Origin of the sequence: Cupriavidus sp. YR651 (assembly GCF_900101625.1) — a bacterium.
Taxonomy (GTDB): Bacteria; Pseudomonadota; Gammaproteobacteria; order Burkholderiales; family Burkholderiaceae; genus Cupriavidus.
In genome coordinates this window covers 1-114110 of record NZ_FMYZ01000007.1, presented here as the reverse complement: position 1 = coordinate 114110, position 114110 = coordinate 1, and the positions used below count along the sequence as shown (strand labels likewise).

Annotated in this window: 102 protein-coding genes and 1 tRNA gene (1 of these 103 running past the window's edge); 63 read left to right on the top strand and 40 right to left on the bottom strand. The window is 63.9% G+C overall.

Going from position 1 to position 114110, the window contains the following annotated elements:
- Both grpE and BLR29_RS19720 read left to right on the top strand, forming a co-directional pair.
- Positions 1–378: the 3' portion of a nucleotide exchange factor GrpE gene (grpE, locus tag BLR29_RS19725; protein WP_092138727.1), read on the top strand. 183 nt of this gene lie to the left of the window's left edge; the window shows 378 of its 561 coding nt (coding positions 184–561); the start codon falls outside the window, past its left edge; it ends in the stop codon at positions 376–378.
- Positions 379–476: 98 nt separating this feature from the next.
- Complete coding sequence (locus BLR29_RS19720; RefSeq protein WP_092138726.1) at positions 477–911, top strand: thioredoxin family protein; 435 nt, start codon at positions 477–479, stop codon at positions 909–911.
- An 83-nt stretch (positions 912–994) separates the two neighbouring features.
- Here the strand turns inward: BLR29_RS19720 and BLR29_RS19715 are convergent, their stop codons facing one another.
- Together BLR29_RS19715 and BLR29_RS19710 are read right to left on the bottom strand one after the other, a co-directional pair.
- Entirely contained in the window at positions 995–2308 is a 1314-nt protein-coding gene (locus BLR29_RS19715) for a phospholipase A (protein WP_369804661.1), read from the bottom strand.
- 144 nt (positions 2309–2452) lie between these two features.
- Positions 2453–2884, bottom strand: coding sequence for a DUF1841 family protein (locus tag BLR29_RS19710; RefSeq protein WP_092138725.1), 432 nt, complete (start codon positions 2882–2884; stop codon positions 2453–2455).
- Between the two features lie 93 nt (positions 2885–2977).
- On the opposite strand from BLR29_RS19710, the gene BLR29_RS19705 reads away from it, so the two are divergent.
- Positions 2978–3922: a DMT family transporter gene (locus tag BLR29_RS19705; RefSeq protein ID WP_092138724.1), complete on the top strand. Its 945-nt coding sequence runs from the start codon at positions 2978–2980 to the stop codon at positions 3920–3922.
- A 142-nt stretch (positions 3923–4064) separates the two neighbouring features.
- Positions 4065–4652, top strand: a complete 588-nt coding sequence (locus tag BLR29_RS19700; RefSeq protein ID WP_092138723.1) for a malonic semialdehyde reductase — start codon at positions 4065–4067, stop codon at positions 4650–4652.
- 149 nt (positions 4653–4801) lie between these two features.
- On the opposite strand, the gene nth is transcribed toward BLR29_RS19700, so the two are convergent.
- Together nth and rsxB are read right to left on the bottom strand one after the other, a co-directional pair.
- Positions 4802–5443 carry an endonuclease III gene (gene nth / locus BLR29_RS19695; protein ID WP_092138722.1) on the bottom strand — a complete coding sequence of 214 codons (642 nt, stop codon included), beginning with the start codon at positions 5441–5443 and terminating at the stop codon, positions 4802–4804.
- The gene (rsxB, locus tag BLR29_RS19690; protein ID WP_255371329.1) at positions 5440–6300 is read right to left on the bottom strand and encodes an electron transport complex subunit RsxB; all 861 of its coding nucleotides are present in this window, start codon (positions 6298–6300) and stop codon (positions 5440–5442) included. Before rsxB ends, nth begins: the two co-directional genes overlap by 4 nt.
- A 164-nt stretch (positions 6301–6464) precedes the next feature.
- On the opposite strand from rsxB, the gene BLR29_RS19685 reads away from it, so the two are divergent.
- Positions 6465–7100 carry a TetR/AcrR family transcriptional regulator gene (locus BLR29_RS19685; protein ID WP_092138721.1) on the top strand — a complete coding sequence of 212 codons (636 nt, stop codon included), beginning with the start codon at positions 6465–6467 and terminating at the stop codon, positions 7098–7100.
- 97 nt (positions 7101–7197) lie between these two features.
- Here the strand turns inward: BLR29_RS19685 and BLR29_RS19680 are convergent, their stop codons facing one another.
- On the bottom strand, positions 7198–8439 hold the full coding sequence (locus tag BLR29_RS19680; protein ID WP_092138720.1) for a polyhydroxyalkanoate depolymerase: 1242 nt from the start codon (positions 8437–8439) through the stop codon (positions 7198–7200).
- Between the two features lie 264 nt (positions 8440–8703).
- The gene (locus tag BLR29_RS19675; protein ID WP_092138719.1) at positions 8704–9900 is read right to left on the bottom strand and encodes an amino acid aminotransferase; all 1197 of its coding nucleotides are present in this window, start codon (positions 9898–9900) and stop codon (positions 8704–8706) included.
- Positions 9901–10123: 223 nt separating this feature from the next.
- On the opposite strand from BLR29_RS19675, the gene uvrB reads away from it, so the two are divergent.
- The 13 genes from uvrB (at position 10124) to iscX (ending at position 19752) form a co-directional block, all read left to right on the top strand.
- Positions 10124–12217, top strand: coding sequence for an excinuclease ABC subunit UvrB (gene uvrB, locus BLR29_RS19670; protein WP_092138718.1), 2094 nt, complete (start codon positions 10124–10126; stop codon positions 12215–12217).
- Between the two features lie 81 nt (positions 12218–12298).
- Positions 12299–12520, top strand: a complete 222-nt coding sequence (locus BLR29_RS19665; protein WP_092138717.1) for a hypothetical protein — start codon at positions 12299–12301, stop codon at positions 12518–12520.
- A 51-nt stretch (positions 12521–12571) separates the two neighbouring features.
- Complete coding sequence (locus BLR29_RS19660) at positions 12572–12814, top strand: hypothetical protein (RefSeq protein ID WP_092138716.1); 243 nt, start codon at positions 12572–12574, stop codon at positions 12812–12814.
- 87 nt (positions 12815–12901) lie between these two features.
- On the top strand, positions 12902–13381 hold the full coding sequence (locus tag BLR29_RS19655) for a low molecular weight protein-tyrosine-phosphatase (protein WP_092138715.1): 480 nt from the start codon (positions 12902–12904) through the stop codon (positions 13379–13381).
- Positions 13382–13605: 224 nt separating this feature from the next.
- Positions 13606–14160 (top strand): Fe-S cluster assembly transcriptional regulator IscR, encoded by a 555-nt coding sequence (gene iscR / locus BLR29_RS19650; protein WP_092138714.1) that lies wholly within the window; start codon positions 13606–13608, stop codon positions 14158–14160.
- A gap of 69 nt (positions 14161–14229) precedes the next feature.
- Positions 14230–15453 carry an IscS subfamily cysteine desulfurase gene (locus BLR29_RS19645; protein WP_304441192.1) on the top strand — a complete coding sequence of 408 codons (1224 nt, stop codon included), beginning with the start codon at positions 14230–14232 and terminating at the stop codon, positions 15451–15453.
- 61 nt (positions 15454–15514) lie between these two features.
- A complete protein-coding gene (iscU, locus tag BLR29_RS19640; protein WP_092138712.1) occupies positions 15515–15916 on the top strand; it encodes a Fe-S cluster assembly scaffold IscU in 402 nt (133 codons plus the stop codon).
- A 71-nt stretch (positions 15917–15987) separates the two neighbouring features.
- Positions 15988–16308: an iron-sulfur cluster assembly protein IscA gene (iscA, locus tag BLR29_RS19635; protein ID WP_092139140.1), complete on the top strand. Its 321-nt coding sequence runs from the start codon at positions 15988–15990 to the stop codon at positions 16306–16308.
- Positions 16309–16333: 25 nt separating this feature from the next.
- On the top strand, positions 16334–16555 hold the full coding sequence (locus tag BLR29_RS19630) for a DUF3565 domain-containing protein (protein WP_092138711.1): 222 nt from the start codon (positions 16334–16336) through the stop codon (positions 16553–16555).
- A gap of 60 nt (positions 16556–16615) precedes the next feature.
- Positions 16616–17134 carry a Fe-S protein assembly co-chaperone HscB gene (gene hscB / locus BLR29_RS19625; RefSeq protein WP_092138710.1) on the top strand — a complete coding sequence of 173 codons (519 nt, stop codon included), beginning with the start codon at positions 16616–16618 and terminating at the stop codon, positions 17132–17134.
- Positions 17135–17284: 150 nt separating this feature from the next.
- The gene (gene hscA, locus BLR29_RS19620; protein ID WP_092138709.1) at positions 17285–19150 is read left to right on the top strand and encodes a Fe-S protein assembly chaperone HscA; all 1866 of its coding nucleotides are present in this window, start codon (positions 17285–17287) and stop codon (positions 19148–19150) included.
- A 40-nt stretch (positions 19151–19190) separates the two neighbouring features.
- The gene (gene fdx / locus BLR29_RS19615) at positions 19191–19529 is read left to right on the top strand and encodes an ISC system 2Fe-2S type ferredoxin (RefSeq protein WP_092138708.1); all 339 of its coding nucleotides are present in this window, start codon (positions 19191–19193) and stop codon (positions 19527–19529) included.
- Positions 19530–19557: 28 nt separating this feature from the next.
- On the top strand, positions 19558–19752 hold the full coding sequence (iscX, locus tag BLR29_RS19610) for a Fe-S cluster assembly protein IscX (RefSeq protein WP_092138707.1): 195 nt from the start codon (positions 19558–19560) through the stop codon (positions 19750–19752).
- 83 nt (positions 19753–19835) lie between these two features.
- Here the strand turns inward: iscX and BLR29_RS19605 are convergent, their stop codons facing one another.
- The 5 genes from BLR29_RS19605 to prfB all read right to left on the bottom strand — a co-directional run bounded on the left by BLR29_RS19605 (position 19836) and on the right by prfB (position 25577).
- Positions 19836–20870, bottom strand: coding sequence for a hypothetical protein (locus BLR29_RS19605; protein ID WP_255371328.1), 1035 nt, complete (start codon positions 20868–20870; stop codon positions 19836–19838).
- Positions 20871–20980: 110 nt separating this feature from the next.
- Positions 20981–21769: a glycine zipper 2TM domain-containing protein gene (locus BLR29_RS19600; protein WP_092138705.1), complete on the bottom strand. Its 789-nt coding sequence runs from the start codon at positions 21767–21769 to the stop codon at positions 20981–20983.
- A 277-nt stretch (positions 21770–22046) separates the two neighbouring features.
- The gene (gene lysS, locus BLR29_RS19595; protein ID WP_092138704.1) at positions 22047–23579 is read right to left on the bottom strand and encodes a lysine--tRNA ligase; all 1533 of its coding nucleotides are present in this window, start codon (positions 23577–23579) and stop codon (positions 22047–22049) included.
- Positions 23580–23621: 42 nt separating this feature from the next.
- Complete coding sequence (locus BLR29_RS19590) at positions 23622–24380, bottom strand: SDR family oxidoreductase (RefSeq protein ID WP_092138703.1); 759 nt, start codon at positions 24378–24380, stop codon at positions 23622–23624.
- A 92-nt stretch (positions 24381–24472) separates the two neighbouring features.
- Positions 24473–25577 (bottom strand): peptide chain release factor 2 gene (prfB, locus tag BLR29_RS19585; protein WP_143018483.1). Its coding sequence is split into 2 segments (ribosomal slippage): positions 24473–25495 and positions 25497–25577, totalling 1104 coding nucleotides; the frame shifts between segments, so codons are not numbered across the junction.
- A gap of 177 nt (positions 25578–25754) precedes the next feature.
- On the opposite strand from prfB, the gene BLR29_RS19580 reads away from it, so the two are divergent.
- Positions 25755–26489: a M23 family metallopeptidase gene (locus BLR29_RS19580; protein WP_092138702.1), complete on the top strand. Its 735-nt coding sequence runs from the start codon at positions 25755–25757 to the stop codon at positions 26487–26489.
- Positions 26490–26595: 106 nt separating this feature from the next.
- On the opposite strand, the gene recJ is transcribed toward BLR29_RS19580, so the two are convergent.
- Together recJ and BLR29_RS19570 are read right to left on the bottom strand one after the other, a co-directional pair.
- The gene (gene recJ / locus BLR29_RS19575; RefSeq protein WP_092138701.1) at positions 26596–28296 is read right to left on the bottom strand and encodes a single-stranded-DNA-specific exonuclease RecJ; all 1701 of its coding nucleotides are present in this window, start codon (positions 28294–28296) and stop codon (positions 26596–26598) included.
- Positions 28297–28397: 101 nt separating this feature from the next.
- Positions 28398–29549 (bottom strand): hypothetical protein, encoded by a 1152-nt coding sequence (locus BLR29_RS19570; protein WP_092138700.1) that lies wholly within the window; start codon positions 29547–29549, stop codon positions 28398–28400.
- Positions 29550–29651: 102 nt separating this feature from the next.
- On the opposite strand from BLR29_RS19570, the gene BLR29_RS19565 reads away from it, so the two are divergent.
- From BLR29_RS19565 to BLR29_RS19550, 4 genes are all read left to right on the top strand, one after another.
- Positions 29652–30902, top strand: a complete 1251-nt coding sequence (locus tag BLR29_RS19565) for a lipoprotein-releasing ABC transporter permease subunit (protein WP_092138699.1) — start codon at positions 29652–29654, stop codon at positions 30900–30902.
- Positions 30895–31641 carry a lipoprotein-releasing ABC transporter ATP-binding protein LolD gene (gene lolD / locus BLR29_RS19560; RefSeq protein ID WP_092138698.1) on the top strand — a complete coding sequence of 249 codons (747 nt, stop codon included), beginning with the start codon at positions 30895–30897 and terminating at the stop codon, positions 31639–31641. The genes BLR29_RS19565 and lolD overlap by 8 nt, the downstream gene beginning before the upstream one ends.
- 94 nt (positions 31642–31735) lie before the next feature.
- Complete coding sequence (locus BLR29_RS19555) at positions 31736–32563, top strand: TatD family hydrolase (protein WP_092138697.1); 828 nt, start codon at positions 31736–31738, stop codon at positions 32561–32563.
- Positions 32564–32687: 124 nt separating this feature from the next.
- The gene (locus BLR29_RS19550; RefSeq protein WP_092138696.1) at positions 32688–35519 is read left to right on the top strand and encodes a ComEC/Rec2 family competence protein; all 2832 of its coding nucleotides are present in this window, start codon (positions 32688–32690) and stop codon (positions 35517–35519) included.
- 55 nt (positions 35520–35574) lie between these two features.
- Here the strand turns inward: BLR29_RS19550 and BLR29_RS19545 are convergent, their stop codons facing one another.
- On the bottom strand, positions 35575–36657 hold the full coding sequence (locus tag BLR29_RS19545; protein WP_255371327.1) for a MurR/RpiR family transcriptional regulator: 1083 nt from the start codon (positions 36655–36657) through the stop codon (positions 35575–35577).
- Between the two features lie 273 nt (positions 36658–36930).
- On the opposite strand from BLR29_RS19545, the gene edd reads away from it, so the two are divergent.
- The 12 genes from edd (at position 36931) to ftsB (ending at position 50145) form a co-directional block, all read left to right on the top strand.
- Positions 36931–38820: a phosphogluconate dehydratase gene (gene edd / locus BLR29_RS19540; RefSeq protein WP_092138695.1), complete on the top strand. Its 1890-nt coding sequence runs from the start codon at positions 36931–36933 to the stop codon at positions 38818–38820.
- Positions 38821–38966: 146 nt separating this feature from the next.
- Entirely contained in the window at positions 38967–39485 is a 519-nt protein-coding gene (locus BLR29_RS19535) for a gluconokinase (RefSeq protein WP_092138694.1), read from the top strand.
- A gap of 235 nt (positions 39486–39720) precedes the next feature.
- Entirely contained in the window at positions 39721–41196 is a 1476-nt protein-coding gene (locus tag BLR29_RS19530; protein ID WP_092138693.1) for a circularly permuted type 2 ATP-grasp protein, read from the top strand.
- A gap of 36 nt (positions 41197–41232) precedes the next feature.
- Complete coding sequence (locus BLR29_RS19525; RefSeq protein ID WP_092138692.1) at positions 41233–42186, top strand: alpha-E domain-containing protein; 954 nt, start codon at positions 41233–41235, stop codon at positions 42184–42186.
- Between the two features lie 81 nt (positions 42187–42267).
- On the top strand, positions 42268–43101 hold the full coding sequence (locus BLR29_RS19520) for a transglutaminase family protein (RefSeq protein WP_092139138.1): 834 nt from the start codon (positions 42268–42270) through the stop codon (positions 43099–43101).
- Between the two features lie 130 nt (positions 43102–43231).
- Positions 43232–44038, top strand: a complete 807-nt coding sequence (locus tag BLR29_RS19515; RefSeq protein ID WP_176860999.1) for a proteasome-type protease — start codon at positions 43232–43234, stop codon at positions 44036–44038.
- Between the two features lie 125 nt (positions 44039–44163).
- Complete coding sequence (locus tag BLR29_RS19510) at positions 44164–44985, top strand: alpha/beta fold hydrolase (protein ID WP_092138691.1); 822 nt, start codon at positions 44164–44166, stop codon at positions 44983–44985.
- 220 nt (positions 44986–45205) lie between these two features.
- A complete protein-coding gene (locus BLR29_RS19505) occupies positions 45206–46858 on the top strand; it encodes a CTP synthase (protein WP_092138690.1) in 1653 nt (550 codons plus the stop codon).
- Positions 46859–46881: 23 nt separating this feature from the next.
- A complete protein-coding gene (kdsA, locus tag BLR29_RS19500; RefSeq protein WP_092138689.1) occupies positions 46882–47751 on the top strand; it encodes a 3-deoxy-8-phosphooctulonate synthase in 870 nt (289 codons plus the stop codon).
- A 138-nt stretch (positions 47752–47889) separates the two neighbouring features.
- Complete coding sequence (locus BLR29_RS19495; RefSeq protein WP_092138688.1) at positions 47890–48180, top strand: DUF1330 domain-containing protein; 291 nt, start codon at positions 47890–47892, stop codon at positions 48178–48180.
- Between the two features lie 94 nt (positions 48181–48274).
- Positions 48275–49564 carry a phosphopyruvate hydratase gene (gene eno / locus BLR29_RS19490; protein WP_092138687.1) on the top strand — a complete coding sequence of 430 codons (1290 nt, stop codon included), beginning with the start codon at positions 48275–48277 and terminating at the stop codon, positions 49562–49564.
- A gap of 239 nt (positions 49565–49803) precedes the next feature.
- Positions 49804–50145, top strand: coding sequence for a cell division protein FtsB (gene ftsB, locus BLR29_RS19485; RefSeq protein ID WP_092138686.1), 342 nt, complete (start codon positions 49804–49806; stop codon positions 50143–50145).
- A 33-nt stretch (positions 50146–50178) separates the two neighbouring features.
- On the opposite strand, the gene BLR29_RS19480 is transcribed toward ftsB, so the two are convergent.
- The 3 genes from BLR29_RS19480 to BLR29_RS19470 all read right to left on the bottom strand — a co-directional run bounded on the left by BLR29_RS19480 (position 50179) and on the right by BLR29_RS19470 (position 52310).
- A complete protein-coding gene (locus BLR29_RS19480) occupies positions 50179–50505 on the bottom strand; it encodes a hypothetical protein (protein WP_092138685.1) in 327 nt (108 codons plus the stop codon).
- A gap of 193 nt (positions 50506–50698) precedes the next feature.
- The gene (locus BLR29_RS19475) at positions 50699–51721 is read right to left on the bottom strand and encodes an Hsp33 family molecular chaperone HslO (protein WP_092138684.1); all 1023 of its coding nucleotides are present in this window, start codon (positions 51719–51721) and stop codon (positions 50699–50701) included.
- A 64-nt stretch (positions 51722–51785) separates the two neighbouring features.
- The gene (locus BLR29_RS19470) at positions 51786–52310 is read right to left on the bottom strand and encodes a gamma carbonic anhydrase family protein (RefSeq protein WP_092138683.1); all 525 of its coding nucleotides are present in this window, start codon (positions 52308–52310) and stop codon (positions 51786–51788) included.
- A 126-nt stretch (positions 52311–52436) separates the two neighbouring features.
- Between BLR29_RS19470 and BLR29_RS19465 the strand changes: the two genes are divergently transcribed.
- Positions 52437–53357, top strand: a complete 921-nt coding sequence (locus tag BLR29_RS19465) for a ferritin-like domain-containing protein (protein WP_092138682.1) — start codon at positions 52437–52439, stop codon at positions 53355–53357.
- A 72-nt stretch (positions 53358–53429) separates the two neighbouring features.
- Here the strand turns inward: BLR29_RS19465 and BLR29_RS19460 are convergent, their stop codons facing one another.
- Entirely contained in the window at positions 53430–55154 is a 1725-nt protein-coding gene (locus tag BLR29_RS19460; protein WP_092138681.1) for an acyl-CoA synthetase, read from the bottom strand.
- A gap of 157 nt (positions 55155–55311) precedes the next feature.
- Here BLR29_RS19460 and BLR29_RS19455 point away from each other — a divergent pair, with 157 nt between their 5' ends.
- Positions 55312–56205, top strand: coding sequence for an alpha/beta fold hydrolase (locus tag BLR29_RS19455; protein WP_092138680.1), 894 nt, complete (start codon positions 55312–55314; stop codon positions 56203–56205).
- A gap of 59 nt (positions 56206–56264) precedes the next feature.
- Here the strand turns inward: BLR29_RS19455 and BLR29_RS19450 are convergent, their stop codons facing one another.
- Positions 56265–57332 (bottom strand): NAD(P)/FAD-dependent oxidoreductase, encoded by a 1068-nt coding sequence (locus BLR29_RS19450; protein WP_092138679.1) that lies wholly within the window; start codon positions 57330–57332, stop codon positions 56265–56267.
- Positions 57333–57520: 188 nt separating this feature from the next.
- Here BLR29_RS19450 and BLR29_RS19445 point away from each other — a divergent pair, with 188 nt between their 5' ends.
- From BLR29_RS19445 to BLR29_RS19415, 7 genes are all read left to right on the top strand, one after another.
- Complete coding sequence (locus BLR29_RS19445) at positions 57521–58366, top strand: 3',5'-nucleoside bisphosphate phosphatase (RefSeq protein ID WP_092138678.1); 846 nt, start codon at positions 57521–57523, stop codon at positions 58364–58366.
- A gap of 33 nt (positions 58367–58399) precedes the next feature.
- Positions 58400–59035 (top strand): L-threonylcarbamoyladenylate synthase, encoded by a 636-nt coding sequence (locus tag BLR29_RS19440; RefSeq protein ID WP_092138677.1) that lies wholly within the window; start codon positions 58400–58402, stop codon positions 59033–59035.
- A gap of 48 nt (positions 59036–59083) precedes the next feature.
- On the top strand, positions 59084–59749 hold the full coding sequence (locus tag BLR29_RS19435) for a site-2 protease family protein (protein WP_092138676.1): 666 nt from the start codon (positions 59084–59086) through the stop codon (positions 59747–59749).
- A gap of 45 nt (positions 59750–59794) precedes the next feature.
- Entirely contained in the window at positions 59795–60376 is a 582-nt protein-coding gene (locus BLR29_RS19430; protein WP_092138675.1) for a class I SAM-dependent methyltransferase, read from the top strand.
- Between the two features lie 154 nt (positions 60377–60530).
- Positions 60531–61415 carry a 4-hydroxy-tetrahydrodipicolinate synthase gene (gene dapA / locus BLR29_RS19425; protein WP_092138674.1) on the top strand — a complete coding sequence of 295 codons (885 nt, stop codon included), beginning with the start codon at positions 60531–60533 and terminating at the stop codon, positions 61413–61415.
- A 64-nt stretch (positions 61416–61479) separates the two neighbouring features.
- Positions 61480–62721, top strand: coding sequence for an outer membrane protein assembly factor BamC (bamC, locus tag BLR29_RS19420; RefSeq protein ID WP_092138673.1), 1242 nt, complete (start codon positions 61480–61482; stop codon positions 62719–62721).
- A gap of 70 nt (positions 62722–62791) precedes the next feature.
- On the top strand, positions 62792–63580 hold the full coding sequence (locus BLR29_RS19415; RefSeq protein WP_092138672.1) for an MBL fold metallo-hydrolase: 789 nt from the start codon (positions 62792–62794) through the stop codon (positions 63578–63580).
- A gap of 139 nt (positions 63581–63719) precedes the next feature.
- On the opposite strand, the gene BLR29_RS19410 is transcribed toward BLR29_RS19415, so the two are convergent.
- Together BLR29_RS19410 and BLR29_RS19405 are read right to left on the bottom strand one after the other, a co-directional pair.
- Positions 63720–63962: a hypothetical protein gene (locus BLR29_RS19410; RefSeq protein ID WP_092138671.1), complete on the bottom strand. Its 243-nt coding sequence runs from the start codon at positions 63960–63962 to the stop codon at positions 63720–63722.
- 200 nt (positions 63963–64162) lie between these two features.
- Positions 64163–65371 (bottom strand): ribosomal protein uL16 3-hydroxylase, encoded by a 1209-nt coding sequence (locus BLR29_RS19405; protein WP_092138670.1) that lies wholly within the window; start codon positions 65369–65371, stop codon positions 64163–64165.
- An 11-nt stretch (positions 65372–65382) separates the two neighbouring features.
- On the opposite strand from BLR29_RS19405, the gene BLR29_RS19400 reads away from it, so the two are divergent.
- Positions 65383–65916 (top strand): FKBP-type peptidyl-prolyl cis-trans isomerase, encoded by a 534-nt coding sequence (locus tag BLR29_RS19400; protein ID WP_092138669.1) that lies wholly within the window; start codon positions 65383–65385, stop codon positions 65914–65916.
- Positions 65917–66124: 208 nt separating this feature from the next.
- Here the strand turns inward: BLR29_RS19400 and BLR29_RS19395 are convergent, their stop codons facing one another.
- Positions 66125–67096 (bottom strand): hypothetical protein, encoded by a 972-nt coding sequence (locus BLR29_RS19395; RefSeq protein WP_369804660.1) that lies wholly within the window; start codon positions 67094–67096, stop codon positions 66125–66127.
- A gap of 107 nt (positions 67097–67203) precedes the next feature.
- Entirely contained in the window at positions 67204–69828 is a 2625-nt protein-coding gene (gene mutS / locus BLR29_RS19390; RefSeq protein WP_092139134.1) for a DNA mismatch repair protein MutS, read from the bottom strand.
- Between the two features lie 586 nt (positions 69829–70414).
- Here mutS and BLR29_RS19385 point away from each other — a divergent pair.
- A complete protein-coding gene (locus BLR29_RS19385) occupies positions 70415–70888 on the top strand; it encodes a pilin (RefSeq protein ID WP_092138667.1) in 474 nt (157 codons plus the stop codon).
- Between the two features lie 136 nt (positions 70889–71024).
- On the opposite strand, the gene BLR29_RS19380 is transcribed toward BLR29_RS19385, so the two are convergent.
- Positions 71025–71849: an inositol monophosphatase family protein gene (locus tag BLR29_RS19380; protein ID WP_092138666.1), complete on the bottom strand. Its 825-nt coding sequence runs from the start codon at positions 71847–71849 to the stop codon at positions 71025–71027.
- Between the two features lie 278 nt (positions 71850–72127).
- Here BLR29_RS19380 and BLR29_RS19375 point away from each other — a divergent pair, with 278 nt between their 5' ends.
- Both BLR29_RS19375 and cysE read left to right on the top strand, forming a co-directional pair.
- Positions 72128–73072 (top strand): RNA methyltransferase, encoded by a 945-nt coding sequence (locus tag BLR29_RS19375; RefSeq protein WP_369804659.1) that lies wholly within the window; start codon positions 72128–72130, stop codon positions 73070–73072.
- Between the two features lie 309 nt (positions 73073–73381).
- Positions 73382–74125: a serine O-acetyltransferase gene (cysE, locus tag BLR29_RS19370; RefSeq protein WP_092139130.1), complete on the top strand. Its 744-nt coding sequence runs from the start codon at positions 73382–73384 to the stop codon at positions 74123–74125.
- A gap of 38 nt (positions 74126–74163) precedes the next feature.
- Here cysE and BLR29_RS19365 read toward each other — a convergent pair whose 3' ends face one another.
- The 4 genes from BLR29_RS19365 to BLR29_RS19350 all read right to left on the bottom strand — a co-directional run bounded on the left by BLR29_RS19365 (position 74164) and on the right by BLR29_RS19350 (position 76961).
- Positions 74164–74961 carry a UDP-2,3-diacylglucosamine diphosphatase gene (locus tag BLR29_RS19365; RefSeq protein ID WP_092138665.1) on the bottom strand — a complete coding sequence of 266 codons (798 nt, stop codon included), beginning with the start codon at positions 74959–74961 and terminating at the stop codon, positions 74164–74166.
- A 67-nt stretch (positions 74962–75028) separates the two neighbouring features.
- A complete protein-coding gene (locus BLR29_RS19360; protein ID WP_092138664.1) occupies positions 75029–75529 on the bottom strand; it encodes a peptidylprolyl isomerase in 501 nt (166 codons plus the stop codon).
- 37 nt (positions 75530–75566) lie between these two features.
- Positions 75567–76169 (bottom strand): peptidylprolyl isomerase, encoded by a 603-nt coding sequence (locus BLR29_RS19355; protein ID WP_092138663.1) that lies wholly within the window; start codon positions 76167–76169, stop codon positions 75567–75569.
- A gap of 81 nt (positions 76170–76250) precedes the next feature.
- Positions 76251–76961: a tetratricopeptide repeat protein gene (locus tag BLR29_RS19350; protein WP_092138662.1), complete on the bottom strand. Its 711-nt coding sequence runs from the start codon at positions 76959–76961 to the stop codon at positions 76251–76253.
- Between the two features lie 253 nt (positions 76962–77214).
- Between BLR29_RS19350 and cysS the strand changes: the two genes are divergently transcribed.
- The 7 genes from cysS (at position 77215) to BLR29_RS19315 (ending at position 84959) form a co-directional block, all read left to right on the top strand.
- Positions 77215–78603 (top strand): cysteine--tRNA ligase, encoded by a 1389-nt coding sequence (cysS, locus tag BLR29_RS19345; protein WP_092139126.1) that lies wholly within the window; start codon positions 77215–77217, stop codon positions 78601–78603.
- Positions 78600–79460, top strand: a complete 861-nt coding sequence (locus BLR29_RS19340) for a DNA-3-methyladenine glycosylase family protein (protein ID WP_369804658.1) — start codon at positions 78600–78602, stop codon at positions 79458–79460. The genes cysS and BLR29_RS19340 overlap by 4 nt, the downstream gene beginning before the upstream one ends.
- Before the next feature lie 155 nt (positions 79461–79615).
- The gene (locus BLR29_RS19335; protein WP_092138661.1) at positions 79616–80587 is read left to right on the top strand and encodes an acetyl-CoA carboxylase carboxyltransferase subunit alpha; all 972 of its coding nucleotides are present in this window, start codon (positions 79616–79618) and stop codon (positions 80585–80587) included.
- Positions 80553–82037, top strand: coding sequence for a tRNA lysidine(34) synthetase TilS (gene tilS, locus BLR29_RS19330; RefSeq protein WP_176860997.1), 1485 nt, complete (start codon positions 80553–80555; stop codon positions 82035–82037). The genes BLR29_RS19335 and tilS overlap by 35 nt, the downstream gene beginning before the upstream one ends.
- Before the next feature lie 123 nt (positions 82038–82160).
- Positions 82161–83411 (top strand): aspartate kinase, encoded by a 1251-nt coding sequence (locus BLR29_RS19325; protein ID WP_092138660.1) that lies wholly within the window; start codon positions 82161–82163, stop codon positions 83409–83411.
- A gap of 138 nt (positions 83412–83549) precedes the next feature.
- Positions 83550–83643: transfer RNA gene (locus BLR29_RS19320), tRNA-Ser, on the top strand.
- Positions 83644–83753: 110 nt separating this feature from the next.
- The gene (locus BLR29_RS19315) at positions 83754–84959 is read left to right on the top strand and encodes a site-specific integrase (RefSeq protein WP_092138659.1); all 1206 of its coding nucleotides are present in this window, start codon (positions 83754–83756) and stop codon (positions 84957–84959) included.
- Between the two features lie 103 nt (positions 84960–85062).
- On the opposite strand, the gene BLR29_RS19310 is transcribed toward BLR29_RS19315, so the two are convergent.
- Together BLR29_RS19310 and BLR29_RS19305 are read right to left on the bottom strand one after the other, a co-directional pair.
- On the bottom strand, positions 85063–86061 hold the full coding sequence (locus BLR29_RS19310) for a hypothetical protein (protein ID WP_092138658.1): 999 nt from the start codon (positions 86059–86061) through the stop codon (positions 85063–85065).
- 39 nt (positions 86062–86100) lie between these two features.
- Positions 86101–87525: a hypothetical protein gene (locus BLR29_RS19305; RefSeq protein ID WP_092138657.1), complete on the bottom strand. Its 1425-nt coding sequence runs from the start codon at positions 87523–87525 to the stop codon at positions 86101–86103.
- Positions 87526–87971: 446 nt separating this feature from the next.
- Here BLR29_RS19305 and BLR29_RS19300 point away from each other — a divergent pair, with 446 nt between their 5' ends.
- Entirely contained in the window at positions 87972–88580 is a 609-nt protein-coding gene (locus tag BLR29_RS19300) for a recombinase family protein (protein WP_092138656.1), read from the top strand.
- Between the two features lie 69 nt (positions 88581–88649).
- On the opposite strand, the gene BLR29_RS19295 is transcribed toward BLR29_RS19300, so the two are convergent.
- Positions 88650–89582 (bottom strand): GIY-YIG nuclease family protein, encoded by a 933-nt coding sequence (locus tag BLR29_RS19295; RefSeq protein ID WP_092138655.1) that lies wholly within the window; start codon positions 89580–89582, stop codon positions 88650–88652.
- A 1095-nt stretch (positions 89583–90677) separates the two neighbouring features.
- On the opposite strand from BLR29_RS19295, the gene BLR29_RS32025 reads away from it, so the two are divergent.
- From BLR29_RS32025 to BLR29_RS19280, 3 genes are all read left to right on the top strand, one after another.
- Complete coding sequence (locus tag BLR29_RS32025) at positions 90678–90998, top strand: hypothetical protein (RefSeq protein WP_143018482.1); 321 nt, start codon at positions 90678–90680, stop codon at positions 90996–90998.
- A gap of 207 nt (positions 90999–91205) precedes the next feature.
- The gene (locus tag BLR29_RS19285; RefSeq protein WP_143018481.1) at positions 91206–93254 is read left to right on the top strand and encodes a hypothetical protein; all 2049 of its coding nucleotides are present in this window, start codon (positions 91206–91208) and stop codon (positions 93252–93254) included.
- A 204-nt stretch (positions 93255–93458) separates the two neighbouring features.
- Entirely contained in the window at positions 93459–95411 is a 1953-nt protein-coding gene (locus BLR29_RS19280; protein WP_218132707.1) for an ATP-binding protein, read from the top strand.
- Positions 95412–95522: 111 nt separating this feature from the next.
- Here the strand turns inward: BLR29_RS19280 and BLR29_RS19275 are convergent, their stop codons facing one another.
- From BLR29_RS19275 to tssB, 9 genes are all read right to left on the bottom strand, one after another.
- Complete coding sequence (locus BLR29_RS19275) at positions 95523–96572, bottom strand: integrase (protein ID WP_092138651.1); 1050 nt, start codon at positions 96570–96572, stop codon at positions 95523–95525.
- Between the two features lie 751 nt (positions 96573–97323).
- Positions 97324–97758 (bottom strand): type VI secretion system baseplate subunit TssE, encoded by a 435-nt coding sequence (gene tssE, locus BLR29_RS19270; protein ID WP_092139123.1) that lies wholly within the window; start codon positions 97756–97758, stop codon positions 97324–97326.
- Positions 97755–100469 (bottom strand): type VI secretion system ATPase TssH, encoded by a 2715-nt coding sequence (tssH, locus tag BLR29_RS19265; protein WP_092138650.1) that lies wholly within the window; start codon positions 100467–100469, stop codon positions 97755–97757. The genes tssE and tssH overlap by 4 nt, the downstream gene beginning before the upstream one ends.
- 99 nt (positions 100470–100568) lie before the next feature.
- A complete protein-coding gene (locus BLR29_RS19260; protein ID WP_092138649.1) occupies positions 100569–101054 on the bottom strand; it encodes an Hcp family type VI secretion system effector in 486 nt (161 codons plus the stop codon).
- A gap of 5 nt (positions 101055–101059) precedes the next feature.
- The gene (locus BLR29_RS19255) at positions 101060–102799 is read right to left on the bottom strand and encodes an OmpA family protein (protein WP_092138648.1); all 1740 of its coding nucleotides are present in this window, start codon (positions 102797–102799) and stop codon (positions 101060–101062) included.
- 10 nt (positions 102800–102809) lie between these two features.
- Entirely contained in the window at positions 102810–103445 is a 636-nt protein-coding gene (locus tag BLR29_RS19250; RefSeq protein WP_255371326.1) for a DotU family type IV/VI secretion system protein, read from the bottom strand.
- Positions 103446–103456: 11 nt separating this feature from the next.
- Positions 103457–104803, bottom strand: coding sequence for a type VI secretion system baseplate subunit TssK (gene tssK, locus BLR29_RS19245; RefSeq protein ID WP_092138646.1), 1347 nt, complete (start codon positions 104801–104803; stop codon positions 103457–103459).
- A 118-nt stretch (positions 104804–104921) separates the two neighbouring features.
- Positions 104922–106472, bottom strand: a complete 1551-nt coding sequence (tssC, locus tag BLR29_RS19240; protein ID WP_092138645.1) for a type VI secretion system contractile sheath large subunit — start codon at positions 106470–106472, stop codon at positions 104922–104924.
- 22 nt (positions 106473–106494) lie between these two features.
- On the bottom strand, positions 106495–107010 hold the full coding sequence (gene tssB / locus BLR29_RS19235; protein ID WP_092138644.1) for a type VI secretion system contractile sheath small subunit: 516 nt from the start codon (positions 107008–107010) through the stop codon (positions 106495–106497).
- Positions 107011–107297: 287 nt separating this feature from the next.
- Between tssB and BLR29_RS19230 the strand changes: the two genes are divergently transcribed.
- The 4 genes from BLR29_RS19230 to BLR29_RS32020 form a co-directional block, all read left to right on the top strand.
- A complete protein-coding gene (locus BLR29_RS19230; RefSeq protein WP_092139121.1) occupies positions 107298–109793 on the top strand; it encodes a type VI secretion system Vgr family protein in 2496 nt (831 codons plus the stop codon).
- Positions 109794–109840: 47 nt separating this feature from the next.
- Complete coding sequence (locus tag BLR29_RS19225; RefSeq protein ID WP_092138643.1) at positions 109841–111109, top strand: hypothetical protein; 1269 nt, start codon at positions 109841–109843, stop codon at positions 111107–111109.
- A gap of 60 nt (positions 111110–111169) precedes the next feature.
- Positions 111170–113065, top strand: a complete 1896-nt coding sequence (locus BLR29_RS19220) for an esterase/lipase family protein (protein WP_255371325.1) — start codon at positions 111170–111172, stop codon at positions 113063–113065.
- Positions 113062–114110, top strand: a 1049-nt coding sequence (locus BLR29_RS32020) for a T6SS immunity protein Tli4 family protein (protein WP_143018480.1), incomplete at its 3' end; no start/stop codon positions are given. The genes BLR29_RS19220 and BLR29_RS32020, both read left to right, overlap by 4 nt.

The following is a 114110-nucleotide window of genomic DNA, read 5'->3' as shown; positions in this document are numbered from 1 at the left end:
GAGGGCGAGAACATCCGCCGCCGTTCGGCGGAAGAGGTGTCCAAGGCCCACAAGTTCGCGATCGAGAACTTTGCAGACAACTTGGTGCCGGTGATGGACAGCCTGCAGGCTGCGCTGGCCGACAACACCGGGGACCTCGTCAAGTTGCGCGAAGGTGTGGAGCTGACCGCCCGCCAACTGGCTGCTGCCTTCGAGCGCGGCAAGATCGTCGAAGTGAACCCGGTGGGCGAGAAATTTGACCCGCACCGCCATCAGGCAATCTCGATGGTGCCGTCGGAGCAGGAACCCAACACGGTGGTCAATGTGCTGCAACGCGGCTACATGATCGCGGATCGCGTGCTGCGCCCGGCACTGGTGACGGTCTCCGCGCCGCGCTGAGATCCCGCCGGGCCCCGGTGCCCGGCAAGCCGCCATGCCAGACGCCCGGTGCTTCCCAATGCGCCGGGCGTTTTTGTTTGTTCCTGGAGGAATTTGCCATGTCCGACGACAACCATGCCGAGCGATCTGACGGCCATGCAGCGGCCCCTCACCTCGACCACCGGGCATTCGACGCCTTCGACATGACGGAAGTCGATGGCGGAACCATCGACGCCGCCATCGCCGCAGCCGGTGACGATCTGGTCTGTGTGTTTTTCTGGGGTGTGGATTGCTTCAATTGCGAGATGGCCAAGAAGGCGATGCTCGCCAATCCGGAGCCGATCCGCGCGCTGAACCTGCGGTGGTTGCACGCCAATGTCTACGCGCACCCCGAACTGGGTCGTCGATTCGGCCTCCATGGCATTCCCGTATTCATGTTCTTCCACCGGGGCAAGAAGCTGGGCCGCGCCACCGGCTGGCACGGCCACGGCCAGTTTGCCGCGGCGGTAGGCAATGCGCGGCTCAAGGCGGATGGCAAGCCGCTCGCGGGCTAGGGCTCGACGACTGGTCGGTCCGATCGTTGATATGACGCGTTGACGACGAGGCCCGCGCCTGACGCGGGCGTCGCGGCATGGCGTCAGCGCGACAGCGCGTAGCCAAGCCGGAACTGCCATGGCGTCTTCTGGTTGTAGTCGAGCAGGCTCTCGCCATACCCATAGAAATAGCCGGCCATCAGGTAGCCCGCCGTGCCCGGCACCAGTCGCGCGAGCGGGTAGGTCACCTGGGCGTCGATGCTGCCGTAGCCCTTGCGGGTCCCCTTGCGCAGCGTGGCCGAGAACTCCCACGAATCCGGCCGGCCATAGGCCAGGTTCAGGTCCATGTAGCCGCGATAGTGGGGGATGTCCTCGTTATCGTCCTTGCCCACATAGGCGTAGAGCTTGGGCGCGACGCGCCAGTGCCAGTCGGTCTGGTCGCCAAAGTACATCGTGGGCTTGATGAACAGCGTGTTGATGCTGCGTGACTCGGCACCGTCGCGGCCGTTCGATTCGTGCTCGAAGCCGGTGGCCAGCGACAGCCGGCTGATCACGCTGTTTTTCACGCCCGTGTCGGACAGGTAGTAATAGAGGCTGGGCCGGTAGTTGGTGTCGCGGAAGGGCCGCGACTCGTCGTGCAGGTCCCACAGCGAGAACTGTGTGTAGGCGAAGTAGAGGTTGTCGAGCAGGCTTTTCGACGACGGATTCTCGCCTTCGAAGATCCGGTATTTGAAGCTGATCTGGAACTTGGCGTTGGCGCCATCGTGCGCGCCGAACATGATGTACATCGGCTCGTTGAACGACAGGCGCTGGGCATCCCGGAGATCCGCTGGCGCGGGGCCGGCGGTGGGGCCGTTGGCAGCGGAGACGACTGGCGTTATGGGCACCCGCGTGCCGGCCTCCGAGGTCGGCGTGCCTTGGGCCGTGGCCGTGTCTTTCTGTTCGATGGTTGCTGGCGCCGTTGCCGTGGCCACGCCCGTAGCCGGTGCCTCGGCCGGCGTCGGGGTCCGGTTCAGGGTGACCAGCACTGGCGCGGCATCGATGCCGGCGACGTCGAGCCGTACCTGGCCGCGCATGTCCGCTGGCCATTCGGCGCTGTAGGCAATGGTGCGATTTTCGCCCTGGCGCAGCTTCAGGATGGCCGGTCCGCCGCCTTCACGCTTCATCGTGATGCGTACCGGCGCGCCGAGGTCGGCCGAGGCGGTGACCTGCAGCGTATCCGGCACCGCATATTGGCGTGTGTCGCGGTCGGCACTGACCAGCAATGTCAGCGTGAGCGGCCGGGTGCCGTCGATGACACGGGGTGGTTGGAGGAGGGAGACCGCGGCGTGTGCCGGGATCGGGCAAATCAGCGCAAGCAGAAGGGTAGCCGCGCTGCCGAAGCGGGCGCGGCGTGGCACGGAGCTGGACATGGGCATTGCACGCCACGCCGGCTCGAATGCCGGTGACGGGAGCGTGACAAAGTTCTGGATGTCCGGAAGCCTATCACGTGGCCTCAACGCGGCTTGTGACGAAATGTTCTCTGCGCCGGCCCCGCGCCCCGGATCACGCGTACGGCAGGATCAGCGGGCGGCGCGGCGCTGGATGCTATCGACGTAGGCTTGACCGTCGGGTGGCATGCCGGTGCGTTGTGCGTTCCACAGCATTTCGCCCAGGCATTCCATGATCTGGTGCTGGGCTTCGTGCGGGGAGTCGAGCCGACGCGACAGCGCCTCATAGGCCATGCGAATGCCCGGTGGCTGGTCGATCGATACCTGTTCGGAGATCGATAAATGCATCGCCAGGTGCAGGAACGGATTGGTCTGACCGCCTTCGGGGGTGTAGTCGCGGGTGAGCGCAGCGTCGGTATCGGTCAGCAGGGACTGGTACTCGGGATGCTGGTCGATCCAGTCGACGGCGATGACTTCCAGCGGGGTCAGGATGCTGCCCGCGACGCGCTTCTGCCAGGCTTCGCAGAAGAATCGGCGGACTTCTTCTCGTGAGGGATTAAACATGATGGCCGATATTGTAGACGAGGCCCTGCATGGCTGCCGGCCGTCGCCCGCGCACCATTAGAATGCAGGGTTCGCCTATATCCCCAACCATTCATGTCTGCTACCGCCTCCGGTACCCTTGGCCACGCTCGCGGCACGCTTGCCGGTGTGCTGCTGATCGCGGCCTCCGCCAGCGCCTTTGGGGCCATGGCCATCTTCGCGCGCTATGCCTTTGCCTCCGGTGCCGACGTCTACGGCCTGCTGGCTGTGCGATTCACGCTGGCCGCCATCGCCATGGCGGTGGTCATGCGCGCGCGGGGCATCCGGCTGCCACATTGGCGGCGCGTGCTGGCGCTGGCGGCAATGGGCGGCATCGGCTATGTCAGCCAGTCTTACTGCTTTTTCACCGCGTTGAACTATGCGCAGGCCAGCCTGGTGGCCTTGCTGCTGTATCTGTATCCGCTGTTCGTGACGATCCTGGCGGCGGTCTTTCTTAAGGAGAGACTGACGACGCCAGCCGTGATCGCCCTGGTGTTGTGCTCGGTCGGGGCGGGGCTGACCGTCGGCGGCGGACAGGGCAGTCCGCTGGGCATCGCGCTCGGTGTGGCTGCGGCGGTGATCTACTCGATCTATATCGTGGTGGGTGCGCGCGTGACGGCCGGGGTCAATGCGATTGCCACCACCACAGTCATCTGCACCGCGGCGGCGCTGGTCTACCTCACACTCGGCATCTTGCGGTCGGCGGCCGGCACGCCGCCGCAGTTTCCGTCCGATGCGGGCGGCTGGCTGGCGATGCTGGCCATCGCGCTGCTTTCCACGGTGTTGGCGATCCTGACGTTCTTTGCCGGACTGCAGCGGCTGGGGGCTGCCAAGGCGTCAATGCTGTCGACGCTGGAGCCCGTGGTCACCGTGGTGCTCGCCGCCGTGTTGCTTGGCGAGCACATCAGCGCTGCCCAGGCGGTCGGCGGCGGCCTCATTCTTGCCGGTGTGCTCTGGCTGACACGGCGCGCCAGCGGCACGCCGCCGGCCGATGCATCGGGCAAACAGCAGGCAGGCTAGACGTCGTTCAAATCCATAGGAGGCTGGCGAAGGAGGCCGACGAACGGAATTGAACAATTCCGTCAAACGGGCAGTTCGGCCGTTCGCGCATGCTTCGGTACAATCGCGCTTTCTTTCATCCTAAAATCCCGGAAAGCGCGCAATGAAATCCGTCGATCAGGCAGTCCTTGCACAATTGTTCACCGAAGCCCGCACCCACAACGTGTGGCAAGACAAGCACGTGGACGACGCGCTGCTGCAGCAGATCTATGCCGCGATGAAGTTCGGCCCGACCGCGGCCAACAGCTCGCCGGCCCGTATCGTGTTTGTGAAGTCGGCGGCGGAAAAGGCACGCCTGGTGGATTGTGTGGCTCCCGGCAACGTGGACAAGACTCGCTCGGCACCCGTGACCGCGATCATCGCCTTCGACAACAATTTCCACGACCAGCTGCCGAAGCTGTTCCCGCACGCCGACGCCCGTTCGTGGTACGCCGGCAACGACCAGAAGATCGCTCGCGATGCGCTGGTGAACAGCTCGCTGCAAGGCGGCTACTTCATCCTGGCCGCACGTGCGCTGGGTCTGGACTGCGGTCCGATGGGTGGCTTTGATGCCGCCAAGGTCAACGCCGCGTTCTTCCCGGACGGCAAGTGGTCGGTCAACTTCCTGGTGAACCTGGGCTATGGCGTGGCCGAGCAGTTGCATCCGCGCAACCCGCGCCTGTCGTTCGACGAAGCCTGCCGCATCGTCTGATTCGATAGCCGGTTGCAATTGTTGGCTGCAATACCCAGCTGTAATACCCGGCTGTAATACCCGGCTGAAATAGCCGGAAGGCGCTGTCAGGCGGCGACCCATGCGGGTCGCCGCTTTTGCTTCGTACGAGTGCTTTGTACGGCTGCCTGCTACTTCGGCGCCGGTGTTTTTTCCTTGAACTCGCAGAGCGGTTCGATGGCGCAGTGCCAGCATTCGGGCTTGCGCGCCTTGCACACATAGCGGCCGTGCAGGATCAGCCAGTGGTGCGCGTCGTGCAGGAACTCCTTCGGCACCACTTTCAGCAGCTTCTGTTCGACGATGTCGACGTTCTTGCCCGGGGCGATCCCGGTGCGGTTGGATACGCGGAAGATATGGGTGTCGACGGCAATCGTCGGCTGGCCGAACGCCGTGTTCAGCACCACATTGGCGGTCTTTCGTCCGACACCCGGCAGGGCTTCCAGCGCTTCCCGATCGGCAGGAACCTTGCCGCCATGCCGCTCGACCAGGATCCGGCAGGTCTCGATGACATGCTTCGCCTTGGTCTTGTACAGGCCGATGGTCTTGATGTAGTCGATCAGCCCGGCTTCGCCGAGCGCCAGCATCTGCTGAGGAGAATGCGCGACGGGAAAGAGCCGTCGCGTGGCCTTGTTGACGCCGACGTCCGTGGCCTGCGCGGACAGCAGCACCGCGATCAGCAGCTCGAATGGCGAGCTGTATTCCAGTTCCGTGGTCGGGGCCGGGTTGACCTCACGCAGGGTTTCGAAAATCGCGCGGCACTTGGCGGTATTCATGAGTGCGAATTGTTCTTGTCGCTGCCGTTGTTGTTGTCGCCGGTGCTACTGCCTCCAGCGTTGGAGTCGGGCGCCGGCGTGAGGCCGGCCCTGGCGCGGCGCGCTTCGGCGGCATCGATCTGCGCCTGCACGGCTGGCGACACGTTTTCCGTGTTGCGCGGTGTCGCGGCGGCCTGTTTCTGGCGCGCACGTTCGATGGCAGCCTGGATGATGGCCTTCTTGCGTGCCTGGGCGGCTTGCTCGGCATCTGTCACCACGGACTCGGCCTGCAGCGCTTCCAGCTTGGCGGCGGCCTTGGCGGCCAGGCGTGCTTCGTTTTCCTCGCGCTCGCGGACCAGTCGCGCACGGCGTGCCATGTAGCGGTCGTGCGCGGTATCGGCCTGCGCCTGCGACCACGCGGCCCAGCCGGTCAATTCGCCCGTGACGGGAATCATGGCGATGCAGTCCACGGGGCAGGGCGCCACGCAGAGGTCGCAGCCGGTGCACCAGTCTGGCAGCACTGTGTGCATTTGCTTGGGCGCCCCGACGATGGCATCGACGGGGCAGGCCTGGATGCAGAGGGTGCAGCCGATACACAGCGATTCGTCGATGCGGGCCACCGCGCGCGGTTGTTCCACGCCGCGGTCGGGGTCCAGCGGCAGCGGATCGGCGGCCAGTGCGGCGGACAGCCGGACGATGCCCTCGGCCCCGCCGGGCGGGCAGCGATTGCTTGCAGCCTCGCCGCGCGCCATGGCTTCGGCATACGGGCGGCAGCCATCGAACCCGCATTTGGTGCATTGGGTTTGCGGCAACAGGGCTTCAAGGCGGTCCGCCAGTGTGGCGGCTGAGGGGGTGATGGTCACGACAGCGAAGGACAAATCCGGGGGCGGCTGGAATCTCGACCGTCTCTGGCGGACGGTGCGGCAAGGATTATCCCCGATTTCAAGAAAGGGCAGAAACGGCGATCATGCGCGCGTCGCCCGAGTGGGCGACAAGCCAATGCCTTGTGCCATAATCCGCGCAATCGACAGACCGGGACTTCATGTCAAACGAGCCAAGAACCAAGCGGGATCCCGAAGGCACGCGCCGGCGTATCCTTGCCGCCGCCACCGAAGAATTTGCCAAGGGCGGACTGGCCGGCGCGCGCGTCGACCAGATCGCTCGCCGGGCCGAGACCAACGAGCGCATGCTGTACTACTACTACGGCAGCAAGGAAGGCCTCTTCCTGGCCGTGCTGGAGAAGCAGTACGCCGAGTTTCGCATGGACGAAGAGCGGCTCCATATCACCGACGAAGACCCGGTTGCGGCAGTGCGCACGCTGGCCCGCTTTGTGTGGGACTGGTACTACCAGCATCCCGAGTTCATCCGGCTGGTCAACAGCGAGAACCTGCACGAGGCGCGGCACCTGAAGAAGTCCGCGCAACTGCATCAACTGATCAACCCCGTGGTCAATGTGCTGGCGGACATCATTCGTCGCGGGCAGCAGCAGGGTGTGTTCCGCGATAACGTGGACGTGCCGCAGTTCTACCTGACCATCTCGGCGCTGGGCTACTACGTACTGTCCAATCGCTACACGATCAGCGCCGTGATCGGGCGCGACGTGGCGTCCGAAGACGAGCACGCGCGCTTTGCGGAGCTGCACACGGACATGCTGCTGTCCTACCTCGCGAAGCGCTGATTCCGCTTCACACGGTCTGGAAACAAAAACGCCCGCGAGGTCATCGCGGGCGTTTTTGTTTTTACTTTTAGCCGGTGCAGCGGGCGCCGTGTGCCGGTCAGCGGTACTTGCGGATGAAGTCGCGCAGTTCCGGGTAGATATTCTCGCGCCAGCGGCGGCCCGAGAAAATCCCGTAGTGGCCGCACTTTGGCGCGGTCACGTGCTGCTTGTGTGCCTTGGGAATGCCGGAGCAGAGTTCGTGTGCGGCGGCGGTCTGGCCGGCGCCTGAAATATCATCGAGCTCGCCCTCGACCGTCATCAGCGCAGTGCCCTTGATGTCCTGCGGACGCACCGGCGCACCATCGATTTCCCACGTGCCATTGGCCAGGCGGAATTCCTGGAAGACCTCGCGGATCGTGTCGAGGTAATACTCGGCGGCCATGTCCAGCACCGCGTTGTATTCGTCGTAGAAGCGCACGTGCGCCTCGGCATCGTCCGCATCGCCTTCGATCAGGTTCAGGTAGTAGTCGTAGTGCGACGACAGGTGGCGGTCCGGGTTCATCGCCACGAAGCCCGCGTGCTGGAGGAAACCCGGGTACACGCGACGGCCGTGGCCCGGATAGTTCGCCGGCACCGTGTAGATGACGTTGTTCTCGAACCACTCGTAGGATTTGTTCGTCGCCAGGGAGTTGACGGCGGTCGGGCTCTTGCGAGCGTCGATCGGGCCGCCCATCATCGTCATGGTGCGCGGCGTCTTCTCACCGGCCGAGGCCATCAGCGAGATCGCGGCCAGCACCGGCACGGTCGGCTGGCACACGGAAACCACATGCAGGTTTTCCGCGCCGATATGGCGGATGAATTCCTGGATGTAATAGATGTAGTCGGACAAACGGAACGCGCCGGCGTCGGCGGGGACCATGCGGGCGTCGACCCAGTCCGTTACATAGACCTTGTGGTCCTGAAGCAGGGTGCGCACGGTGTCGCGCAGCAGCGTGGCGTGGTGGCCGGACAACGGCGCGCAGACCAGCACGACGGGCTCGTCCTTGAGCAGCTTGATGGTTTCCGGATCGTCCGCGTAGCGCTTGAAGCGCACCAGCTTGCAGAACGGCTTTTCGAAAACGGTTTGCTCGACGATCGGGATGTCCCGGCCGTTGGATCGCACGGATTTGATATCGAAGGCCGGTTTTTCGTATTCCTTGCCAAGCCGGTAGAGCAGTTCGTAGCCGGCGGCCAGTCTTGGCGCGCCAGGTACAAGCGACAGGGGGCTGAGGGGGTTGGTAAATGTCTTGGCGGTCGCCTGAGCCCACGCGGTCAGCGGGTTCAGCATCGAGCGCTGGAATTCATGCAGTTGGTAAAGCATGCCGGTTACCTGTCTTGCCTTTCTTGTTGGGCGATGTTCTCGCCGCAACAATTATGCCCGCAATCGAACGATCGTGCTTTGCAGCATACGCGTCCACGTTACCCCCGTAAGCCAGAAGGACAATAGGACAATGGCCTGAATTCAGAGTGACAACGCACTAAAGAAATGAAAAAGGCGACCGGAGTGGCCTCTCGGTCGCCTGGTGCGGCAGTTTATGTTGCTTTTTGGTGCAGCCGCCGCTCAGGCAGGCTGCATCGGATTGCCTTAGTAGACAGCAGAGATCGCGTTGACGACGGCGTCGATGTTGCGGCTGTTCAACGCTGCCACGCAGATACGTCCCGTGCCCACGGCGTAGATGCCGTGTTCGTTGCGCAGGCGATCCACCTGGGCCGACGACAGACCCGAGTACGAGAACATGCCGCGCTGGGCCTTCACGAACGAGAAGTCGCCCGGCACGCCCTTGGCGGCCAGCTTGTCCACCAGCGCGTTGCGCATGAGCTTGATGCGGTCGCGCATCTCGCCCAGTTCCTGCTCCCACATGGCACGCAGTTCCGGGCTGTTCAGCACCGTGGCGACCACCGTGCCGCCGTGCGTCGGCGGGTTGGAGTAGTTGGTGCGGATCACGCGCTTGATCTGCGACATCACGCGCTGGGCTTCGTCCTTGCTGGTCGTCACGATCGACAGGGCGCCCACGCGCTCGCCGTACAGCGAGAAGCTCTTCGAGAACGAGCTCGACACGAAGAAGGGCAGGCCGGAATCGGCGAACAGGCGCACGGCGGCGCCGTCCGGGTCGATGCCGTCGGCAAAGCCCTGGTAGGCCATATCCAGGAACGGGATCAGGTTGCGTTCCTTCACCAGCTCGACCACTTGTTTCCACTGGGCGTCGGACAGGTCCACGCCGGTGGGGTTGTGGCAGCAGGCGTGCAGCACAACAATCGTGTTGGCCGGGTAGGACTTCAGCGATTCCACCATGCCGGCGAAGTTCAGGCCGTGGCTGGGGGCATCGTAGTAGGCGTAGTTCACCACCGGGAAGCCGGCGGATTCGAACAGCGCGCGGTGGTTTTCCCAGCTCGGGTCGCTGATGGCGACCTTGGAGTCCGGGTACAGGCGTTTCAGGAAGTCGGCGCCGATCTTCAGCGCGCCGGTGCCGCCGAGTGCCTGGGCGGTCACAACGCGGCCTTCGGAGATCAGGGCCGATTCCTTGCCGAACAGCAGGGTCTGCACGGCCTGGTCATAGGCCGCGATCCCTTCGATAGGCAGGTAGCCGCGCGGGGTGGCGGTTGTCAGGCGGGCTTTTTCAGCTTCCTGCACGGCGCGCAGCAGGGGGATTTTCCCTTCGTCGGTGAAGTACACGCCAACGCCCAGGTTCACTTTGGTGGCGCGGGTATCGGCATTGAACGCTTCATTCAGGCCCAGGATCGGGTCGCGCGGGGCCATCTCGACGGCAGAAAACAAACTCATTTGGGATCTCGTGGTCAGCTGTGTAACAAAACGGAGGGCGTAGAATGCTTCGGACTGCGCTGTGGCTGCGACGGAACACTTCGACGGGCTCCTGACACCCCTGACAAAAACTCTACTGACAGAACCTGACAGCAGCTTCAGGCACACTGGGCTTGAACCGATCCGCGCAACCCCAAGATTCTAGCGTAATCCGCCAGTTTTCCTCAGGTTTTTCCCTACGTTTATGACGAATCTCGCCGAAGTCGCCCCGCCCCTGGACGAAGACAAATTCGTCAGTTTTCCGGGGTCGCCGTTCCAGCTCTACCAGCCGTACCCGCCCGCCGGCGACCAGCCCCAGGCGATCCGCCAACTGGTGGAGGGCGTGGAGGACGGTCTGTCGTTCCAGACGCTGCTGGGCGTGACCGGATCGGGCAAGACTTTCACGATGGCCAACGTGATCGCCCGGATGGGGCGTCCGGCCATCGTGTTCGCGCCAAACAAGACGCTGGCGGCGCAGCTGTATTCGGAATTCCGCGAATTCTTTCCGCGTAATGCGGTGGAGTACTTCGTCAGCTACTACGACTACTACCAGCCTGAGGCCTACGTCCCGCAGCGTGATCTGTTCATCGAAAAGGACTCGTCGATCAACGAGCATATCGAGCAGATGCGGCTGTCGGCCACCAAGAGCCTGCTGGAGCGACGCGACACGATTATTGTGGCGACGGTGTCCGCGATCTACGGTATCGGCAACCCGAGCGAATACCATCAGATGATTCTGACGCTGCGCACGGGTGACAAGATCAGCCAGCGCGACGTCATCGCGCGCCTGATTGCGATGCAGTACACGCGCAACGAGACAGACTTCCAGCGCGGGACATTCCGTGTACGCGGCGATACGCTCGACATCTTCCCTGCCGAGCATGCCGAGATGGCGGTGCGCGTGGAGCTGTTCGATGACGAAGTGGATTTGCTGCAGTTTTTCGATCCGCTGACGGGCCGCGTGCGGCAAAAGATCCCGCGTTTCACGGTCTATCCGTCAAGCCACTACGTCACGCCGCGTGAGACCGTGTTACGGGCCATCGAGACCATCAAGGTCGAACTGCGTGAGCGGCTTGACTTCTTCTATAAGGAAAACCGGCTGGTGGAGGCGCAGCGGCTGGAGCAGCGCTCGCGCTTCGACCTGGAGATGCTCGCCGAACTGGGCTTCTGCAAGGGCATCGAGAATTATTCGCGGCACCTGTCCGGCGCGCAGCCGGGGGAGCCGCCGCCGACGCTGGTCGACTATCTGCCGCCGGATGCCTTGATGTTCCTGGACGAATCCCACGTGCTGATCGGCCAGCTCAACGGCATGTACAACGGCGACCGCGCGCGCAAGACCACGCTGGTGGAGTATGGATTCCGCCTGCCGTCCGCACTGGACAACCGGCCGCTGAAGTTCGACGAGTTCGAGCGCAAGATGCGCCAGGTGATGTTCGTATCCGCCACGCCGGCGCAGTTCGAGCAGGCGCACGCGGGGCAGGTGGTGGAGCAGGTGGTGCGGCCGACCGGGCTGGTCGATCCCGTGATCCACGTGCGGCCGGCAACGACGCAGGTCGATGACCTGTTATCGGAGATTCATGTACGCGTGACGGCGAACGAGCGTGTGCTGGTGACCACGCTGACCAAGCGCATGGCCGAGCAGCTGACCGAGTTTCTTTCCGAGAACGGCGTCAAGGTTCGCTACCTGCACTCCGACATCGATACCGTGGAGCGTGTGGAGATCATCCGCGACCTTCGCCTGGGCACCTTCGATGTGCTGGTGGGCATCAACCTGTTGCGCGAGGGCCTGGATATTCCGGAGGTGTCGCTGGTCGCGATTCTCGATGCGGACAAGGAAGGCTTCCTGCGCGCCGAGCGTTCGCTGATCCAGACGATTGGCCGCGCGGCCCGCAATGTCAATGGCACCGCCATCCTCTATGGGGACCGGATAACGGATTCGATGAAGAAGGCCATTGACGAGACCGAGCGCCGGCGCGTCAAGCAGGTGGCGTTTAACGAGGCCAACGGGATCACCCCGCGTGGTGTCGTCAAGCGGATCAAGGACATCATCGATGGCGTCTACGATCCGAACGAAGTCAAGGCCGAGCTGACCGCCGCCGCCGAGCGCGCGAAGTACGAGGACATGAGCGAAAAGCAGGTCGCGAAGGAGATCAAGCGACTGGAAAAGCAGATGCTGGACCACGCCCGGAACCTGGAGTTCGAAAAGGCCGCGCAGGTTCGCGACCAGTTGGCCAAGCTGCGCGCGCAAGTGTTCGGGGCTGCTGCGGACGGCGATCACCTGTTGCCGCCGTCGAACTGAAGCGCAGCGCGCGCCACGGCGTGCCCGCGATAGTCCTATAGTGTAGGGCGGAGACGCCGGTTCACGAACGAGGAGCGCGCCATGGTGACACAGTTCGAATATGGTGGTTATGCGGTGGTGGCTCGTGCGATTCCACATGCCGGCGGCGGGTTTGCCGGTGTCGTGACGATTGCCGATGCGTTCGGAGAGCCAGGCGGACCCACATTTGAAACGGAAACTGGCGCGGCACCTACCCCAGAGGCGGCACTCGCCCTGGCGGAAGCCGCAGCCATGCGGAGCATCGATGCCGGTGAGGTGAACTGATCCCGGGCCAAGGGACGGAACAAGGCGCCGCCGGCATGACAGGAGATAGTCATGGCCTATAGCAGTGAGTGGAAGAAGAGGGTTTTCGAAACGCACGAGGTCCAGGTGCTGGTGAAACCCCGGTCGCCCATCGAATGGGAGTACACGGTGCGTGTGTGCCGGCCTGGCACGAATATCCGCGCATACGGGACGCTGGTCGAAACATCCCCGCCCACCGATCACTTCAAGACGCCGGAAGATGCCGAAGCGGCGGGATTTGCCCGAGGCAAGGTGCTGGCCGCGCAGTTGTTATAGCCGGCGGCGGGCGGAAGCCTTCCGCGCGGGGTCGCCGGGCGAGACCGGTGACAGCAGGCGGATATCGGCAACGGTAGAATCCTGCCGATGAAGAAATTTGCCATCCTGATGTGCTGCATGGGCAATATCTGCCGTTCCCCGACGGCGGAGGGCGTGCTGCGCGCAAAACTTTCTGATGCGGGCCTGTCCGATCGAGTCGAGCTCGATTCGGCCGGCACCCATGACTATCATCTGGGCCGCGCGCCCGATGCCCGCACGCAGCGCCATGCGCTGCGTCGGGGCTATGACCTGTCGGCGCTGCGCGCGCGTCTGGTTGACCGGGCGGATTTCGATCGCTTCGATCTCGTCCTGGCAATGGACCATGCCAATCTCGCGTCGCTGCGGTCGCTCCGTCCTGAGATCGGCGACGATAAATTGCGGCTCCTGATGAGCTTTGCGACGCAGCATGGGGCGGAGGAAGTCCCGGATCCCTACTACGGGGAGGGCGATGGCTTCGAGCGCGTGCTGGACTATGTCGAAGACGCCTGTGACGGCGTCATCGCCATGCTGAGCCAGCGGCTCCGCTGATTCGTGCCGGCATGACGCTCACGTGCGCGCGCGGTTCGCTCCCTGTCGTGCTGGGCAGTTCTTCCTCGAAGAGCCTTGCGAGTCACCTGTTGCGGGCGAATCGGCTTAAGAGATTTACGATGCGATGCAGCAGGGGTACTTGACTGAATTAGTCGGGAAAATTTATACTTGAGTCAAACGATCAAGTATTCCCGACGATCAAGTAGTCCTCTTCCCCGAGCATCATGAGACTGACCACCAAAGGCCGTTTTGCGGTAACCGCCATGATCGACTTGGCCATGCGCCAGGATCAGGGGCCCGTCACGCTCGCTGGCATCAGCCAGCGCCAGAAAATCTCCCTGTCCTATCTGGAGCAGCTGTTTGGCAAGCTGCGCCGGCACGAGATCGTGGAAAGCGTACGCGGGCCGGGCGGTGGCTACAGCCTCGCGCGCAAGGCCGAGGACGTCACGGTGGCGGATATCATCATCGCCGTGGACGAACCCCTGGACGCCACGCAGTGCGGAGGGAAGGGCAATTGTAACGGGGATGATGGTTCCGGCCGCTGCATGACCCACGAACTGTGGGCCACGCTGAACCAGAAAATGGTCGAGTACCTGGACTCCGTCTCTCTCAAGAATCTGGTAGACCAGCAGCGCGCCCGACAACCCGCCGTACTCCACGACATGCGCGATGACGCCGCGCAGCAACCCGTGGCCGTCCCCCGCGGCAAGTCTGACAAGCAGGAAAAACCGGCGCGCCCCCGCGTGGTGAATTCGGTTTTCAGCCTGGCGCAGTCCTGAGCAGGATTGCGGCGGCTGGTTTAAACTATCGGTAGGCAACAAGCGATTAGCGGTCCCTATAAGGCAGTCATAACGATGAGCACCCCACATTTCCCCATCTACATGGATTACTCGGCCACCACGCCGGTGGACCCGCGCGTGGCGGACAAGATGATTCCGTACCTGCGCGAGCAGTTCGGCAATCCCGCATCGCGTAGCCACGCGTACGGCTGGGACGCCGAGCGCGCGGTGGAAGAAGCGCGCGAGCAGGTGGCCGCCCTGGTGGGCGCCGATCCGCGCGAAATCGTGTGGACGTCGGGCGCCACGGAGTCGGACAACCTGGCCATCAAGGGGGCCGCCAATTTCTACTCGGGCAAGGGCAAGCACATCATCACGGTGAAGACCGAGCACAAGGCCGTGCTGGACACCACCCGTGAGTTGGAACGCCAGGGCTTCGAAGTGACCTACCTCGATGTCAAGGACGATGGTCTCATCGACATGGACGTGTTCAAGCAGGCGATCCGCCCGGACACGATTCTGGTGTCGGTGATGCTGGTCAACAACGAGATCGGCGTGATCCAGGACGTCGAGCAGATCGGCGAGATCTGCCGCGCCAAGGGCATCATCTTTCACTGTGATGCCGCCCAGGCGACTGGCAAGGTGGCGATCGACCTGAATACGCTGAAGTGCGACCTGATGTCGTTCTCGGCTCACAAGACTTACGGCCCGAAGGGCATCGGCGCCCTGTACGTGCGACGCAAGCCGCGCGTACGTCTGGAAGCGCAGATGCACGGCGGCGGCCACGAGCGTGGCATGCGCTCGGGCACGCTGGCCCCGCACCAGATCGTCGGCATGGGCGAAGCCTTCCGCCTGGCCCGCGAGGAAATGGCGACGGAAAACGAACGTATCCGCATGCTGCGCGACCGTCTGTGGCGCGGCCTGTCGGGCATGGAAGAGGTTTACCTGAATGGTTCGCTGGAGCATCGCGTGCCGCACAACCTCAACGTCAGCTTCAACTATGTGGAAGGCGAGTCCCTGATCATGGCGATCAAGGAAGTGGCCGTGTCGTCGGGTTCGGCCTGCACGTCGGCTTCGCTGGAGCCGTCGTACGTGTTGCGCGCCCTGGGCCGCAACGACGAACTGGCGCACAGCTCCATTCGCTTCACCGTCGGTCGCTTCACTACCGAGCAAGAGATCGACTTCACCGCGGAACTGCTGAAGAGCAAGATCAGCAAGTTGCGCGACCTGTCGCCGCTGTGGGAGATGTTCAAGGACGGCGTCGACCTGAATTCGATCCAGTGGGCCGCGCACTGAGCGCCACCCGGAATTCCGAACAAGAACAACCCCATCAAAAGATTCGACAGAGGTAGCCAAAATGTCTTACAGCAACAAGGTTCTCGACCACTATGAAAATCCGCGCAACGTCGGTTCGTTCGACAAGAACGACGACGCGGTGGGCACCGGCATGGTCGGCGCCCCGGCCTGCGGCGACGTGATGAAGCTGCAGATCAAGGTGAACGAGGCTGGCGTGATCGAAGACGCGAAGTTCAAGACCTATGGCTGCGGCTCGGCCATCGCGTCGTCGTCGCTGGTGACGGAGTGGGTCAAGGGCAAGACCGTGGATCAGGCGCTGGAGATCAAGAACACCCAGATCGCCGAGGAACTGGCGCTGCCGCCGGTGAAGATCCACTGCTCGATCCTGGCCGAGGACGCCATCAAGGCGGCCGTCGAGGATTACAAGAAGAAGCACACCGGCGCCGAACAGCAGGCCGCCTGATTCGCTTCTTTTGTTGATGTGGCCGCGCGTGGCGACGAATGCGATGCGCGGTGTTCGACAGCAAGGCAACGATGATCACAATGACCGAAAAGGCGGCGAAGCACGTCGCCCGCTACCTGGAACGTCGCGGCAAGGGCGTAGGCCTGCGCCTGGGCGTGAAGACGACCGGCTGCTCTGGCCTGGCCTACAAGCTGGAGTACGTCGACGAACTCCTGCCTGAAGACGAGGTGTTCGAGACGCACGGCATCAAGGTGATCGTGGATCCCAAGAGCCTGCCGTACATCGACGGTACCGAACTCGATTTCGCGCGCGAAGGGTTGAACGAAGGTTTCCGTTTCAACAACCCCAACGTCAAGGACGAGTGCGGCTGCGGCGAGTCGTTCCGGGTCTGATCACCATGCCCACGCGGAGGATCCGATGGAGCGCAGTATCGTCGGATTTCACCGCGACGAATTTGGCGACTGGGTGGCCGAGCTCGAATGCGGGCACGGCCAGCACGTGCGCCACGATCCGCCCTGGCAGTCTCGTCCGTGGACGGTAACGGCCGAGGGAAGGGCATCGCGGCTTGGCTATCGGGTGAAATGCCTCAAGTGCGTGAGGCAGGAGCCGCCGGCAGAATGGGCGCGACGCGATGCCTGAGCAGCGCGGAAGCAGGACGACAAGGGGCGGCATGGCCGCTCCTTTTTGTTGGGGAAGCATTTGAAAGACGATTTTTTCTCGCTGTTCGGTCTGCCTGTCCGCTATGAGGTGGACGAGGCTGCGCTGGACAACGCCTATCGCACCGTCCAGTCGCAGGCCCATCCGGACCGCTTTGCCAACGCCGGCGATGCCGAGCGGCGCGTCGCCATGCAATGGGCCGCGCATGCCAATGAAGCCTACCGGACGCTGCGCCAGCCACTCAAGCGCGCCATCTACCTGCTCTCGCTGCGCGGCGTCGACATCCAGGCCGAAAGCAATACGGCGATGGCACCGGCATTCCTGATGCAGCAGATGGAATGGCGCGAGGCGTTGCAGGAGGCCGTGGAGGACCGTGCGGCGGATCGGCTGGATGGCCTGCTGCGCGACCTTCGCCTGGAAAAACGTGAGCGCCACGCGGCGCTCGGGGCGCTGCTGGATGCGGGCGACGATGCCGCCGCCAGCGCCGCGGCGCGACAACTGATGTTTATCGAGAAGATCGAACACGACGCCAGCGAGGCTATCGACCGGATCGAAGGCTAGGGTATCCCGACGCATTGGTGGGGGACGTGCCACAATGGCGCCCCTGCTGGTCCGGTACGGGACTTGGGTGGCTTGAAAACCACCGAGGGCCACCGAATACCGCCAATGCGAAGCCACGGCGCGCCCCACAAGAACACGCGAAGAATCATCATGGCACTGCTCCAGATTTCCGAACCCGGCATGTCGCCGGCGCCGCACCAGCGTCGCCTGGCAGTCGGTATCGACCTTGGCACCACCAACTCCCTGGTGGCAGCCGTCCGCAACAGTATTCCGGAAGTCCTGGCGGACGAACGCGGTCGTTCGCTGCTGCCGTCCGTGGTCCGCTATCTGCCGGACCGCACCGTCCATATCGGCTACAAGGCCCAGGACGAATCGGTGCGCGACCCCAAGAACACGGTTGTCTCCGTCAAGCGCTTCATGGGTCGCGGGCTGCGCGATGTGGCGAACATCGAGCACAGTCCGTACGACTTCGTCGATGCGCCGGGCATGGTGCAGATCAAGACCGCTGCCGGGATCAAGAGCCCGGTGGAGGTGTCGGCCGAGATTCTTGCCACGCTGCGCCAGCGTGCCGAGGACTCGCTGGGCGATGACCTCGTTGGTGCCGTGATTACGGTGCCTGCCTATTTCGATGACGCACAGCGTCAGGCGACCAAGGACGCGGCCCAGCTGGCCGGCCTGGACGTGCTGCGTCTGCTGAACGAGCCCACTGCGGCGGCCATTGCCTATGGCCTGGACAATGCCGCCGAAGGCATCTACGCGGTCTACGATCTGGGCGGCGGCACCTTCGATATTTCGGTGCTCCGGCTGACCAAGGGCGTATTCGAGGTGATGTCGACGGGTGGCGATTCCGCGCTCGGCGGCGACGACTTCGACCAGCGCCTGCTGTGCTGGATCGTCGAACAGGCCGGCCTGCAGCCCCTTTCCGCCGAGGACTCCCGCTTGCTGATGATCCGCGCCCGCGCGGCCAAGGAAGCGCTGTCCGAAAGCGACAGCACGGTGATCGACGCCGTGCTGGCCAGTGGCGAGATCGTGCACCTGCCGCTGCCGGCGACCATCTTCAATGAGATTACGTCACACCTGGTGCAGAAGACGCTGGCGCCGGTGCGCAAGGCGCTGCGTGATGCGAGCGTCAGCCCCGACGAGGTCAAGGGTGTAGTGCTGGTGGGCGGGGCTACCCGCATGCCGTCGATTCGCAAGGCCGTGGGTGAGTTCTTCGGTCAGTCCCCGCTGACCAACCTCGATCCGGACAAGGTGGTGGCGCTGGGCGCCGCCATGCAGGCCAATTTGCTGGCCGGTAATCACGCTCCGGGCGAAGACTGGCTGCTGCTGGACGTCATCCCGCTGTCGTTGGGCGTGGAAACGATGGGTGGCCTGGTCGAGAAGATCATCCCGCGCAACAGCACGATTCCCGTTGCCCGCGCGCAGGAATTCACCACGTTCAAGGATGGCCAGACCGCCATGGCGATCCATGTGCTGCAGGGCGAGCGCGAACTGGCGATCGATTGCCGCTCGCTGGCCCGCTTTGAACTGCGCGGCATTCCGCCGATGGTGGCCGGTGCGGCGCGCATCCGCGTGACCTATCAGGTGGATGCCGACGGCCTGCTGTCCGTGTCCGCGCGCGAGACGCAATCGGGTGTGGAAGCTTCGGTGTCGGTCAAGCCGTCCTATGGACTGGCCGATGACGACATCGCGCGCATGCTGCAGGAGAGCTTCCGCGAGGCCGAGCATGATATGAAGAGCCGCGCGCTGGCCGAGGAGCGCGTCGAGGCCGACCGACTGGTCGAAGCCACCACGCGTGCGCTGGAGGTCGACGGCGACCTGCTGTCCGCCGACGAGCGTGCCTCTGTGGAGGTGCTGATGGCCAGCGTCCGCCAGATCGCGAAGGGCGAGGACCACCAGGCCATCAAGGCCGCCGTGGAACAGCTTTCGCGTGGTACCGATGATTTTGCCGCCCGCCGCATGGACCGCTCGATCAAGAGCGCGCTGGCCGGCCGCAAGGTGCAGGAGCTCGGCTGATCCCCGCGCCGCACCCTAACGACTGATATTCAGGAAAGACATGCCACAGATCATCGTATTGCCTCACGTCGAATTGTGTCCCGAAGGGGCCGTGTTCGAAGCCGGAAAGGGCACCAGCGTCTGCGATGCGCTGCTCGCCAACGGCATCGAGATCGAGCACGCGTGCGAAAAATCGTGCGCCTGCACGACCTGCCACGTGATCGTGCGCGAGGGTTTCAACTCGCTGGAAGACGCCGAGGAAAAGGAAGAGGACCTGCTCGACAAGGCCTGGGGCCTGGAGCCGAACTCGCGCCTGTCCTGCCAGGCGCTCGTGTCCGACGAAGACCTGACCGTCGAGATTCCGAAATACACGATCAATCACGCCAAGGAAGGCCACTGAGCCGGGCACTTTCCCTCGGAGCTACCCCATGAAATGGACTGATACCTACGACATTGCCGCGGCGCTGTACGACAAGTACCCCGACGTGGACCCGGTGACGGTACGCTTTACCCAGCTGCGCCAATGGGTGCTGGAGCTCGACGACTTCAGCGATATGCCGGAGCGGTCGGGCGAGAAGATTCTGGAGGCCATCCAGGCCGCATGGATCGAGGAAGCGCAGTAAGCATCGCGACAAGCGCGGATTGACGAAGTACATCGAAAAAAGGGGCCGGCCCATCGCCGCGCCCCTTTTTTCATGGCCGTCGGTCAGAAGCGATACCCGAGGCCGGCCAGGATTACGTCGGTATCGCGGTCATAGCCCGTGACCGTGCGATTCCACGACAGCCGCGTTAGCCAGTGTTCGCCCAGCCGGTAGCTGGCCGACATGGTCATCAGGCCGGACCAGCGCGATGGGGTGCTGCCCTGGTTCCGGGCATTCTCGGTCAGGTCGATCGCGTAATACGGTCCAACGCCCAGGCCCAGGGTCAGCTTGTCGTGAAAGAACGCGCGCTCGAGCCACGCCTGAGCGGCCACGCCGTTGCGGCGAAGCGTGCTGCTTTCGCCCTCATTGATGTAGCTGATCGTGCCGGACATATACCGCCAGAGGCCGCGCCGGTATTCGACCGCTTTGGCCACTGACGTTTCCGAGTCGAAGGTGTTCACGATGGTCTGCCCCAGGAACACCGTCAGCTCGTTCTGCGTCACGTCGTCGGTGCGGCCGGGTGGCGGCACCAAGGGGCCACCGCGGTCGCCGCGGTCGAGCTGATAGCCCACGCCGAGCAGGAACGTGTTGGTCTTGATGCTTGAAGGCGTCTGCGCCCTGTTGAACCGGGCCTGGAGCATCCACGGGCCGCCGTCGAGGTACCACGTGGCAGCCAGGCTGGCCAGCATCCCCCAGCCGTGCTGATTGTCGGAGGAGCCGCTCGCGTCGCGATCGGTGGTGTCGAAGTAGCGATACGGACCTGCGCCAACGGCCAGCGTCAGCTTGCGATCGAAGGCGAGGTAGCGCCACCACAGCTGTGCGCTGTGGCCGTCACGATGATGATTGGTGACGTGGCCCTCGTTGAGGTAGGTGAAAGTCGCGTACCAGTGCTCGCTCAGGTTGTGCTGATAGGCGAAGGCGTAGCCGTAGCTCATCTCGCCTGCCGAGTGGGTGGACTGCACCCCCCCGAGCAGCAGCAACTCCTGCCCGCAGGCCATGGGTGATACCAGCGCGAGCCACAATCCGCCAGCCAGTACCAGCCCCCGCGCGGCAAGGCGTTGCCTGCTGTGGCTGGATTCGGCGGGGGCGCGAGGCATCATGAGCCGAGATGGGGGTAGTCAAGGTGACGGTCGATCTGATCATCATAGCAACAAAGGGCCGGCGCAAGGCCGACCCTTTCGTGCGAAAACTCACGGTGATGCCACACCGGCTAGCCGGTCACCAGGACCCCCTTCTCCATATGCACACGCTGGCCGACCTCAACCCCCGGCGGGTTCTGGTAAGTGAACGTCCGGCGGCTGCCGTCATCCATCTGCACGCTTACGCGATATTGCTTGTCCTTGTTCACGCGTTTCTCGACATAGTTGCCGGCGAAGCCGCCCGCGGCAGCACCGGCGACGGTGCCGAGAATTCTGCCATTTCCGTGGCCGATCTGATTGCCGAGCAGGCCGCCAACCACCGCACCGCCCACCGCGCCAACGCCGCTGGTGGGCTTCTCCGACTCGATGGTTGTCACATTGGTGACCCGGCCGGCGGTGTGGCTTGGCTTGGAGGCAGGTACCGGGCGCTGCTCGGGCTGTGCCTGCTGGGCAGGGGGTTGCGGCGCAGCGTTCTGAGCGCTCTGAGCGTTCTGCGCCAGTTGGGCCTGCTGCATGTCGTAGGCCGGCGGACGCGTGGTCGATCCCGGTGGCAGTGCCTCGTTCACCTGATTCGGCTGATTTGCCTGATTCGGCTGGTTTGCCGGGGATGACGTGGATGACCCGGATGACGTGAGGGGCTGCGGGGCCTGCGCGGCGTAGGGTGCCGGGTCATAGGCCGGTCCTTGATTCGCCTTGCCGAGGGGCAGCACGCCGGTCACGGCGGCTACCGCGGTCAGGCTGGCGATCACCACCGCCACGGCGGCCGCGCCGACCAGCGGATGCAGACGTCGCTGCGGCGGCAGCGAGGGGGGCGGAACGGATTCCTTCGAAGCAGACGATACAGTCGCCGGGCTTTGCATTTGTTGTTCTCCTGTCGACCGGCCAAGCCGGTCCATGCACTCAAGTTTGGCTGAAGCGGGGCACGATTGCCGTTTGATTTTGTAAGCATCTGTAGCGCCAAAAACACAGGTAAATCATGGGGTTGCAACGATATCGGTGGCCGTCCTACAGACCCCGCTGTAACAAACCGGCATGCCATGTGCAGTCGCCTGCTGTCGCGCTGGAATGCAAAAAGCCCCGCCGGAGGGGCGGGGCTTTTGTCATCTCTCTCTGCTTTTTGCCGATTGGCAGTCCGGATCAGTCTTCCCGGCGCAGGTGCGGGAACAGGATGACGTCGCGGATGTTGGGGCTGTCCGTCAGCAGCATGACCAGACGGTCGATGCCGATGCCGCAACCACCCGTCGGGGGCATGCCGTACTCGAGCGCGCGGATGTAGTCGGCGTCGAAGTACATCGCTTCCTCGTCGCCCGCATCCTTCTGCTCGACCTGCTTGCGGAAGCGGTCGGCCTGGTCCTCGGCATCGTTGAGCTCCGAGAAGCCATTGGCGATCTCCCGGCCCGTGATGAACAGCTCGAAGCGTTCCGTGATCCCCGGCACCGTGTCCGATGCACGCGCCAACGGCGACACCTCGACCGGGTAGTCGACGATGAACGTCGGTTCCCAGAGCTGGGCTTCGGCCGTTTCCTCGAACAGCACCAGTTGCAGCGTGCCCAGGCCCGCGTTCAGGAACTGCGGCGCGCCGGTGTTCACGCCGAACTTCTTCAGTTCGGTGCGCAGGAAGTCGGCATCGGCCAGTTGCGCGTCGGTGTACTCCGGCGCGAACTTCTGGATGGCCTGGCAGATGGTCAGGCGATGGAACGGCTTGGCCAGATCCAGTTCGCGACCCTGGTATGTCACGGTGGCGCTGCCCCGCGCATCGATCGCGGCCTGGCGGATCAGGTTCTCGGTGAAGTCCATCAGCCAGCGGTAGTCCGTGTAGGCCGCGTAGAACTCCATCATCGTGAACTCGGGGTTGTGGCGCGGGCTCACCCCTTCGTTACGGAAGTTGCGGTTGATCTCGAACACACGCTCGAAGCCGCCGACGACCAGACGCTTGAGGTAGAGCTCCGGTGCGATACGCAGGAACATCTGCATGTCCAGCGCATTGTGGTGCGTGATGAACGGCTTGGCCGCGGCGCCACCGGGAATCGGGTGCAGCATCGGCGTTTCCACTTCCATGAAGCCGGCGTCGGCCATATGGCGACGCAGCGACGAGATGGCGTTGGTGCGGGCACGGAACGTGGCGCGCGTCTCGGGCGAGACGATCAGGTCCACATAGCGCTGGCGATATTTGGTTTCCTGGTCGGCCAGGCCGTGGAACTTGTCCGGCAGCGGGCGCAGGGATTTCGACAGCAGGCGCAGCTCACGCACCTGCACGGACAACTCGCCCTTGTTGGTGCGGAACAGTTCGCCGCGCGCGCTGACGATGTCGCCCAGGTCCCAGTGCTTGAACGCGGCGTACACGTCCTCGCCCACCTTGTCGCGCGTGACGTAGAACTGGATCTGGCCGCTGCCGTCCTGCACGGTGGCAAAGCTGGCCTTGCCCATCACGCGCTTGAGCATCATGCGGCCGGCGATGGCCACTTCCACCGGACTGGCTTCCAGCGTGGGCTGGTCGGTCTCGCCATACTGCGCGTGCAGCGCGGCGGCCTGGTGCGTCGGGCGGAAATCGTTGGGGAAGGCCACGCCTTGCTGGCGCAGGGCCTGCAGTTTCTCGCGCCGCTCAGCGATGATCTTGTTCTCGTCTACGGCAGGCGTGTCGGCGGCTGGGGCGCGGGTCGGTTCGGTCATGATGGTTCGGTCGGGCGCGGGCCAGGCCCGCGCGGGTTCGGTTCAGTAATTGCGGATGTCGTCGAGCTCGGTCTTGCCGAAGTCCGGACGTGCCAGGTAGGCGACGATGCGTTGCGCGGTCTCTTCCGGCGACGCCAGCTGCGCGTTGGCCTTCAGGTCACGGAAGCGCTGCACCTGGGCGAAGTCCGCGCCGCGGATGGTTTCCTGCATGCCGGTATCCACCACGCCCGGGGCCAGGGCCACCGCGCGCACCGTGCGCGGCTCGGGGATGCTGGCGTATTCGGCGTTAACGGCGCGCATGAACATGTCCAGGCCGGCCTTGCCGGTGCAGTAGGCGCTCCAGCCCTGCACCGGGTTGCGCGCGGCACCGGAAGAGATGCCGAGCACCTTGCGCGGGCAGTCGAGGCGTGCGGTGTGTTCGATGAACGCGCCGGTCATCGTCATCGGCGTGGCCAGGTTGGTCAGCAGGTGCGGGACCAGCGTGGTCTCGTGCAGCTCGGTGATCGGGCCAATCGGTTCCACCACGCCGGCATTCAGGATCAGCGTCACGCTGGCCGGGGCGTCATCCACGGCGTCCAGCACGCTGCCCAGCCAGCCAGCCGCGGCGCCCGGTTGCGACAGGTCCTGCAGGTGCCAGGCCACCGGAACGCCGCTGGCCGTGGCCTCGGCTTCCAGCTCGGGGCTGCGGCTGCGCGCCACGCAGATGACGCGGTTGCCCGGCTTCAGCAGCGCGCGCGTCAGTGCGGCGCCCAGGCCGCGCGAGGCGCCGGTGACGATGTAGAGATGGATTCCTGCGCTCATGGTGCCCCGGAATGTCGTTGTGGTTGGCGGCGTGCCGCTTCGGTTTTGGGAACTCGAAAACGCCTCCCGCACGGGCGGGAGGCGTTGCTGGCCTACAGGCCCTGTTTCAGGCTGGCCTCGATGAACGGGTCGAGGTCACCGTCCAGCACCTTCTGTGTGTTGGACATTTCCACGTTGGTACGCAGGTCCTTGATCCGGCTCTGGTCCAGCACATACGAGCGGATCTGGTGGCCCCAGCCCACGTCGGTCTTGCCGGCTTCCAGCTTGTCGGCCTCGGCCTGGCGCTTGCGCATTTCATGCTCGTACAGGCGCGACTTCAGCATCGACATGGCCTCGGCACGGTTGCGGTGCTGCGAACGGTCGTTCTGGCACTGCACGACGATGCCGGTGGGGATGTGCGTGATCCGGACGGCGGAGTCGGTCTTGTTGATGTGCTGACCACCGGCGCCGGAGGCGCGGTAGGTATCCACGCGCAGGTCGGCCGGGTTGACTTCCACCTCGAACGAATCGTCGACTTCCGGGTACACGAACACCGACGAGAACGACGTATGGCGGCCGCCCGACGAATCGAACGGCGACTTGCGCACCAGCCGGTGCACGCCGGTTTCCGTACGCAGGTAGCCGAACGCGTACTCGCCTTCGATCTTGATCGTGGCGCTCTTGATGCCCGCCACGTCGCCTTCGGATTCTTCCAGCACCTCCGCCTTGAAGCCCTTGCGCTCGCAGTACTTCAGGTACTGGCGCAGCAGCATCGACGCCCAGTCGCACGCTTCCGTGCCGCCGGCGCCAGCCTGGATGTCGATGAACGCATTGGCCTGGTCCATCTCGCCCGAGAACATGCGGCGGAATTCCATGTCCGCCACGATGGCCTCGAAGCCCTTGACGTCGGCCTCGATGGCTTCGAGCGTATCGTCGTCACCTTCCTCGCGCGCGAGCTCGAACAGCTCGTCCGCGCCGGAAAGGTCGTCCGTCAGCTTGCCGAGGACCTGTACCACGGCCTCGAGCGCTTTCTTTTCCTTGCCAAGATCCTGGGCCCGCTTTGGGTTGTTCCAGACATCCGGGTCTTCCAGTAGCCCGTTGACTTCGTCCAGGCGTCCTACTTTGACATCGTAGTCAAAGATACCCCCGTAGATCTTCCGTCCGGGAACGGAGATCGGAGATGGCACCGGAGATGGCGTTAAGGCGTTCTGCTTCCATGATGTTCCTGCGCTTCAAAACCTTGAATTATAGCGGATCGGCGCCGCGGATCCGGGGTGGATTTGCCCGCGCGCGACGTCGGCGGCGCGAACGGTTCGCGCAGCGAACGGTCTACAACGGGGTCGGTGCGCCACATCGGCGAGAATACGGGCTACAACAAGGAGTCACCTCGAACGCATGACTGCAACGAACCATGACATCGTGGCGGCGCGACGCCGCATACTGGGCCGGCTGGCCGGGGCGTCAATGGCTGCCGCCCTGACCACCGTGCTGGCGGCCTGCGGCACCACTTCCGGCGAACCCGCCCCCGACGGCTTCTACCGGGTGGAGCGGGGCGACACGCTGTACTCGATCGCCCGCCGCAACAAGCGATCGGTGGCCGAGCTCTCGCGCTGGAACGATTTGCCGAGCACCAACCAGATCGAAGTCGGGCAACTGATCCGCGTCCGGCCGCCAGCCGGCGCGGGGGGATCGTCCTCGGCCGCCAGGGCCGACAATGCCGACAAGGCGGCCAGGGCGGCACAAGCCGATACCACGCCGTTGAAGCCGCCTGCCAGCGCCATCAAGCTGCAATGGCCGGCCGATGGCCGCGTCACCGGACGCTTCTCGCTGCCTTCGGAAAAGGGGCTACGGATCGAGGTCCCGGCCAACGGCACGGTCCGCGCCGCCGCCGCCGGCTGGGCGATCCACGTCGGCACGCTGCGCGGCTACGGGATGCTGGTGATCCTCAAGCACAGCGACGACTGGTTGACGGTCTACGGCAACCTGGACAAGCCGCTGGTGAAGGAGGGCGCCCGGGTATCGACGGGGCAGGAGATTGGGAGCATGGCCTCGGCCGCCGAACTGCACTTCGAGGTGCGCGGCAACGGCAAGCCGGTGAATCCGGCCGACTACCTGCCGTCGCGCGGCTGAGCCGGCGCACAGCCGGAGGTTGCCGGAATCTGCCGGCCACCTCCGGTGATTTCCGGCGATTCCCGGCGATGGCGCCATCGCCCCATCACCCTATCGCGCCATGACGTTATTGCGCGTGTTCGATCACCAGCTGGACGCGCGTGACGCCGTTGAACGTGTTGTTGTCCAGCCGATAGGCCACTGTCGCGCTGGCGCCATCCAGCGCATCCGCGTGGTTGAACCAGATCGCGTCAAAGCGCTGGCTGCCGCGCCCAAGCTGCAGTTTCAGATGCTTGCCCTTGAGCACGGTCTGGCGCAGCACGTCGAACTCCCCGCAGAACGTCGGCGGAGGAAATCCCTGGCCCCACACCTGGCCTTCCAGCAGCGTTACGAATTCCGGGCTGAAGCAGGCATCCTCGATGTCGCCATCGGTCTCGATCACCCGCGCCAGTTGCTCTTCGCTCAGCCATTCGCGGCCCACGGCTTCGAAGGCGGCCATGAAGGTGTCGAAATCCCTGGCGCGCAGCGTCATGCCCGCCGCCATCGCGTGGCCGCCGAACTTGACCAGCAGGCCCGGATGGCGCTTGGACACCAGGTCCAGCGCGTCGCGCAGATGGAACCCGGGAATCGAGCGGCCCGAGCCCTTGATATGTTCGTCATCCCCCGGCGCGAACGTGATCGTCGGCCGGTGGAACTTCTCTTTCAGGCGGGAGGCGACGATGCCGATCACGCCCTGGTGCCACGTGTCGTTGAACACGCTGACGGTGTAGCGTGACGCCGGGTCCAGCCCCGCCAGCGGCTGCTCGAGGATCTGCAGCGCTTCCTGCTGCATGCCGGCCTCGATGTCGCGCCGCTCGCGATTCATGCCATCCAGTTCCTGGGCGATGTCCCAGGCGCGGTTCGGGTCGTCGGTTAGCAGGCATTCGATGCCGAGCGACATGTCGGCCAGCCGGCCGGCCGCATTCAGGCGTGGGCCCAGGCCGAAGCCGAGGTCGAACGTATTGGCGCGCGGCGCCTCGCGCCCGGCGGCGCGGAACAGCGCGGCCACGCCCGGGTGCATGCGGCCCGCGCGCATCCGGCGCAGACCCTGCGCCACGAGGATCCGGTTGTTGCTATCCAGCTTGACCACATCGGCCACGGTACCCAGCGCCACCAGGTCCAGCAGCGTCTGCAAAGGCGGCTGGGTGGCCTGCGTGTAGACGCCGCGCTTGCGCAGCTCCGCCCTCAGCGCCAGCAGCACGTAGAACATCACGCCCACGCCCGCCAGGTTCTTGCTCGGAAACTCGCAACCGGGCTGGTTCGGGTTGACGATCACGGCGGCGTCCGGCAGTACCGCGCCGGGCAGGTGGTGGTCGGTGACCACGACATCGATGCCACGCGCATTGGCCGCAGCCACGCCGTCGACGCTCGCGATGCCGTTGTCGACGGTCACGATCACATCCGGCCGCTGCTGCGCGGCCAGCTCCACAATCTCCGGCGTCAGGCCGTAGCCGTACTCGAAGCGGTTCGGGACGATGAAGTCCACGTGTGCGCCGAGCATCCGCAGGCCGCGTACGCCGACCGCGCAGGCGGTGGCGCCGTCGCAGTCGTAGTCGGCGACGATCAGCAGTTTGCGATGGGCCGCAATGGCATCCGCCAGGTATTCGGCCGCGTGGCCGATGCCTTTCATGGACGACGGCGGTGACAGCTCAGGCAGATCCGTGGCCAGCTCGGACGGATGCAGCACACCGCGCGCCGACAGGATGCGGGCGAGCGTGGGGTGGAGTCCCGATGCGGCCAGCGTGCTGGCGTGGGCGTCGGAGTAGGGGCGGACGGCGATCCGGGTCATGGTTGGTCGTTCGAAACGGTTCTGCGATATTCGGGAGCGATGCGGGGGCGCGATGGCGGACGGGCGATGGCCGGGGGCTGGGCGACGGGCTCAGGCGGCCATCAGGCGGCCATCGCCAGATCGGACAGCAGCGCGCGCCAGTCGCCGCGCGGACCCAGGCCGCGCCAGAACTTGCGCAAGTCCCCGCGCCGCACGGTGAATTCGGCAAAATGATTCTCGCCGCCTAGCACCAGCGTGACTGCCTGAATCTTGCCGTCTACCAGCGCGGCCAGCGCCGGCGCGAACCAATCGGCGTCAAGCGCGTGCATCTGTTCGATCCACAGACCCCAGTCCTGGGCAATATGCGCTTCGGTGGCGGTGTCGAGCATCGCCAGCACATCGCCGTCGGTGTTCGCAATGTCCACAAAGCGTGCCGGTTGCGGGCCCAGTTGGCTGCCACCGGCCAGAGCCAGGCCGGCCAGGAACGGGTCGTCGGTCAGCACTGTGCCGGCCAGCGGCTTCACGGGCACGCGTTTGCCGCCGCCGTGCAGCCAGACCGAATTGATCGGCAGTCGGCCCTCGGCCTCGCGGGCCTGGTTGACCGGGTGGTCGTGCCACGTCATCTGGATCTCGTTCTGGAGCCGCCGCCAGTCGCGCGCCCGCGCGCCGGCCTGCATCCAGATATCGATATTGCGGCCCGTGGCCCGCACTGGCGTGGTGGCGTCCAGATCGCCAAACGTCGCTTCGGGCACATACCAGCGGGCGGGGTGGGGAGTGTCGAGCAGGATGTCGGATTCACTCAGCAGGTCCCCGATGGCGGCGCGCAGTGCCGCGGCCTCATCGGGGCGGATTTCCAGCTGGTCGGGATGCATCAGCACCAGGTGGTCGCGCGCGGCGTGGATATGGACCGGCTGGAGGCAGGCCCAGGCCGGCTCGTCAATGGCCGCGCCGCCGCCGGCTCCGATATCATTCGTCCCCGCTGCGGCGTCCGCGGCATCGTGCCGCAGGTCGGCCAGCCGCATATAGGGCGCAGTCGGCACCTGCTTGGTGTCCAGGCCAGCCCGTCCGGCCAGCCAGCGTTCCTGCGGCAGGCTGCGCAGGAAGGGATCGTCGTGCCGCTCGCGCGGGCCGGGCGTCGCGCGGGTCAGCAACTTTCCGAGCGCCGGCAACTCCAACTGCCGCAGCAGTGCGCCGGGCACGACATCGTCCGTGGCGTCGTCGCCGGCGCCGGGCGGGACGGAAAAGGGCACAATCAGGGTCAGGTGCGTCATCATGGTTGCCGAGATTGTAAACTTCCGGCTGGCCGGCGCCAGTTTTCCGTCACCCGACGGCCGAAGGCGGCCCACCGGCGCATCCCCCGAACAACAGGACTTCTCTTGAACTTTCCCTACGAGTGGCAGATCGGCTGGCGATATACCCGCGCAAGCAAGCGCGCCAGTCGCAACACGTTCATTTCGTTCATCTCGATGATCTCGATGCTGGGCATCGCGCTCGGCGTGGCGGCGCTGATCGTCGTGCTATCGGTGATGAACGGCTTCCAGAAGGAAGTGCGAGACCGGATGCTGTCGGTCTTGTCGCACATCGAGGTCATCGGCCCGACGGCATTGCCGGACTGGCAGAAGACCGCCGCCGAAGCGATGCAAAACAAGGAAGTCATTGGCGCCGCGCCCTACGTGGCGGCGCAGGCCATGCTCACGCGCGAAGACGCCGTACGCGGCGTGCTGCTGCGCGGTGTGGACCCTGCCGAGGAGCCGAAGGTCTCCGACATCGGCAATCAGTTCCGTGCCGGCAACATGAACGCGCTGGTGCCCGGTGGTTTCGGCATCGCGCTGGGCAATGAGCTGGCCAATGCCATGGGCGTGCGCGTGGGCGACAAGGTCACGCTGGTGGCGCCGCAGGGCACCATCACCCCGGCAGGTGTGCTGCCGCGGCTCAAGCAGTTCACCGTCGTTGGCGTGTTTTCCTCCGGTCACTATGAATTCGACAGCGCGCTGGCGCTGATCGACATCCAGGACGCCGAGACGCTGTTCCGCCAGCCCGGTCCCACCGGCGTGCGGCTCAAGCTGTCGGATATGCAGCGCGCCCCGCAGGTAGCCGAGTCCCTGGCCGGGACGATGACCGGCGACCTCTACCTGCGCGACTGGTCCAAGCAGAACCGCAACTGGTTTGCCGCCGTGCAGACCGAGAAGCGCATGATGTTCATCATCCTGACGCTGATCATCGCGGTGGCGGCTTTCAATCTGGTCTCCACGCTGGTCATGACGGTGACCGACAAGCAGGCGGACATCGCCATCCTCCGCACGATGGGCGCGCAGCCGCGCTCGATCATGAAGATCTTCATCGTGCAGGGCGTGGCCATCGGGTTTATCGGCACGCTGCTCGGCGTGCTGGGCGGCACGCTGATCGCGACCAATATCGACGTGATCGTGCCTTTCATCGAGCGGTTGCTGCACGTGCAGTTCCTGCCTAAAGACATCTACTTCATCAGCGAATTGCCCTCGGATCCCCGCGTGAACGACATCGCCACCATCGGCATCATCTCCTTCGTGCTGGCCACGCTGGCCACGATCTACCCCAGCTGGCGCGCCTCGCGCGTCAATCCGGCGGAGGCGCTGCGCTATGAGTGAGACCACGCTGCTCCAGGAAACCACGGTGCCGGGCGTGCCCGGATTGAAGGTGCAGTCCGGTACCCCGGTGCTGGTGGCCGAAGGCCTGACCAAGCGCTTCCATCAGGGCGGGCTCGACGTCGAGGTGCTGCGCGGCGTCGACGTGCGCGTGGACGCAGGCGAGAAGGTCGCCATCGTCGGCGCGTCCGGCTCGGGCAAGTCCACGTTGCTCCACGTACTGGGCGGGCTCGACAACCCGGACGCCGGTCGGGTGGCGCTCCTCGGCAAGCCGTTCACGGCGCTGCGCGAAAGTGAACGCAATATCGTCCGCAACCGCGCGCTGGGCTTTGTGTACCAGTTCCATCACCTGCTGCCGGAGTTCACCGCGCTCGATAACGTAGCCATGCCGATGCGTATCCGCGGCCTGAAGGAGCATGAGGCGCGCGCCGCCGCGCAGGCCATGCTCGACCGCGTGGGTCTCGGTGGCCGCGCGAAACACCGGCCCGGCGAGCTGTCCGGCGGCGAGCGGCAGCGCGTGGCCGTCGCGCGTGCGCTGGTTGGCCAGCCGGCCTGCGTGCTGGCTGACGAGCCGACCGGCAACCTCGACGACCACACTGCGGGCGGCGTGTATGACCTGATGCTGGAACTGTCGCAGACGCTTGGCACGAGCTTCGTCATCGTCACCCACGACCAGGATCTGGCTGGGCGATGCGACCGCGTTCTGCGCCTGCGCGACGGGCACCTGCATCGCGAGCGCTGACCGGTTTGCCTTGATCGGCCACTTTTCCCGTTACGACTTATCCCGCTAGTTTTCCTGACCATTTTTCCGTCACCTCACCGGCCACGCCCCCGCCATGTGGATCGACACGCATTGCCATCTTGACGCCAGCGAATTCGATGACGACCGCGACCGCGTGACGGCGGCCGCCCTCGAAGCAGGGGTGTCCGGCATCGTGCTGCCCGCCGTGGCGGTTTCCAACTTCGACGCCGTGCGCGCGCTGGCCGGCAACGGCTCGCATTGCGTCTATGCGCTCGGCATCCACCCGCTCTGCTCGCCGGGTGCGGGGCAGTCCGACGTGGACGAGCTGCGGCGCCAGGTGGCGATGTCGATGGACGACCCACGCTTTGTCGCCATCGGCGAGATTGGCCTCGACTTCTTCGTCCCGGGGCTGGACGCCGCCCACCAGACCTGGCTTTACGCCGAACAACTCAAGGTCGCGCGCGAGTTCGACCTGCCGGTATTGCTGCACGTTCGCAAGTCGCAGGACCAGGTGTACGCGCAACTGCGCCGGGTGGGTGTCCGGCAAGGCATCGCGCACGCCTTCAACGGCAGCCACGAGCAGGCGCGCCGCTTTGTCGATCACGGCATGAAGCTCGGCTTCGGCGGCAACCTGACCTTCAGTCGCGCGCGACAGATCCGCCGGCTGGCCACGGACTTGCCGCTCGAGAGCCTCGTGCTGGAAACCGACGCGCCCGATATCGCGCCAGCCTGGCTATCCGACGACCAGTTCGGCGAGCAGCACAAGGCCCGCAACACGCCGGGCGAGGTGGCGGGTGTTGCGCGCGTGCTGGGCGAGCTGCGCGGCGTGCCAGAGCGCGCGCTGGCCGACATCATGTGGCGCAATTCGGTGGCCGCGCTGCCGCGGCTGGCGACGTTTGCCGACATCATGGCCCCGCGCTGAGCGGCGGCACAAGACCTCCGTCGCCGATTTAACCATCTGCCACACAAGCGTATCCGTCGGACACGTTTGACCCCATTCCTTCGCTGTACAAATACGCCATCGGAGTTGTGTGCCGGGAGGTGCGATGCGTGCTGTGCTGCTGGCTTTCGCGGCGGGATGCTGGCTGCTCCAGCAGCAGGCCGCATTGCCGGCGTGGTGGTCGTGGGCGAGCGTAATGGGCGGGGCGGGTGTGTGGTGGGCAGCGCGTTGGCGGAGGGTGGGGCCACGGGGTGGGTGCGGCCCGGCATTGACGCCATGGGATATGCGGGCGGCGGTGGTGGTCATGGCGATGGCGGCCGGATTCGGGTGGGGTGCGTGGCGTGCGGAAGCCCGACTTGGGGATTGGCTCCATGCCGCGCTGGCGGAACGGGATATTTCGGTCGAGGGCGTCGTGGCGGGGCTGCCGGATATGGCCGAGCATGGCGCGCGATTTCTTTTCATGCCTACGGGGGGCAATCAATCAGGTAGAGCCGCACATACGGCATCAGGTACGGCGTCAGGTGCGGCGGTAGGTACGGTGGGACCGGACGGCGAGGAACCGGTGGGCTTGCCGGAGCGTTTGCTCCTGAGTTGGCGCGAGCCGCCCGAAGCGCTGCAGCCGGGACAGCGCTACCGACTGACCGTGCGGCTGCGCCGGCCGCGCGGACTGGCCAATCCGCACGGGTTTGACTATGCATACTGGCTACTGGCGGCCGGGGTGGGCGCGACAGGACACGTCCGCCATGCGGTGCCCATCTTGGAGACGACACCGTCCATGCAGGCGCCGATGCCATTGGCGATTCGCATCGACGCATGGCGTGCCCGGCTGCGCGACCATCTTCGTGCGGCGCTGCCGGACGAGGCGCGATTTGGCGCGGTCCTGGTGGCGCTGGTGGTCGGCGATCAGCACGGCATCGCACAGGCCGACTGGGAGGTTTTCCGACGTACGGGGATTGCGCATCTGGTCAGCATCTCCGGGCTGCACATCACGATGATCTCAGGTGCGTTGGGGGCGTTGGCGCATCGTTTGTGGGCGCACTCACTCGGCCTCGGGCGGTACTTGGGGCGGCCACTGCCGCTGATCTGGCCCGCCCAACAGGCGGCATTGGTTGCGGCGGTGCTGGCAGCGCTCGGGTACGGGCTGATTGCCGGCATGCAGGTTCCGGCGCTACGCACGGTAACGATGCTGGCCGTCGCCGCGCTGGCGCTTTGGGTTGGTCGTGCGCCGCCGGCCTCGGTTGTGCTCGCGTGGGCGGCGGGCATCGCTGTGGCGATCGACCCGTGGGCGGTGATGTCACCAGGGTTCTGGCTGTCGTTCGGTGCCGTGGCGGTGATCTTCCTGGCGGCCCGACGTGAGCGGGCGCCGCCCCCTGAGGGCTGGCAGGCACGGGGACGCGCGCTGCTGGTGGAGGCCGCGCGCACGCAATGGGCTGTGACGATCGGACTGGTGCCACTGACGTTGCTGTTGTTTGGGCAGGTTTCCGTGGTGTCGTGTATTGCCAATGCGATGGCGATCCCGGTGGTCAGCCTGCTGGTCACGCCGATGGCGCTTGTGGGGGCGGTGCTGCCGCTGGCGTGGGCGACGCCATTGCTGGCGGTCGCGCATGAGTTGATGGCGTGGCTGGTGGCGGCTCTCGCATGGCTGGCAACGCCCACGTGGGCGGTGTGGGAAGCGGCGCACCCCGGCCCGGTTGCCTTGGCGCTGGCGTTGTCGGGTGTGGTGGTCGTGCTGGCGCCGCGGGCGACCCCAGGTGTGAGCGCTCAAGGGGGAGCGAAGGTGCCATCGACGACCGGGTTGGTGTCCGGGCTGGTTGCAAGATTTGCCACCAGACTGGCATCCAGATCGGCTTTCAGATCAACCCTCAGATCGGCGCCTAGATTGGCTTTCAGATCGGTAATCAGATCGGCTGTTGGCTTGCTTGCGAGGGTGACCTGTGGATCGACATCTGGATCGACCTCCGGATCGACCTCCGGATCGACCTCCGGATCGACCTCCGGATCGGCGCCGCCGTGGCGCGCACACTTGCCGCCACGCTGGCAAGGGGTGCTGCTGATGTTGCCAATGCTCGTGGCCGGGCGCGACCCCGTGGCACCGGGGGAATTCCGTGTGACCGCGCTCGACGTGGGGCAGGGCACGGCCGTGCTTGTGGAAACGCGCTCCCACGCGCTGCTGTATGACGCCGGGCCAGCGTATGCATCAGGCACGAGCGCGGGTGGGCAGGTCATCGTGCCGTTCCTGCGGGCGGCTGGCGTCCGGCGGCTTGACCTGCTGATGGTCAGCCATGAGGACGCCGATCACGCCGGTGGCGTGCGCGATCTGCTGGCCATGGTGCCGGTAGGTGCCCGTCTGACCGGGGCGCCGCTTGCGCATCCGTTACTGGCGAACGTGGCTGGAAAAAGGGGCGAAAGGGGTAAAAGGGGTGAAAGCTGGAAGCCATGCATGGCTGGCGGGGAATGGGTCTGGGACGGTGTGAGCTTTGCCATCTTGCATCCGTCAGAAGCCGATCTTGCCAATGGGCGGCTGGCCAGCAACGCTCGCAGCTGCGTGCTGCGCGTGGCCACGGCACATCGCAGCATGCTGCTGACCGGCGACATCGGTGAACGCGAGGAGCGCGCGCTGGTCGCCCGCGTGCCACCGCATCAGCTCCGTGCGGACATTCTGCTGGTGCCGCATCACGGCAGTGGCACGTCGTCGGGAGCGGCGTTCCTGCGTGCCGTGCGGCCGCAAGCGGCAGTGTTCCAGCTGGGATACGCGAACCGGTATCGCCATCCGCGCGATGACGTGTGGAAGCGGTACGAACGGGCAGGCATCGCCCGGTTCCGGGCGGACGAGACTGGTGCGGTCACGGTTGTCACGCGTGGCGGGCACCATGTCGTGTCGACGTACCGGCAGCAGGTGCGCCGGTACTGGCGCGATGCGCCCCCGGCGCCGCGCTAGGGGCGCCGCCAGACGCGCGCGGCGGCCAGCGGGATGGCTCGGGCGGAGCCCGGGATCAGCGCGTCGTCTGCTTGCGCGTGCGGCGCGGGGCGGGGCTGGCTCCCATGGCGCTGGTGCTAGCTGTGCGACTGCGGGCGTCAGCGGTCCTGATCGCCTTGCCGGGAGCGGCGGCGGCACGGCCGGTTCGGGCCGGCACGGATGCGGTGGTCGACGCGGTGGTAGCTGCGTCGGTTGAAGCGGAATCCCGCGCAGTGCTTGCCGCAACGCCGGCGGCCTCCTGCGGTGCGAGTTGGGCCGGTTCCGCGCCGGCAATACGGCGCTCGCGCAGATGCGCCTTGGCGCGTTGCAGTCCGGCGGCCACCGCGTCCGCGCGTTCGAGCGCCACGCCGGCCGCCAGAACGTCGCCGAGCACCAGGTGGCAGATACGCGAGGTCATCGGCGTGTAGACCTCGCTGTCTTCTTCCACGTCGGAGAACACACAGACGTCGGCCAGACGGGCCAGCGGAGATCCGCTGTGCGTGAGCGCCAGCACACTGGCGCCGCTGGCGCGGGCGAGCGTGGCGGCAGTCAGCATGTCCCAAGTGCGGCCGCTGTTGGAGACCAGCACGGCCACGTCGCCCGGCCGCAACAGCGCGGCGGACATGCTGAAGACGTGCGAATCGGAATAGGCCGTGGTGGGAATGCCGAGGCGGAAGAACTTGTGCTGGATGTCCAGCGCGACGATGCCGGAATTGCCGCAGCCGTAGAACTCGATGCGGCGCGCGCTGGCCAGCAGCCGGATGCCGTGCTCGATCTGGTCTGCGGACAGCGCGTTGCGGACGCTCATCAACGTGGCGATGGTGCGGTCGAAGACCTTGCCGGCGATGTCGGCGGGGCGGTCGTCTGCCTTCACATCCTGATGCACGAATGGCGTGCCGCCACCGACGTTCTGGGCAAACTGAAGCTTGAACTCCTTGAAGCCGTCATAGCCGAGCGCCGCGCAGAAGCGCGCGATGGTCGGTTGCGAGACGCCGGCGCGCTCCGCCAGTTCCGGCATCGAAAGACGGATCACGCTGGCGCCGTGCCGGGCGACGTAGTCGGCAAGGCGACGTTCGGAGGGGCGGAGCGTGTCATAGACGGCAAGAATTCGGTCGCGCATGGTCGGGTCGTGCAGGGTGTCGGGCTGGGCTGGCCATCGTATGCGGCCATGACCGGGGTTCTGAAAATGTAGAGATTCTACACAGAACGTCATTTGATCTGAGGCGGTTTGGTGGGTTGGGATACCTAGGGCTTTCCCGAATTTGCGGGCGCTACGTCATATTTTCGGGGAAACGAACTTCCGACGTCGCTTGGGCCGTGGATATAATGTAGAAAATCTACAGATCGGGTGGCTGTTCTTGCCGCCCGGCGCCCCACCAGGAACATAGCCGCCATGTCCCAAGCCGTTCACGCCGAGGTATCTGCCGTTACGCAACGCATCATCGAACGCAGCCGTGCCAGCCGCGCCGCCTATCTCGCCCGGTGCGAGCGGGCGCAGCAGGAACTCGGGCCGCTGCGCGGGATGTCCTGTGCCAACCTGGCACACGGATACGCCGCGCTGCCCGCCGACGACAAGCTCAAGCTGCGCGTCGAGCATGCCCCGAACCTCGGCATCGTCACCGCCTACAACGACATGCTGTCGGCGCACCAGCCGTACGAGCGTTACCCTGCCGTGATCCGCGAGGCCGCGCGTGCGGTGGGTGGCGTGGCGCAGGTGGCGGGCGGCGTGCCGGCAATGTGCGATGGCATCACGCAGGGCAATGCGGGCATGGAGTTGTCGCTGTTTTCGCGCGACGCCATCGCCATGGGCACCGCGGTTGCGCTGTCGCACAACACGTTCGACGCAGCCCTGATGCTTGGCGTCTGCGACAAGATCGTGCCGGGCCTGCTGATGGGCGCGCTGCAGTTCGGGCATCTGCCGATCGTGTTCGTGCCGGCCGGCCCGATGGCTTCGGGCCTGTCGAACAAGGAAAAGGCGCGCGTGCGCCAGCTCTATGCCACGGGCCAGGTGGGCCGGGACGCGCTGCTGGAAGCCGAGTGCGCCGCCTATCACGGTGCTGGCACCTGCACGTTCTACGGCACCGCCAACAGCAACCAGTTCCTGATGGAAATCATGGGCCTGCACCTGCCGGGCTCGGCTTTCGTGCATCCGGACAGCGGCCTGCGCGATGCGCTGACGGTGGCGGCAGCTCAGCGTGCGCTGGCGCTGATCGCACGTGGCAAGGAGTACACGCCGCTCGCCAGGATCGTCGACGAACGCGCCGTCGTCAACGCGATGGTCGGCCTGCTCTCCACGGGCGGTTCCACCAACCACACGATCCACCTGGTGGCCATGGCACGCTCGGCTGGCATCGTCATCGACTGGAATGATTTCGACCGCCTGTCCGCCGTGACGCCGTTGCTGGCGCGCGTCTACCCGAATGGCTCGGCTGACGTGAACCACTTCCACGCCGCCGGCGGCGTGGCCTACGTCATCGGCCAATTGCTTGAGGCCGGCCTGCTGCACGAGGATGTGCAGACGGTCGCCGGTCCGGGCCTGGCGCGCTACACGGAGGAGCCGGTGATGACCGACGGCGCCCTGCGCTGGCGCGACGGCCCGACCACGAGTGGCGATACCGCCGTGCTGGCCCCGGCATCCGCACCGTTCTCGGCGGAAGGCGGCCTGCGGCTGATGGCCGGCAATCTCGGGCGCGGCGTGATCAAGGTTTCGGCCGTGGCGGACGAACACCGCGTGGTGGAAGCTCCGGCTCGCGTCTTCGATTCGCAGGAAGCGCTGCAGGCGGCCTTTGAGGGCGGCGAGCTGGATCGCGACGTCATTGCGGTAGTGCGCTTCCAGGGGCCGAATGCCAATGGCATGCCGGAGCTGCACCGCCTGACGCCCGCGCTGGGCGCGCTCCAGGACGCCGGCCACAAGGTGGCGCTGGTGACCGATGGCCGTATGTCGGGCGCGTCCGGCAAGGTGCCGGCCGTGATCCACGTCGGCCCCGAAGCGCTGGCCGGCGGCCCGCTCGCGCGGGTGCGCGATGGCGACTTGATCCGCGTGGATGCCGTCGCAGGCACGCTGGAATGGCTTGGCGATGCGGCGGCACAGGCCGAGTTTGCCGCGCGCACACCGGTCGCGGCGCCGGTCGATGACTTCTCGCGCTTCAGCATGGGCCGCGGGCTGTTCGGCCTGTTCCGGCGCCATGCCCGCGTCGCGGAGGAGGGCGGCAGCGCCATGGACCTGTCCGAGGCCGATGCTGCAGTGCCCGCTGTCCAAACAGCAGGACAAGTCGCACAATAGCCGGGCGCTCAGTCCCGTTTTCCGATTTCTCGTATTCCCTTGGGGCGCGGATGTTGCCCCAAGGGCACCTTCGCGCCACTTTCCGTGCGCTCGAAGGCTACCGACAAGGATGGCACCACCATCCGACCATGATCGACGGAGCAGACATGATCTATATCCTGATGGGCGTTTCCGGCAGCGGCAAGAGCACGGTGGGCGAGATGCTGGCCGGCCGCCTGCAGTGCGGCTTCCACGATGCCGATGCCTTCCACAGCGACGCCAACAAGGCGAAGATGCAAGCCGGCATCCCCCTGACTGACGAGGATCGCTGGCCGTGGCTGACCGCCATGCGCGCGGCCATCGACGCCGCCCGTGCCGAGGGCCGGACCCATGTGTTCACCTGTTCGGCGCTGCGCCAGGCCTACCGGGACCGCCTGACGCCTCCCGACGGCGGCGTGACCTTCGTCTTCATGAAGGGCGATGCGGCGACGATCGGCGGCCGACTGTCGGCGCGCACCGACCATTTCTTCAACCCGGCGCTGCTGCAGAGCCAGTTCGAAACGCTGGAGGAACCGCGGGACGCGTTGGTGCTGGACATCCGCCGTACCCCCGAGGCGCTGGTGCAGGACATCCTGGACAAATGCCCGCCGGCATCCACGGACTGCGCTGACAAGCCGTCACGCTGATCGCCGCCCCCCGGATTGCAGTACCCCGGCCAGGCGGCGAGGCGTCGCCTGGCAAACATCTTGCTAGAACCGTTTCACGTGCCGGCGCACGCGCACCCCTTGCGGGTTCTGCCGGTACGGATATGCTGAAAGAGCCAACTCGACAGGCATCGATAAACGGGCAGCCGGCCCGCCGGTGAAGGGAAACCGGGAGGCGGCAGGCGGCAGGCGCCCATTTCACGAAGGAGCGGCCATCATGGCGGCGCGGTTTTTCGACGAGATGCTGGAAGGGCGAGACGACGGAGTGGTGGCGGCCATCGAGGCCGGGCACGCACTGCCGTCAGGGGCGGTCCGGGCCCATTACCGGAGTTTTTCGGAATGGCTGGGCCGGCAGTCCGTCGCGACGATGGACAACAAGCGCGCGGAGGCGGACCTGATCTTCCGGCGCGTGGGCATCACCTTCGCCGTCTATGGCGACAAGGACGAGTCCAACAGCGGCACGGAGCGGACCATTCCGTTCGACGTGATTCCGCGCATCTTTCCGGCCAGCGAATGGGCGACGCTCGAACGCGGCTTGCGGCAGCGCGTGGCGGCGCTGAACCGCTTCATCCATGACATTTACCACGGCCAGGACATCATCCGCGCCGGCGTGATCCCGCCAGACCAGATCTACAACAATGCCCAGTACCGGCCGGAGATGCTTGGCGTCGACGTGCCGCGTGACATCTACGCCCACGTGGCGGGCATCGACGTGGTGCGCGCGGGCGAGGGCGAGTTCTACGTGCTGGAGGACAACCTGCGCGTGCCGTCCGGGGTGTCGTACATGCTGGAAAACCGCAAGATGATGATGCGGCTGTTCCCGGATCTGTTCGCCCGCAATCGTGTGGCGCCGGTCGCGCACTATCCCGACTTGCTGCTGGACATGCTGCGCAGCGTGTCGCCGCAGAACATCTCCGACCCCACCGTGGTGGTGCTGACGCCGGGCATGTACAACTCCGCGTACTTCGAGCACGCCTTCCTGGCGCAGCAGATGGGCGTGGAGCTGGTGGAGGGCAGCGATCTCTTCGTCGAGGACGATCACCTCTACATGCGCACCACGCAAGGTCCGCAACGCATCGACGTGATCTACCGCCGCGTGGATGACGACTTCCTGGACCCGCTGGCGTTCCGGCCCGATTCCTCGCTGGGCGCGGCTGGGCTGCTGTCCGTCTACCGGGCGGGCAACGTGACGATCAGCAATGCCATCGGCACGGGCGTGGCGGATGACAAGTCGATCTATCCATACGTGCCGGACATGATTCGCTTCTACCTGGGCGAGGAGGCCATTCTCTCGAACGTGCCGACCTACATGTGCCGTCGCCCCGACGACCTGCAATACGTGCTGGACCACATGGAAGACCTGGTGGTCAAGGAAACCCACGGCGCCGGCGGCTACGGCATGCTCGTGGGGCCGGCCGCCACGCGCGCCGAGATCGACCAGTTCCGCGAGGTGGTGAAGTCGCGCCCCGAGCAGTACATCGCGCAGCCCACGCTGGCGTTGTCCACGTGTCCGACCTATGTGGAATCCGGCATCGCGCCGCGCCACATCGACCTGCGGCCTTTCGTGCTGTCGGGCAAGGAGGTGCGCATGGTGCCGGGCGGGCTGACCCGCGTGGCGCTGCGTGAAGGGTCCCTGGTCGTGAACTCCTCGCAAGGGGGCGGCACCAAGGACACCTGGGTGCTGGAACGCTGAGTCGACTGTGAACGCTGATCGCCGGGAGAAACCATCATGCTGAGCCGTACCGCCGACCACCTGTTCTGGATGGCACGCTACACCGAGCGCGCGGAAAACACCGCGCGCATGCTCGACGTCAATTACCAGACCTCGCTGCTGCCGCAGTCCGCCGAGGTGGCCGAGCAGGGCTGGTGGGCGATGCTCGATATTTCCGAACTGACGCAGGCCTTCGACAACAAGTACGGGCTGCTGCACCGTGACGATGTGATCGACTTCATGGTGCGGGACATGACCAACCCGTCGTCGATCATGAGCTGCCTGCGCGCGGCGCGCGAAAACGCCCGCGCGGTGCGGGGGTCGCTGACGACCGAGGTCTGGGAGACGCTGAACACCACCTGGCTGGATGTGCAGCGCATCATCGCCGATGGCGAACTGCACGAGGACCCGTCGCGTTTCTTCGAGTGGGTCAAGTTCCGCTCGCACCTGGCGCGTGGCGTGCAGTTTGGCACCATGCTCAAGGACGACTCGTTCCACTTCATGCGCCTGGGCACGTTCCTGGAGCGGGCGGACAATACCGCGCGGATCCTCGACGTGAAGTTCCAGGCGTCGGGCAGCGACGACAGCGACTCCAACCGCGAGCAGAACGACTTCTATCACTGGGCGGCCGTCCTGCGTTCCGTGTCGGGATTCGAGGTCTATCGCAAGATCTACCGCGCTGTGATCACGCCCCAGCGGGTGGCGGAGCTGCTGATCCTGCGGCCGGACATGCCGCGGTCCCTGGTCTCCAGCCTTGACGAGGTGGTGGCGATCCTGGCGCTGGTCGCCAACCAGCAGTCGTCGGAGACCGAGCGCCAGGCTGGTAAACTCCACGCCGACCTGAAATACGCGCGCATCGACGACATCTTCGCCGTCGGCCTGCACGCCTTCCTGACCAGCTTCCTGGAACGCATAGGCGATCTCGGCAACGGTATCAGCCGGGACTTCCTCGTCCCGCTGCTGGCTGCCTAGCCGGGTGCGCGGCGCGTCACGTCGCCCGAGTCCTTGGCGCGTGACGGGCCGGGCGACGGTCGCCGCGGCGCGCCCCTTATCGTGAAATACCAGATTCATCACAAGACCGTCTACCGCTACGCCGAACCGGTCCGCCGCAGCGTGCACGAGCTGCGCCTGGCGCCCCGCTCGGGGCCGCTGCAATCCGTGCAGGCGTGGAGTTTGTCCGCGCCTGGTAGCCTGTCCGAAGCCCGCGACGGCTTTGGCAACATCATTCACAACTTCACGCTGGCTGGCCCGGCCCGCACCATCGCGATTACCGCCACCGGCGAGGTGGAAGTGATGTCGACGCAATCCGGCGACGCTGGCGGCCACCACGCCTTTCACGATTTGCCCGATGCCGGCGAGTCGCGCGTGTCGCCGCTGTACTTCGCGGGCAGCACGGCGTTGACCCATGCGCCGGCCGACATGCGGGCGTTTGCGGCACCCTTTCTCGCTGCAGGTCACGAGGTGCCGGCATTGCTGGCGCTGGCCGACGGCATCGCCGGCCGCGTCGGCTACAAGGCCAACACCACCGACGTGGCGACCACGGCCGCGGACGCCTTCCGCCTGGGCAGCGGGGTCTGCCAGGACCAGGCGCAGGTGATGGTGGCGGCCTGCCGCGCATTCGGTATTCCCGCCCGCTATGTCAGTGGTTACTTCTACGATCCGGCTGCTACCGAGCTGGCCAGCCACGCCTGGGCCGACGTCTGCCTGGACGCCGGGCGCGCGCTCTGGTGCAGCATCGACGTGACGCACCGCTGCCTGACCGATGGCCGCCACGTACGCCTTGCCGTGGGGCGCGACTACGCGTCGGCGGCACCAATCCGGGGCATTGTGGAGGGCGGCGCAGGCGAAACCATGGAAGTCGACATCGCCATCACCCCGTTGGCCTGAGCAATCGTGCGCCCCCGGCGCCGGCCGTGGCATTCAAACGGTGCGTGCGGGCCTCGCCCGGGGCGCTAGAATGCAAGCTTGCTCCGCGTCGCCGTCCCTTGGCGAGCCGCGAAAACCAACATCAGATCTCATGACGTACTGCGTAGCCATGCGGCTGGATGCCGGCCTGGTATTTCTGTCCGATTCCCGTACCAACGCCGGCGTGGATGCCATTTCCATCGCCCGCAAGATGACCGTGTTCGAAGAACCGGGCGACCGCGTGATGGTGCTGCTGACCGCAGGCAACCTCGCGATCAGCCAGTCCGTGCGGCAATGCCTGGTCGAAGGCCGTGACGAGAAGCGGTCGCTGTGGACCGCGCGCGACATGTTCGAGGCCGCATCGATCGTCGGTGACGCCGTCCGCACCGTGCACAAGCGCGACGCCCACGCGCTGCGCGACGCGGGCATCGAGTTCAATGTCAGCCTGATTTTCGGCGGCCAGATTCGCGGCGAGCGCACGCGCCTGTTCAATATCTACGCGGCCGGCAATTTCGTCGAAGCCACGCCGGAGACCTGCTACTTCCAGATTGGCGAGGCGAAGTACGGCAAGCCGATCATCGACCGCGTGGTATCGCCGTCGCTGCCGCTGGGCGAGGCCGCCAAATGCGCGCTGATCTCGATGGATTCCACGCTGAAGTCGAATATCTCGGTGGGCTTGCCGCTGGACCTGCTGGTCTATGAGGGCGACTCGCTGCAGGTGACGCGCTTCGTCAACATCGATGAGAAGAACGCGTATTTCCGCATGATCCGCGACACCTGGGGGCAGCGTCTGCGCCAGGTGTTCGGCGAGATCTGTAACCCGGAGTGGGACGCCAGCCAGCCGGCGGAGTTTCCGCTCGCGCGCGACGAGGCGGACCGCTGGGGCCAGCCGGTCCGCGCCCGGCACGATCGCGGCTGATCGGGGCCGATCGGGCCGCACCGCCGCAGGTTGTCGGCGCGGCGGCACCCCGGCGCCGCTATCGCTTCTATCGCCCCGTCTCCCATATCGTTCAACGCAGTCGACTTTCATTCGAGGACGCCGCAATGCGCGACATCCTGCTGTTCTCCCATGCCAACGGGTTTCCGGTGCGCACGTATCGCAAACTGTTCGGCGCGCTGGAAGATGAATTCGAGATTCACGCCGTGGAGCGCTTTGGCCACGATCCGAAGTACCCCGTCACGCGCGAGTGGCCGCACCTGGTGGACGAGCTGCTTGGCCAACTGGACCGGGCGGGCCGCGAGGGTGCCGATCCCAGGCAGGTCTGGCTGGTCGGTCATTCGCTGGGCGGCTTCCTGTCGCTGATGGCCTCGCTGCGCCGGCCTGCACGCGTGCGCGGCGTGGTCATGCTCGATTCGCCGATCATCGCCGGCTGGCGCGCATCGCTGCTCCGGGCGTCCCAGATCTTCGGACTCGACGAGAAGCCGGGGCCGGCGGCGGTCACCAAGAAGCGTCGCACGCACTGGCCCGATGCCGAGGCTGTCTGGAGCCATTTCCAGTCGAAGAAGAACTTCGCGATCTGGGACCCCGAGGTGTTGCGCGACTACACCGAGCACGGCACGGAGCCGACCGGCCGCGCGGCGGAACGCAAGCTGCGCTTCGACCGCGAGGTGGAGTACCAGATCTATCGCACGCTGCCGACCAGTCTCGGACGCAAGGTGGCGCGCGGCTCGCCGGTGCCGGTCGGGTTTATCGCCGGCACGCGTTCGCGCGAGGTGAGGCAGGCCGGACTGGGCGCGACGCGGCGGCTGGTGGGCGAGCGCCTGCGCTTCATCGAGGGTGGCCATCTCTATCCCATGGAGAAGCCGCTGGAGACCGCGGACCTGGTACGCGACCTGATCGGGGCAATGCGCCGGGACGGACGGTAAGTCTGGAAGGAAAGACCGGAGGGTGAGGCGGGCGGCAGGGCGCGGGGCGGCGGCGATTCTGGCTGCGCCTTGGGCCGAGGCAGGCGGGCAGTGGCCGCCGGCGCCCGTCGGTGCGGCGGAAGCGTCGCAACCGCGGGGTTGCACCCGGTTGTCACAATTTCCGGGTCCGCGCGAAACGGGGTCTCATGTATAATCCCGATTTCCCCGGCAAGCTCGGTTTATGACCAAATTCGTCTTCGTCACCGGTGGCGTCGTCTCTTCTCTCGGCAAGGGCATCGCTGCTGCTTCGCTCGCGGCCATTCTCGAGTCGCGCGGCCTCAAAGTCACCCTCCTCAAGCTCGATCCCTACATCAACGTCGACCCCGGCACGATGAGCCCTTTCCAGCATGGCGAGGTGTTCGTGACCGAGGATGGCGCTGAAACCGACCTGGATCTGGGTCACTATGAGCGCTTCGTATCGGCCAAGATGCGGAAGTCGAACAATTTCACGACCGGCCAGATCTACGAATCCGTGATCCGCAAGGAACGCCGCGGCGAGTACCTCGGCAAGACCGTGCAGGTCATTCCCCACATCACCAACGAAATCCAGGCCTTCGTGGAACGCGGCGCCGCCGCTTCGCATGACGGCAAGGCCGACGTGGCCCTGGTGGAAATCGGTGGCACGGTGGGCGACATCGAATCGCTGCCGTTCCTGGAAGCCGCGCGCCAGATGAGCCTGCGCATGGGCCGCAACCACTGCGCGTTCGTGCACCTGACGCTGGTGCCGTTCATCGCCAGCGCCGGCGAGCTCAAGACCAAGCCGACCCAGCACTCGGTGCAGAAGCTGCGCGAAATCGGCATCTCGCCGACGGCGCTGCTGTGCCGCGCCGATCGTCCGATCCCGGATGACGAGCGCGCCAAGATTTCCCTGTTTGCGAACATCCCGCAGGAAGCCGTGATTTCGGTGTGGGACGCGGACAGCATCTACAAGATCCCGCAGATGCTCAACGAGCAGGGCCTGGACCGCCTGATCTGCGAGGAACTGCGCCTGGATCCCAAGCCGGCCGACCTGTCGATGTGGCAGAAGCTGGTCAACGCGCAGGAAAACCCCGAGCACGAGATCACGATCGGCATGGTCGGCAAGTACGTCGACCTGACGGAATCGTACAAGTCCCTGATCGAGGCGCTGCGTCACGCCGGCATGCACACCGCCACGCGTGTGAACATCGAATACATCGATTCGGAAGAACTGGAATCGGGTCACCTGGAAGTCCTGCAGCCGCTGGACGCGATCCTGGTGCCGGGCGGCTTCGGCAAGCGCGGCACGGAAGGCAAGATTCGCGCGATCCAGTATGCCCGCGAGAACAAGGTTCCGTACCTGGGCATCTGCCTGGGCATGCAGCTGGCCGTGATCGAGTTCGCGCGTCACGTGGCCAACATGAACGACGCCAACTCGACCGAGTTCAACGTGGAAACCGAACACCCGGTGGTCGCGCTGATCACCGAGTGGGTGGACCGTGAAGGCCGCGTCGAGCAGCGTTCGGCCGATTCCGACCTGGGCGGCACGATGCGCCTGGGCGCCCAGCGCGTGCCGGTCAAGTCGGGCACCAAGGCCGGTCAGATCTATGGCGCGGAAGTCAACGAGCGTCACCGCCACCGCTACGAAGTCAACAACCACTACGTGCCGATGCTGGAAAACGCCGGCATGGTGATCTCGGCCCGCACCCCGACGGAAAACCTGCCGGAGATGATGGAGCTGCCCGAGTCCCTGCACCCGTGGTTCGTTGGCGTGCAGTTCCACCCGGAATTCACGTCCACGCCGCGTGATGGCCATCCGCTGTTCAATGCCTACGTGGAAGCCGCGCTGGCCAGCCAGCAGCGCAAGGGCGCCTGAGCCCGCGGACGAAGGAGTCAGCCATGAAACTGTGTGGATTCGACGTCGGCCTCGACAAGCCGTTCTTCCTGATTGCCGGTCCGTGCGTGATCGAGTCCGAGCAGATGGCGCTGGACACGGCCGGAGAGCTGAAGGCGATCACGGCCGAACTGGGCATCCCGTTCATCTACAAGTCGTCTTTCGACAAGGCCAACCGGTCGTCGGGCAAGTCGTTCCGCGGCCTCGGCATGGAGCGCGGCCTCGAAATCCTGGCGACCGTGAAGCGCGAAATCGGCGTGCCGGTGCTGACCGACATCCACGAGATCGACGAGATCAAGCCCGTCGCCGCCGTAGTGGACGTGCTGCAGACGCCGGCGTTCCTGTGCCGCCAGACGGATTTCATCCGTGCCTGCGCCCAGAGCGGCCGGCCGGTGAACATCAAGAAGGGCCAGTTCCTGGCGCCGCACGACATGAAGAACGTGATCGACAAGGCGCGCGACGCGGCTCGCGAGGCCGGTCTGCCGGACGACGTGTTCATGGCCTGCGAGCGTGGTGTCTCCTTCGGCTACAACAACCTCGTCTCCGACATGCGATCGCTGGCGATCATGCGCGAAACCGGTGCGCCGGTCGTGTTTGATGCCACCCACTCGGTGCAGCTGCCCGGCGGGCAGGGCACCAGTTCGGGCGGCCAGCGCGAGTTTGTGCCGGTGCTGTCGCGTGCCGCGGTGGCTACCGGCGTGTCGGGTCTCTTCATGGAGACGCACCCGGACCCGAGCAAGGCGATGTCGGATGGCCCCAACGCCGTGCCGCTGTCGCGCATGAAGGAACTGCTGAGCGTGCTGAAGGACCTGGATACCCTGGTCAAGCGCGCCGGCTTCCTGGAAGATAATTTCGGCTGGCCGGCCTGCGCCTGAGCCTGTCGTGGCACCCGCCGCCCGCGTCACCCGCGGGCGGTGTCGCTTCCGGTACCCGCTTCTGGCACCGTTTCTGGCGATGCTTCAAGTGATGACGTACCGTATCGAAAGACAATACAAAAGATTCGGAGATAACGCATGGCCGCCGGCTATATCATCGCGTACGTCGATGTGACAGATCCCCAGCAGTACGAGCAGTACAAGGTGCTTTCCACGCGGGCCATGCAGGCCAACGGCGCAGAGGTGCTGGTGCGTGGCGGCAAGACCGAGCCGCTCGAGGGCGATTGGGCGCCCACGCGCGTCGTGTTGCTGAAGTTCGAGAGCTACGCGGCCGCCAAGGCCTTCTACGACAGCGAGGAATACCTGGCCGCGCGCAAGTCGCGCGAGCACGCCGCGAAGATGAACATGATCGTCGTCGAGGGCGCCTGACGTCATCGCCAGGCCCCTTGGGGTGCGACCGGCGCGCCCCGCTTCTGATGTATTGGCCGCAAAGCAGCAAGATTCAACAGTCCAGAGAGGAAATATGAGTGCAATCGTAGATATCATCGGTCGCGAAGTTCTCGACTCGCGCGGCAATCCCACCGTCGAATGCGACGTGCTGCTGGAATCCGGCGTGATGGGCCGCGCCGCCGTGCCGTCGGGTGCATCGACGGGCTCGCGCGAAGCCATCGAACTGCGTGACGGCGACAAGTCGCGCTACCTGGGCAAGGGCGTGCTGAAGGCCGTCGAGCACATCAACACCGAGATCTCCGAGGCGATCATGGGCCTGGACGCCTCCGAGCAGGCCTTCCTGGACCGCACCCTGATCGACCTGGATGGCACCGAGAACAAGGGCCGCCTGGGCGCCAACGCCATGCTGGCCGTGTCGATGGCCGTGGCCAAGGCCGCCGCCGAGGAAGCCGGCCTGCCGCTGTACCGCTACTTCGGCGGTTCGGGCGCCATGCAGATGCCGGTGCCGATGATGAACATCGTCAACGGTGGCGCGCACGCCAACAACAGCCTGGATATCCAGGAATTCATGATCATGCCGGTGTCGCAGACGAGCTTCCGTGAAGCCCTGCGTTGCGGCGCCGAAGTGTTCCACGCGCTGAAGAAGATCCTGGCCGACAAGGGCATGTCCACCGCCGTGGGCGACGAAGGCGGCTTCGCACCGAACTTCTCGTCGAACGAGGAATGCCTGAACACCGTGGTGCAGGCCATCGAGAAGGCTGGCTACAAGGCCGGTGAAGACGTGCTGCTGGCGCTGGACTGCGCCGCGAGCGAGTTCTACCACGAGGCCGAAGACGTGTACCAGCTGGAAGGCGAAGGCCTGAAGCTGTCGTCGACGCAGTTTGCCGACTACCTGGCCAACCTGTGCGACAAGTTCCCGATCGTGTCGATCGAGGACGGCATGGCCGAAGGCGACTGGGACGGCTGGAAGACGCTGACCGAGAAGCTGGGCACCCGCGTGCAGCTGGTGGGTGACGATCTGTTCGTGACCAACACCAAGATCCTGAAGGAAGGCATCGAGCGCGGCATCGGCAATTCGATCCTCATCAAGATCAACCAGATCGGCACGCTGACGGAAACGTTCGCCGCCATCGAAATGGCCAAGCGCGCCGGTTACACGGCCGTGATCTCGCACCGTTCGGGCGAGACCGAGGACAGCACGATCGCCGACATCGCCGTGGGCACCAACGCTGGCCAGATCAAGACCGGTTCGCTGTCGCGTTCGGACCGTATCTCGAAGTACAACCAGTTGCTGCGCATCGAGGAAGATCTGGGCGACATCGCCACGTACCCGGGCAAGAGCGCGTTCTACAACCTGCGCTAAGTCCAGCATTAGGGAAAACTGAAAAAGGCGCCGCACCGGTATTCCGGGCGGCGCCTTTTTCTATGGCGCGGCCGCCACGGTCGGGCGTCCACGCGCGCCGAGTTGCGTTTTGTATTGTCTTTTGTTTTGCAATCTTCGGCCGCATGGGAGATCATTGGTCCCGGTTGTCCGCCGGACCGCTGCCAATCGGATATTTCCGGCCCCGCTTGGCCTTTGCTTCCTAGCGCCCTCTTGCCCCGATGCGCCTGATTTCCCTGCTGTTGTTCGTGCTGCTGCTCGCCATTCAGTACCCGCTCTGGCTGGGAAAAGGCGGCTGGTTGCGCGTCTGGGATCTCAACCGCCAGGTGCAGGATCAAACCACGCACAATCAGGCGCTCAAGCTGCGCAATGCCAAGCTGGAAGGGGAAGTGAAGGATCTTCAGGATGGCACCGGTGCCATCGAGGAACGTGCCCGCTATGAGCTGGGCATGGTGAAGGAAGGCGAGGTGTTCGTGCAGTTCGTGGCCCCGGCCCCGAAGGTCAGCGCCACGCCACCCCTGCCGCCGCCAGCCAATTCGGTAGCCGGCAAGGGCGGCCACTAGGACGTTTTTTCTTAAGAGGCGCTACCGGTCGGGTTACCACCAGTACGGATAGCCGCCCCAGCCCCAGTATCCGGGGCTTCCCACGCTGACGCTGCCTCCCCAGCGGCCTCCGCCCCATCCGCCGTAGAACAGACTCCAGCTCGTATTCGGGTAGGCATAGGCCGCCCGCGCCCAGGCTTCTGCCTGTTGCTGCTGGGCAATTGCCGATTCCTGTTCACGCAGCACCTGCTGGTTCAGCTCGGCGAGCTTCTGCCCATCTTCGGGCGTGATCGGCGCCGGCGGGATGGCGTTGGGCGCCAGCCGGGCGGTCATCGGCGATCCGTTGAAGTCGCGCGGCAGGTCCGCCGCGCAGCCCGCCATCAGGGCGCCGGCCAGTGCCGCGACGCCGGCCAGTGCCGTACCGCGCAGGCGTGGGGAAAGTCGGGAAGAGCGGGGAGGGTGGGAAGAGCGGGAAGGGCGGGTGGGCGTGTACATATCAGCCTCCGATGAAGTCCGGTGCCATGAAATCATGCCATTGGACCCGTCCCGCCACGCGCTCGGTTCCGCACCGTGCTCAGTGGTGCTGATGGGCCCCGTCGCCCGCGCCGGTGGCCACGGGCGCGGTGAACAGTTGCGCGCTGTCGACCGGATCGAACTCGTAGCGCTGGCCGCAGAAGTCGCAATGGATTTCCACATGGCCGCGCTCGGCGATGATGCTTTCCACCTCGGCCTGGCCCAGCGACTGCAGCATGCCCGCCACCTTGGCGCGCGAGCACGAGCATTGGAAATGCGGCGTGAGCGGATCGAACACGCGCAGGCCCGTAGCTTGCAGATCTTCCCAGAACAGGCGGCGCAGCAGCGTGTCCGGCGATTCGGCAAGCAGTTCCTCATCCTTCAGCGTGGCGCCGAGCTGGCACGCGCGGTCCCAGGTGTCCAGGTCCTGCGCACGGCCTTCGTCGCCCAGCGGCGCGCCGGTCTCGCCGACCTGTGCCGGCTGGCTGCCCTGGCCTTCCATCGTGCCGCCATACGACGGCAGCTTCTGCAGCAGCATGCCCGCCGCGACCTGGTCGTTCGAGGCCAGCCACAGGCGCGTGTCGAGCTGTTCGGACGCCTGCATGTAATGCTCCAGCACGGCCCCCATCGTCGCCAGCGGGCCGTGTTCGTCCGACAGCGGCACGATGCCCTGGTACGCCTGCTGGCCCGGCAGCTTGTCCTGCGGATCCAGCGTGATGGCAAAGCGGCCGTGTCCGTGGACGTTGACCAGTTGCGTGAGCGTGGCGTCATCGGCGACGTCCGCGCCTTCGGCAATCTTGGCCGTGGCGCGCATCGAGAGGTCGGACAGGCACTCGACGACCAGCATTCTCACCGGGCCATCGCCGTGCAGTTGCATCACCAGCGCGCCATTGAACTTGAGGTTGGCCGAAAGCAGCGCCGCGGCCGCCATCATCTCGCCCAGCAGGCGCCTCACCGGTGCCGGGTAGGCGTGGCGGTTCAGCACCTCTTGCCAGGTAGCCTCCATGCGGACCAGCTCGCCGCGCACAGGTGCCGCGTCGAACAGGAATTTCTGGAGAAGGTCGGGATTGGAGGATGCGGTCACGGTCGTAATCAGTCGGTCAGTCGGTTGGGCTGACGGGCAAACGCGCCAGCCAGCCGGTCTTTCATCAGTCAATACGCTTCAGTTCGGTCTTGTACATGGCCTGCCGTTTCGCATACGTTTCCGCGTTGCGGTACAGGTTGGCCACGTCGGCATCGGTCAGCTCACGCACCACCTTGGCCGGTGCGCCGAGGATCAGCGAGCGATCCGGGAACACCTTGTTTTCGGTCACCACGGCACCGGCGCCCACCAGGCATTCCTTGCCGATCACGGCGCCGTTGAGCACCACGGCCTGGATGCCGATCAGCGAGCCTTCGCCCACCGTGCAGCCGTGCAGCATGGCCTGGTGGCCAACCGACACCTTGTCGCCCAGCGTCAGCGGGCGGCCCGGGTCGGTATGGAGCACGGAGCCTTCCTGGATATTGGTGTCCTCGCCCACCACGATCGGTTCGTTGTCGCCGCGGATCACCACGCCGGGCCACGCGCTGGCGCGCGCCTTGAGCGTCACGTTGCCGATGACGGTGGCTTCCGCCGCCACATAGGCGTCGTGGTGGATGGTCGGGGCGATGTCGCCGAGCTGGTAAAGCGCCATGAGGTCTCCTGCCTGAAGCAATTTTGGGTAATTGGGGGTGGCCGTCGCGAATAAAAGAGCACGTGTGATGCACCGGGAGTGGACCCGGCCAGGCTCTACAATGGCGGCAGCCGAGATTTTACGCCTATGCCAGCCATCGTACCCGCCGCAGATTCACACGATTCGCCACGTTTGCCGCACTTGCCACGCTTGACGCGTCAAGGCGCGCTCGACGTCCTGTGCATGACCGATGCCAGGGCCAAGGCGACCGCCGCACGGGCCCTGTACGCGGCGGTGCTGGCGGAAGGGGGCGGCGAGGGGGAAGCCGAGGGGGAAGCCGAGGGGGAAGCCGAGGGGGATGGCGGGGCGGATGCCGTGGCGATCCTGGCTGCCGATCCGGCGTTGCCGCTGCCGGGCCGGCCCGCACGCCCGGAGCTGGTGCCGCCGCAGAAGGTGGAGCGGCGCCGGTCGCTGCGTACCGATGGCGGCCGTGCGGCGATGATTCACGCGCTTTGCCATATCGAATTCAACGCAATCAACCTCGCGCTCGATGCCGTCTGGCGCTTCGCCGGCATGCCGCCCAGGTTCTACCGCGACTGGCTGCGCGTGGCCGACGAGGAAGCGCTGCATTTCACGCTGCTGGCCGACCATCTGGGTACGCTGGGTGCCGCCTACGGCGATTTTCCGGCCCACAACAGCCTCTGGGAAATGGCCGACAAGACCGCCGGCGACGTACTGGCGCGCATGGCGCTGGTGCCGCGCACCCTGGAGGCGCGTGGGCTCGACGCCTCGCCGCCGGTCCGGGCGAAGCTGGCCGAGGCGGGCGACGAAGCCGCCGCCGCGATCATCGACATCATCCTGCGCGACGAAGTGGGCCACGTGGCCATCGGCAACCACTGGTACCGCTGGCTGTGCGCGCAGCGTGGGCTGGACCCGGTGGCCACCTATGCCGCGCTGGCCGAGCAATACCGCGCGCCGAAGCTGCGCGGTCCATTCAATCTCGACGCCCGCCGTGCGGCGGGATTCGACGAGGAGGAACTGGCCTGGCTGGAGGCGTCGGCGGGCTGAGCCGCAGAGCCACCTTGAGCCGCCTTGAGCCACCTTGCGCTGGCTCGACCTGTCCGGGGCCAGTCCCGGGCATCAGGCCTTGCTGCCGGCCTTTTCCTGTTCCATCAGCCGCAACACCCGCCGCTGGATCTTGCCGGTCGTCGTCATCGGCAACTGGTCGATGAATTCGATCGCCTTCGGATACTCGTACGGTGCCAGTTGCCCGCGCACGTGCTGTTGCAGTTCGGCCACCAGCGCGGCATCGCGGTCGTTCGACCGCGTCACTGACGCTGTCAGCACGATGAATGCCTTGACGATGGCGCCCCGCTCGGGGTCCGGCGATGGCACCACGGCGCAGTTGGATACCGCCGGGTGCTTGAGCAGGCAGTTCTCGATCTCGCTCGGCCCAATCCGGTAGCCGGACGACTTGAACACGTCATCGGCGCGACCCTGGTACCACAGGTAGCCGTCCGCATCCATGCGCGCCAGGTCGCCGGTGCGGCACCAGCGCAGCCCGTCGGATTCCGTGTACTTGTCTGCGGTCGCCGCGTCGTTCTTCCAGTAGCCAAGGAAGAACACCGGATCCGGATGGCCGTGGATGTCGGTGGCGCAGACCGCTACCTCACCGTCCTCGCCCGGCGGGCACTGCCTGCCGTCATCGTCGATCACCGCCACGCGGTGGCCGGGGTAGGGGCGTCCCATCGATCCCGGTCGCGCAGGCCATCCAAGCCGGCTGTCGTCGTACTGCGCGGTGCAGTTGCCGACGATGTAGTTGATTTCCGTCTGGCCAAACATCTCGTTGACGATCACGCCCAGCGCGTCACGGCACCAGCTGAACACGGTTTCGCCCACGGCTTCGCCCGCGCTCATGATCGCGCGCAGCCTGAGGTCGTAGCGTGCGGCGGGATCCGGGCACGCCTTCATCATCTGCTTGAGCGCGGTCGGGAACAGGAACGTGTTGGTGATCTCGTAGCGCTCCAGCAACTCGAACGCGCGCTCGGCGGAAAAGCGGCCCTGGTAGCCGAGGATGGGTTTGCCGAAATACAGCGCCGGCATCAGCGCGTCCCACAGGCCGCCGGTCCACGCCCAGTCGGCCGGGCTCCAGAACACGTCGTGATCCTGCGGATACCAGTTCTGCGAACACACGAAGCCGGTCAGGTTGCCGATCAACGCGCGGTGCGGAATCAGCGCACCCTTGGGTGGGCCCGTGGTGCCGCTGGTGTAGATCAGCACCGCGCCCTCGTCGGCCTTGGTCTGTTCGGCCGTGAAGGTGGGCAACTGGGCGGCCAGCAGGGCGTCGAAGTCCAGGTCCGCGCGGCCCGCGGCATCCCCGGCGCCGATGATCGTCTGCAGCGTCGGGCAGTCGGGGCGGGCGGCCAGCAGGTTGTCGATCGACGTTTCATCGGCAATCGCCACGCGTGTTTCGCTGTGGTCGATGCGGTAGGAGAGCGCTTCCGGCCCGAACAGCATCGACAGCGGCATCGCCACGGCGCCAAGCTGGTAGACCGCCATGCCGGCGATCACGGTTTCGATGCGCTGTGGCATGACGATGGCCACGCGGTCCCCTCGCTGCACGCCAAGTTCGCGCAAAGCGCGTGACAGGCGGTTGGCCTCGGCCTGGATATGCGCGTAGGAGTAGGACGCGCGGCGCCCGTTCTCATGCTCCGTATAGACCGCGATGCGGTCCATGGTCGCCGGGTCGCGCGCCCAGCGGCCGCAGCACACCTCGGCCAGGTTGAACCATTCGGGCACGTTCCAGCGGAACGAATCATGCAGCGCGCGATAGTCGTCGCGCCGGGTTGCCGGCAAGGCGGTCATCCAGTTGTCTCCGATGTTTTGCATCGTCCTGCCTGCCACGTGGCTATAATGCCCAGCAAGCGAACGATCGTTCTATTTTTATCTCCAGGCTGCCGCGCGGCCGTTGACCCGGTGCCCATGCGCGTGCCAGAAGACCTGAGCAAATGGGGGAAAGACCATGACCATCGCGGAAACCTCGCGTTCGGAATTTATCACGCTGCGCGGACTGCGCACGCATGTCCGTCACTGGGGCACGCCCGGCGCCCCGAAGTTGTTCATGCTGCATGGCTGGATGGACGTGGCGGCATCGTTCCAGTTCCTGGTCGATGCGTGCGAGCGGGACTGGCATGTGATTGCGATGGACTGGCGCGGCTTTGGCGAGACTGACTACCCGACGCGCTATCCGGGGACCGGGTCCTACTGGTTCCCCGACTACGTGGCCGACCTCGAGGCGCTGCTCGACCACTACCAGCCCGAGGGGCAGGTGGACCTGGTAGGCCACAGCATGGGTGCCAACGTGGTCTGCGTCTACGCCGGCGTGCGCCCCGAGCGGGTGCGGCGCGTGGTTGATCTGGAAGGCTTCGGCATGACCCGCACGCGGCCAGACCAGGCGCCGGGACGGATGGTGCGCTGGCTGGACGAGCTGCGCGCACAGCCCGCCTTGCGCACCTATGACAGCGAGGCCGCCGTGGCCGCGCGGCTGCAGAAGACCAACCCGCGCCTGCCCGACGACCGCGCCGCCTTCCTGGCCGCGCACTGGTCGCGGCGGAATGCGCAAGGGCAGTGGGAGATCCTGGGCGATGCGGCGCACAAGCTGATCAACCCGATGCTCTACCGGATCGACGAAATCATGGAGATCTGGGCAAAGGTGAGCGCGCCCGTGTTGCATGTGGAGGCGCGTGATTCGGCGACCCTGAAGCACATCGCCCACAAGCAGAGCGTGGAGGAGTTCAAGGAGCGCTTCCGCGCGTTCCGGGACTTCCGCGAGGTGATCGTCGACGATGCGGGTCACATGCTCCATCACGACCAGCCGCAGGTCGTGGCACGGCTGATCGAGGACTTCCTGGCCTGAGATGGTGCCTCCGGGCGTGGATCGGAGGCGTCTTGAATATCCGCGGGACGACTACGACGCTACGCGTGCGTCAGCTTTTCCTTGAGCGCGGCGTTGTTGCTCGTGTGCACATGCACCAGCGCTTTTTCCGGGAACGCGTAGTGGTAGGCCTTGCGCAGGGCCAGCGCGGCCTCGTGGAAGCCGGAGAGGATCAGCTTCTGCTTGTTCGGATAGAACGCGATGTCGCCGGCGGCAAAGATGCCGCGGCGCGAGCTTTCGTAGGTGGTGGTGTCCACCAGGATGCGGCCGGCGCGCATGTCCATGTCCCATTGCGCAATCGGTCCCGGTTCGGAGACCAGGCCGTACAGCGCGATGAGTTCGTCCGCCGGCAGCGTCTGCTCGCCATCCCGGGTCTTGATGCCGGCCCCGGTCAGCGCGCCGCTGTCGTCGGTCTGCAGGCTGCCCAGCATGCCAATCACGAAATCCATCTCGCCGGCTTCCACTGCAGCGCGCATCGACGCCACCGAGTGATCCGCCGCGCGAAACCCGTCGCGCCGATGCAGCAGCGTGACGCGCGCGGCCACCTTGCGCAGCGCCAGCGCCCAGTCCAGCGCGGAGTCGCCGCCGCCGGCCACGATCACGCGTTTGCCGGCAAAGCGCGAGACATCGCGCACCGCATAGTGCAGGTGGCGGTCTTCCAGCGCGGCGGCCTCGGGCAGCGCCACGCGTTGCGGTGCGAAGGCGCCGGCGCCGGCGCAGATCAGCACGGCGGCGACATCGAAGCGCTTGCCGGCATCCGTGGTGACGAGCATGCGGGGATGGCCGTCGGCGTTTGCGGTCTCGCCGAGACCGTCGGCGCGCTGGCTGAAGTGCATCGGGAACGCAAACGGCGCGCACTGCTCGAGCAGGCGGTCCACCAGGTCCTGCGCCAGGCAGCCCGGCACGGCGGGAATATCGTAGATCGGCTTTTCGGGATACAGCTCGGTGCATTGGCCGCCGGCGCGGTCGAGCACGTCGATCAGTTCGCACTTCAGCCCCAGCACGCCTGCCTGGAATGCGGCAAACAGGCCAACCGGCCCGGCACCGACGATCAGCACATCGGTCTGGATGGTTTCGGGATGGGTGGCGGTGGCGGGCGTGGTCGACATGGCGGCAGGGTGCGGCGCGGCGGCGCACCGCAAGGGGGGAACGGAACAAGGCCCCATCATACCTTGCAGGGCGGCGCAATCCGGACGCGCCAGCGTTGCCGGGAGGGCTATCGCCGGGCCCGGCGAGGGCCGCTTTCTCTTCACTCCCGCGGCCCCGCGGGCTGACCGTCGGGAGTAGAATAAGGGCCATGAAAAACCCTCACGCCATCAACGCCGATCTGCACTGCCACTCCACCGTATCCGACGGGCTGCTGTCGCCGCGCGACGTCGCGGCCCGGGCGCACGCGGGCGGTGTGGCGTTCTGGGCGTTGACGGACCACGATGAAGTGGGCGGGCAGGCGGAAGCCCGCGCCGCCGCCGAGGCGATGGGCATGCGCTACGTGCCCGGCGTGGAAATCTCGGTGACGTGGGCCGGGCAGACGGTGCATATCGTTGGCCTGCAGATCGATCCGTTCCATCCGGAACTGGTCGATGGCCTGGCCAGGACGCGCGATGGGCGTGCCCGCCGCGCGCAGGACATCGGCGAGGCGCTGGCGCGCGTCGGCATCGAGGGTGCCTATGAGGGCGCGTTGCGCTACGTTGGCAATCCCGACCTGATTTCCCGCACGCACTTCGCCCGCTGGCTCGTCGACGAGGGCCGTTGCGGCACCATCGGCGATGTGTTCAGCGAATACCTGTCCGAGGGGCGTCCGGGATTCGTGCCGCACCGGTGGTCGAGACTCTCCGAGGCGGTCGGCTGGATCCGTGCCGCGGGCGGCATCGCCGTGATGGCGCACCCGGGCCGCTATAACTACACGGCGACCCAGCGCGACGCGCTGTTCGACGAATTCACGCAACTGGGCGGTGGTGCCGTGGAAGTCGTCACCGGCAGCCACACGCCCGACCAGTTCCGCCGCTATGCCGATGTGGCCCGGCACTATGGCCTGCTGGCATCGCGCGGGTCGGATTTCCATGGTCCCGGCGAAGGCCGGGTGGAAATCGGCACGCTGCCGCCGCTGCCATCGGACGTGACGCCGGTCTGGCACGACTGGTAAGTCCGGGCTTTCCCTTTACGATATCCGCGCCTCATGTCCCAGTACTTCGAGATCCATCCCGAAAATCCGCAGGCACGGCTCATCAAGCAGGCCTCGCAGATCGTCCGCCAGGGCGGTCTGATCGCGCTGCCCACGGATTCCAGCTATGCGCTGGCCTGCCCGCTGGACGATAAAACCGCCGTGGAACGCCTGCGCCGGCTGCGCGGCATCGACGACCGGCATCACCTCACCCTGATGTGCAGCGACCTGTCCGAGCTTGGCAACTTCGCGCGCGTGGACAACCGCCAGTACCGCTGGATCAAGGGCGCCACGCCGGGGCCATACGTCTTCATCCTGGAAGCGACCAAGGAAGTGCCGCGGCGTCTGTCGCACCCGGCACGCAAGACCATCGGTGTGCGGGTGCCGGACCACGCCATTCCGCTGGCGCTGCTGGCGGAACTGGGCCAGCCGCTGATTTCCGCCACGCTGCAGATGCCAGGCGACGAAGCGCCGATGAACGACCCGGCGGAGATCCGCGCCCGGCTGGAAAAGCAGCTCGACCTCGTGGTGTGTGGCGGTCCGGCCCCGGCGCAGCCGACGACCGTGATCGACCTGACCAGCGGGGAGCCGGAGCTGGTACGCGCCGGCCGTGGCGATGTGGAACGTTTTGGGCTGGAGGCCACGCTTTGACACAAACCGGACAGCCCGACGGCGCGGTTGCTCGGTAGAATAGGCCGCATGGATTCCTCCCTTATCCAGACCGTTGCGGTCTACGCCCTGCCTGTCCTGTTCGCCATTACGCTGCACGAAGCCGCGCACGGCTACGTGGCCAGGTTTTTCGGCGACAACACGGCCTACCTGCTGGGGCGAGTCAGCCTCAACCCGGTGCGCCACGTCGATCCGATCGGCACCATCGCCGTTCCGCTGCTGCTGTATTTCCTGACCGCCGGCCAGTTCGTCTTCGGCTTTGCCAAGCCGGTGCCCGTGGTGTTCAGCCACCTGCGCAACCCGCGCTGGCATGGTATGTGGGTGGCGCTGGCCGGCCCCGCCAGCAACCTCGTGCAGGCCTTTGTCTGGGCACTGGTGGCCATCGGGCTGGCCTGGGCGCGTGTGCAGGAGCCGTTCTGGGGCGAGATGGCCCGCGCCGGCGTGCTGGTCAACCTGGTGGTGGCCGCCTTCAACCTGTTCCCGATTCCGCCGCTCGACGGTGGACGGGTGCTGACGGCCTTCCTGCCGCAGCGGGTGGCCGCGGCCGTCGGCCGGATCGAGCCGTACGGCATTTTCGTCGTGCTGGCGCTGGTGGCTGCCGGCGTGATTACCAAGATCTGGATGCGTCCGGTTGTCAACGGCCTGTACGCCATCGTTGAACTGATGTTGCGGCCCATCCTGCTGGTGCTGCAGTGACCTCGCCCGCCGCGTGTGGCTCGACGCCCTGATTTCACTTTCCGCATGACCCTGATCCATCCGCCACTGGCCGCGCCATCGACCTGGATTACCCGCTGGGCCCACCTGATCCGTCCGGGTGGACGCGTGCTCGACCTCGCGTGCGGCAGCGGTCGCCATGCCGTCTGGCTGGCCGGGCAGGGATTCCAGGTGCTGGCCGTCGACCGTGATGCGGAGGCCGTGCGAGGGCTGCCAGCGGGGGTTGAAGGCCGGGTGGAGGACCTTGAGCAGGGCGCCTGGCCGCTGGCCGGTGTCGGGCGGTTCGACGCCATCGTGGTGACCAATTATTTGCACCGGCCCCTCTGGCCGCACTTGCTCGAGGCGCTGGCCCCCGGCGGCGTGCTGCTGTACGAGACTTTTTCATTTGGTAACGAAACCGTCGGCAAGCCGTCCCGGCCGGATTTTCTGCTCCGCCCGGGCGAGTTGCTCGACGTGGCGCACGGTGCGCTGCGGGTAGTGGGTTACGAGGACGGCACGCTGGAAGTGCCGAAAACGGCGTTCGTCCAGCGGATGTGCGCCGTGCGCGAGGAAACCGGCCCCGCCGGCGAGACCGCCCCGCCACGTTACCGGCTGCCCGGCCTGGGGTAGGTGCCATGCCCACCCGGCGGCGCAGACGGCCGTCAGCGGGGAGGGCGCTTCACACGTTGATAAATTAGACGTTTTCCCTCATCCCGGGGGTGTCCGGAGCGGCTGACGGTTCCGGTACAATCCCGTTTATTCGATTTTCCGAGTTCCCTGAGCTATGACACAGATTACCGGCAGCATCGTGGCCATCGTCACCCCGATGCATGAGGATGGCAGCCTGGATTATCCGGCCCTGCGCGCCCTCATCGACTGGCACGCGGCGGAAGGCACCGATGGCATCGTGATCGTCGGGACCACCGGCGAATCGCCGACCGTCAACGTGGATGAGCATTGCGAGCTCATCCGCGTGGCTGTCGAGCAATCCGCCAAGCGGATCCCGATCATCGCCGGCACCGGCGGCAATTCCACCCGCGAGGCGATCGAATTGACCGCCTTCGCCAAGAAGGTGGGCGCCGATGCGTCGCTGCAGGTCGTTCCGTACTACAACAAGCCGACCCAGGAAGGGATGTACCGCCATTTCCGCACCATCGCGGAAGCCGTGGACCTGCCCGTGCTGCTGTATAACGTCCCCGGCCGTACGGTCGCGGACATGAACAACGACACCATCCTGCGTCTGGCGCAAGTGCCGGGCATCGTCGGCGTCAAGGAAGCCACCGGCAATATCGACCGGGCTGCGCAACTGATCAAGGGCGCGCCGGAAGGCTTTGCCATCTACAGCGGCGACGACCCCACCGCTGTTGCGCTGATCCTGCTGGGCGGCCAGGGCAATATCTCGGTCACCGCGAACGTGGCTCCGCGCAAGATGCACGAGATGTGCGTCGCCGCGCTCAAGGGCGACGTCGTCACGGCCCGGCGCCTGCACATGGAGCTGATCGACCTGAACCGCGCCATGTTTGTCGAGGCGAACCCGATCCCGGTGAAGTGGGCGCTGCAACAGATGGGCAAGATGGAAGGCGGTATCCGCCTGCCGCTGACCCCGCTGGCGGAGTCGCAGTACGACACCGTGCGCCGCGCGCTTGCCGCCGCCGGCCTGCTTGCCTGATCTCCAACCTTTCCGGCTGAACCGCGGCAACTCGCCGACTTCTTGAAACCAGGATTACGTGTCAATGAAACAGAAGCTTAACCGTCGCGGCGCGACCCAAGTTCGCCGTGCCGCCGTGGTCGCGCCCGTGCTGGCCATGACCCTGATCGCCGGCTGCGGCAGCATCAACGAGGCCATGCAGCCGGACAAGATCGACTACAAGTCCCAGGGCAAGAAGACTGCTTCGCTGGATATTCCGCCGGACCTGACCAAGCTGGAAGGCGACCGCCGTTACACGGTGCCCGACGCCGCCGGCACGTCCACGCTGTCGAACTACAGCCAGGCCAACAAGACCCGCGAGGCCAGCCCCTCCGAAAACGTCCTGCCCTCTTCGCAGGGCATTCGCATGGAGCGCGATGGCAATCAACGCTGGCTCGTCATCGGCAACGGCATGCGTGCCGACCAGTTGTGGCAGTCGCTGCGCGGTTTCTGGCAGGAGTCCGGTTTCCTGCTGGTGCAGGACTCGCCCGAGACCGGCATCATGGAAACGGATTGGGCGGAAAACCGCGCCAAGATTCCGCAGGACATCATCCGCAATACGATCGGCAAGGTGTTCGATGGCCTGTACTCGACGTCCGAGCGTGACAAGTTCCGTACCCGTGTGGAACGTTCGCAGAACGGCCAGCTGGAGGTGTTCATCAGCCACCGTGGCGCTCAGGAACAACTGACGGGCATCGACAAGTCCAACACCGTCTGGACGCCGCGTCCGGCCGATCCCGAACTCGAAGCCGAATTCCTGTCGCGCCTGGCGCAGCGCCTTGGCGTGCAGAAGGATCAGGCCGACAAGATGGCCAAGAACCCGGCGCCGGCAGGCGTCGCCGCTGCCGACGCGCCGGCGGGCAATGCTCCCACGGGCATCGGTGCCGCCGCCGCGACCGGTGCGGCATCGTCGACCGACAGCAGCAAGTCGTTCCTGGCCCAGGTCAACGGCGCGCCGGCGCTGCAACTGCCGGAACCGTTCGACCGCGCGTGGCGTTCGGTCGGGCTGTCGCTCGATCGCGTCAACTTCACGGTGGAAGATCGCGACCGCGCCCAGGGCCTGTACTACGTCCGCTACGTTGATCCGCGTGCCAACGTGGACGACCGCGGTTTCTTCTCGAAGCTGTTCACCAAGCCCAACGACGGCAAGACCGCGAAGAAGTATCGCGTGGCGCTGAAGGGCAACGGCACGGGCACCACGGTGACCGTGCAGAATGATGCCGGCCAGCCGGACAACTCCGAGATCGGCAAGCGCATTCTTTCCCTGCTGGACGAGCAACTCCACTGATGCTTTTCCTTCGCAGTCAGAGGGTCCCGACGGCGCTGGCCGTCGGGGGCCACACCCAGCGAGCGCATCAATGATGCGCTTTGCTTTTTTGGGCAGCGGCAGCGAGGGCAATTCGTTGCTGATCGAGGCTGCCGACGGCACCACCGTCACCCGCGTATTGCTCGATTGCGGCTTCGGAATTCGCGAAACCGCACGACGGCTGGAGCGCCTCGGTGTCGCGCCTGACCAGCTCGACGCCGTGCTCGTCACGCATGAGCATGGCGACCATGTTGGTTCCGCCTACGCGTTCGCCGCGCGTCACAAGCTTCCTGTTCACACCAGTCATGGTACGTGGCTGGCGACGTCGCATATGCGTGGTGCCGATGCGGCCGATGTGCGGGTGTGTTGCGCCGACCATGCCTTCGAGATCGGCGGACTGCAGATCCGGCCATACACCGTGCCCCACGATGCACGCGAGCCGCTACAGTTCGTGCTGTCGGATGGCGACGCTGTGCTTGGCGTCCTGACTGATGCCGGTATGGAGACGCCATATGTCACGGCACGGCTGGCCGGCGTCCACGCGCTGGTGCTCGAGTGCAATCACGACCGGGAGATGCTGCGCAATTCGGCCTATCCGTATTCGTTGAAGCGTCGTATCGGGGGGGATTTCGGGCACTTGGCAAACGAGGTGGCGGCAAGCATCCTGTCGCAAGTGGCGCACACGCAGTTGACGCGTGTGGTGGCCGCGCATCTGAGTCGGCAGAACAACACACGTGAGCTGGCGGCTGGTGCGTTGGCAGCGGTGCTCGGTGCGACGCTCGACGACATTCTGATTGCAGACCAGGATGAAGGCCTGAACTGGCAGCGCGTACGCGGATAAATGACACGCGTATGTGGGTGCGCGAATTAGACTCGGATGATTCCGAGGGAGAGTGACGGCATCCGGTTCGTGCCCGAGAAAATCACCGGAAATAAAAAAGCCGACCCGAAGGTCGGCTTTTTTTATCGGACGAATCCGATTACTGCTTGGCAGCCGGAGCCGAAGCGTCAGCGGCCGGAGCCGAGGCGTCAGCAGCCGGAGCAGCGGCCGGAGCCGAAGCGTCAGCAGCCGGAGCAGCGGCGGGAGCCGAAGCGTCAGCGGCGGGGGCGGCAGCAGCCGGAGCGGCGGTGTCAGCGGCCGGAGCAGCGGCTTCTTCTTTCTTGCCGCAAGCGGCCAGGGCAACAGCAGCCAGCAGGGATGCGATCAGGAGAGACTTCTTCATTTGTTCGTCCTTTAACTTTTAATAACTGAAAAACAGGCGATGAATAATTACCGGTAATTATCGCTCTTGAACTGCAAATTTGAGGCTCTCCCGGGTGCCGACAATGCAGTGGTACACAGTACTAGCCAGCGGGCGATTATATCCGCGTTTTCCCGCCTTGTGTACAGTCGAAATTTACTGGTTCTCTTTGTTACGCATTATTACACGCGTACCGGTGCGATCTGCAGCCAGCCTTCAAGCGTCCAATCATGGAATGTCTCCATGAGGTCTGGCAATGATGCGCACGCGTTCACCTCCTCGGCCGTCAGATGTCGCGCATCGGCCAGACGACGCAGCCATTTCGCCAGCGGGGCAGGCGGCTCGTACGCTTCGCCATTGAGGAAGAAATGCGTGCGGTCGTAGAGCGCAATGGAACCCGGGGCAAGGACCACGCCATGTGCCTGGGCCAGCTTCGCATACTTGCGCAGCGGAATCTCTTCGACCTCCGCGAATTCGACAGATTGCTTGGGCTCGGACAGGTGTGTGCCGAGGAATTCCGAGACCATGCCGGCATTCCATTTCATGGCCTGCAGGCGGTCGGCCACGGCGCGCGCGAGCCCTGCGGGCACCTGTGCCGGGTGCGAGGTGGCGGCCTCGCCTGCGTCTGCGTAGCGGCCATCCAGTTCCTCGTTGCCTTCCACCGTTTCAGACAACCAGGCCAGAAAATGCCCCGCCAGTTCCCGGTACGCGGGAGCGCGGAAGCCGATGGAGGCAGTCATGCATTCGCCCTCGGCCACGCCGTCGTGCGCATATTGTGGCGGCAGATAGAGCATGTCGCCGGGCTCGAGTACCCACTCCTGTTCCGAGGTGAAATCGGACAGGATCTTCAGCGGCATGTCTGGAATCAGGTCGAGCTTCGTTTGTGACGAAATGCGCCAGCGACGCCGGCCCGATACTTGCAGCAGGAAAACGTCGTATGAGTCGAAGTGTGGGCCCACGCCGCCGCCGTCGGTGGCATAGCTGATCATCACATCGTCCAGCCGCGCGTCGGGGACGAAGCGGAACTGGCTCATCAGGTTCGCTGCGGCCTGGTTGTGCAGGTTCACGCCCTGGACCAACAGCGACCACTTGCCCGTCTTGCGTGACGGTAGGTTGTCTTCGGCGAACGGCCCGTGTTCGAGCTTCCAGCGGTTGCGAAAGTACGACACCAGCCGGGACTCGACGGCCTCGTGGTCGGCCAGTTCGAAAAGCGCTTCCCGCGACACTGGTGGCACGATTCCAGGCACTGCCTGTCGAATCAGCAAGGGTTTGCGGTGCCAGATGTCACGCATGAACGCCGCGGGCGTCGTGCCCCCGAGCAGCGTGAGCGGCGCGTCGGGATCAACAGGTCCCGCAGGCATAGCCTGCGCGTATAATGCGGAATCGCTCATGGAGTCAAGAATTGAAAATCGCTAAGAACACGGTGGTGTCCGTGATGTACAAGCTGTCGGACACGCAGGGCAACCTGATTGAAGAGTCGGACGAGCCCATGGTCTATTTGCACGGCGGGTATGATGGCACGTTCCCCAAAATCGAGGAAGCACTGGACGGCCACGACGCCGGCTTCGAGACGCAGCTGCAGCTGGAACCCGAAGAAGCGTTTGGCGACTATGACGCCGATCTCGTGAAGGTGGAGCCGCGTAACCGCTTTCCGGAGCCGCTGGAAGTCGGCATGCAGTTCGAGGGTGTGCCCGAGGACGGCGACGATGACGACTCCATCATCTACACGGTGACCGATGTGGCCGAGGACAAGGTGGTGCTCGATGGCAACCACCCGCTGGCAGGCATGGCGCTGCGCTTCTGGCTGAAGGTATCGGAAGTGCGTGAAGCGACGGCCGACGAGGTCGAGCACGGCCATGCGCATGGCGCATCGGGTGTGGAGGTCGTCGACGAAGATGAAGACGGCGACGAGGACAAGCCTCGCACGCTGCACTGACATCAATTTCTGAGCGATATGCGATACCACCCTCGCGGTGGGTCGCTACTGCGATGGGTCGTCGCAGACAAGAAAGCCGGCAAATGTCATCCGACAGCTTGCCGGCTTTTTTGTTGCCTGCGTCGGGCGCGTCGCTGTCGACTATCCTGGCCCGGCTTTTGGTCTGGCTCAGCCCCGGTTGCATTGCGACGCCATGTCAATTCGGCGTTCAGTTGTCCTTGGGACCGTTTTGCAGCCGTACCTGGAACACCGACTTCGTACCGGGCGACACCATCAGCTCCGTCCATTGCGACGGCGATCCTACTGGCAGCACCACGCGCGTGAAGTTGACCACGACTTTGCCGGCGGCGTCGCGCAGGGGCTTGTCCACGCTGAAGCTGCCATCCCCGGCATGGACCAGCAATACCTGCCCCGAGAACTTGCCTGTCAGGTCGCGTAGCTGACGCTTGAATTCGAGGTAGCCGTCGCGCGCGCCGCGCCGCACGAAGGCGTCGAACAGCGATGGCTTGCCACGCTTTTCCCAGCCATTGCCGAACTGCGGGTCGCCGTGCGCGACCAAGACCACGCCCGCCACACCATGCTGTGCCGCGACGGAGAACGCGCGGGCCAGCCACTGGCGATTGGCTTCGCGGCGATCCTCGAATTCGCCATTGCGACCGCCTTCCGTGCGGTAGTGGTTGTTGTCGCCTGGCAGGTTCAGGCCCACGAGCAGGACGTTGCCCTTCAACAGCCTGACATTCTCGCGATAGCTGCGGAACAGCGCCTGGTCCGACTGCCGGATGACGGGTAGCGTTTGCCGCCCAAGCGTGGCATCGACCGGGAAGAACAGTTCGCGCAACCGGTTGAGCCGTTCCACGGCATCGAACTGTCCGTTGACCGGTTTCTGGCATTCGGCCCAGTCGTTCTCGCCCGGCACGTAGATTACGGGCAGAGGCGCCTCGTCCAATACGCGCTGACGCGCGGCGAGCACGGCATCCCCGCAGGATTCGGTATCGCCCTTGATGCCGCCGGCGTGAACGACGAGGTCGATCTGGCGTGAGGCCATGGTCTCGAACAGCGTGGCCGTGTCCGCCTCGGCGGCGGGCCACTGCGGCACGTCTGCAATCAGCGCCACGCGCAGTGGCTCTACCGCGGGCGCAGGCGAGGGCGTGACCTTGCTCACACGAGCGGCGTGGGCCATCGTGGGCGCCACGATGGGCGCCGCGAGGAGGGCGCAGCATGAGGCGACGCAAGAGAGGAAGCCAGTCGCGACGATTGCCTTGGCCCGCCGTGACCAGCGAAGGGCTGTCATACCGTGCGCGTGGTCTCCGTCAAGGCCTTGAGCCGGTATAGCGCGTCCAGGGCGTCGCGCGGCGTCAGGCTGTCGGGGTCGATATCGGCCAGCGCCTCGAGCGTCGCGGCCTGGGCGGACGAGAAGGCAGGCGTCAGACCCGATGACATGCCACCCTCGTCATCCTCTTTATCGGGCGAGTTGGTCTGGGTAGACGGGGCGGCAAACAAGTCCATCTGCGGCGTGGGCGTGGCATCCGCCGACTGTTGCTCCAGCCAGGCCAGGTGCTTGCGCGCGGCGCGGATCACCGGCTGCGGCACGCCGGCCAGCTGCGCCACCTGCAGGCCATAGCTCTGGCTTGCCGGGCCGTCCTGCACCGCATGCAGGAACACGATGCCGTCGCCATGTTCGACTGCCGACAGGTGCACGTTGGCCGCCTGCGGGAATTCCTGCGGCAGTTGTGTCAGTTCGAAATAGTGGGTGGCGAACAGCGTGTGGCTGCGGTTGTGGGACAGCAGGTGCCGCGCGATCGCCCACGCCAGCGCGAGGCCGTCGAAGGTCGAGGTGCCACGGCCGATTTCATCCATCAGCACCAGGCTCGATGGCGTGGCGTGGTGCAGGATGCCGGCGGCTTCCGTCATCTCGACCATGAACGTGGAGCGTCCGCCTGCCAGGTCGTCGGCCGCGCCGATGCGGGTGAAAATGCGGTCCACGGGGCCGATCACGGCGCGGCGGGCCGGTACCCAGGCACCCACGCAGGCCAACAGCACGATCAGCGCGGTCTGGCGCATGAACGTCGACTTGCCGCCCATGTTCGGGCCGGTGATCAGCAACAGCTTGCGCGCTTCGGTGAGCTGGCAGTCGTTGGCGATGAAGGCCACCGACTCCGCCGCAAGCTGGCCTTCCACCACCGGGTGCCGGCCCTGCACGATGTCGATCACGTTTTCGCTGACGCGCTCGGGCTGCGTCCAGTCCAGCGTCTGGGCGCGTTCGGCCAGGGCCGCCAGCACGTCAAGCCGCGCCAGCGCGCCGGCCACGCGCTGCAGGCTGCCGATATGTGGCAGCAGTGCCTGGAGCAGGGCTTCGTAGAGCTGTTTCTCGCGCGCCAGCGCACGATCCTGCGCGGACAGCGCCTTGTCCTCGAAAGCCTTGAGTTCGGGCGTGATGTAGCGTTCCGCATTCTTCAGCGTCTGGCGGCGGCGATAGTCGTCGGGCACCTTGTCTGCCTGCCCGTTGGTGACCTCGATATAGAAACCGTGCACGCGGTTGTACTCGACGCGCAGATTGGCGATGCCCGTACGGGTGCGCTCGCGGGCCTCCAGGTCGATCAGGAACTGGCCGCAGTTCTCGGAAATGTCGCGCAGCTCGTCAAGATCCGCGTCATAGCCACGTGCGATCACGCCGCCATCGCGCAGCACGGTAGCCGGTTCCTCGGCCACGGCGCGCACCAGCAGGTCCAGACAATCCTCGGGAACCTCGAGTTCCTCCACGGTCTGGGCCAGTAGCGGCGCGTCGTCGCTCAGCGTGACATTGGCGTTGACGTCGGGCAACGCGCGCAAGGTGTCGCGCAGCGAGGACAGGTCGCGCGGGCGTGCCGACAGCAGCGCCAGCCGCGAGGTGATGCGCTCCACGTCAGACAGCCGGCGCAGCGTGGCCCGCAGCGCGTCCGGGCTTTGTGCGATCAGCACGCCGATGGCCTGCTGGCGTGCCTGCGGCAGCGCGGGGTCGCGCAGCGGGTGATGGAGCCAGTGACGCAGCGCGCGGCTACCCATTGCCGTGGCGCAGGTGTCGAGTAGCGAGAACAGCGTGGGCGATTCGCCGCCGCGCAGCGTTTCGGTCAGCTCCAGGTTGCGGCGCGTGGCCGAGTCGAGCCCGACGAACTCAGACTCGCGCTCCACCGTAACGCCCTGCACGTGCCGCAGGGACTGGCCCTGTGTGGCAGCGGCATAGTTCAGCAGCGCACCCGCTGCGCCGAGCGCCGCGCCCAGCCCCGCGCAGCCGAAGGGCTCCAGGCTGGCCACGCCGATCTGTTCGCGCAGGCGGCGCGTGCCGGCGTCCTGGTCGAAATGCCATTCCGGCAGTCGCGTGCGCGCGCAAGCCAGCGCGGGCAGGTCGATGCCGTCCGCATGCAGCAATTCGGCGGGACGGATCCGTTCGAGTTCACGGCTTAGCTGTGCGGCTTCGCATTCCATCAGCCGCAGTTCGCCGCTGGCCAGGTTGAGCCATGCGAGGCCGGTCTTGCTGACGCCGCGGCGCGTGGTCTGCTGGTGTACGGCCATCAGGAAGGTGTCGACCTTGTCTGGCAGCAGCGCGGCGTCGGTCAACGTGCCGGGCGTGACGATGCGTACGACCTTGCGCTCGACCGGCCCCTTGCTGGTTGCCGGATCGCCGATCTGTTCGCAGATCGCCACGGACTCGCCGAGCTTGACCAGCTTGGCGAGGTACTGGTCCACCGAATGAAACGGGATGCCGGCCATGCGGATCGGCACGCCACCCGACTGCCCGCGCGAGGTCAGCGTGATGTCGAGCAACCTTGCCGCTTTTTCCGCATCGTCGTGGAACAGTTCGTAGAAGTCACCCATCCGGTAGAACAACAGCGTGTCGGGGTGATCGGCCTTGATGCGAAGGTACTGCTGCATCATGGGCGTGTGCTTCTCCGGCGCGCCGCGCCGGGTATCGGAGCCCTTGGGCGCAGGTTGCGGCGCGTCCGTCACGTCATGGGCGGCCGGGGCTGCGCTGTCGTCATGGGTGGCGTCGGTGGGTTCGCCTTGGGTGGAAAGGGCTTCTACGGACATGCATTCCTCTCGGGCGGCCGCTGCCCGGGCCGCCGGTATATCGGTTGCCGCCAGCGGGGTGTGTCACCCCGCCGCGGCGCAAAGCGGCATTTTACTGCCAGCCCGGCCGTCCTCCTGCGCTACGGTCTCAATTTTCGCTCGGATACATCTCACCGAGGCACGTCGGGTACGGGTTCCGACTGTACGGCCCTTGGCCGGATCTCGTCCGGTGCCCGATTCTCAAAGTGAAGGCGCAGAAGCGACGAGATTTGTCAGTGCCCGGGTCCCGTGGCTGCAACTTTGTCAGCCGGGCCGCTGCCGAAGTGACGAATCGACCAAAAAATGTCACTTATTGGCACTTCCGTGCCGTTTTCGGGCTGGCACGCCATTTGGATAGGAGAGGGGGGAGCGCAGGAGAGCACCGGCCGGTGCGATACAACAAAACGGGGCGCCGATGACAACAAGACGGACGGAACTGCAGCGCGCGTTGCGCGCGGGCTTTACGCTGATCGAGGTGATGATCGTGGTGGCGATCATTGGCATCCTGGCGGCCCTGGCCATCCCGCAGTATCAGGACTACGTGGTCAAGTCGCAGATCTCGCGGGCGCTCTGGGAGGCCTCGGCGTACAAGATCCCGGTGGAAGAGCGCTTGCAGCATGGGGTGTTCCTGTTTCCGGATCCCGCGGGTACGCTGGGCTATATACAGTCCTCGCAGACCACCACGCCGAATACATTCGTGTTTGGCGCCGATGGGTCGGGCGCTATCGTTGTCCTGCTGAATGGCGACGTGCACCCCGCCGTCACCGGCACGCGGATCACGGTGGGGCGCCGGGCTACTGGCGACTGGACGTGCGCGGTACGAGGTGGCAGCGCCGATTTCAAGCCGTCGTTCCTGCCGCAGGGTTGCACGCTCGATACTGGCAGCTAAGACGCACAATGAACGGCGCGTGCAGGCGCGGAGCTGGTAGAAAGGGCTCTCGCCACTTGGCTCTCGCCAATGAAAACAGGCGCCCATGGCGCCTGTTTCGCGTGGCCGGCTGGCGGGTGTGCCAGCGATCCGATTATCAGATCCTGGTGGCCGGCTTGGTGTTGTCGAGCGAGTAGGGCGACAGCAGGCGCACCATCTGCGCGAAGGCCTTCGGGTTGCCCGCCAGCACTTCGCCTTGCTCCATCTGACGGGCCTCGCCCGCGTAGTTGCCGACCAGGCCACCGGCCTCGGTGATCAGCAGCATGCCGGCGGCCATGTCCCACGGCTTCAGGCCGCGTTCGAAGAACCCATCCAGGCGGCCGCAGGCTACATAGGCCAGGTCCAGCGCGGCGGCGCCCGGACGGCGCAGGCCTGCGCAGCTGCGCGTCATCAGCGCAAACATTTCCAGGTATTCCTCCACGCCCTCCAGGTCGCGGAACGGGAAGCCGGTGCCGATCAGGCAATCGGCCAGCTTGTCGCGGCGGGTCACGCGGATACGGCGGTTGTTCAGGAACGCGCCGGCGCCCTTGCTGGCGGTGAACAGTTCGTCACGGGTGGGGTCGTAGACCACGGCTTGCGCCGGCACGCCCTTGTGCAACTGGGCGATGGAAACCGCGTACTGTGGGAAACCGTGGATGAAATTGGTGGTGCCGTCGAGCGGGTCGATGACCCAGGTGTACTCGTGCTCGGCATCGTCCTCGGTCCAGGACTGGCCGGACTCTTCCGCTAGAATGGCGTGCTCGGGGTAGGCGGTGCGGATGATCTCGATGATCGCCGCTTCCGCTGCACGATCGACTTCGGTCACGAAATCGTTGTGTTGTTTGCGCGAAACGCGCACCAGATCGACGTCGATGGACGCGCGGTTGATGATGGAACCCGCCTTGCGGGCCGCCTTGACGGCGATATTGAGCATCGGATGCATGAATCTCTCCAGGCGGCAGGGCGGGGGCGGCGCGCGGCAATGATCGCCAGGCAATGGCGAATGCGCGCGGACAAGCCCCGATCCGGCCGGACAACACAACGAATTGTAGAAGAACGAGGGGCGTCGCCAAGTTGCCGCGCAAGGCACCGGATCAGGACCCGGGCATGCGCGCTGGCAGCAAGAAGCGCCGCGCCAACAAATTTGAAGGCTGCATTGTATAGGAACCCGGCCCACCGCACGAGTCGGCGGCAACAATCACCGCAGATGGAGTGCTTCACATGATCGACAAGTTCACCGGCCCCACAGACCAGGCCATGCCTGCCAGTTCATCCGCCCCAAAAAGTGATGCATCTATCATTTTTTCGCGTGTGCGTGTGGTGCTGGTGGAAACCAGTCACCCGGGCAATGTCGGCTCGGTCGCCCGGGCGATGAAGACCATGGGCTTTGGTGACGCACCGGGCAGCCTGGTGCTGGTATCGCCGCGCGAGCCCGACGTGCGCAACCATCCCGAAGCGGTGGCGATGGCCAGCGGTGCCGACGACGTACTGGCGGGCGCACGGATCGTCCATGACATCGAGTCCGCGCTGGCCGGCACGGCCTTCACCGTGGCGATGACGGCGCGTCCGCGCGAATTCGGTCCGCCCCGGCTGATGCCGCGCGTGGCCGTGGCGCAAGTCCGGGCGGTGCTTGCCGCTGGCGCCGATAACGTCATCGCCTTCGTTTTCGGCAACGAGCGCTACGGCCTGCCGAACGACGTCGTCGAGCGGTGCTCGGCCGTCACGCATATTCCGGCCAATCCCGCTTATGCGTCCCTGAACCTTGCGCAGGCCGTGCAACTGATCGCCTATGAGATGCGGCTGACCTTGCTCGACGAGCTGGAGGCCGCAGGGGCGCCGGCGGACGGGCTGGGGAATATCGGCTATTCTGGTGAGCCCGCCACGGCGGAGCAGATCGAGTCGATGTTCGGTCATCTGCAGGCCGGGCTGGCGGCCATCGGCTTCCTGGATCCGGCCAATCCGCGCAAGCTGATGTCGCGCCTGCGACGCCTGTTTGCGCGCAGCGGCCTGGAGCGCGAAGAGGTCAATATCCTGCGAGGCATCGCCCGGCGCATGATGCTGGCGGGCGATGGTGGGAAACACGCAGGCGACGCAGATTTGCCGGACCCGGGTGACGACACGACGGCCCCGGCTCGGCCTGGCGAGAAAAGTAAAAAGGATCGGTGACACCGTGGCAATTTTCGCGGCGCATGGCACGCAAGGCAGGTTCGCATTCCCGGCAGTCTCCCTGCCGGCGAAGGCGCTGGCCCGCGCGTGTGCGCCGGCACGATGTTGAAGCCGGATCAACAACAAAGTCCCTGACGGCATCAGGGGCCGGCGGCAGACGCCTGAATCTCTTACACTCCCTGCTCCCGCACGATCCGGCCGTCCCCCAGCCGTACCTCCGGCCAATGACCGCACCGGCGACCGTTCACACGCATGCGCGCCCCGCGCAGCGGTGTGCGGCGCACGGCCCGGCAACACGACACGACAAAGATGTTCACTCGCCTGAAGGAAGATATCGACACGATCATGCTGCGCGACCCTGCCGCGCACAGTCGTCTGGAAGTCCTGACCTGCTATCCCGGCCTGCACGCCATGGTGTTCCACCGCGTGGCCCATGCGTGCTGGCGCGGCGGCCTTCGCTGGCTGGGGCGCTGGATCTCGCACTGGTCGCGTTTCCTGACCGGCATCGAGATCCACCCGGCAGTCAGGATGGGCCGCCGCGTGTTCATCGATCACGGCATGGGCGTGGTGATCGGCGAGACTGCCGAGATCGGCGACGACTGCACGATCTACCAGGGCGTCACGCTCGGCGGCACGTCGCTCTACAAGGGGCAGAAACGGCATCCGACGCTGGGCGCGGGGGTGGTGGTCAGCGCCGGCGCCAAGGTGCTGGGCGGCTTCGTCGTGGGCGATGGCGCGCGCGTGGGCTCCAATGCCGTCGTGCTCAAGCCGGTACCGCCTGGTGCGACCGCGGTCGGCATCCCGGCGCGCATCATCATGCCCGATGCGCCGACGCAGCAGCAGGGTGCGAAGCAGGAATTCTCGGCCTACGGCATCACGCCGAATGCGGATGATCCGGTGTCGCTGGCGCTCAAGAGCCTGATCGACAACGCGGCCAAACAGCATGACCGCATCGAGGCCGTGCTGGCCGCACTCGACCGGCTCGGCGAGCATCTCGAGAACACGCCAAACGACCGCTTCGACGCGAGCGAGCTACGGAAGCTGATGAAGTAAGGGACTGGCAGGCTGGCCGGCGCATCGTCAGTCTGCCGTCAGTCGGTCTGCGGCAGGACGGTGAAGCCGTCCGCGTCGAGCTGCAGCGCCGCGGCACGCGGATGGCGGCCGTCGAGGTCCCAGTCGGTCAGCACCCAGCGCACACGGTCGTCGTGCTCGTGGCGGGCAGGGCGGTGGGTGTGTCCATGGACGAGTGCGGTGGCGTTGCTGGCCTCCAGCAGGGCGGATACGGCCGATGGCGTGGCATCGCCATAGGTGGGTGGCATGGCGTCGGCATTTGCCAGCTGGCGGGCGCGGCCGGCCTCGCTGTCCGCGCGCAGGCGGCGCGCCACGGCCAGCCGGGACGACAGCGGCAGCATCAGGAACAGTCGTTGCACCCAGCCCCTGCGCGTCCAGCGCCGGAACCGCATGTAGCGTTCATCGTCGGTGCACAGCATGTCGCCATGGCTCAGCACCACGCGCAGGCCGGCACATTCAATCACGGTGGGGTCGGGCAGCAGCGTCGCGCCCGCGGCGGCGGCAAATCGCCGGCCGAGCAGGAAGTCGCGATTGCCGTGCATCAGGTACACCGGCACGCCTGCTTCAGCCAGCTGGCGAAGTGCGGCGGCCACACCGGCGGCGAATGGCGAGGCGGTTTCCTCGTCACCCACCCAGAACTCGAAAAAGTCCCCCAGGATGAACAGCGCGCGCGCGTCTTGCGCGGCACGGTCCAGCACGCGCCGGAACGCGGCCAGCGTGCGTGGCATGCCGGGCGTGAGGTGGAGGTCGGAAATGAACCACGCCGGCGCCTGCACCGGGATCGGTGCGGCCGCCGGCGTGCGGGCGGATGCGGTCATGCGGGTCGAAGGTGTCTGGTCACGACGAAAGGCATGCCGCAAACGGGGAAACAGGCGCGGGCGAGGCTTACTCGACCACCACGGCCTTCTGGATCACCACGTCTTCCAGCGGCACGTCCTGGTGGAAGCCCGAGCTGCCGGTGCGCACGGCCTTGATCTGGTCGACCACATCGGTGCCTTCCACGACCTTGCCGAACACGGCATAGCCAAAGCCTTGCGGTGTGGGCGAGCTGAAGTTCAGGAAGTCGTTGTCCACCACGTTGATGAAGAACTGGGCCGTGGCCGAGTGCGGCGCGTTGGTGCGGGCCATCGCCACGGTGTAGCGGTCGTTCTTCAGGCCGTTGCCGGCTTCGTTCTCGATCGGCGCATCGGTGTCCTTCTGCTTCATGCCCGGCTCGAAGCCGCCGCCCTGGACCATGAAGTTCTTGATCACGCGGTGGAAGATCGTGTTGTCGTAGTGGCCCTTGCGCACGTACGACAGGAAGTTCTCGACGGACTTCGGCGCCTTTTCGGCGTCGAGTTCGATGGTGATGACACCCTGGGTGGTGTGGAGTTGTACCTTGCTCATGGCTTACCTCTGTTCGGTGGGCGGTTGTGTTCGGATGTTATTTGACGACAGTGGCCGACTCGATCACGATCGGCGTGGCCGGCACATTGCGCATCGGGCCGTAGGCCGTAGTGGGTGCGGACTTGATCTTCTCGATCGTATCCATGCCTTCCACCACCTTGCCGAATACGGCATATCCGTTGCCGTCCGGCTGCGGGTAGTCGAGGTTCGGATTATCCACCACATTGACGAAGAACTGGGCGGCCGCGGAGTTCGGATTGGCAGTGCGGGCCATGGCGATCGTGCCGGTCTTGTTCTTCAGGCCGTTCTGGGACTCCAGCGGAATCGGCGCGCGCGTCGGCTTTTCCTTCATGTCGCGGTCAAAGCCGCCGCCCTGGACCATGAAGCCGTTGATCACACGGTGGAAGATCGTGCCGCTGTAGAAGCCGCTCTTCACATATTCCATGAAGTTGGCGACGGTCTTGGGCGCGGCATCCGGGTAGACCTCCACGGTGAACTTGCCGGCGTTCGTGACAAATTGCACGCGCTCGTTCTTCTGCGCGGCGGCCGGGCTGGCCCCCTGGGCCATGGCGGCAAGCGGGGACAAGGCGGTGGCCGCGGCCATCAGGCCGGCCAGGACGATGCGGCGGGAAATGGTCATGTCTGAACTCCGTGTTGCGGGATAGGCAGCCGGCGACGCTTACCCGATGCGTTACCGGCGGTGAACAAAAGAGGGAGGACCTCAGCGGGCAGCCGGCGCGCTGGCCGGCGCCCTGCGCGACGCAGGGGTTCCGGATGCCTTGCCGGCGGGCGCGGTGGCCGGTGTCGTGGCGGACGGCGTGGCGCCGTCCGGCTGAAGCTGGCGGAGGTTGCCGGCTGCGCGCGCATCGCCCGGATTGCGGCGCACTGCTTCGCCATACGCCTGTTCGGCCAGGCGACGGTACACATCGCCCAGGTTGCTGTAGGCGACGGCGTAATCCGGCTTGGCGTCGAGAGCGGCCAGCAGCTCGGCCTCGGCGCGCTTCAGGTCGCCGCGCTTGGCATAGAGCAGCGCCAGGTTGTTATGCGGTTCCGGCAGTTCCGGAAAGTCCTGCGCCATGTCGGAGAAGGCCTTGATGGCCTCGTCCTCGCGGCCGGCTTGCGCCAGCGACCACGCGCGCTGGAACCGGGCCTGGGCGTTGCGCGGATTGGTGGCCAGCACGCGGTCGAAATCCGCCACGGCATCGGTGTAGCGTTTTTCCTTGACGGCCTTTTCGGCCGGCACCATGCCCGGGTCGGCGGAGCGCGGACCGGTCGGCGGTGCAGCCGGCGCCGCCAGCGACAGCGGGCCGTTCTGCGCGAACGCCGGCGCGGCCATCAGCGCGGCAGTCACGGCCAGCGCGCCCGCCAGCGCGGAAAGGGTGCCATCGCGGCGGGAAGAGGCAATCGTCGGGGTGGGCAGAAGCAGGCTCATGTAAGGGCGGTCCGTTATACTCCGCGGCATTCTAGCAAAGCGGCGAGGCGTGCAGTACAGGTCGCAGTACGGGTCGCCGCTCAGGTCCGTGGGCCGGCCGGTGCGCCCGGCAGCGGCCACGCGCACCGGGCCGCCACCCGGTGCGGGGGCTTCCGGTAAGATATGGGGCCCGCACGCCATGGCCCGCGGCGTCACGGCGGCCGGGATCCTCGCGGCACGCCCATGGCGCCGCCTCAACTACTCACATCGTTTCATGCAGCAACTGAACATCTACAACACGCTTGCGCGTGAGAAGCAGCTCTTCGTGCCAATCGAACCCGGCAAGGTCCGCATGTACGTGTGCGGCATGACGGTGTACGACTATTGTCACGTGGGCCACGCGCGCGTGATGGTGGTGTTCGACATGGTGCACCGCTGGCTGCGCACCGCCGGCTACGATGTGACGTATGTGCAGAACATCACGGACATCGACGACAAGATTATCCGTCGCGCCGCGGAAAACGGCGAGACGCTCGGCGAGCTCACCACGCGCTTCATCCAGTTCATGCACGAGGACGCCGCCGCGCTGGGCATCATCCGCCCCGACTACGAGCCCCGCGCCACGGATTACGTGCCGCAGATGCTCAACCTGATCGAAAAGCTCGAGGCCAATGGCCTGGCCTATCAGGCAACGGATGGCGACGTGAACTACTCGGTGCGCAAGTTCGAGGGCTACGGCAAGCTCTCCGGCAAGTCGGTGGAGGACCTGCGTGCCGGGGAACGGGTTTCCGCCAATGATGCCAAGCAGGACCCGCTGGACTTCGTGCTGTGGAAATCCGCCAAGGCATCGGAGCCACCCGAGAGCAAGTGGGATTCCAAATGGGGCAGTGGCCGCCCGGGCTGGCACATCGAGTGCTCCGCCATGAGCTGCACGCTGCTGGGCGAGCATTTCGACATCCACGGCGGCGGCGCCGACCTGCAGTTCCCGCATCACGAAAACGAGATTGCGCAGTCCGAGGGCGCGAGCGGCAAGCCATTCGTAAACATGTGGATGCACAACGGCTTCGTGCGTGTGAACGACGAGAAGATGTCGAAGTCGCTCGGCAATTTCTTCACGATCCGCGAAGTGCTGAAGGCCTATGACCCGGAAGTCGTGCGGTTCTTCATCCTCCGCGCGCACTATCGCAGCCCGCTGAACTACAGCGATGCGCACCTGGACGACGCCCGCCACGCGCTGACGCGCCTGTACACGGCGCTCAAGGAAACGCAGCCAGGTGGCTGCGCGGTGGACTGGGACGAGCCGCACGCAAAGCGCTTTGCCGAGGCGATGAACGACGACTTCAACACGCCGATCGCGATGTCGGTGCTGTTCGATCTGGCCAGCGAGGTCAATCGCACGGGTTCCGCCGTGGCGGCGCGCCAGCTGAAGGCCCTGGCCGGCACGCTGGGCCTGCTCGAGCGCGATCCGCACACGTTCCTGCAAGGCGGCAAGGTGACCGATGGTCCCACCGCGGAGCAGATCGAGGCGCAGATCGCCGCCCGCAAGGCCGCGAAGGCCGAGCGCAATTTCGCGGAAGCCGACCGGATCCGTGCCGACCTGCTTGCCGCCGGCGTGGTGCTCGAGGACAAGCCGGGCGGTGCGACCGAGTGGAGGCGTGCTTGAACGCTGCCGCGCGCAAGCCAAAGTCGCCCGCGCCCGCGCCGGAGAAGGTCAGCCGGACGACCCGCGCTGCGCCGAAGCCGGCGGGCAAGACGACAGCGAGCGTGGCGGGCAAGGTTGCCGCCAGGGACGCAGGCAAGGCCGGGAGCAAGGCTGCAGGCAAGGCGGCGGCAAAGGGCGGCAAGCCTGTGCTGCCGGAAGCCAACGCGGTGCCACTGCCGGTGGAAACGGTCATCGACGCCGTGCGGCCGGCCTTCTGGGACGAGGCCTGCGCCGACCTGATGAAGCGCGACCGCATCCTGCGCAAGATGATCCCCACCTACGGTCCCGCGCACCTGATCTCGCGCGGTGATCCCTTCATCACGCTGGCGCGTTCGGTGGTCGGCCAGCAGATTTCCGTCAAGGCCGCGCAGTCGGTCTGGGAGCGCCTGGTCGCGACATGCCCGCGCCTGACGCCGGCGCAGTTCCTGAAAGCGGGTCCGGAGACATTGGCCGGCTGCGGCCTGTCAAGACGCAAGGCGGAATACATCATCGACCTTGCAGAGCATTTCAAGGCCGGACGCGTCCACGTCAATGAATGGACCGGCATGGACGACGAGGCGGTGATCGCCGAACTCACGCAGATTCGCGGCATCGGACGCTGGACGGCAGAGATGTTCCTGATGTTCAATCTGATGCGGCCGAACGTGCTGCCGCTGGATGACGTAGGGCTCATCAACGCGATTTCCGCCAACTATTTCAGTGGCGAACCTGTCACCCGGAGCGAGGCACGCGAGGTGGCGGCCAACTGGGAACCCTGGCGAACCGTGGCCACATGGTACATGTGGCGCAGCCTCGACCCGCTGCCGGTGACGTATTAGGAACAAGCAGGAACAAACAGGAACGAAGCAGGGCAGTTTCAGGTAGTGACGGTGTTGATTTCATTTAAAAGTGATGTGAATTCAACTTATCGGGCGGTTGGAAACCGGTTTTTTTCCGGTAGAATCCGCCCCTTCACAGACAGGTCCGTGTTTCTATGAAAACCACCTTCCTGGATTTCGAGCAGCCGATCGCCGAGCTCGAGGCAAAAATCGAAGAACTGCGCTTTGTGCAGGACGATTCGGCTGTTGATATTTCCGAAGAGATTTCGCGGCTGGCTGGCAAGAGCCAGCAGCTCACCAAGGACATCTATGCAAACCTGAGCCCGTGGCAGGTTGCGCAGATCGCCCGCCACCCGCAGCGTCCTTACACCCTGGACTACGTGCGGGAGATTTTTACCGACTTCCATGAGTTGCACGGCGACCGCGCCTTCGCGGACGACCTGTCGATCGTAGGCGGCCTGGCCCGCTTCAATGGGCAGGCGTGCATGGTGATCGGTCACCAGAAGGGCCGCGACACCAAGGAGCGCGCGCTGCGCAACTTCGGCATGTCCAAGCCCGAGGGCTACCGCAAGGCCAAGCGCCTGATGGAACTGGCCGACAAGTTCGGCCTGCCTATCTTCACCTTCGTGGATACCCCGGGCGCATTTCCGGGCATCGACGCGGAAGAGCGCGGCCAGTCGGAAGCCATCGGTCACAACCTCTATGTGATGGCCGGCCTGAAGGTGCCCCTGATCGCCACCATCATCGGCGAGGGCGGCTCCGGCGGCGCGCTGGCGATTGCCGTGGGCGACGTGGTGCAGATGCTGCAATTCGCCACCTACGCGGTGATCTCGCCGGAAGGCTGCGCGTCGATCCTCTGGAAGACCGCCGAGAAGGCGCCCGAGGCGGCCGAGGCCCTGGGCCTGACCGCGCACCGCCTGAAGGCGTTGGGCCTGATCGACAAGATCGTGAACGAGCCGCTCGGCGGCGCGCACCGCGATCCGAAGGCGATGGCCACCATGCTCAAGCGCACGCTGGCCGAATCGCTGCGCCAGTTCCAGGGCATGAGCGTGAAGGAATTGCAGGCACGCCGGCACGAGCGCCTGATGGCCTATGGCAAGTTCAAGGAAACCGGCGCTCCGGAATGATGCGCGAGACGGGACACCCGATCCCGTGCCCGCGCAACTGACCGCGCGCCTGACCGACAAGGTCGCACAGGCTCTCCAGGCCGGTGCGGCCTTTGTTGTTTCTGGCAGCGGCGCACCGCCGACCGTTGCCGTGGCGCTCTCGGGCGGACGCGATTCGGTCGCGCTGCTGCACGCCGCGTGCGCGGCCGTCGCCGGCGTCTCGCCACCGGCGCGCGTGGTCGCGCTGCATATCCATCACGGTCTGCAGGCGCAGGCCGATGACTGGGACCGGTTCTGCGAGTCATTGTGCCGCGACTGGCAGGTGCCGCTCGTCAGTGAGCGCGTGACGGTACAGGCTGCGGCGGGCGAGGGGATCGAGGCCGCCGCGCGCCGCGCCCGATATGAGGCGCTCGGCCGCATGTGCCGCGCGCAGGGGGCTGGCCTGCTGCTGTTCGCCCACCATCGCGACGATCAGGTTGAAACCGTGCTGCTGCGGCTGTTCCGCGGCACCGGTGTGGCCGGCATGGCCGGCATGCCAGCGCAACGGCCGCTGGACGGGCAGGGTGATGTGCAACTGCTGCGGCCGTGGCTGGAGGTGCCTCGCGCGGACATCGACGCCTATTGCCAGTCACAGCAGTTGCAATGGATCGACGATCCGTCCAACACCGACCCCCGCTATGCCCGCAATGCGCTGCGCGCCCAACTGCCGGCGCTGCTGCAGGCGTTTCCGGCGCTGTATGGCAGCGTGACGCAGGCTGCCGCGCACTTCGGACAGGCGGCCAGTCTGCTCGATGCGCTGGCCGTACGCGAACTCGCCGCGCTGGCGGGCCCCGGCCGAGACCCGGAGACGCTCTCGGAGCTCGATCTCGCTGGCCTGCGAGCGCTGCCAGCCGATCAGGCAGACGGCGTACTACGCCACTGGTTGCGCGATCTTGGCGCGCAGGCGCCATCCACCGCACGGCTGGCCGCGATGCGCGCGCAACTGATCGAGCACGATGGCGGCGAGCCGGCGATCGCGCATGACGGGCTGGTGCTCAGGCGATTCCGCGACAAGGTGCTGGCCTGTCATGCCGTCCTGCGGACCGCGCCGGCACCGTTCGCGTTTGACTGGCAGGGCGAGGCCCGGTTGGTCGTTCCCGCATGGCGTGGAGCGCTGCATTTCACGCGCGACGACTCGTTTGGCGTGCCCGACGCCGTGCTGCGCCAGCCGCTACGCCTGATGGGCAGGGCGGGCGGCGAGCGCATCGTCCTGCGGCCCGGCGGCCCGGCGCGGGCGCTCAAGCAGGCCTTCCAGGAAGCCGCCATTCCCGCCTGGCGCCGGGCGTACCTGCCGTTGCTCTGGAGCGGCGATACGCTGGTCATGGCGGCTGGCCTGGGCATGCATCGCCGATGGGCGGCCGACGCGCCCCATGCGCCGCGCTGGCGTGTGGAGTGGATGCCCTGGGGCGAAGGCACCGTGCACGCCTCCTGAGGCGGCCGATTAGCGCCCGGCAGGTCACTCGCGCCGGACCGCCAGCCCCGCCGCCGCCTTGCCTGGCGGGCGGTCTTCGTGTATTTTCAAGGGCTTTGCACAATCGCTGGCGTCGACAAGAAGATGGCTCTCATCGTTCACAAATACGGCGGCACTTCGATGGGTTCCTCGGAACGCATCAAGAATGTCGCCAAGCGCGTGGCCAAGTGGCACCGCGCCGGTCACCGCGTTGTCGTGGTGCCTTCGGCCATGTCGGGCGAGACCAATCGCCTGCTGGCCCTTGCCAAGGAAATTTCCGCGCAGCCGGATCCGCGTGAACTGGACATGCTGGCCTCCACTGGCGAGCAAGCCAGCGTGGCGCTGCTGGCCATTGCGCTGCACGGCGAAGGCATCAACGCGGTCAGCTACACCGGCTGGCAAGTGCCGGTGAAAACCGATTCGGCCTACACCAAGGCCCGCATCGAATCGATCGATGACGAGCGTATCCTGGGTGACCTGGACGCGGGCCGCGTGGTGGTGATCACGGGCTTCCAGGGCATCGACGATGACGGCAACATCACGACGCTGGGCCGCGGCGGCTCCGATACCTCGGCAGTGGCCATTGCCGCCGCCATCGAAGCCGACGAGTGCCTGATCTATACCGATGTGGATGGCGTGTACACGACCGATCCGCGCGTGGTCGAAGACGCTCGCCAACTGGACCAGATCACCTTCGAGGAAATGCTGGAAATGGCCAGCCTGGGCTCCAAGGTGCTGCAGATTCGCTCGGTGGAGTTCGCCGGCAAGTACCGCGTGAAAACGCGCGTGCTGTCGTCGCTGACCGACCCCCTGATGCCGCTCGAGCAGGAAATGCACTCGGGCACGCTGATTACTTTTGAGGAAGAGTCTGAAATGGAAGCAGCCGTCATCTCCGGCATCGCCTTTGCCCGTGACGAAGCCAAGATCACTGTCCTGGGCGTGCCGGACAAGCCGGGCATCGCCTACCAGATCCTGGGCCCGATCGCCGACGCAAACATCGACGTCGACATGATCATCCAGAACCAGTCGGTGGACGGCAAGACCGACTTCACCTTCACCGTGCCGCGTGGCGACTACCAGCACGCGCTGACGATCCTGAACGACAACGTGAAGGGCCATATCGGCGCCGCGAGCGTGTCGGGCGACCCGAAGGTGTCGAAGGTGTCGGTGGTGGGTGTGGGCATGCGCTCGCACGTCGGCATCGCCAGCAAGATGTTCCGCACGCTGTCGGAAGAGGGCATCAACATCCAGATGATCTCCACCTCGGAAATCAAGATCTCGGTGCTGATCGACGAGAAGTACATGGAGCTCGCCGTGCGCGCGCTGCACAAGGTGTTCGAACTGGATCAGGCGTGATCCGGATTTGAGGTTTGTTTCTGGCGGGGATGTATCGTTTTTTGCAAGGCCGGTCATCGAAATTTCATTGACCAGTTGATGCAGCCTCGCTAGAATACGCGCTTCGTTGTGCGGCCTCCCTCGCACAACGCAAGTTTGGGAGACGTGGCCGAGAGGTCGAAGGCACTCCCCTGCTAAGGGAGCATCCGGGCCAAAACCTGGATCGAGGGTTCGAATCCCTCCGTCTCCGCCAGTAATGGCGAATGTGGACCCCAGCCCTTGAGGGGGCTGGGGAATCCGCTAAGAGACAGTCTTACACCGCTGCACCTTCCGCGTGTCACTTACACCGAGGGAGAGTCAGCGATGCACATCACCCGCCGAAACGGCACCTACTACTTCCGCAAGAAAATCCCCACTGACCTCGTTGCCATCTACGGCAAGCGAGAGATCATCTACAGCCTTCGCACCAGAGAACGGGCTACTGCAGCACGACTTGCATTGCGCGCTGCTGTGCAGCTTGACGATGAATTCAGTCTGAAGCGGGGCGCACCAATCCTAGAACATTCCGCAGTACCCCTGCCGCGTCCTACTGCTTCTGTGAGCGCTGACGGACCCGGCACCTCTCCAGCGACCACCAAGCGCAGCGGGACCCAGCTATCCACCCTCATTCCGATCTGGCGACGAGACAGGCAACCCACGGCAAAGACTGTGGACGCTGTGACCCGTGCTGTGCGAGAGGCCAACGACCCTGACATCCGCATCATTACCCGGCAGAGCATCGTTGCCGTGCGTGACGGCTGGATAGAGACCGGTAACAGCATCGCCACCACGAACAAGAAGCTGGGCTTCATCCGCCTGCTGCTAGGGATTGCCAAAGGGCGGGGCATGATCGAAAGCAATCATGCGGAGGGCGCAGAGCTACCGCCGCCAAAGCGTGCCGTTGAACTGCGTAAGCCGTACAGCCCCGAGCAGGCGGAGGAGGTGATGGCTGCCACGGCAGGGATGTGCGAGAGCGACCCAGCGATGTACTGGTTGCCCAGGTTGGCGAAGTGGACGGGGGCGCGACTGAACGAGCTTCACCAGCTACGCCGATGCGACCTGATAGAGCGCGACGGCGTGCAGGGCATTCGCATCACTGACGAGGGCGAGCACGCCCCCGGAATTCCCATGACGCTGAAGAACGCAGGAAGTCGCCGCTGGGTGCCGCTGCATCGGGAGCTGTCACACTTCTGGTCATGGGCGCAGGCGCTGCCGGAGGGGCCGCTGCTACCAGTGAAGACCGACAAGTATGGCAACGTGTCCGCTGCGTTCAGTAAGCGATACGGGAAGCTGATTCGCAACGTCTGCAAAATCAAGGACAAGGACGTTGCGTTCCACTCGTGGCGGCATCTGTTCGCAGACAAGTGCAGGGCCGCAGGCGTATCGCAGGAGGTGCGCATGGCCTTGATGGGGCACGCCGAGGGTGGGGCTGCAGGCACTTATGGGACCAGCGACGGATTGCCGCCAAGTTTGCTGTCCGAAGCAGTTAATAGGCTATCGCGTGTGGGCGCGGTTGGAATCAAAGGCTGACATGCTTCGAGTCGTCGTCGGCTTGATGGAAGCGGAAAGCTGCCCCCACGATTGCTGGCCGAGGCCATCAATAGACTTGTAGGGGCTGAGTATCTGGGGCCTTTTACTCCTTGGGGCGCGTAAGTTGTCGACCACGTTGGGGGACGGTGAAGTCGTGAACTACGCCTTTTAAGGTACTTTGATCCGTGCGGGTAATGCGCACAACAAAATTCACGGCAGTTGAGTGCTGGAAAGCGTGAATGAGCCTTCCGATTTTGAATGCAGAGAATTGGTCAGCGTAGAGCTTTGCAATTACGGCCTTGTGCTCGCTTGCTAGACCTAGGCTGTAGATGTTCTCTTTTTTCTGCATACTCGTGATAACCATTTCTTCGCGCAAATCATGTGGCCTCCTCGACTTCTTGGGGCGCCTCTGGCTGAGGTCGAGAATTTCGTCGCGTGAGATGGTTACGCCGTTGATCTGTGCCGTGTCCGCATCCTGGAGCGATGTAAGGAGAGTGAGTTGGGCTCGCCGAAGCTGAGGAACCATTCCTTCTAGAGCCGGGAATTTTCTTGACAGCTTTCTTAGGACTTTTTGATAGGTCTTGCCTTGCTCCGTTTCCTCTGCATTTCGACTGGCGAGTGCATCGATAAGGGCGCGCTGGTTCTTCAACTCCAGTTCACGCGCACGGCCTTCAAAAAAGCTCTTTACAACAATAGGGGATGTGAGTACTAGTGGGATTAGCACGGCTGCGACAATCACCTCAGTCGGGCTTGCTGTTGAAACCACCATTGACAACGCTTTGACAAAGGGGGAGAGGTCGGTTTCAAAGATAGAGCTACCTTCACGAACTTCGGTGCGTAATACGAGTTCCTCTTCCTCTTCATCCGAAAGATAGCGTCCATCGAAGTGGCCGCGAGAAATGGCGGCATAAGCACGATTCAGTGTCTTCTGGAATTCCAGGAATGCATCCATTTGAGAGGCGGTGATGCTGCCAAGATAATCCTCGCCCCTAATAATAATGGACATCGTGGGCCAGTTCTCGAAGAGTGGCCTCGTTGCATCCCCTGTTTCCAAATAGCGCTCCAAATAGCGCCACGCATCTTCTTCGCTGGAAATCCTCATTCTATTGGCTCGTTAGAAAATTTAGGTGGCTAATGGCTGTTAGTCCCGTGATTTCGCTTTGCTTGCGGATACTTTTGGTATGCCGTCAACAACGATTACTCTCGGGGCGGCGTTGCCGGCGCTAGCCGATTCCTTAAGTAGGGCGTCCAGCCTTGCTTCAGATCCCCCGTTGTGCACTACCAAATATACGCCCTTCGGAGCATTCTCCGCCTTCTGGTAGATCGGCAATTGATTGAGAAAACCTGATACAAGATTTTGATTGGTGGTGAGCTTGATCTCGACAACCACCTTTTCGCGATACCCGCGACTTGCCTTAAAATCGACTGGGCCTCGCCCCGCGTCGCTCTCCGGCGATAGGTCAAGATTGTTTGCCTCGCAATAAGCTGAGGCAACCCCGAAGAATAGGAGTTGCGCGGCGGACTCATGCTTCTTTTTGCCCTCACCGTCATACAGTAATTTGCAGAGCTGGTTGTCTTCCAGAAGTGTTCTGAAATGCTCGCAGATTTTTTGTACTACGGTTTCGACTTCGCTCTGTGTGGGGTTGTCAGAAAGGGCTAATTGCAGCGGAACTTCCTGGGCCACTGTTTTCGATGTTCGATACCAAATCACTTCACCAGCGGGATCGTTATCAAAATCATAGGCTTGCCTGTCTGCAGAGCAGTAGGCATCAATAACCATCTTGAGTATGTCAGGTCGTTCGATAAAACTGGATTTGAGAATTTCCTTCTGCCTTGCTAGGGTAAGATCGCTCCATCGCCCCCCAATGATCGCATTGAAACGATCGCGCAGGTCTTGATTCTGAGAGGCAATCCACCCGATGTCGGCAAAACTCTCGGCCACTGGAAGGTTCCGGAGTATTTCCTTTGGCACTAAAATTAATGGTCTTTCGGTAATGGGGTTGGATGGCAGGTCCTCTTGTTGCAGCCCATTGGCGACCCGATGCGCTGTCATTGGGATGCCGAGATCGCTGCACACCCGCTGGGTAAATGTTATGAGGTCGGGTAACACGATTTTGGCAATCATGTCGCTGATGCGATCTGGGCCGATGCCTTCTTCAAATGCGCCGATTAGTTCAAAGATCCTTGGGTCCTTAGTGCCTGCCCGGGAAATCTGGATTATAGTATCCAGCAATTTAGCCCGAGTATCTTTACCCATCCCACTCCCGCGTGTCCCTTTTGAATACCCAATACATAGGCCATCCACTTCCGGGAAGGTTAGTAATTGGTCGGCTTTTCGCCAGAATGGATCGCCAACCTTACCGATGTTCTCGACAATCTTGAGCACGTCGGCAAAGTATTCCTCAACGACTTTGAAACTGCCGCCAATTTCAGGTGTGGCGGCTTCCCGGAGCAGGCTTGGATCAATAAAGAGCTTTGTGTCAATCCCAGGGATGGGGTCGAGAGCGCCCGTAGCTGCAAATGCATTCGGGTCAATGCCATGAAAGTCCGCAAAGCTTTTGATCATTTGAGTGCTCAAAGAGATTTAACGGCAAGTAATTGTGTTACGAATTGTGACTATAACATGTGTCCGAGGGCGCACCTTTCGGCGCGAGTGGGCCAAAAAGTGGGCTGCGAATCCGTGCGGGGAGCGCTGGCACACTCAAGGCCACTTTCCCCATAGGCACCCCTGGAACGCGCTCGCGAGTCCGGCGCAGCGACGCTCACGCGCATGGAACGCGTAGCGCCCACGTCCGCCTGAAACGCGTGGCGCGCCTCCCGTAATGATGGAGCGAGCAATACAACTACCAGCGCGATTAAGAGGCAGGGCGGGTGGTGGCGTGTTCTGGCTCAATACGGTATGCCATAGTGAGCTATGCGCAAATGGCGGCTGACATGGCTCGATAGGGTTGACTGGTTGTGAGCTAGTGCCTAGTATCGGGCTATCAACTCTATTGAGCCATGAGGGGCAGAATGCGAACGATCTACTACGGGCGAGTATCCACACTGGACGGGCAGACAGCGGCCAGCCAATACGCAGACGCGGCGGCGCATGGCGTGGCCGCCGAGGATGTGTTCATTGACGAGGGTGTGTCCGGCTACCACGTTGCCCCGGCTGATAGGCCGCAGTGGCGGCACGTTGAGCGGGACTTGCGCAAGGGCGGCGTGCTGGTCGTGCGCTGGCTGGACCGTATCTCGCGCCGGTATGACGAGTTGCACGCCACGATGCGCCGCCTCATGGGCAAGGGCGTACGGGTGGAATGCACGCTGAACGGGATGGTGTTCGATGGCGCGGCCACGGATGCGATTGCCAAGGCGACGCGGGACGCTGTGCTGGCGTTCATGGCTGCCCAGGGCGAGGCTGACTATCTAAACCGCAGAGAAATGCAGAGGCGAGGGATTGAGGAGGCCAAGCGCACCAGCCCGGATAAATACAGGGGCCGGGCAAGGGCTGCAGACGCAGAGACGGTGGCCGCATGGCGGGCCGAGCATGGCGCGAGCATTGCCGCCACGGCTGAGCACTTCGGGATCGGCGCTGCAACGGTCAAGCGATACTGCGCCGAGACAAAAGCCGTTGCCTGACAGGGGATAGTTCGCGTTCAGGCTACCGAGTTGGCTGTACCTGCGATTTTGTGATGATGCCGCGCTCGTCTATTCGGAAGTAGAGGGTCCTGGAAGCTGAAAAGCTTGGGCTTCCTCAAGCTGTTTGTATGTCTGTCCAGTTGCCGTTCGCCATGCGTCTCTGCCGTTGATGGAGTAGCCCACTATGATCGCTGCCGCTTGTGACGGGCTTGAGAACGGATAGTCTCGGGCAAAGCGAAGCTTGGTTCCTGAATCCTCAAGTACGCCTTCCGCTAGCATGCGCTCCTTGTGAGCCTTATAGCCTCCTGAGAGGCTATCTAAGTTCTCTCGTGATGCGTCAGAACCGGCGAGAACAACAATGCCCTCATCACTGCGCATTGCACGTGCTACGACGTTGCTTACTCGAAGGAAGAAGACGGGACTCGATGAGGTATCTGGAGGGGTAACTACTCCCGTTGAGGCTGCTGGTTCATGGTCGGACTCCGCAAGAGCGAGCGGGACCGGGGCGAGTGGTTCCAGCAACCGATGCCCGAATACGCCGAGAAGTACGCGCACGTCTTCGACGAACTCCTGCATGGCATCCCGATCCCCACGCGGAAGGCTAGCTTCCTGCGGGGTAACGGAGTTCTCCAGCGTATAGCGACCGGCCTGCGAGGCCAGATTGTGTAGTCGCGACTCTAGGTAACGGACATGTGCCTTGGTGAGGTTGTCATCCTTGCTGGTGAAGATGATGACCTCATTCCAGAACTCCTTTTCCTGAACGTGAGTTTTTAGACGGTCGAATACGTCTTCTGCTTCACCAACATAAGCTGCTTCACGCCCGTCCTTATCAATTCCCAATAGGAAATACACCCCCGGTCTGCGAGTTTCAGGCCATGCCTTAAGCTCGAGAAGTCGCACCCGAGGGCAGGCGATTCCCTGACCGCTCCAGTTGACAATCTCTCCGTGGCGAATCCCTGTAGCGACTCCATCGGCGAGGAAGATTCGTATGCTTTTTCCCAAGGGGCCTCTCCCTTTGTCGATTTTTCTTGAGGTACACGGCTACGATTGTAGCCCTTGCGAGAGGGTGCGTCCGCCGATGGAAACTCGTTGTTTTGTAGTCCATCTGTTGACAACGGCAATTGACGGGCAATAGACTTACTCCTCAGCGGGTAACTCCCGTGCGTCGTTACTGTCCACCCTTCATAGGTTGCGCAGTAATTGGGCGCGAACCTCGCATCTGGTGATGGCGGCTCTATCTAGGGCCGCTTGAGACCGGGCAAGGCCACCAATCGAACCAGTCTTAGGGCTGCAAGAGAGGTGGCCTTTTTGCGTCCTCGCAAAGCGAACGAGGAAAGGTCATCGGCAAAGCTGACGACCTGCGCTCTTTAACAACTAGCGCCAGACAACTGGCATTTGGGGGCCAAACCTTGCTTCGACAGGTCTGGTCTGGATGACCGTGCAAGCGGTCAGGGAGGCGTTCGTCCGTTTGCAGCGGATGACGCCATGAGGCGAAGTCGATCAAGGGGATCGATTGGCCGATGTGTTGGCCCGAGGGGCCGAAGGAGATTGAATGCAGGGAAAGGATCGTAGCAGCAAAGCAGGCGTGAGTCTCGATTTACTGGCCGATTTGTTTGTCGCGTTGGAAGGGGCGCTTGCACGAGGAGTCAAGCCTACGGCGACACCGCGCCCGCAGACAAAGCGTCGCGTGGTGCGTCGCCGGGGTGCGCGTGGGAGCAGGAATGGCCGTGCGGTACTGACGGCGGCAGTTGTCCGAGAAATGCGCAAGATGGCTGCCGAGGGCGCGAGCTTCGCCAGCATTGGTCGTGCGTTCGGCGTGCATCGGAGCACGGCTCAGAAGATCGTTCGCGGTCTGCGTTGGGCGCACGTATGAAGATCGGGGCCAGCAGGCTTACCAGTGCGCTGTACCGGTTGGTCAAGGATGATGCGGCTGCCATGCTCAGGATCAGACATCGATGCCGTGACCCGCTGCGGTTTGGCGCGTGGACTCGAGGGGAGCGCCGATACGTGGTCGAGCGACAGTGCGACAAGTGCGGCAGTCAGTCCCGGCTGGTGCGCGATGGGTCGTGCGCTGGATGCGCGGCTAGGCGTTCGCCGTTGAAGCTGACACCGGGCGGCAAGCTGGACAAGGCCGCGTATGTGTTCGCGGCCGATGGTCGCCAGCGGGTAGGCAGGAATCGGTGGCTGGATCAATGCGATGCCGAGCGGGCCGAGCGGTGCGGGGAGTTTCGCGAGGTGCGGTGCGGCAAATACGCGGCAAGGATTCACCCGACGGGGCGGCTTGAAGTGCAGGACGACTCGGGATGGCGCACTGACGATCTGGAGAAGCTGGCCCGCGAACAGGGAGATGCGTTCTTCCGTTTCGCTCAGGGCGAACCTGACCTAGTGACAGTCATGTGCGAGGCCGGCTGGTACTGATGCGCGTGCGTGTAGCCGCGAAGCAGTGTTCGCGTGTGCTCGGTGCCGGTGGGCAAGGGCATATGGCAGGTGTGGCGCAAGGCAGCGATGCTCAACAATTTGGGGAGGTATGGGATGGGGTCAATTACGAGTGGATTTCACCAGATCAGGCGAGGCTTGGATTCTCAAGCGCAGGTAGCAGCGTGGAGCAGGCTCAGGGCGCACCTGATGGAGTTGCAGACGGGTGGCATTCCTTTGGAGGGGCCGGGGTACGATTTGCTGCAGGACGGCACGGCGGTAGAAATTGAGAGGGTGGCCGTGGCCGACGCACGCGCCCGCTCGGCCTGCGCCGCACGTACAGTTGCGGACTGGAACGCGATGAACGTTTCCCGGCGCGGTCTTGCTGATGGCTGGATGATGCTGGATCGGTCGCAGACAGGGGCCGGAAAGAGTAGCGGCCATGCCGTCGAGTTCGTCATGGATTGGCAGTCCGCTGGTCGCCAAGTGCTGTGGCTTACGCCGCTGGCGAATCTTGCGGCGTCGGCGATAAAGCTGCTGGCGACGACCCCAGGCATCCGTCCGCTTCAAGGCTACAAGCGTGTCAAACCGGAAGATCGCGGACTGCACTTGGACGGTAGCCTTCCAGCGTTCGGTGGGCTTGTGTCCTGCATCGACAGCCTGCCGTCGTTTGCGGAAGCCGTCGCACAGTCCCCGGGTCGCGTCGCCGTGGTCGTGGACGAACTGGGTTACATGCTGCACCGAATGTGCATGGAGAAGTCGGAAAAGGGTGTCGATGTGCTATCGGACTTCTTTCGCATCCTACGCGAGACGAACACGCCGGTTTTGCTAATGGACGCCACGGCGGGTGAGGCGCACGTTGCTCTCATTGAGGCCATGACCAATCGCCGAATTGACTGTGTTCGAGTTGCGCCACGGCAGCGACCGGGCGGCACATGGGGCATGCCTGACTTCAAAGCCCCAGCCATTGAGATCGTGCTGGCTGATGGTGACGATACCGCGAAGCGTGAAGGTCTGATTCGCGAGTGTCTGGACGAGGTTGTTCGCCGCACTGAGGTTGGGCAACTCTGCTGCGTGGCGTTCGACAACATGGAAGTCTTGGTTGCCTTCGTCAAGGCTGCACAGGGGCGCATTGATCAGCGGCGCATCCTTGCTCTTGGTAGATTCGATGCGGACGAGAAGGCGCACCGAGCCTACGTTCAGCGGCTGAATGGTATCGACTGGGAGTCGGACATCACGCCGTCAGTTGTCGAGAGCGTCCAATCGAAGACGCGGCTACTTGTCGCGTACACAAGCGTCTGCGGTGTTGGTACAAGCTTTGACGATACTGCCGGCTCGTACAATGCCGTCCTGGCTACGTCTGGTAGAGTCGATCCGGCTTGGGTTGTCCAGGCTGTAGGTCGTGCCCGACAGGCTCACAATGCACAGGTGTTCATTGCCGTGAAGAACCTGTTGGACGAGCCGTTCTCCGAGCGCAGCCTGCCGGAAGTGGGCGATGTCCCGGACTTCCGTGGTCGCACCGTGGGCGAAGCCGTGGCATTGATGCAGGCGTTTATGAAGCGGGGGACGATCTCTAATAGGGCGGCGCGTTGGTCCGTAAAGCTGCTGCTGGAAGATAGTGGTTACATAGTGTCGCAGACTAGGCTTGCTCGTGTAGGTACCGAAGCCGGCGTAGATGACAGTCCGCATGTGGCTGCGCGGATCGTTCTCGATGAGGTCGCTTCTCTTGGCATGCTGGACTACACGGATACAAACCTCCCCCGGAGGTGGCGGCAATCATGCAATGACCGATCAATTCGACAACAGTTCGAGGTAATGCGCTGCGGCCAGATGTTCGGCTTGCGTCCCGGTGAGTTGCCCATAGTCGAGCAGATGGCGTTTTTCCTATCGCTGACGCCCGAAGGTCGGGCTGCTTGGTGGATGGCATACGGGGCTAACGCCTCGCGTATTCCCAAGCTGTGCGGCTACTTCGATGCCGCGTCCAAAGATGCGAAATCCGTAGCGGCGGTGTTGAAAGTCATTGTCGGTAGTGACAAGGCGGCAGCGCTGCGCAAGGTTGCTTCGGTCTGGAGCCAGAAGGTTGCTGCTATGGCGCAGCGCATGGGGATTTGCCCGCCAGTGTTGACGAACGGGGGGCTCAAGCGTAGCGGTGCGTCCGCACTGCGCGACTGGCTTGGTCGGGCTGGGTTCAGTTTCGGGGTCGATGCGGAGGGCGATGCTGTTGCGGCCGCTCCGGTGTGGTTCCTACGGGCAACGTAGAGCCGGCTCCAGCAAGCTGGAATTTCATGGGTTTCTTATGGGGAGAGATAACCCGCCAGCCCTTGTCCGGCATACGTTTGCGGGCGATGGGCGAGGGGGTCGCTATTCACTCTTGAACTGGCCCTGAGTGCGTCCCGTCGGGACATGGTGGCTGCGCGGTATAGTACTGGTGTCGCACGGCGTGCTTTGGGAGGGAGGGTAAAAATGGACGGCTGGGATCCCCTTGATATACAAGGGTCTGCAACATCGGAGATTGTCGCTGCATCAAAGAAGCGAGAAATTAGAAATATTTTAAAATCATATGTCGGATTCTTTGATCCGTTCTCTGAGCTAATCCAAAATGCCTTGGATGCTGTTGATCTTAGGGCGGCAACGGTCAAGTCGGGCGAATACAGGAAGAAGCTTTGGATAAAAATTGATTTAAAAGAAAATGCTCTCACGGTTATCGACAACGGAATAGGGTTTTCAGAGCCGCAGTTCAGAACGTTCCTTTCTCCAAGTATTTCATTTAAGAATTCTAATCAAACCCGTGGGAACAAAGGCGTTGGGGCAACGTATTTGGCGTATGGGTTTAATGAGCTAGAGATAGAGACCAGGTCGCCGGACTTTTTTGCAAATACAAAGTTCGTTAGTGGCAGGGAGTGGGTTGAGGACAATGATGCGATTGTGGCGAGACCTACGGTACAGGTGGCTCCTGGTCAGTCTGTCGATTTCTTGAATGTTGATCAAGGGACGCGCTTTACACTTAAATTTCGAGGAAATGTGCGTCCAAAAAATTTGGGGTGGATTGGCGCGTCAACCGCCGAGCAATGGAAGTACCTTCTTCTCATTAAAACGCCACTTGGGCAGATCACTCGCCAAGTTGAGTCGGATGTCGTCTTCGACTTGACGGTAGTCGATTCAAATGGGGGTGTCACTGAAATTAGTAATCACCCTTGTGCGTATGTTTTTCCGCATTCTGCGATTAAGGCATGCGTAAGGATTTCCGATTTTACAAAGGAGCAAGCCGCTCTATCGGCTCAGGGGAAAGATGCAAGCAAGTTGCCGCCCAAGTTCAAGAAGCTAAACGCAGTTTATGAATACTGGGGTAAGGATGATCTGGTTTCATTGGTTTCTTCGGACGAAGATAGGTCGCTGATAGATAGTTACGGAGTTTGGGCTTACGGATTTTTCTGCTATTCCGCTGTTCAAGTATTTGATAGATTCAATGACGAAACTGCAAAGCTTAGAAAGGGGCAGCGAGTCCTTCGAGGTGGGTTGCAGTTGGCAACCAATTCAATGCCGCAGGGGGAGTTGATAACTATCCCACTAACATCAAATATTGGTTATCAGAATCAGGCGCATGTGGTAGTTCATCTCAGTAATGCCGATCCCGATTTGGGAAGAAAAGGCTTTCAGCCGGAGCTTCAGAAACTCAGTGAAAAACTTTCGGTGAGTATCGTAAATCGATTGAAGCAGTGGAGAAACTACATGCTTACCGATAGTGGGCCGGGAACGTCGCATCAGGAGGATCTCAGTATTGATGAATGGATAAATAGCCAAAGGGAGTATGAGAAGGCCCATCCAATAAATCTAAAGAATCCAAATTTCTTTGTTCCAATAAATGAAATATCAATAACTGCTGAGCCTAATTCTGAGCAGGATGTTGTCTCGTTATTCAATCAGTTGGTGGCTGGTGGTGTAATTAGAGGTATTAAGCTTATGGCAACTAGTAGTCATAAGCAATATGATGGCCTATATCGCTATCACTTAAATCAGCCGCTTGAAAATCATCGGTACGATGAGGTGTCGAATCCGCTTGGGGTTGAGAATATAAAGATGCCTGCTGATTTTGTTTCCAAGCCTTATGTTCTTGAATTTAAACATGGCTTCGATAGCTTAATGACGGATTTCGATAACGGGGAGAAGTCGGAGTCGTCAATAAATCTTGCGATTGTTTGGAAATTGCAGAAGCGGTTCGCTGAGAGGTATCAGGTTGTGTCGTTGTTGCACCCTGATAATATCCATCTTCGTCAGTTTCATGGGGTTACGCATGAATTGCATGATGATCATACCGGCGAGAAAAGAATGGATGTCATTGTATTGTCGGATCTCATTTCCTATTTGAATGATGTAGAAAAGGAGATTGCGAACCAAGAAATGATATATATGCAATAACACGAAAATTGCAACTCCAGCGGGCGCGGTAAGAGGGGCAGTTTCTTAGTCGCCCGCTGGGGGACGCATCACTCTCGCCGATCACCAGGAAGAGACATGTTTGCGCAGTCCTCATGCGCCGGCGCAGTGCCTATCCAGCTTCCTTGCTAAGTCTTCCATTTGCAAATGTGTGTACCGTTGAAGCATCCGCAGATCCTTGTGGCCGGTGACTGCTGCCACTTCGAGGACGGTAAGGCCCTTTTCCACTACGCGGCTGGTGGCCTCGTGTCGTAGGTCGTGAAAGTGGAAATCCTCAAGGCCGGCGCGTTTGACGGCACGCGCAAAGGCTAGCTTCAGAGCCTCTGTAGTTAAGCCAGGAAATACAGGCCCGCTGTCTTTGGGGGCAAGACTTTCGAACACCTCAATTGCTCGCCCAGATAGCGGTACACCGCGAGATGCGCCATTCTTGGTGCGCATAAGGCAAATGGATCGGCGTCCGAGATTGACCTGTGTCCAGTCGAGCGGAACGATCTCGCCGCGCCTCATCGCCGTCTCAAGAGCGATGATGATGACCGGGCGAACGAAGGGGTTGCGGGTCTGCTCGCATGCAAGCATGAGTGCTGCTTCCTCGCCCTTGCGGAGCCTGCGTTCTCGCGGCGGTCCGGACTTCGGGCGACGTAGGGCACGAAATGGGTTGTCGGGTAGCCTGACGCCCCATTCGGAGCGGGCGATCTTGATGACGTGAGACAGCAGATTGATTTCCCTGATAACTGTAGAGGCTGAAACGATTTTGAGTCTGGCGTCCCGCCACGCCGCGAAGTATTCCGTGCTCAGTTTTTCGACGAGCAGCTTGGCAAGAGGCGACTTGATAAGCGCGTTGAGCCGGACAACTTCATCTGCCGCCCCGCGTTTGTCTGGTGTCACCTCGTCCCGGTAGCGGCCAAGAATATCTCCGAAGGTGCGAACTTCAAGTGCGCTGCGCTTGCGGATTTTCTCCAGGGCCTTTTCAAGTTTTATCCGGTTTTGTCGTTCGACGGCGTCGCCATCTACAAGTTGCGCCCACTCCTTAGCGGCCTCCTCAGATTCGAAGGTCGCGCTTTGAGTGGGTATTCCTGTGCGCCTCACAATTGCACGCCATGAAACCTTGCCGCTGGGAGATTCTCTCTTAGCGATTGTTGCCATGCTCAGTCCTTTGTGAATGGAGCATTGTTAGGTGTCAGCGCGCTGGAGGAGCAGTTTCGCAGCGATCTCGTATGGTGTCGAACACTTCGATCGCCTGTGATTCCTGCCTTAAAGAGGCAGTTGACGGAACTGTCTTGCTCTCGCAACAATCCTGCATGATTGTGGGTTCATGCGGCCCGCACCGACGCTTCCATTCGACGCGCTGAGGCGAGCGGAAAGCTGTTACACTGACCTCTTCCACGCGGACTGCGTGGTGTAAGGGTAAGCAAGAGACGTGGCCGAGGGTGCGGCGAGTGTAGCGAGCCGCAAAGCCTTGCGCAGCAAGGCATACAGGTCGAAGGCACTCCCCTGCTAAGGGAGCATCCGGGCCAAAACCTGGATCGAGGGTTCGAATCCCTCCGTCTCCGCCAGCAATGGCGGCGAACCCCGGAAGATCGCGGTCTTCCGGGGTTTTGTTTTTTGGGGCTCGTTTTGGGGGCTCATCACAACCAGCCCATCACCAGTTTTCAGTCAGAGAACAGCGTGTATGGCGACCATCCGCCACGGGTGCAAGTTGTTCCAGGCTTGACGAAGGCAAGCCAACGGCCGTCAGTCCAAGAGTCACTCAACCTTCGATTTTCCACAAAGCAAGTTTCGATGGCGACGAGATCGCGTCGCCACCTGTTGCCACGCCCACCGCGGGTGGCGGTTGGCCTTGTTCTTGGTCAGGCACAGCTGCGACTTCGACAAGGTGGTTGCCATCGTTGCATGGTCATTCGAGATCGCGGTCAGCCTTCAGCAGCTTGAGCCGCGTCTTGCCGTCTGGCGTGAAGTGGGTGCCGAATCGCACCAGGCCGGCCTGGCGCAGGTGACAGCTCATGGTGAAGCTGAGCAGCATGCCGGGCTCGGGCTCTTCGATCGTGAGATCGATGGCCTTCAGCCTCGGTTCGTAGCGCAACAGTGTCGTCTCAATCTCGCGCTTGAGCGTGTGCGCCGAGGCGGGCAGGTGGCGGTAGATTCGGGACAGGTCGCCCAGTCCATAGTCCGGCAGGTGTGCGAGCCCGCCGCGGCGACTATTGAGGATGCGCTGGATGTTGTCTTGGACCGACAGAAAGGTCTGCGTCGCTGCGTCGAATTCTTCGACTGCGACACCGTTCCCAAAGAACCCTGTCACAGCCTCGAAGAGACCCGGCCCGACCCGTGTCATGCGCACGCACCGGGTGCTACTACCGGCTCTTCGAAATTCAGCCCGATACCGTCTGCCTCGGAGAACGACAGACGGATCGATTTGAGCGCCTTTCGACTATCCATACGCAGCAACAACTCATGTGACAGCACGGGCAGGATCTGCTGGTCGAGCAGGCTGTCGATATTGCGGGCGCCTGAATCGGGCAGCAGGCAGGCCCTCACCAGTTCGGCTACCAGCGCGTCATCGCATTGCAGCGGCACGCCATAGCGGCGCGTGATCCGGTCGGCCACCTTGCCAAGCTTCATCCTCACGATAGTGGCCATGGCCTCGGTCGAGAGTGGACGGTACACGACGGTCTGGAAACGTGCCAGCAGTGGCGGCTGGAAGCGGTCGACGAGTAGGGGGCGGATCGCTTCCATCAGGGCGCCGGTTGTGAGCTCGACGCCGGATTTTTCTGCAGCGTCGGTAGCTGCGAGAAGTTGCTCGCTGCCCAGATTCGAAGTCATCAGGATCACGGTATTACGGAAGTCGATCACTCGGCCTTCGCCATCGCGCATGAAGCCGCGATCGAAGACCTGGTAGAACAGGTTCAGCACGTCGCGGTGTGCCTTCTCGACTTCATCGAGAAGGATGACGCTGTAAGGGCGCTGGCGGACGGCCTCGGTCAGCACACCACCTTCGCCATAGCCGACATAGCCTGGCGGCGCCCCCTTAAGTTGCGCGACAGTATGGGCTTCCTGGTACTCCGACAGATTGATGGTGACCAGTGAACGCTCGCCCCCGAACATCAGGTCGGCCAGTGCTCGTGCTGTCTCCGTCTTGCCGACTCCTGAAGGCCCGACCAGCAGGAAAACCCCCAGCGGCTCATCCTCGGATTTCAGTCCCGCCTTGGCGGCACGCAGGCTCTTGCCGAGCGCGGCAAGAGCCTCGTCCTGGCCAACGACGACCTGCCCCAGATTGGCTTCCAGTTCCAGCAAGGTGACTCGTTCACTCGACAGCAGATTGCCTACCGGGACCCCGGTCCAATCGGCGATCACCTGAGCGATTGCCGCCTCGTCCACCTCCGCGTGGAGCAGCGCGGCCTGGCCGTGTTTCGCCAGCGCATGGTGGGCGGCCTGGATCGAAGGCGTCATGTCAAGGCGCGCCGACTCGTCCGCAGTGGCATGCCATTGCGTGCGCAATGCAATCAGCGCATCGGCGGCATCCCTCTGCTCCGCAAAGGCGCGCTCGAGCTGTTCGAGTTCGCTTGTGAGCGCGGTGAGCCGGCTATCGATGGCCGCCAGCTGTTCGCCGATCTCCACGCCGGTAGCTCCCTGGTCCTGCAGCAGCGCTGTGCGTTCGACCTCGAGCGCAGCGCGCTCCGCTTCGCAGGCAGAAATCGTAACCGGCGTGGCCTCCAGGCTCATATGAACGCGGGCGGCGGCGGTGTCGAGCAGGTCGACAGCCTTGTCCGGTAAATGGCGCCCGGTCAGGTATCGGCGTGACAGGCGCACGGCAGCGCCGATGGCCGCATCGGTGATATGCACGCCATGATGCTGCGCGTATCGGTCCTTCAGGCCGCGCAACATCAGGCAAGCGTTCTCATCATCGGGCTCGTCAACCTTGACCATCTGGAAGCGGCGCTCCAGTGCGGCGTCACGCTCGAAGTACTGCTTGTACTCGGACCAGGTCGTCGCCGCGATCGTGCGTAGTTCACCCCGCGCGAGCGCGGGCTTGAGCAGGTTGGCCGCATCGGCGGCACCGGCAGCGTTACCCGCGCCGATGAGGGTATGGGCCTCGTCGATGAAGAGCAGAATCGGTGTCGGCGATTGCTGCACGGCCTCGATCACGTTCTTGAGGCGTTGCTCGAACTCGCCCTTGACGCCGGTGCCAGCTTGCAACAGGCCCAGATCCAGCGTCAGCACGCTGACGCCCTGGATCACGGCGGGGACATCGCCTTCGGCAATCTTGCGCGCCAGCCCTTCGACCAGCGCGGTCTTGCCCACACCCGGCTCGCCGACGAGTATCGGATTGTTCTTACGTCGCCGCGCCAGGATGTCGACCATCTGGCGGATCTCCATATCACGGCCAAACACGGGATCGATCTTGCCGTGGCGTGCCTTTTGTGTGACGTCGCTAGTGAAGCGGGCCAGAACGGATGTGTCGGCTTGGCCCGCTACAAGCCTTGCGGCGGTGGGTGTGCCGGGTGACGACGATTGCAGAGCGGGAGTCTGTCCGTCGGTATCGTGTGCCACGGGCGTGGCGGCCTCGACTGAGATCTTGTCCAATTCATGCATCAACCGCTCGATCTGCGCGGCGGAGACGGAGAGGAGCGGCCAGGCATCGGGCGCACGCAGCAGGTGCGGCGTTTCGGCCAGAGCCGCCAGCAGGTGCGCGGAGCGGATTGACTTGGGCTCTCCGGGCGCCGTGGATTCGAGCGACGCTCGCATCCATGCGGCCTCGAGCCATTGGCCGACGCGCTGCGACAGGCCTGGCTTGCCACGCGAATCGTGCGGCAGCCGGTCGATGGCGGTGAGCAGTCCGCTCCAGATCCCATCCATATCCAGTTCATAGCGCTGCAGGATAGCCAGCAGATCGCCATCACCCAACTCCAGCAGCTTGATCAGCCAGTGTTCGACCTCGATGTCCCGGTGGGCACGTGTTTCACAGAAGCTGGCGGCATCGGTGAGGGCTCGGGTGCAGTGATCGTTCAGGCGACGCAGGAACGGGGAGAGATCGCGGGCAGTCATAGGCGCAGAAGGGCGTGGAACGCGGTGAAAGACTTGGAGGAGCGCGGACTACGACACGCGGTCCGCGTCAGCCAGCGCAAGGCGCTGGCCACCTGCGCCTTATGAGCGCTCGTTCCAGCTGTCGGCGTGGATGATGTTGCCGTCCGTGTACGACCAGGTGATCTTCTCGTAGCGCAGCTCGATGTCTTCGAGATGGTTGTGCCTCTCGTACGCCGGGTCCTTGATATCCCGCATTTTCGGCGTGACGCCAACCACCTTCACGTTTTCCAGCCTGGTGTTGAAGTACTCCTTCTCCTTGCCGGCGTCATCGATCTTGTACCACTTGATTTCGACGGACTTCAGCGTCTGACCGCTGGTGACCGCCTTGTACAAGTACGGGGTTGAAGCGTCGGTTTCCTTGCAGAACACGATGGGCTTGTGCACCCGCGTACCGGTCAGCTTGCCGGTATTGGAGTCGGTGGGGATGTTGACGGCGTGGTCGAAGGCGACCACTTCGACGCTGCCCTCGCGACCTGTCACCGTGACCGAGCCTTTGATATCGGCACCGCCATCGTCCTTGATCCACATGTACGCGGGAATTGCCATTTTTCTTACTCCTTCTGTTGGAATGAACAGGCCGGTTGGCCCGAGGTTGGTCGATTTTCACGATGTGCATCGCGACAATCGGGGACGAGCGTGATTTCGACACGTCGGTTCGCGGCACGCGTCGCCTCGGTGTCGTCTACGGCCTTGGGACGGGTGTCGCCATAGCCCTGGATCGCAAAGCGCGTGAGCGGCAGCCCAGCTGCATCGGCCAGCCAGTCGCGCACCGATGCGGCGCGTGCCTCGGAGAGCTTGAGGTTGCTGCGGGGGTTGCCGGTCGCGTCGGTGTGCCCAGCTACCAGCACGCGCTTGTCCGGGTGGGCCTTGATCATATCGAGAGCGCCGATCAGCACTCGGTTCGAGCCGGGATTCAGGACGGCGCTGCCGCTCTGGAAGAGAGACAGGCTGTCCAGTTCGATGGTCGAGGGTGGTGGCGTGGGCGGCTGATATGCAGCGATTAACGCATTGAGGGGGCCGAGCAACGGGGCGCCTCGATAGAAGCCCAGGCCCAGATGCGGCGGCACACCAGCGCGGGCATACTGTTCGAGTTCATCACGGTCACGCTTGAGGGCTAGCAGCACATCGACCCGGGCAGCGTCGTGCTCTGGCCCGACGGCGAGGTAACGAGCCATGTCGTCCATGACGCGAGCCACCAGCGCCCGGTTCTGCCAGGCGGAGGCCGCACAGGCGGCTGAGAAAGCGAGCGCCAGCCAGGCAAAGGCGTGCACCAATGCACGCGGGAATGCGCGATGCACAGGTTGCAGGGCGATGCCTCGAATCAGGGGCTCAGGGAGCGGGTAGGGCGCGCGGCGCCCATCACCGATGAGTCGGCGCAGGGCCGTCACTTGCTCTGTAAAGCGGGCAAGCAGCGAATCCGGGGAAGGCACACCCGCGGTGACGGTCACGCCGAAGGCCGCGAGGCGCATCGGTCGCCCGTATCGAGGTCCATCGCGAAGCCCGTCGCGTTGGGCATCGACGAACGCGGGCAACAACGTGCCGGCCGTCCACCGCACCAGAGCATCGAGGCGTGCGGCGCGGTGCATGCGAGCCTCGCGATCCGCGGGGACGGCAGCTTGCGCGTACTGCTGGACGCGCGTCGCGACCAACGAGGACAGCGCGTCGCTCTGCAAGATGTCGCTGCCGGAGATGCCGAACCACGGGCAGTCGTCCGGCGCGCCATCGGCTTCTTCGACGTACATGGCGATGCAGACCGGCAAGAGATAACCGACCGCACGGCTGGCTTCGCCGATGGCTGAGAGCCAGCGCCGGAGCGCGGCATTCAGCGCGCCAGCATCGTTGGTATGATCGGCGCCGATCAGACAGACGACGGCATCTGGTCCTTGCCCTTCACGCCAGCGCTTGAGCGCGTCCGCGACATGCGCCAGCCGGATCGGGTCGTCGACGCGCACCCAGATCGCGGCATCGGTGATCCGAATGAGCGCTTCGCCGAAGGCCAGCGCCGGGGCGCCAGTCGCGTCTCCCACGGACAGCACCAGCGGTGTATTGCGCCGGATGTCGCGCGGCAGTGCGTCGAGGGATGCCTTGACGGCTTGCAGCACTGGTTGTGCTGCAAGCCGGCGCGCGCACACCCGCCGGGTGGCCACGAGGATCGCCAGCAGTGCCACTGCGAGCGTGAAGGCTGCAAGCAGCAAGTTCCACGTCGCCCGCCAGGGCGAACTGAATGCTAGCCATGCCAAGACAAGTGCCGCGATCCAGCCAACGAGCATGCGGTAGGGATAGTCGGTCACGAACCCCCTCTCAGCCTGCAAGCCTGGAAATCGCCGCAGCCAGCCACCGATCCAGCGCGACATAGACCAAGGCAGCCCCAACGCAGGCGATTACCACCCAGGCATGCAGTGAAAGATGGCGCCAGCGGGGCGTCGTGCCCGCTGTCACCAGCACCGGGCCGGAAAATTCGCGCCAGCCGGCGCGATCCAGGCATTCATCGATGGCATGCACAAGTGTGGTGCGGGCAGCAGTTTCCTCCCGCGCATATCGCCCCTGAAAACCCAGCCCGAGGATCACATGGAAGACAGCGAGTAGCGGCAGCACTGGCTGTGGCTCGGCAAGGCGCCGCTCGATGCGGGCGATCAACGCGTCCCCTGCGTCATGGCTCTGGAATTGCTGTACCTGCAGGGGTTCGCGCTCCCAGGCATCGCGGTCGGTGCCCTGCAGCCGACCCAGTGCCACTTCATCCAGCAAGGCGCATTGGGCATAGGCAGCATCCTCGACCACATCGAGCGGCTGGCCGAGCGCCGAGAATTCCGCACGCAGGCGAGCCACTTGATCGAGGCACTTGGCCCGGAACGCCTCGAAGTCAATGCTCGGTTTGGCCGCGTCGGCGAGTTCCGTGACAGTCAGGGCCGTGTCGCGCAGGGCGAGCGGGAACATCATGGCGGGAGGTCTCATGCCGGCAATACCGCGAAGAGTTCAAGCGACACGTCCGGCAGTGAAGCCGGGACGTAGAACTGACAGGCCCGTGCGTTCAGCATGCGTTTGAAGGCCGGGTGGGCGCTGTCGAGCGCAAAGTACTGGTTCTCGATCCGTACTGGAATGGCGGCAGGCAGGCGCGACATGCTGCGCAGCGGAATACCAGGCAGGGCGGAGTTGACGATCTGCTCCACCTCATCCGGTGCACCCGCCTTGCAGAAGCGCGGCAACTGCTCGAGCAGCGTATGGGCGGGCAGGCCCGCCTGCACAGACAGGTAGTACTCCGCGCCTTCGACCAGACGCTCGTCGAGGATCCTGCCGACCCATACCGTGGGCCGAACACGCTCCAGCGCCACCGGTACTACGCGCGACGGGATCACGGTGTCGAGCAGGGTGTGGATGAGCGATTCCAGTTCCGAAAACACGGGCTCGGGAGCGAGGTGGTCATAGGCGGGGATGGCTCGCAGTGATGCCGTCGTGGAAAAGGTCAGGAGCGAGCCGGCCAGACGCGCCAGCACGGCATAGAGCCGTTCGGGATGCTGATGCGGCGCAGCGCACAGGCGCGCCAGCTCCGGCCAGGTGCTGTTGACACTGTGCAGCAGCCAGAAGAGCGCCACGTCGGCCACCGCGTAATCGGCGATCTGGTCTGAACGTTCGCGCCGGCGCACGGCCAGGCTCGCGCTCTTGGCGGCGAGGATCTCCGACAGCCGATTCATGCGCTCGGTGAGCCGCGTGTGTGCCGAGAGGAAGAGGCAGGGCGGCACAAAGGCAGGATCAACTTGGAAGCGTCCCTCGGGGCTGCGTACCAGCCGGGCAATGGGACAGGTCACGTAGTCGCCGTGGTTCTCGAAGTCGAAGAGGAGCGCCAACGCGTGCCGCTCGACGCTGATCTCTTCTCTGCCTTCCCCGTGCAGGTCGGCGACTTCCAGATACTCCCGCACGAAGCGACGCGGCCGCGCGGGCCGGTCGTCGGCCTCGGCGCAGTTGCCACCCTGGGCGTCGACGAGCGCCAGGCCAATCAGCACAACCACGGCCTCTTGGTGGGCCGGCACGTCGCCGAGATCGCGAGCGGCGGGCGTCAGATCCGCCGTCTCCGTATCAATGACGGTGCCATCCGGCAACCGAAGGGCCAGCGCACTCACCGCCAGCCGATGGATCGACAAGGCCTGCTGGTCGAGCGCGACACGTACGACGCCCCACGGGTCAGGGCTGGCAAGGCGCGCGACACACTCGTCGGTATAGCGGTCCCACAGTGCCTGTTGCTGGAAATGCTGCGGGGTCATGAAAATCCCCTGTGCCCACAGCGGTCTTGAAATTCTCATCGTGCTCGGCTGGTACGCGGAAAACGAGTTTCCGCATGGAAGAGGCTGCACGATGACGGCGTAGCCAGCGTGCAGCGGAAGGACTTCAGGTCTACGGCATAGGAACGGCCGTCCCCGTTCAGTTCTTTGCCTTGGGCATCTGCGACACGAGCGACAGATTTATATCCATCCCTTCGATCTGGAAGTGCGGCACGATGAAGAGCTTGACGCGGAAGAAGCCCGGGTTGTCCTCGATATCCTCGACCATTACCTTGGCTTCGCGCAGTGGATGCGAGGCTTGCAGCTCGTCGGCCGGATCGGTCATCTCGGTCACGAGCGTCTTGATCCAGGTGTTGAGTTCCAGCTCCAGCAGGCGGCGGTCCTTGGTGGTGCCGATGTTCTCGCGCTGAATGAGCTTCAGGTAATGCGCGATGCGGGACAGCAGAAAGATGTACGGCAGGCGCGCATTGACGCGGCTGTTGGCGGTGGCTTCCCTGGTGTCGTAGAGCGCCGGCTTCTGCGCGGAATGTGCGGAGAAGAAGCAGGCGAAATCGTGATTTTTGTAGTACGACAGCGGGATGAAGCCCAGATTGGCGAACTCGAACTCGCGTGTTTCCGGGATCAGTACCTCGGTCGGGATCTTGGCCTGGTTGCCGGTGCCCAGATCGTACAGATGGATCGGCAGGTCTTCGACCAGGCCGCCGGCCTGCGGGCCACGGATCTGCACGCACCAGCCATTCTTGATGAAGCTCTGCACCATATTCGCGGCAAACGCGAACGAGGCATTGGCCCAGAGGTAGCGATTGTGATCCGGGCCCTTGACGGCTTCCGTATAGTTGAAGGCGCGCACCGGAACAGTCTCCGGGCCATAGGGCAGGCGCGCGAGGAAATTCGGCAGGGTCAGGCCGATATATCGCGCATCGTCGGATTCGCGGAAGCTCTTCCACTTCAGGTACTCGGCGCGATCGAAGTAGTTGCCGATGTCGCGGATGCTCGCCACTTCCTCCATCGACTCCTTGCCAAAGAATGCCGGCGACACGGAGCCGATGAACGGCATGTGCGCGGCCGCGGACGCCTTGGAGATATTGCGCAGCAGGGTGATGTCCTGAGGGCTGCGATCGAACGCATAGTTGGAGATGATCGATCCGATTGGCTCGCCGCCTGGCGTGTCGTATTCCCGGATGTAGGTGTGCAGATACAGCCCGCTCTGGATGACCTCGGGTGTGTCCTCGAAGTCCTGACGCAGCGCGTCCTTCGAAACATCCAGCACTTCAATCTTGACGTTCTTGCGGAAGTCGGTGCGATCGACCAGGAATTTCAAACCACGCCAGGCCGATTCGATATTCTGGAACGTCTCGTTGTGCATGATCGCATCCAGCTGGCGGCTGATCTGCCGATCGAGGTGCTCGATATGGAAATCGAGCAGGCTCTTGTCGAGGCGGTCCACCTGCTGCGACGAGTCCTGGATCATCTTCAGGAAGACGTTCATCGCCTGTGCGACGCGTTCGTCCAGCGACGATTCGGAGAGCGCATCGGCGCTCTGGAACGATTCCACCGGGCGCGTGGCTTTGACCGGTGTCAGGTTGATCTTCTCACACAGGGACTCGTAGACACTCTTGCCCGGGGCTTCGAGGACGACAGTGTCTGCTGCATCGATACTGCCGTGCGTGGTGACTTCATGCTTGGCCATGGGGCTGACTCCTCAAGGATGGTTATTGAGCGGACGGGGAAGCTGGAGCGGCCTCGCCGATCTTCTGCAGATCTGCGCGCAGGCGCTCGGACAGGGCCGGGTCCTTGAGAATCTTCTCGAGTTCGCGCCGGAACATGGCGTTGTCGAGCAGGTTCGACTTCAGGTCGCGGAGCAGATTGCGCGCCGCCATCAGAGCGCGCAGTTCCGGCACTTTGCCGGCCACCACCTCCGGCTTGAAGTCCTCCATCGACTTGAAGTCGAGATCGACCGGCAGCTCGGTGCCATCGCCGACGAGGGTGTTCTCGACCGCGATCTTCGCCTTGGGGTTGAAGTCGGCAAGCACCGAATTGAAGTTGTTCTTGTTGATCGAGACCTTCTCGCGCTCGGCAAGTGCCCGCGAGTCCTGCCCGTTGCTGTAGTCGCCCATCACCAGCAGCTTGAGCGGCAACTCCACCTTCTTCTGTGCGCCGCCGGTATGCAAGTCGAGCTTGATGTTGACCCGTGCCTTGGGCACTTCGTTCTGGAAACTCTCAGCCATTTCTCTTCCTTCTTATCTCTGGTTTCATCGATTGTCAGTTCTCAAACGGCGATCGGTAGTGCGACGCTAATTGCCGATTGATACCACCTCCTTCGCTACAGAGAAATTCGCCGATTCTTGAATTCTCAATGGGTGTTGATCTGGATCGGATCTGGTCGTGAATTCAGAAGCGAAGGCATTTCCACCTCAGGAGGAATCGTTTAGTGTGCGGCGCGCAGCACGTTGCATCGAGCAACGCATGGTCACTGCAACAGGCGTTGATCAACGCTGACAACGGAGCCCAACACATGGCGGATCTGGTGGAAGGACTGAAGCAACTGAAGCACTACGACGGCGCGCTGCGCGAGAAGCTGACCGGGCGGCAGACGTATTTCCTGGAAGTGCCCGGTACGGCGAGCGCGTCGGCGTTGTCGGTGATCGCCTTTGAGGCGGTGGAGCGGATGGGTGACCCCTACATCGTCACCGTCCAGTTGACGCATCCGCTGGAGCTCGATCGCGCCGACTATCTGGGCAAGGCGGCGACCTTCCGGATCGATCCCGCTGACGGCACGGCGCCTCGCAAGTTCGCCGGCTGCATCACGCGCTTCTCCAGGACCAGACAGACACGCGACTTCTGCGGCTACGAAGTCGTGGTCGAGCCACGCATCGCGCGACTGCGGCTGACGCGCGCCAGCCGCATCTACCAGCAACAGACCGCCCCGCAAATCATCGAGGCGATCTTGCGCCGCCACGACCTGCAGGGGCACCAGTTCATCTTCAAGCTGCGCCGAACCTATCCCGAGCACAAATTCCGCCTTCAGCATCAGATGTCCGATCTGGCGTTCATTCGGCTGCTGTGTGAGCAAGAGGGGCTGTACTTCTATTTCAGTCTGGGAAAATTCGGCGAGATGGTGGTGTTCGGCGACGATATCGATCACTACCTCTACCAGCCGGAACTGCGGGTGCCCTACCGTGAGACGGCCGGGCTGGAGTCCGGGCAGGAGGCGGTGTTCTCGCTCGAGACCCACGCGCGGACCATGCCGGAATCGTTCCGGGTCGCCGACTTCAATCCCGATCAGGCCTGGGAGCGGCCCACTGGCGAGGCGAACGTCGCACGCAAGGAGAAGACGACCTACGGCCAGTCCTACGTCTACGGCACGCACCACCTGGATTTCGAGGGTGCCAAATGGGAGGCGCAACTGCGCCACGAGGCGGAGTTCTCGCGGCAACTGATCTTCGCGGGCGAGAGCAACGTGCTGGCGCTGTGTCCGGCGCGCATCCTGCGCACGGACCAGACACTGCCCGACGCGCCCAACGGGCTGGTGGTCACCGAAGTCATCCACAGCGGGGCGCGCGATGCCGCCTATTGCAATACCTTCAGGGCGATTCCGTCGGACCGGCGCTTCCGGCTGCCGATGGACGAAGACAGCTGGCCGAGGATTCACGGCACGCTGAGCGCCCGCGTGACCTCGCCGGGCCAGTACAAGTATGCCTACCTGACGCAGGATGGCCACTACGTCGTCCGCTTCGATTTCGACTTTGACACGTGGCCCAATGGCGGCGAGAGCGTCCCGCTGCGCCTCGCCAAGCCGTTCGCGGGGGCGCTGCAAACCGGCTTCCACTTCCCGCTGGTGGACGGCACCTATGTGGACGTCGCCTTCCGCGACGGGAATCCCAACAAGCCGTATATCGCCCACGTGCAGCACAACAGCCAGCACACGGATCTGATCACGAACCAGGACCGATGGCTGTCGCGCAACGTGATCCGCACGCAGAGCAACAACAAGCTGCGGTTCGAGGACTGGGCGGGTCAGGAGAGCATCAAGCTATCCACCGATTTTGGGGGCAAGACTCAACTCAACCTCGGCTACCTGGTGGATCACCAGAAGAAAAAGCGGGGCAATGGCTTCGAGTTGCGCACGTCAGGCTGGGGAGCGATCCGGGGTGGCAAGGGGCTGCTGGTTTCGGCGGACGATCAGCCGAAGGCGAATGGGCAGCAACTTGATATGGACGCCGCGCAGGGCTTGCTGCAGCAGGCGCTTCAGCAAAGCGAGGCGCTGGCGTCGGCCGCGAAAGCCGCACAAGCCATCGCAGCCGACTACGCCCGACAGAAGGCCCTGCTCGACGACACGCTAAAGGAACTCAGGAAAGCCGCAATTCTGGTCAGCGCGCCGGCTGGCATGGCACTGGTATCGGGCGCGGACTTGCAGTTGAGCGCGGCGGAGAACCTGATCGCCACCGCGGGTGGCAACGCCGATCTCAGCATCGTCAAGCGCTTCACCGTGGCGGCAGGCGAGTTGGTCTCCATCTTTGCGCAGAAGCTGGGCATCAAGCTGTTCGCGGCCAGGGGCAAGGTGGAGATCCAGGCGCAGAGCGACGAGATGCGGCTGTTGGCCGACCGGAACATGACGATCACCAGTGCCAACGGGCGGGTTGTCATCGAGGCCAGGGAAGAGTTGCTGCTCAAGTGCGGAGGCTCGTACTTGAGCATGTCATCGACCGGCATCGAGGATGGTACGCGGGGCGATCGGACGATCAGGTCGGCCGCGTTCAGTCGGCAAGGGCCGTCGTCACTGGCTCAACAGATGAATAGTCTGCCCAAGACAGCCTTCAACGACCCTTACGTACTTCGCAACAAGATAACCGGTGAAGTGCTGAAGCATCAGCCTTACGAGATTGTGCGTGAAGACGGCACCCGCATCAAAGGACTGACCGATGAGATGGGCCGGACCGCGGTCCAGAAAAGCCACGATGTCGAAGGCATATTGATTCGTGTATTGGGAAACCAGAAAGGTGCCGCGTGACATTCGCTGCCAAGGCGAGGTTCGCTATGCCACGAAGGAGATGAATCATGGCCGTTGACTTTTCACTACTACCTTCCGAGGCATCAGCACAGATTAGTGCACCGTCGCGACGCGTTTGGATAGTGGCGTTCCTTGTGATGGCCATGACCGGCATGCTCGTCGTCCTCGTTGCTTGGCCGCAAGGCATGCCAACCCAAACATGGAAATTTTGGACGACTTTCGTCGTCTTTCCGTTAGGCATTTCCGCGTGGACCGTGCTGCGCCGCTATAGCGTATTTGAAGGCCGGAAACTGGACGCGGAGTTAAGCAATGAAGCCGTGAAGGCGTTCAACGCGCGCGTCTTCGAAGCGGCAAGTATCCCGCTGGCCGTATTGGGTGCGGCTCACCGATTCTCGTCTAATCCTGACGAGAATGCGCCTGAGCGCATTGATAAGGCGACTTTGTCGCTTGAGACGCGAGGCTCGATAGCAGTTGTCGGGGAGCCGGTCAAAGCCCGCTGGCTCGTCATACCGGGCATGCGTACGACCCCCGGCAGTGGCGAGGATGACCGCAACCGCCGTCGCGACGTTACAACATGGTTGTTCGGCGAATTGCTCGATGAGCTCGTGCCACGCATCCAACAGCTACCCGCGCAAGTGGACTTGGTAATCCGGCTTTCCGTGTCCAACGGGTTGACTCAGCAGGAAAATGAAGCGCTATGGCAGGACTGCTGGTATGCCAGATCACTTCGAAAGGCTGAGGTAATGCCGACGGCGGAGTCGCGGTTTGACTTGATAAGCCTCGACAAATGGCTGGATGAAATCTTGGCGAATACAAGCCTGCACGCCACACTCGCCGTCGCCGTCCAGTTGCATCCTTTACTTTCAGGCATACCGCCGACAGGTTCGGCCGAAGCTGGCGCCGCGCTGTTGTTGGTACCGGAAGAACTGGCTAGCAGGTATCGGACGCCGCGCATGGCAAGTTTGCACCGCCCGGTGCGAGGTCGGCTGGATCAGCCAGATGCGCTATCGCATGCTGTGAAATGGGGTGGTCTCGCGGCCAATCAGATCGCCGGTGGGTGGCTAACAAATATCGATTCGGCGCGAGCCGGTGCATTGCAAGAGTCGTCGAGGAAGCTCGGACTGACCGTGCGCCCTGCTGATCTCGATCAAACCGTTGGCTTCGCCGGCACCGCTGCACCGTGGCTAGCAGTAGCCTGTGCTGCCTCGTCGCTCAGCAGTGACAGAGCGGAGCAGGTTGTTCTCGTCGGTGAGAACTCGCACTTTGATTGCGCAGTATTGAAACGCGCCCGACTTGAGGAAGCCCCGAGCAAATGAATTCGTTCGTGCCGTGCCATACCAGCAAGTCATCCCATCACGTTATTTGTCGTGTAAACCATGAGTAGCTCTATAAACCGCAGCGTACCGGACGCACCCGCGCAAGCGCGCGGCAGCGAAAACGCCTCACCTATCGATATAGGTGACGGAAGTGACGACGTTGTCCGACTCTCTGGCAGCTTCGATCGCGACGGCATACCCTCGGCTCGCGCCGTGCTGACTTCGGACAGTGACCAGCGCTCCAAAGAAGTGCATGTGGATCCGCGTTCGCCGATTCCCGTGATCTTCCTTCCTGGGGTAATGGGGTCCCTGCTGACGAACAAGAAAACAGGAGCGGTCGTGTGGCATCCGCCCAATATGGACGGCGTGATTTCAGGCGTTTTCGGGGCGATCTCGATCATCACGGGCTGGTTCGCCAGCGCGAGCAAGCGTGCGAGACGGTTTGATCCTATCCAGGCTGTGGTTGATCCACGTGGTCCGGTCGACGTTGGCAACAATGATTTGAGTGATGAGGAGGCAAGCCGACGTGGATGGGGAACCGTCCATCGCTGGAGTTATCAGCCGACGTTGGCCTGGCTGGAATACACGCTCAACCATCCGATGCTGATGGGACAAGCCATCGGCGAGTGGGCAAACGGTGATGAGGAGGGTGAGAAAGCTGCGCTCAGCGCCATCCTTGGCACCGATCCATCCGACTATGGCGCCTACGGACCCGGTGGGCCGATTACAGCCGATTCCGATGTGTTCAAGTCATTGGCCCGCTATCGCTACCCGGTCTACGCCATTGGCTACAACTTCCTGCAATCGAACGAAATATCGGGGCAGCAAGTCCTGGATGGCGTCGACTTCAAACATCACGACACCGAGCGGATCACCCGCGTTATGGGTATCCGTGAGATATGCCGGGAGAACCATACCGACAAGGCCATTGTTATCACGCATTCCATGGGTGGTTTGGTGGCGCGCATGGCTTCCCAGTTCTGCGGTGGCGCCAAGGATATGCACGGCGTAATCCATAGCGCGCAACCGGCCACCGGGGCGCCGCTGTTTGCCAAGCGGTTCCGCACGGGTGGCGAGGATTTCATCAACGGGAGTCTCATGGGGCGCGACGATGCGGAGTTCGTGGCAATTGCCAGCAACGCGGAGGGCCCGATGGAACTGGCGCCGATGCCAGACTATTACGATGGAAAGCCATGGTGGATCTTTGTGGACAAGAATGATGGCAGGGAAATCATGGCCCTTCCCGAGAAAAACGCGCTAGATGACCTGTACACCAACGACGCGTGGTACGCCCTGCTGCCGGACAATTCCTTGCTTGACCCAGCGGGGATCATTCGGGAGAGGCTTGACAAGGAAGGGGCTGAAAGCAATGTTCACGAAGACTACAAGAACAGAATTAAGGAAGTAGTGAAACGTCAGGACAAGCTACGCAACGTCTATCACCCAAACACCTACGCGTTGTATGGGGACGGGGCACTCAAGTCAAAATCTTTGGATAGCAGGCAGGGGGCCGCCAAGCTGGAAGCGGGCCTGCTTGACGAGGAGCTTCAAACCTGGGGCAAGGTTTTGTGGGAGGGTGCGCTTCCCGAGGGCACGACCGCAGAAGAGCTAAAAGGCGCTGAGTTGATCCACGACGATCATCATGGTGTGCTGACCATCCGCGTGCGTGGCCAAGCCATCAAATTGACCGTGCAGCAGAAGGCCGTTGCGCCAAAGCAGGGTGAGCGAGATAACGGGATTATCGCTGGTGACGGTACGGTCCCGTCGTGGTCTGCCGCAGCGCAAGGCCGCGGGCTGATTCCGGGGCTGTCAAAGGACAAGGCCAATGGCGTCCAAATGGTCTTTGTGCAAGGGGGATACGAGCATCAATTCAGCTTCGAGCATCCCTGGACACGCTGGGGCACGCTCTACAGCGTGGCGCAGATTGCACACTCCATCGAGAACCCTGCGAAATGAACCCTGAGCTGATCAACACGCGCGCGCTGCGTGCCCTTCTTATTCTATTGGTGGTGGGTCTGTCCGCCTGTGCGCGGATTACCCCTGTGGAGCCTGTGATGACAACAAGCAATCCCCTCATTGCCAATCCGCGGCCATGGTGCATCGGACGATTTGTGCTGGACCGTCCCGCGAACAGCAAGATTAGTTCAGAAGAGTATGAATTCTGGGGCGACAAGATTGACGTTGCCAGAAACGTCAGTGTCGGAACTTTCCAGCACAAGGTCGATACACGTGAAAGAGAGTTGGGGACAAGGAAGCGCACCATTCTCATTCCATACAAAGAGTCGGTGAGAAGAGGTCTCCCGAATGGGGTTGTAGAGATCGATGTGCCATGGCTTGAGAAGGTCGTGTCACCATCTGCGACCTCGCGATTGATGATTTTCAAGGAAGACGGCGATGCCGATTCCTCTTTCAAAGGTGAAGGTCATGCTCTGGCCGGTAGCACGATGCTAACCATGAAATCTGTGTTGGGGAGCGGTGCCGTACAAAAAGTTATCCGAAGAGAGGGTGAATGGTATCGATATATCACCTACCGCGACGACTGGGCTGTTCCCACGGAACGCGGCTTCTGCATCGAAGGCGCGCTCATCGGCGGTCCATCGCGAAACAGTGAGTTGCTCCATCAGGGCATGGTGCTCCAGCCTGGTCGGCCTTCCTTGTTCCTGATAGATGTGCGTGATGCCGTGGATGTGGATCAGCAAACTTCGCTGCTGAAGACGCTGCCAGACCTGCGTCGGGAACTGAGGACGCAGGGGTATAGCGGCTACGTAAGCGTGCTACGTAAAGGCAAGCGCCAAGTCGCAGGCATGGATGCGGAGGAGGTGCTGTTCTCGATCAGGAGTGGCTCGGTACAACTGTATCGCTTCTATCTTCTGGCGCCGGGCAATCCTGACACGGTGGCACAACCGCACACTGAAATCCGCCTGAACCTCGGGAGTGCCAATCATCCTGCGTTGCGGGCTACGTTGCCCCCTGAGCTAGCGACTTCGCCCGTCGATGAGGC

Coding starts and splice junctions, on each gene's coding strand:
- BLR29_RS19720 (WP_092138726.1), top strand. CDS start 477: ATGTCCGACGACAACCATGCCGAGCGATCTGACGGCCATGCAGCGGCC.
- BLR29_RS19715 (WP_369804661.1), bottom strand. CDS start 2,308: ATGCCCATGTCCAGCTCCGTGCCACGCCGCGCCCGCTTCGGCAGCGCG.
- BLR29_RS19710 (WP_092138725.1), bottom strand. CDS start 2,884: ATGTTTAATCCCTCACGAGAAGAAGTCCGCCGATTCTTCTGCGAAGCC.
- BLR29_RS19705 (WP_092138724.1), top strand. CDS start 2,978: ATGTCTGCTACCGCCTCCGGTACCCTTGGCCACGCTCGCGGCACGCTT.
- BLR29_RS19700 (WP_092138723.1), top strand. CDS start 4,065: ATGAAATCCGTCGATCAGGCAGTCCTTGCACAATTGTTCACCGAAGCC.
- nth (WP_092138722.1), bottom strand. CDS start 5,443: ATGAATACCGCCAAGTGCCGCGCGATTTTCGAAACCCTGCGTGAGGTC.
- BLR29_RS19685 (WP_092138721.1), top strand. CDS start 6,465: ATGTCAAACGAGCCAAGAACCAAGCGGGATCCCGAAGGCACGCGCCGG.
- BLR29_RS19680 (WP_092138720.1), bottom strand. CDS start 8,439: ATGCTTTACCAACTGCATGAATTCCAGCGCTCGATGCTGAACCCGCTG.
- BLR29_RS19675 (WP_092138719.1), bottom strand. CDS start 9,900: ATGAGTTTGTTTTCTGCCGTCGAGATGGCCCCGCGCGACCCGATCCTG.
- uvrB (WP_092138718.1), top strand. CDS start 10,124: ATGACGAATCTCGCCGAAGTCGCCCCGCCCCTGGACGAAGACAAATTC.
- BLR29_RS19665 (WP_092138717.1), top strand. CDS start 12,299: ATGGTGACACAGTTCGAATATGGTGGTTATGCGGTGGTGGCTCGTGCG.
- BLR29_RS19660 (WP_092138716.1), top strand. CDS start 12,572: ATGGCCTATAGCAGTGAGTGGAAGAAGAGGGTTTTCGAAACGCACGAG.
- BLR29_RS19655 (WP_092138715.1), top strand. CDS start 12,902: ATGAAGAAATTTGCCATCCTGATGTGCTGCATGGGCAATATCTGCCGT.
- iscR (WP_092138714.1), top strand. CDS start 13,606: ATGAGACTGACCACCAAAGGCCGTTTTGCGGTAACCGCCATGATCGAC.
- iscU (WP_092138712.1), top strand. CDS start 15,515: ATGTCTTACAGCAACAAGGTTCTCGACCACTATGAAAATCCGCGCAAC.
- iscA (WP_092139140.1), top strand. CDS start 15,988: ATGATCACAATGACCGAAAAGGCGGCGAAGCACGTCGCCCGCTACCTG.
- BLR29_RS19630 (WP_092138711.1), top strand. CDS start 16,334: ATGGAGCGCAGTATCGTCGGATTTCACCGCGACGAATTTGGCGACTGG.
- hscA (WP_092138709.1), top strand. CDS start 17,285: ATGGCACTGCTCCAGATTTCCGAACCCGGCATGTCGCCGGCGCCGCAC.
- fdx (WP_092138708.1), top strand. CDS start 19,191: ATGCCACAGATCATCGTATTGCCTCACGTCGAATTGTGTCCCGAAGGG.
- iscX (WP_092138707.1), top strand. CDS start 19,558: ATGAAATGGACTGATACCTACGACATTGCCGCGGCGCTGTACGACAAG.
- BLR29_RS19605 (WP_255371328.1), bottom strand. CDS start 20,870: ATGATGCCTCGCGCCCCCGCCGAATCCAGCCACAGCAGGCAACGCCTT.
- BLR29_RS19600 (WP_092138705.1), bottom strand. CDS start 21,769: ATGCAAAGCCCGGCGACTGTATCGTCTGCTTCGAAGGAATCCGTTCCG.
- lysS (WP_092138704.1), bottom strand. CDS start 23,579: ATGACCGAACCGACCCGCGCCCCAGCCGCCGACACGCCTGCCGTAGAC.
- BLR29_RS19590 (WP_092138703.1), bottom strand. CDS start 24,380: ATGAGCGCAGGAATCCATCTCTACATCGTCACCGGCGCCTCGCGCGGC.
- BLR29_RS19580 (WP_092138702.1), top strand. CDS start 25,755: ATGACTGCAACGAACCATGACATCGTGGCGGCGCGACGCCGCATACTG.
- recJ (WP_092138701.1), bottom strand. CDS start 28,296: ATGACCCGGATCGCCGTCCGCCCCTACTCCGACGCCCACGCCAGCACG.
- BLR29_RS19570 (WP_092138700.1), bottom strand. CDS start 29,549: ATGATGACGCACCTGACCCTGATTGTGCCCTTTTCCGTCCCGCCCGGC.
- lolD (WP_092138698.1), top strand. CDS start 30,895: ATGAGTGAGACCACGCTGCTCCAGGAAACCACGGTGCCGGGCGTGCCC.
- BLR29_RS19555 (WP_092138697.1), top strand. CDS start 31,736: ATGTGGATCGACACGCATTGCCATCTTGACGCCAGCGAATTCGATGAC.
- BLR29_RS19550 (WP_092138696.1), top strand. CDS start 32,688: ATGCGTGCTGTGCTGCTGGCTTTCGCGGCGGGATGCTGGCTGCTCCAG.
- BLR29_RS19545 (WP_255371327.1), bottom strand. CDS start 36,657: ATGCGCGACCGAATTCTTGCCGTCTATGACACGCTCCGCCCCTCCGAA.
- edd (WP_092138695.1), top strand. CDS start 36,931: ATGTCCCAAGCCGTTCACGCCGAGGTATCTGCCGTTACGCAACGCATC.
- BLR29_RS19535 (WP_092138694.1), top strand. CDS start 38,967: ATGATCTATATCCTGATGGGCGTTTCCGGCAGCGGCAAGAGCACGGTG.
- BLR29_RS19530 (WP_092138693.1), top strand. CDS start 39,721: ATGGCGGCGCGGTTTTTCGACGAGATGCTGGAAGGGCGAGACGACGGA.
- BLR29_RS19525 (WP_092138692.1), top strand. CDS start 41,233: ATGCTGAGCCGTACCGCCGACCACCTGTTCTGGATGGCACGCTACACC.
- BLR29_RS19515 (WP_176860999.1), top strand. CDS start 43,232: ATGACGTACTGCGTAGCCATGCGGCTGGATGCCGGCCTGGTATTTCTG.
- BLR29_RS19510 (WP_092138691.1), top strand. CDS start 44,164: ATGCGCGACATCCTGCTGTTCTCCCATGCCAACGGGTTTCCGGTGCGC.
- BLR29_RS19505 (WP_092138690.1), top strand. CDS start 45,206: ATGACCAAATTCGTCTTCGTCACCGGTGGCGTCGTCTCTTCTCTCGGC.
- kdsA (WP_092138689.1), top strand. CDS start 46,882: ATGAAACTGTGTGGATTCGACGTCGGCCTCGACAAGCCGTTCTTCCTG.
- BLR29_RS19495 (WP_092138688.1), top strand. CDS start 47,890: ATGGCCGCCGGCTATATCATCGCGTACGTCGATGTGACAGATCCCCAG.
- eno (WP_092138687.1), top strand. CDS start 48,275: ATGAGTGCAATCGTAGATATCATCGGTCGCGAAGTTCTCGACTCGCGC.
- ftsB (WP_092138686.1), top strand. CDS start 49,804: ATGCGCCTGATTTCCCTGCTGTTGTTCGTGCTGCTGCTCGCCATTCAG.
- BLR29_RS19480 (WP_092138685.1), bottom strand. CDS start 50,505: ATGGCGGGCTGCGCGGCGGACCTGCCGCGCGACTTCAACGGATCGCCG.
- BLR29_RS19470 (WP_092138683.1), bottom strand. CDS start 52,310: ATGGCGCTTTACCAGCTCGGCGACATCGCCCCGACCATCCACCACGAC.
- BLR29_RS19465 (WP_092138682.1), top strand. CDS start 52,437: ATGCCAGCCATCGTACCCGCCGCAGATTCACACGATTCGCCACGTTTG.
- BLR29_RS19460 (WP_092138681.1), bottom strand. CDS start 55,154: ATGACCGCCTTGCCGGCAACCCGGCGCGACGACTATCGCGCGCTGCAT.
- BLR29_RS19455 (WP_092138680.1), top strand. CDS start 55,312: ATGACCATCGCGGAAACCTCGCGTTCGGAATTTATCACGCTGCGCGGA.
- BLR29_RS19450 (WP_092138679.1), bottom strand. CDS start 57,332: ATGTCGACCACGCCCGCCACCGCCACCCATCCCGAAACCATCCAGACC.
- BLR29_RS19445 (WP_092138678.1), top strand. CDS start 57,521: ATGAAAAACCCTCACGCCATCAACGCCGATCTGCACTGCCACTCCACC.
- BLR29_RS19440 (WP_092138677.1), top strand. CDS start 58,400: ATGTCCCAGTACTTCGAGATCCATCCCGAAAATCCGCAGGCACGGCTC.
- BLR29_RS19435 (WP_092138676.1), top strand. CDS start 59,084: ATGGATTCCTCCCTTATCCAGACCGTTGCGGTCTACGCCCTGCCTGTC.
- BLR29_RS19430 (WP_092138675.1), top strand. CDS start 59,795: ATGACCCTGATCCATCCGCCACTGGCCGCGCCATCGACCTGGATTACC.
- dapA (WP_092138674.1), top strand. CDS start 60,531: ATGACACAGATTACCGGCAGCATCGTGGCCATCGTCACCCCGATGCAT.
- bamC (WP_092138673.1), top strand. CDS start 61,480: ATGAAACAGAAGCTTAACCGTCGCGGCGCGACCCAAGTTCGCCGTGCC.
- BLR29_RS19415 (WP_092138672.1), top strand. CDS start 62,792: ATGATGCGCTTTGCTTTTTTGGGCAGCGGCAGCGAGGGCAATTCGTTG.
- BLR29_RS19410 (WP_092138671.1), bottom strand. CDS start 63,962: ATGAAGAAGTCTCTCCTGATCGCATCCCTGCTGGCTGCTGTTGCCCTG.
- BLR29_RS19405 (WP_092138670.1), bottom strand. CDS start 65,371: ATGAGCGATTCCGCATTATACGCGCAGGCTATGCCTGCGGGACCTGTT.
- BLR29_RS19395 (WP_369804660.1), bottom strand. CDS start 67,096: ATGGCCCACGCCGCTCGTGTGAGCAAGGTCACGCCCTCGCCTGCGCCC.
- mutS (WP_092139134.1), bottom strand. CDS start 69,828: ATGATGCAGCAGTACCTTCGCATCAAGGCCGATCACCCCGACACGCTG.
- BLR29_RS19385 (WP_092138667.1), top strand. CDS start 70,415: ATGACAACAAGACGGACGGAACTGCAGCGCGCGTTGCGCGCGGGCTTT.
- BLR29_RS19380 (WP_092138666.1), bottom strand. CDS start 71,849: ATGCATCCGATGCTCAATATCGCCGTCAAGGCGGCCCGCAAGGCGGGT.
- BLR29_RS19375 (WP_369804659.1), top strand. CDS start 72,128: ATGATCGACAAGTTCACCGGCCCCACAGACCAGGCCATGCCTGCCAGT.
- cysE (WP_092139130.1), top strand. CDS start 73,382: ATGTTCACTCGCCTGAAGGAAGATATCGACACGATCATGCTGCGCGAC.
- BLR29_RS19365 (WP_092138665.1), bottom strand. CDS start 74,961: ATGACCGCATCCGCCCGCACGCCGGCGGCCGCACCGATCCCGGTGCAG.
- BLR29_RS19360 (WP_092138664.1), bottom strand. CDS start 75,529: ATGAGCAAGGTACAACTCCACACCACCCAGGGTGTCATCACCATCGAA.
- BLR29_RS19355 (WP_092138663.1), bottom strand. CDS start 76,169: ATGACCATTTCCCGCCGCATCGTCCTGGCCGGCCTGATGGCCGCGGCC.
- BLR29_RS19350 (WP_092138662.1), bottom strand. CDS start 76,961: ATGAGCCTGCTTCTGCCCACCCCGACGATTGCCTCTTCCCGCCGCGAT.
- cysS (WP_092139126.1), top strand. CDS start 77,215: ATGCAGCAACTGAACATCTACAACACGCTTGCGCGTGAGAAGCAGCTC.
- BLR29_RS19335 (WP_092138661.1), top strand. CDS start 79,616: ATGAAAACCACCTTCCTGGATTTCGAGCAGCCGATCGCCGAGCTCGAG.
- tilS (WP_176860997.1), top strand. CDS start 80,553: ATGGCAAGTTCAAGGAAACCGGCGCTCCGGAATGATGCGCGAGACGGG.
- BLR29_RS19325 (WP_092138660.1), top strand. CDS start 82,161: ATGGCTCTCATCGTTCACAAATACGGCGGCACTTCGATGGGTTCCTCG.
- BLR29_RS19315 (WP_092138659.1), top strand. CDS start 83,754: ATGCACATCACCCGCCGAAACGGCACCTACTACTTCCGCAAGAAAATC.
- BLR29_RS19310 (WP_092138658.1), bottom strand. CDS start 86,061: ATGAGGATTTCCAGCGAAGAAGATGCGTGGCGCTATTTGGAGCGCTAT.
- BLR29_RS19305 (WP_092138657.1), bottom strand. CDS start 87,525: ATGATCAAAAGCTTTGCGGACTTTCATGGCATTGACCCGAATGCATTT.
- BLR29_RS19300 (WP_092138656.1), top strand. CDS start 87,972: ATGCGAACGATCTACTACGGGCGAGTATCCACACTGGACGGGCAGACA.
- BLR29_RS19285 (WP_143018481.1), top strand. CDS start 91,206: ATGGAGTTGCAGACGGGTGGCATTCCTTTGGAGGGGCCGGGGTACGAT.
- BLR29_RS19280 (WP_218132707.1), top strand. CDS start 93,459: ATGGACGGCTGGGATCCCCTTGATATACAAGGGTCTGCAACATCGGAG.
- BLR29_RS19275 (WP_092138651.1), bottom strand. CDS start 96,572: ATGGCAACAATCGCTAAGAGAGAATCTCCCAGCGGCAAGGTTTCATGG.
- tssE (WP_092139123.1), bottom strand. CDS start 97,758: ATGACACGGGTCGGGCCGGGTCTCTTCGAGGCTGTGACAGGGTTCTTT.
- tssH (WP_092138650.1), bottom strand. CDS start 100,469: ATGACTGCCCGCGATCTCTCCCCGTTCCTGCGTCGCCTGAACGATCAC.
- BLR29_RS19260 (WP_092138649.1), bottom strand. CDS start 101,054: ATGGCAATTCCCGCGTACATGTGGATCAAGGACGATGGCGGTGCCGAT.
- BLR29_RS19250 (WP_255371326.1), bottom strand. CDS start 103,445: ATGATGTTCCCGCTCGCCCTGCGCGACACGGCCCTGACTGTCACGGAA.
- tssK (WP_092138646.1), bottom strand. CDS start 104,803: ATGAGAATTTCAAGACCGCTGTGGGCACAGGGGATTTTCATGACCCCG.
- tssC (WP_092138645.1), bottom strand. CDS start 106,472: ATGGCCAAGCATGAAGTCACCACGCACGGCAGTATCGATGCAGCAGAC.
- tssB (WP_092138644.1), bottom strand. CDS start 107,010: ATGGCTGAGAGTTTCCAGAACGAAGTGCCCAAGGCACGGGTCAACATC.
- BLR29_RS19230 (WP_092139121.1), top strand. CDS start 107,298: ATGGCGGATCTGGTGGAAGGACTGAAGCAACTGAAGCACTACGACGGC.
- BLR29_RS19225 (WP_092138643.1), top strand. CDS start 109,841: ATGGCCGTTGACTTTTCACTACTACCTTCCGAGGCATCAGCACAGATT.
- BLR29_RS19220 (WP_255371325.1), top strand. CDS start 111,170: ATGAGTAGCTCTATAAACCGCAGCGTACCGGACGCACCCGCGCAAGCG.